Origin of the sequence: Pseudomonas syringae (genome assembly GCF_002157375.1) — a bacterium.
GTDB classification, from domain to species: Bacteria; Pseudomonadota; Gammaproteobacteria; order Pseudomonadales; family Pseudomonadaceae; genus Aquipseudomonas; species Aquipseudomonas syringae_T.
Map to the genome: position 1 here is coordinate 57,672 of NZ_MTSA01000012.1, position 111,196 is coordinate 168,867.

Here is a 111,196-nt window from a genome sequence, read left to right on the forward strand (position 1 = left end):
GCGGCTGGCCGAACTGGTCGGTTTCGTCGATGAACTGAACGTGCCTCTGGCGGTGGAAGTGCGCAACATGGCGTTCTTCATGAAAGGCGATGAAGAGCGCATGCTCAATCGCCTGTTGCTGGACCGTGGCATCGAACGCATCTGCCTTGACTCCCGGGCCTTGTTCAGTTGCATATCGAGCGACCCTGCCGTGCTGCATGCGCAGTCCAAGAAACCTAAAGTGCCACCCCGTCCGGCTGCCTTGACCCTGTTTCCTCAGGTTCGTTTTATTGGCCGTCCAGAACTGGAAGCCAACGATCCTTTTCTGGTTCAGTGGGTGGAGAAAGTGGCGATATGGATCGAAGAGGGGCGAACGCCCTACGTGTTTCTGCACACCCCTGACAACGTGCGGGCTCCCGAGCTGGCCAGACGCTTTCATGAGCAACTGATGGCACGCTTGCCAGGGTTGCCGTCATTGCCTGAGCTGGATCGCGGACCTCAAGTGGAGCAGTTGGGTTTGCTCTGAGGTCGCCATGTGTGGGCTTGCAGGGCGCTAATCGGTACGAAGGCTGAACATGCGCGCATTGCTGTTTTTCATGGTGATCCTCACTGGCTGTTGCCTGGCAATCTGGCGAGGGTGGATCGAAGTGCCTGCTCGCTGGAACCCTTGGGCGCCACTGGATGTAAAGGCCGAACCCAACGTCCTGACCTCTTACAAGTTGTCGCGCTTGCAGAATGACTCTGCGCTGTGTGATCAGGTGATGCTGACCTCGGGGCTGCGGTTCAGTCGTCAGGCCGACAGCGACCCTGGCGCCAAGTGCCCGCTGGAGAACACCTTGCGCATTCAGGGCGGGGACGTGGCGCTAAGCAGCAGTTTTCTGGCAAGTTGCCCATTGGCTGTCGCTTATGCGCTGTTCGATGTTCACACCCTGCAGCCGGCCGCCCAGGCGGTTTTCGGTCAACGCGTGGTGCGGATCGATCACTTGGGTAGCTTTGCCTGCCGCAACATCTACGGCCGCGCCAACAGCAGGCTCAGTCAGCATGCGACCGCCAATGCGCTGGACATCGCGGGTTTTCGTCTGGCTGACGGTCAGCGGATCAACCTGTTGAAAGATTGGAGCAACACCGGTGACAAAGGGCGCTTTCTCAGGCAAGTGCGTGACGGCGCCTGCAAGCAGTTCAGCACGGTGCTCGGCCCGGACTACAACGCGGCGCATCGTGATCACTTTCATATGGACATGGGGCGTTGGTCGGTGTGCAGGTAGAGGCGGGCCGCTTGCTGCGAGTCAAGCGTTCGGGTTCAGGCTTGACACTTATGCTGCCATCCGCAGGTTTTGCAGGATCAGCGGGCGCGCCCAACCGTTTTCATAGTCGAACTGGCGCTGTTGGGCGGCAATGGTGTGCGCGTCCAGTGGCAGGGCAGGTTTGTCAGCCAGGTCCCATTCAAGCTCGGCAATCGGCAAATGCAGTGGGCGCGGTTGTGGGCCGGGGCCTGGGGTGCCTTTGTCGTCGTAAGGGTTCAGAACGACCGGGCGTACCCAGTTGCTGTCGAATTCCAGGTGACGCTGCTGTTCGATCATGTCAGCGATGCTGAACGGTTCGGCAGGCGGCGGCAGCAGGTCGAGATCAAATTCAGCGATCGGCAGGAACAGAGGCTCAGGTGGTTTGACCTCGGTGTCAGTCACCGGGCAGGCTCGTTGCTCGACAATTTTGCTCAGGGTTTTCGCCCCAGCGACCGGTTCGCCTGTTTCGACGTCGACTTCAACCGCGGTCGGGTGGACGGGAACGGCATCGCTGTCACTGACCTGTTCTGCCATCGCTCGGGCAAATGCATCCGACCACAGCTGCGTCACACCACCCAGTGTGCGGCTGTTGCGGACGCTAAAGTCGCCTGAGTGCGACAAATAGCCGATGGATGATTGAACAATCTCTGACATAGCGATCAGTACTGGCCTTGGGTCTGGCAAAATGCCGGATACTTGGTTATCGGCAGATCTTGCCGATCATTAACAATTTTTGAGTGTGTGGACGTAATGATTGAGCAGCAAACAGGCAGCCGCATCCGGGTCGAGGCTCTGACGGTCGACGGGCAGGCTTCCGCCACCGATTGGGCGCAACGACTCGGGCTGCCGTTACAGGACGCCGAAGCGGACTTTGCCTTGCAGGTCACCGATGACGGCCTGCAATTGCAACAGTTGGGCAACGATGCGCCCGGCGCGGTAAGGGTCGATTTTGTCGAAGGCGCCGTGGCTCATCGGCGATTATTCGGCGGTGGCACCGGGCAGATGATTGCCAAGGCTGTCGGCATTCAGCCGGGCGTACGCCCCCGCGTGCTGGATGCCACCGCCGGGCTGGGCAAGGACGCATTCGTGCTGGCCAGCCTTGGCTGCGAGATGAGCCTGATCGAGCGCCAGCCGATCATTGCTGCGCTGCTGGAAGACGGCCTGACGCGCGGACGCAATGATCACGATGTCGGTTCGATCATCGCGCAGATGCGTTTGCTGACCGGCAACGCCATCGAGATCATTCGTCACTGGTCAGCCGAGCCACCGCAGGTCATCTACCTTGACCCTATGTTCCCGCACCGCGAGAAAACCGCGCTGGTGAAAAAGGAAATGCGCCTGTTCCGGCCGCTGGTGGGCGACGACATGGACGCGCCTGCGTTGCTGGAGGCTGCCCTTGCGCTGGCCACCCACCGCGTGGTGGTCAAACGCCCGCGCAAAGCGCCTTGCATCGATGGCCCCAAGCCGGGTTATGCACTGGATGGCAAATCCAGTCGTTACGACATCTACCCTAAGAAAGCCCTGAAGCCGAAGGCGGTGGAAAAAGAGCCGGTCGCGTAGATCATTCGCCCATGCACACTTTTCGTGACTCACTCCGGCGCGGAACACTTCACGTGATGCGCGGCGTCACAGCGCCCCGAACACTTTCTTCGCCAGCCCGGTCGCTGCTGCCTGTGGGTTGGCGCGGATGCTTTCTTCCTGTTTGGCGATCATCTCGAACAGCCCGTTAAGCGCCTGCTCGGTCACATAACTTTCGAGATTGGCACTTTTGCTGTCCAGTGCGCCGAGGGCGGCGGCTTTGCCGGCAAAGGCATTGTATTTCTGCACCAGGCCTACCTGATCGGTGGATTTCTTGACGATGGGCAGGAACCTGGCGCGAATCTGTTCGCGGCTGGTGCTGCTCAGGTACTGGGTTGCCGAGTCCTTGCCGCCGCTGAGGATGGCTTTGGCATCGGTCACGCTCATCTTCTTCACGGCGTCTACCAGCAACGCCTGAGCCTGGGGAACGGCGGCTTCAGCGGCCTGGTTCATGCTGGTTTCGAGTTGATCGACCTGACTTCCCATACCGAGCATTTTCATCTTTTTCGCGACCTGGCCCAGCTTGCCGGGCAACTCGATGCGCACGTCCTCATTCTTGCTGAAGCCGCCGGGTACGCCCAGTTGCTTGACTGCAACCTGCGCGCCCTGGGTCAGAGCGTCCTTGAGCCCGCCGGTAGCGTCCGATTGTGAAAGGTCACTGAGCGACAGGGCCAACACGTTGCCCGACAGCAGCAGGCCTGCACACAGACCGACAAAGGTAAACGAAAAACGAGGCATAAGGCGTCCTTGTGGAAATGGGTTCTGACCTGCACGGGGTCGATAATGGCTCAGTACGCTGTCAAGCGTATCAGGAAGTCATGAGAAGGCATTCAAAAGCTTGGCGTGCAGAATATCGCTCAGGAAAACTGCCCGGCTGAATAGACAGCGGCGCGTTGGAAACGCGCCGCTGAAGGATGCTTTGCCTGTGGACGAGTCAGTCGGCGACCTGAATAACCTTTATTTTCAGACCGCTCTGGTTGTCGTCTGTCAGTTCGATCGGGTGTACGGTGTCGTTGATCCAGAGCAACCTGCCGTCCTGTTCGATGCGCGCCGACAAGGCATAACGGTGGCCCTGCACGGGATATCGGCCCTCGGGATAGCCCAGTTCGAACGGTAACGGTACCTGGTGATCAATCTGTTTTTCGCACGTGGCGATGACATCGGCCGGGGCGTCAGCCAGGCTGATGTCACTCAGGGTGACGGTCATGTTGCAGCCGTCCGGCAGCGCGTTGCGTGACAGGTAAAATACTTCGCCCTGAATTCTGACTAGGGATTCGCTGGTCATTTCAATTTCCTTATTGAGTGAGCACCCGTCATGGGTGCAAACCCAACCCTAGCAGGCATTTGCACGCACAAAATGCCTGTCTGGAAATCCCCGTCGAGTTGCGGAAATACCCTACGCCGCTCCTGTTTCGCTTCTTACGTGTTGCTCTTCTTCGTTGCTGTGCAGAGCGACTTGCCGAATGGACAAGCGGATCTCGGCAGGCAATACGCGCTTGGCCGCACCTTCCGCCAGTTCGCCCAGCATCGGGTGGTAACTCAGCTTGCCGGCACTGTCCTTGCGCAATACACCCAGGTCGAGCAAGGTCTGAATGAAGTGCCGGAACAGGCTCTTGTCGAAGAATTCAGGCGCATTCAGACCATGCAGAATCGACAGGCGCTGAGCCATGACGGTACACAGATCTTCCAGTTCTTCGGCACTGAGTGTGTTTTGCCCGCTGTTGAGCAGCAACGAGATCGACATGTAGAAACGCTGGAGCGTTTGGGCGATGGCCCGTGACAACAGGGTCAGCAACACGAACTCGCGAGAGCTGGGTTCCGGACGTACATAAACGTCTTTTCGGAAACGCAGCAGGCCTTGCTCGACAAACGCATTCAGCCATTGATCAACCACCTCATCCAGCTCGCTCAATGGCCAGCGAATGAACAGCTCGGATTGCAGATACGGGTACAGCGCACGCGTGTAGCGCAGAATCTGTTCGCGACTCATGCGCGACGAACTCTGGAAAAAGCTCGCCAACAGCGAGGGCAGGGCGAAGATGTGCAGAACGTTGTTGCGGTAATACGTCATCAGGACCGCATTCTGTTCGTTCAGGTACAGAATCTTGCCCAGCGCATCCTTTTGCTCGGCCAGCAGGTCCATCCCTTTGACGTGTTCGATCAGTGAGCGGCCGTTGCCTTCCGGTAGCGTGGTGTGCGGAGAGTACGGCACCGCGCGGAGCAGCGTCAGGTACAGGTCCAGCACGCGCTCCATCGCCTGATCATCCAGTGCCAGTTTCTGGGTCGACAGCAACGCGACAGCGACCAGGTTCATCGGGTTGACGGCGGCTGCCTCGTTCAGATGTTGAGCAACGCGTTCGCCCAGGTGGTGGGTGGTTTCGCTCAACCAGTCGGGGCGAAACTCCGGCGTCAGCTCCTGCGTGCGCCAGTCGGGCTGCTCGCCATCAAGGAACTCGGCCAGCTTGATAGGCTCGCCGAAATTAACCGATACCTGACCAAAGCGCTGCTTGAATGCGCCGATGACTTTGAAAATATCGAAAATCGATTCTTTCTTCTTCGTCGCTCCCCTCAGTTCGCCCAGGTAGGTGCGGCCCTCCAGCACTCGCTCATAACCGATGTACACCGGAATGAAGACAATCGGCATCCGCGAGTTGCGCAAAAAACTGCGCAGGGTAATGGCGAGCATGCCGGTCTTGGGTTGCAACATACGTCCGGTGCGCGAGCGGCCGCCCTCGACGAAGTATTCAACCGGGAAGCCTTTGGTGAACAAGGTGTGCAGGTATTCGTTGAACACGGCGGTGTACAGCGGGTTGCCCTTGAACGTACGACGCATGAAAAACGCACCGCCACGCCTGAGCAGGCTGCCGACCACCGGCATGTTCAGGTTGATGCCCGCCGCGATGTGCGGAGGCGTAAGACCGTTGCGAAACAGCAGGTAGGACAGCAGCAGATAATCGATGTGGCTGCGATGGCACGGAACGTAAATCACCTCGTGGCCCGGCGCGACCTCTTGCACGCCTTCGATGTGGCTGACCTTGATGCCGTCATAGATCTTGTTCCAGAACCAGCTAAGCACCACTTCCAGAAAACGGATGGCGGAATAGGTGTAGTCCGACGCGATCTCGTTGCCGTAACTCAGCGCGCGCTCGCGGGCTTTCTCCAGCGTGATCTTTTCGCGCTCGGCTTCTTCGATGATCGCTTGCTTGACTAGTGGTTCGGCCAGCAGGCCTTTGACCACGTTGCGCCGGTGCGAAACGTCCGGCCCGATTACCGCGCTTTTCAGGTTGCGAAAATGTACGCGCAGCAGGCGCTGGGTCATGCGCAGGGTGAGTTCGTAACCTTTGTTCTGGTCGACCAGTTCACGCATGTGAATCGGTTCGGAAAACTGCACGCGGGTCTTGCGGCCCAGAATCAGGATGCTGACCAGACGACGTAAACGGCCGGTCACCGCCCAACTGTCGGCGAACAGCAGTTTCCAGGCACTGGACTCCCGGTCAGGAGACTGGCCCCAGAACACGCTGACCGGGATGATCTGTGCATCTTCGGTCGGGTTTTGGGTAACGGCCGCCACCAGACGCTCGAGCGTCGGCGGCGCGCCCCGCTTGTCCTGTCGGCCGAGCCAGTCGGGGGCCGGTGTGAGGTAGAAAAACGCCGCAGGCTCGATCAGATTGCCGACGGCCACGGACAGTACGGGTCTTGGCAGGCCGGCCTTGCGGCATTCGGTATCGATCACCGCCAGATCACTGATCGACGGGGACTGCAATGCGTAGAAAACCGGTCGGCTGCGGTCCAGATTGAGCGTGAAAGACGATTGGTTGATGGTTTCCGAGCGCACCCAGAGGTACAACAATCGGCGCAGAGTGCCGAACACAAGACGACGGAACGGGGATCGGGTCATACGGCTTCTGCTGAGTCAGGAACGGGCGGTTGCCCGAGATGGGCGTCAGTGTGACGTATCCCGGGACGATCGGCAAAAACCGCTGGCTGCCCGCTGATACACCTGCTTAAGGCCGAGGCCTGAAAAGGCGCCTCCACCAGAAAGCCGACTTCTCCGACGGCACACATCCAGACCGTCGGGGCGAAAAAACTTACGACGTCCGCCAGGTAATCTCTTCTTCGCCGTCGGCACTGACGCGGATCCAGCGGTCGGCGGTCTCGTCGCTTTCTTCTTCGATCCAGGTGCCGGGTGCGCAGCGCACTTCGACGTTCAGTGCCGCGAAGGCGGCGCGGGCGCAGGCGATGTCGTCTTCCCACGGGGTCTGGTCGCTGTCGAGGTGCAGGCTGTTCCATTTGCCGACGGCTTTTGGCAGCCAGGTCACGGCCACATTGCCAGCCTTGCACTTCCAGGTCTGGCCGCGTTGAGTCCACTCACTGCAGGTGCCCAGGGCGTTGCTCAGCCACTCGGCGATTGCCTTGTGGTCGACGTCTGCGTCTTTCAGGTAAATCTCGATATCGGGTTGGCGCATGGGTGCCTCTTTTGAATGCTTATTGCAGCACGAAATAATCGTAGCGCATGGAAACGGTGACCTTGAAAGGCCCGGGTTGCTCGATGACCGCAGTACGGCGTTCGGCACTGGCACGCCAGCCGTGAGGTGTCATGGCCAGAAGATCGGCACGCGACTGGCCGTCGATCAGCTTCAGTGTGTAGCTCAGGGTCTCACTGTGCTGCAACTGCATGCCTGGCGGCACCAGCGCCAGGTGCTTGTCGTCGGCGTAGTCGCGCACTTCATCGTAAAGACGCTGGCGCAGTTCCATCAGGTGTTCGCGTGTCGGGCCGACCCGCATCAGCCCGCCGCCGGGTGTCAGCAGGCGTTTGGCTTCCTGCCAGTCCAGCGGGCTGAACACGCTGGCCAGAAACTGGCAGCTGGCGTCCGGTAATGGCACGCGCGCCATGCTGGCGACCATCCAGGTCACGTTCGGGGTGCGACGGCAGGCGCGCTTGACCGCTTCGCGAGAGATATCCAGCGCAAAGCCTTCAGCGTGGGGCAGCGCTTCGGCAATCTGCGCGGTGTAATAACCTTCACCGCAGCCGATGTCCAGCCAGTGGGCCGGCGAGCGTTCGGCGGCCAGCTCTGCCAGGCGTCCGGCGACCGGCGCGTAATGCCCGGCGTTGAGAAAGTCGCGCCGCGCTTCGACCATCGCCTGATTGTCGCCCGGGTCTCGGCTGTTCTTGTGCTGCACCGGCAGCAGGTTCAGATACCCCTGGCGAGCACGGTCGAAGCAGTGATTGGCCGGGCACACTACGCCGTTGTCGGCTGCGCTGAGCGGTGCAGAACAGATCGGACAGGTCAGCATCAGGCGAGCAACTTGACCAGGGTCTGGTAGTAGATCTCGGTCAGCACGTCGAGATCGCTGGCCAGAATGCGTTCATTGACCTGGTGAATGGTCGCGTTGACCGGGCCGAGTTCGACCACTTGTGTCCCCAGGGTCGCAATGAACCGGCCATCCGAGGTGCCACCGCTGGTCGAGGCTTTGGTGTCACGCCCGGTCACATGCTTGATGCTGGACGACACGGCGTCGAGCAGCGCACCCGGTTCGGTCAGGAACGGCAGGCCCGACAGCGCCCAGTCGATGTGCCAGTCGAGTTCATGCTTGTCGAGGATGGCAGTGACGCGCTGTTGCAGGCCTTCGACCGTCGACTCGGTCGAGAAGCGGAAGTTGAAGACTGCCACCAGGTCGCCCGGGATCACGTTGGTCGCGCCGGTGCCGGCGTTCAGGTTGGAGATCTGGAAACTGGTCGGCGGGAAGAAGTCATTGCCGTCGTCCCAGTGCTCGGCGGCCAGCTCGGCCAGCGCCGGTGTCGCCAGGTGGATCGGGTTCTTCGCCAGATGCGGGTAAGCCACATGGCCCTGTTTGCCACGCACGGTCAGTGTGGCGCCCAGCGAACCGCGACGACCGTTCTTGACCACATCACCCACCAGCGTGGTGCTTGACGGCTCGCCGACAATGCACCAGTCCAGACGCTCCTTGCGAGCCGCCAGACGCTCGACGACGGCCTTGGTGCCGTGATGCGCCGGGCCTTCTTCGTCACTGGTGATCAGAAAGGCCACTGAACCCTTGTGGTTCGGGTGGTCGGCGACAAAGCGTTCAGCCGCCACCAGCATCGCTGCCAGGCTGCCTTTCATGTCGGCCGCGCCCCGTCCGCAGAGCATGCCGTGTTCGTCGATCAAAGCATCGAACGGATCGTTCTGCCAGTTCTCTACCGGTCCGGTCGGAACCACGTCGGTGTGACCGGCAAAACACAGCACCGGGCCTTCATGGGTGCCGTGGGTGGCCCAGAAGTTGTCCACGTCTTCGATACGCATCGGCTCAAGCGTGAAGCCGGCATCGCCCAGGCGCTGCATCATCACCGCCTGGCAATCGGCATCGACCGGCGTGACCGAAGGTCGGCGGATCAGATCGCAGGCGAGTTGTAGGGTAGGCGAAAGGTCGGCTGGGGCCGTCATGTACAGAACTCCGGTAGCAAGACTTTGGGCGCTAAAAGGCGGATATCTTAAAGCAAAACGACGACCCGGGGCCGTCGTTTATCGTGCGCGGTGGATATGTCGGATTGTGGAGCGGGCGGGCAGTGTGGCGGGCGTAGACACGGTGATCTGACGGAATACCTGCACCATTCGATATCAGGCAGGTGCGTCGCCCGGACAAACCCCTATAATGCGCGCCGGTTTTCGGGGTATTGATGATGAACACAGAAGATCCACGTTTCGCAGGCATCGCCCGTTTGTACGGTATCGAGGGGCTGGCGCGCCTGCGTGCGGCTCACGTGGCCGTGGTCGGTATCGGCGGTGTGGGTTCTTGGGCGGCGGAGGCGATGGCGCGCAGTGGTGTGGGCGAGATTTCACTGTTCGACATGGACGACGTCTGTGTCAGCAACAGCAATCGCCAGTTGCATGCGCTGGACAGCACCGTCGGGCGGCCCAAGGTCGAAGTGATGGCCGAGCGCATTCGGGCGATCAACCCGGATTGCGTCGTGCATGCGGTGTCGGATTTCGTGACCCGCGACACGATGGCCGAATGCATTACGCCGGACATGGACTTCGTGATTGACTGCATCGACAGTGTCAACGCCAAGGCTGCGCTGATTTCGTGGTGCAAGCGCCGCAAGATTCAAATGGTCACCACCGGTGGTGCGGGCGGGCAGATTGACCCTACGCTCATTCAGATCGCTGACTTGAACCGCACGTTCAACGATCCGCTGGCCTCCAAAGTGCGCTCGACCCTGCGCCGAGACTACGGTTTTTCGCGTACTCCCAACCGCCATTACAGCGTGCCCTGCGTCTTTTCCACCGAGCAACTGCGTTACCCGAAGCCTGATGGCAGCATTTGCCTGGAAAAGAAGTTCGTCGGTGATGGCGTCAAGCTGGACTGTGCGGGCGGTTTTGGCGCGGTCATGATGGTCACGGCGACATTCGGCATGGTCGCCGCCACGCGTGCGGTGGACAAACTGGTTGCAGGCACCCGCCGACCTTCGGAGCGGGTCAAGCCGTCGGCAGCGGTAGCCGATCAGGCTTGAGTCAATTGGCGCATCTTCTGTAGCACGGCATTCAGGCCGTTGCTGCGCGAGGGTGAGAGCTGGCGGCCAAGGCCCAACTGACTGAACCAGTCCGGCAAGTCCACGTTTTCCAGCTCCTCGGCCGATAAGCCGTTCACCCGCGCGAGCAGCAGGGCCACCAGCCCGCGAATCAGTCGTGCGTCGCTGCTGGCGCGGAACCGCCACGTGTCTGCGCTGACTTCGCCCGTCAGCCAGACCTTGCTTTCGCAGCCGTGTACCAGATGGTCGTCCGACTTTTCCTCGTCGCTCAATGGCGGAAGATGATCACCCCATTGCATCAGCAGGCGCGCGCGCTGTTCCCAGCTTTGCGGCTGAGAGAAGCTGTCAAAGGCGGCTTTTGCCAGCGGGGGCAGGTTCATCGAAGCAGTTCCAGCGCTTGATCCAGTGCGCTGAAAAAGCGCAGCAGGTCGTCCGAATCGTTGTACAGCGCCAGCGAAACCCGAATCGCCCCCGGCAGACCCAGGGTCTTGAACAGTGGCATGGCGCAGTGATGCCCGGCACGCACCGCGATGCCCTGCTCGGTCAGCAGGTGGGCCAGATCGGCGTTATGAACGCCGTCTACCACGAAGCTGACCAGTGCCAGGTCCGGGGCGCCCAGCACGTGAATGCCGTCACGCTGTTGCAGGCCCTCCAGCAGACGCCGGTGCAGATTGGCTTCGTGATCTGCGACGGCCTGATGATCGAGGCTGTCCAGGTAATCCAGCGTGGCACCGAGGCCGATCACGCTGGCGATGGGGGGCGTACCCGCCTCGAAACCCAGCGGTGCCGGACGAAATTTTGCGTGTTGATAGTCGGCAGTCAGCACCATCTCTCCACCGTACTGCCAGTGCGTCAGGCTTGGCAGGGCTTCATTGCGTCCATACAGCACGCCGAGCCCTTCAGGGCCATACAGCTTGTGGCTGGAGAACACATAGAAGTCGCAGCCCAGCGCCTGCACATCGTGGCGACCATGCACCACGCCTTGAGAACCGTCCACGACGGTCAGCGCACCCTGCGCCTTGGCCATTGCGACAAGACGCGCCAGTGGCTGCCAAGTGCCGAGTACATTGGAAAGCTGGCTGACCGCTAGCAGGCGGGTGCGCGGCCCGATCAGGCTGGCCGCTGCATCGGTATCGATCACACCGTCAGTGTCGATCGGCAGAATCACCAGGCTCAATCCCCGACGCTGCGCCAGTTGCTGCCACGGCAGCAGGTTGGCGTGATGTTCCAACGCGCTGATGGCAATTTCGTCGCCCGCAGAAAACTCATGCTCAAGCCCGTAGGCAAGCAGATTGAGGGCGGAGGTGGCGCCGTGAGTGAAGATGATCTGTCCGCTTTCACCGGCGTTCAGCCAGTGGGCGGCCTTGAGGCGGCTGGCTTCGAACGCTTGAGTGGCGTGTGCGCCGGGCAGGTGCTGGGCACGATGCACATTGGCGGCACCGTTAGTGAAGTAATGAGTCAGGGCATCGATCAGCGCCTGAGGTTTTTGCGTGGTCGCAGCGTTGTCCAGGTAGGTCTGGCCTTGGCGTTGCAAGGCGGCGATGGCTGGGAAGTCGGTGCGCCAGGGGGAAAAGAGGGGCATTGTGGGTCCTGCGTGTGAAGGTGGGTTCAAGGTCGGGAGACGTTGAACCCACACACAGCATCAGTTATGAGCGTGCAGTGCTTCGTTCAGCTCGATGGCCGACTTGTGGGTCTTGCATTCCACTGCGCCAGTCTGCGAGTTGCGGCGGAACAGCAGGTCGCTCTGACCTGCCAGTTCGCGCGCCTTGACGATTTTCACCAGCTCGTTGTTTTCATCCAGCAGCGCGACCTTGGTGCCCGCCGTGACATACAGGCCCGATTCCACGGTGTTGCGATCACCCAGCGGAATGCCGATGCCGGCGTTGGCGCCGATCAGGCAGCCTTCGCCGACCTTGATGATGATGTTGCCGCCACCCGACAATGTGCCCATGGTCGAGCAACCGCCGCCCAGGTCTGAACCTTTGCCGACGAATACGCCTGCCGAAACGCGGCCTTCGATCATGCCAGGGCCTTCGGTGCCGCCATTGAAGTTGACGAAGCCTTCGTGCATGACGGTGGTGCCTTCGCCAATGTAGGCGCCCAGACGCACACGAGCGCTGTCGGCGATACGCACGCCGCTCGGCACTACGTAGTCGGTCATTTTCGGGAACTTGTCGACCGAGAACACTTCAAGCAGCTCGCCTTTGAGGCGGGCTTCGAGCTGGCGCTCTGCAAGTTCGCCCAGATCGACTGCGCCCTGGCTGGTCCAGGCAACGTTAGGCAGCAACGGGAAGATTCCGGCCAGGTTCAGGCCGTGTGGCTTGACCAGACGATGGGACAGCAGGTGCAGCTTGAGGTAGGCCTCGGGGGGCGAGGTCAGCGTTGCGTCTTCAGCCAGCAGGGTGGCAACCAGAGGCTTCTGGCTTTCCGCCAGGCGGGTCAGCAGTGCGGCCTGAGTCGCGTCGACCGGCTTTACGGCTTCGGCCAGTTTGTAGGCCATGTCGACGTTGAACGTGATGGCCTTGTTGCCGTCGGTGTAACCCAGGACTGGCGCGATTGCGGCGACCAGTGCTGCCGAGGGGTTGATCAGTGGCTGGGCGTAAAACACTTCCAGCCAGGCGCCTTGACGATTCTGGGTGCCGACGCCGAAGGCCAGGCTGAACAGGGTAGTGGACATGTAAATACCTCTTAACTTTATCAAGGGGCTTTCAGTAGCGCTCAGGCTTACTGCAAAGCCGCTGCATACAGGTCAGGTTTGAAGCCGATCAGGGTCTTGTTGCCAAGATCGAGCACCGGACGCTTGATCATTGACGGCTGCGCGAGCATCAGTTCGATGGCTTTGGCCTGGTCGAGATCGGCTTTCTGTCCGTCATCGAGCTTGCGAAACGTGGTGCCTGCGCGATTCAGCACCACTTGCCATCCGTGTTCATCGCACCACTGCGTGAGGTGCTCACGATCAATGCCCTGTGTCTTGTAGTCATGAAATTCGTGGCTCACGGCATGTTCTTCGAGCCAGGTGCGGGCCTTCTTCATGGTGTCGCAGGCTTTGATGCCATATAGAGTGTAAGTCATTGTTTTAGGTGGGGTGGCTGATCTTGCTCGATACCCCCACATTTCTCCTCGCCATGTCAGCCGCGCATTATGCCACGTCAATCCGACCAATGTTGTGACAGCGTCGGTACGCTTGCTGAACAAAAATTAGATAATAAGCCTAACCATCATTAAGAAAACTTCACCCTGTCGTGCTTGAGTGGCAAGCCCTGAGCGGGCAATTATTACGCTCCACTTGAAGGCTGGGTGCGTTATGTCAGAGCAAGAAAAGAAGCGTCAGGAGGCGCTCGTCCGGCAACGTTATTACCGGGAGCGTCAGCGGGCCGAAGGATTCAAGCAAAGCACGCTGTGGATTCATGGCGAGGCCGAGACGGAAGGGCGATTGGCGGCGCGTGAGGGCAAGCCACTGTTGCCCATGCAGTCGCACGACCCGGTAAGCTGGGCGGTGGGATGGGTTGCGGAAAAAATGCGAACCCGATCTTGATCCGTCCGTTGGCAACATCAGGCCGCGCCACGCTTTCCGGGCTGGAGTCGGTGGCGCGGCTGATCGCCTGCGCGGTTTATCAGGCCAGGCAGTGCAGTGCCGTCAGATCAACCCACCGGGTTCGGTGAGGGCGTGCGGGGTACGCGGCCCGGATAGACGGCCCCCATCACTTCAATATCATTCTTGCTGAGCGTTTTGCCGACATTGATGATCTCGAAGTCGCCAAGGGTCAGGCCGTTGGGAATATCGAAGTGCATGATCGAGTCACGGTCATACGCTGAATGGTGGAAATCGGCGGCCTCGTAGCGGTCGAGGAAGTTGGTATTGACCTCTTCGTCACTCAGCCCTGCCTGTGCAAGCAAGGTGCGCAGCAGTGGCTCGTCCCACGGAATGTTTGCCTGAGGGTGCTGGTGCTCGTGAACGGCGCCCAGGGCGTGCCCGAACTCGTGGAGTACGATGCGCGTCAGTTCTGCGGCCGGTTTGAGGTCGGCTGTGTATATCTCTTTGACATTGAACTCCATCGTGGCCTCGTCCTGCGCTGCCAGCAGGGCATCGGTGCCGATTGCGCTCCAGTTCAGGTGCTCGTTGAAACCGATGCGGATATCGCTCTCACCCTCTGTCACGAATTCGAATTTCAGGTTGATGTGCGGTAGCCATTGCTTTGCGGCCTCGATGACCGGGCCGGTCAGGGTAGCTGGCGGGTGTTTTTGGAAAAGAATCTTCAAGGTTCGACCGCGCGCCCAGTACTTGGTGAATGACACCAGAAGGCGTGCCTGATGATGTGCCGTATCCGTGCCTTGGGCCGCCTCTGAGGTGTAGGGCGGAACGAGGGCCGCATTGGCCGGGTTTTCGCGGATGGCGACGTCGTATGCCGCCTGTTGGTTATCGGCAATGCGCATGCAGCAGGAGGCTGGCAGTTTTACGTTCTGATCGGATGAAACGGGCATGTAAGAGACCTTCATGGTAAATCGCTTCCATCGGGAAGCCTTGAAAATGAAGGGTGAAAGTACCGTCGCAAGCGGCGTGGCGGGTGGTAACTAATTACCCCGCCGCACATTGCATGCGGCGGGGCGGCTGGCTTACTTGAGCACGAAGGCCCGGATGCGTTCAGCGGCTTCGATGCACTCGGCCAATGGAGCGACCAGCGCCAGGCGCACGCGCCCCGCACCCGGGTTGACGCCGTCGACTTCCCTGGAGAGGTACGACCCCGGAACGGCGGTGACGTGTTGATCGACGTACAGATCGCGGCAGAATGCAGCGTCATCAGTGCCCACGTGTGGCCACAGATAAAAACCGCCGTCCGGACGCTGTACATCGAGCACCGGAGACAGGATGTCGAGCACGGCATCGAACTTTTCGCGGTACAGGTCGCGGTTGGCGCGTACGTGTTCTTCGTCGTTCCAGGCAGCAATGCTGGCCAGTTGGGTTTGCACCGGCATCGCGCAGCCGTGATAAGTGCGATACAGCAGGAACGCCTTCAGAATCTCGGCATCACCCGCGACAAAACCCGAACGCAGCCCTGGCAGGTTGGAGCGCTTTGACAGGCTGTGGAACACCACGCAGCGCTTGAAATCCTGACGACCCAGTTCGACGCAAGCACTGAGCAGGCCGGGCGGCGGAGTCTGCTCGTCGAAGTACAGCTCGCTGTAGCACTCATCGGCGGCAATCACGAAGTCATGCTCGTCAGCCAGCGCAATGAGTTTTTTCAGGGTTTCGACCGGGATCAAGGCCCCGGTCGGGTTGCCTGGCGAGCACAGGAAGAGAATCTGGCAGCGCTTCCAGATGTCCGGGCTGACTGCATCGAAGTCAGGGTTGAAGCCGTTTTCGCTCTGGCACGGAAGGTAGTGCGGCTGAGCACCGGCCAGAAAGGCCGCGCCTTCATAGATCTGATAAAACGGATTCGGGCTGATCACCAGACCGTCATCGCTGCGGTTGACCACTGTCTGGGTGAAGGCGAACAGCGCTTCACGCGTGCCATTGACCGGTAACACATGGCGCGCCGGGTCGATCCAGCCTTGCGGCACGCCAAATCGACGGCTGCACCAGCCTGCAATCGCTTCGCGCAGTGCAGGAATACCCAGTGTGGTCGGATACACCGCCATTTGATCGAGGTTGTCAGCCAGCGCCTTGGCAACGAAATCCGGAGAGCGGTGCTTCGGCTCGCCGATGGACAGCGCCACCGGGCGTTTTTCCGGGTTGGGCGTCACGCCGCCCAGCAAGGCGCGAAGCTTCTCGAAAGGGTAGGGCTGAAGCAGTTGCATGGCGTTATTCATGAAACGTGTTCCTCAATGAGCTGCGTTGAGCCGATGCGTGTAGTCGAGTGTTCATATGCTGATGCGCAGACCGCCACGGGTGTCCGAATTGACGCTCAGTTGCTTGACGATGGCTTCCTGCAGCCGGCTGCACAATTGCGGGTCGGAAAGCGGCTGATTGTGGGCATCGGTGATGAAGAAAACGTCCTCCACGCGTTCGCCCAGGGTCGCAATCTTGGCGTTTTGCAAGGACAGGTCAAACTCCAGAAAGATCTTGCCGATACGTGCCAGCAGGCCGGGCCGGTCCGGTGCCAGCAGTTCCAGCACGGTGACCGGACGCTGGGCATCATTGTGAATGGTGACCTGCGGCGCGAAGGCAAAGTGCTTGAGCTGGCGGGGTACGCGGCGCTTGATGATCGTCGGGTAGTCATCCGGGTTGCGCAGCGCTTCGGTAAGGCCGTCGCGAATGTCCTGAATGCGTTCCGGGTTATTGCCGATCGAGCCGCCCTCATGGTCCAGCACAATGTAGGTGTCGAGCGTGAACTGACTGCTGGACGTGATGATGCGGGCGTCATGAATGTTCAGGTTCAACTGATCCATCGCGGCCACGGTCACGGCGAAGAAGTCGTGCTGGTCAGGCGCATAGATGAATATCTGCGTGCCACCCTCGAATTCGCGCTGGGTGGTTTCCTTGATCAGTACCAGCGGCCCGCCGTCGGCTGGCTGCTGCAGGATCGCGTCACTGTGCCAGGCAACATCGCCCGCGGTGTGGCGCAGGAAATAATCGTCACCCAAGGCCGACCAGAGTTGCTCGACGTCGTCCGGATCGGTGCCATTGCGCACAAGAATATCCAGCGCGGCTATCTGGGTGCGTCGAATCTGCTCCTCTCTGTCGACCGGGTTCTCCAGGCCACGACGCAGGGCACGTTTGGTCTCGGTGTACAGCTGGCGCAACAGACTCGCACGCCATGAGTTCCAGAGCGTCGGGTTCGTCGCGTTGATATCGGCGACGGTCAGCACGTACAGATAATCAAGATGCACTTCATCGCCGACGAACTGGGCAAAGTCGTGGATGACCTGCGGATCGGAAAGGTCTTTGCGTTGTGCGGTGGTGGACATCACCAGATGGTTGCTCACCAGCCAGACGATAAGCCGGTTGTCCCACGCGGGCAGATGATGGCGCTCGCCAAAAGCCTGTGCGTCTACGGCACCGAGTTCGGAGTGGTCCCCGCCCCGGCCTTTGCCGATGTCGTGATACAGCCCGGCGAGGTAGATCAGTTCCGGTTTCGGCAGGCGGGCCATGATCTTGCTGGCCAGCGGGAATTTCTCGGACACCTCGGTGTACTGCAGCTTGCGCAGGTGCTTGATCAGATTCAGCGTGTGCGCGTCGACCGTGTAGATATGGAACAGGTCATGCTGCATCTGCCCGACAATATGGCCGAACTCAGGCAGGTACAGCCCCAGAATGCCGTAACGGTTCATGCGCCGCAGGTTGCGATGGATGCCTGTCTCGCATTTGAACAGCTCGATGAACAGGCTGGTGTTGCGAATATCGTTGCGGAAATCGTCGTTGATCAGGTGCCGATGTTCGCGCAGCAGGCGAATGGTGTCAGCGCGCACGCCCTTTATCTCGGGGTGCTGGGCCATCAGCACGAAAATCTCGATCATGGCGAAAGGCGTACGTTTGAAAACGTTCGGGTGAGTCGCTTCTATATAGCCGTCGTGCAACTGGAAACGCGAGTTGATCGGCTGGGGGGTGCCACTGTCGTCGGAAAGGATCACTTCCTCGAAGTGCTGGATGATCAGGTCGCTCAGCTCGGCAATGCTCATGACCACGCGGTAGTACTTCTGCATGAAGCGCTCGATGGCGAGCTTGGCGTCATTGTCTTCATAGCCCAGCAGCCCGGCGATACGTACCTGATAATCAAACAGCAGCCGGTCTTCGGAGCGTCCGGCCAGCATGTGCAGGGCATAGCGCACTTTCCACAGGAATTCCTGAGAGGACGCCAGCAAGGCGTTTTCGCTTCCCAGCAAAAAGCCTTCACCTGCCAGTGCGTGCAGATTCAGGGTGCCGTACTGGCGTCGTGCGACCCAGAGAATGGTCTGAATGTCGCGCAGCCCGCCCGGCGAGCCCTTGACGTTGGGTTCCAGGTTGTATTCGGTGTCGTTGTACTTGTGGTGGCGTTTTTTCTGCTCGGCGTGCTTGGCCAGGAAGAACTCTTTGCTCGGCCACATGTGCCGGGTGCTGGTGACTTCCAGCATGCGTTGCCGCAGGTGCTCGGGGCCGGCGATGGTGCGACTTTCCATCAGGTTGGTGATCACCGTCAGGTCGGCCAGCCCTTCCTGTGCGCATTCCCGCACCGAGCGTACGCTCTGTCCGACTTCCAGGCCAATGTCCCACAGCAACGTCAGAAAACGCTCGATAGGGTCGCGGAAAACTTCGTGATCATCGCTGTCGAGCAGGATCAGCAGGTCAATGTCCGAATACGGGTGCAGTTCACCGCGACCATAACCGCCCACTGCCAGCAACGCGATGTCGGCGTCTTCGCTCCATTCGAACTGATCCCAGGCCTGTTGCAGGATGTTGTCCACGAACCAGGCCCGGTCCTCGATCAGCCGGCGAATATCGCGGCCTGACCTGAAACGATCGTCAAGAACGTCCCTTGCTCTGCGGATCGCCTTCTTGAACGCAGCGATGGGGCTGGCTTTCAAGGCCAGTTCGGCCTGAAACTGGCCACGATCGAACAGGTCCGGATCTACTTGCGGCATTGAGCAGTATTCCTCGTATCGGGCTGCAGATGGGTCAACAGGCGTTCAGTCAGGCAAGCCCGTGTCAGGGCGCCTTTTGTGCAATGGTATCGTCGCTACGTAAAGTGAAGATTTCGTAACCGTCAGCGGTCACCAGCAGTGTGTGTTCCCACTGTGCCGACAGCTTGCGGTCCTTGGTGATCGCCGTCCAGCCATCACCCAGAATCTTGGTTTCAGGGCGGCCCTGATTGATCATCGGTTCGATGGTGAAGGTCATGCCTTCCTGCAGCTCGATACCGGTGCCGGCCTCGCCGAAGTGCATGACTTGCGGCTCTTCATGAAACACCTTGCCGATGCCGTGGCCGCAGAACTCCCGAACCACCGAGAAACCGTTTTTTTCAGCGTGTTTCTGGATGACGGCGCCGATATCGCCCAGGCGAGTGCCGGGTTTGACGATTTCGATGGCCTTGTACAGGCACTCCTGGGTCACTTTCGACAAGCGCTCGGCCCATACCGGAACCGTGCCGACATGGAACATCCGGCTGGTGTCGCCGTGGTAGCCGTCCTTGATGACGGTGACGTCGATGTTGAGCGAGTCACCGTCCTTCAGCTTTTTATCGCTCGGGATGCCGTGGCAGACCACCTGATTGATCGAGGTGCAGATGGACTTGGGAAAACCCTTGTAGTTGAGCGGGGCGGGGATCGCCTTCTGCTCGTTGACTATATAGTCATGGCAGATGCGGTCCAGCTCTTCGGTGGTGATGCCGGGTTTGACGTACGGGGCGATCATTTCCAGGACCTCGGCGGCCAGACGGCCGGCGATGCGCATCTTTTCGATGTCTTCCGGGGTTTTGAGGGTGATTGTCATACTGAATCTCTCGACGTGTCGGGCACGCGGCTGGTGCGCAAAGCGGCAATTCTATCAGACCGCCCGCGCCCGGTGATCATCGCTTCCTTCTATAGGCAATCGGTGCGCGCCTAAAGTGCTGTAAAACAAGAAGTTCACGGGAGTTCCGTTCTCTTCCCTTTTGTGATATAAAATGCGCCGCTTTCCAAGGTCCGTCCTTGAAGCACAAACCCACACACGTGTCGACACGATGACCTGGGTGCCCTTGGCAGATGCCACTGGTTGGTCATTGGGATACGTGGAGGCCTAACCCGACTTATCAAGGAACTATCATGTCCCAAGTCAATATGCGCGATATGCTGAAGGCTGGTTGCCACTTCGGCCACCAGACCCGTTACTGGAACCCGAAAATGGGTAAGTACATTTTCGGCGCGCGTAACAAGATTCACATCATCAACCTTGAAAAAACCCTGCCTATGTTCAACGAAGCTCTGACTTTCGTTGAGCGCCTGGCTTCGGGCAAAAACAAGATTCTGTTCGTCGGCACCAAGCGCTCCGCTGGCAAGATCGTTGCTGAAGAAGCAGCACGTTGCGGTTCGCCGTACGTCGATCATCGCTGGTTGGGCGGCATGCTGACCAACTTCAAGACCATCCGTCAGTCGATCAAACGTCTGCGCGAGCTGGAAGTACAGGCTGAAGACGGTACTTTCGCCAAGCTGACCAAGAAAGAAGCCCTGATGCGCACCCGTGATCTGGAAAAACTGGATCGCAGCCTGGGTGGTATCAAGGACATGGGCGGTCTGCCAGACGCACTGTTCGTTATCGACGTTGATCACGAGCGCATCGCGATCACCGAAGCCAACAAGCTGGGCATCCCTGTTATTGGCGTTGTCGATACCAACAGCAGCCCTGAAGGCGTTGACTACATCATCCCGGGCAACGATGACGCAATCCGCGCTATCCAGCTGTACATGGGTTCGATGGCTGACGCTGTTATCCGTGGTCGTAACAATGTTGCTGGCGGCACCGACGTATTCGTCGAAGAAGCTCCAGCTGCAGCCGCTGTAGAGGGCTGAGTAAAAACGCCTGGCGTTTACTCAGTACGCGAAAAGGGGGCTTAGCCCCCTTTTTGCCACCTAGGAAATGATTTTTCGGTCTGTAGCCATGACTTTGCTGTCATGTGTTGCTGCCACCCTGATTTTTCAAGAATTGCACGCCCGGCGAGCCGGGTGGAATGGTTGAAGACCTATCCAAGAGGATTTTGAAATGGCAGAGATTACTGCAGCGTTGGTCAAAGAACTGCGCGAGCGTACCGGCGAAGGCATGATGGATTGCAAAAAGGCCTTGACCAAGGCTGGCGGCGACATCGAAAAAGCAATCGACGACATGCGTGCTTCCGGCGCCATCAAGGCCGCCAAGAAAGCAGGCAACGTTGCTGCTGAAGGCGCTATCGCTATCAAGGACGACGGCAAGGCTGCCGTTATCATCGAAGTCAACTCGCAGACCGACTTCCTGGCTCTGCAGGAAGACTTCAAGAGCTTCGTCGCTGCAAGCGTCGAAAAAGCTTTTGCCGAGAAGATGACTGATGTCGCTCCGCTGATCGAAGCTCAGGAAGCTGCGCGTCTGGTGCTGGTCGGCAAAGTTGGCGAAAACGTCAATATCCGCCGCCTGAAGCGCATCGAAGGTGACGTTGTAGGTACTTACCTGCACGGCAACAAGATCGGTGTGGTTGTCACCCTCAAGGGTGGCGACGTCGAGCTGGCTAAAGATATCGCCATGCACGTAGCGGCAAGCAACCCCGAGTTCCTGTTCCCTTCGGAAGTGTCGGCCGAAGCGATCGAGCGCGAGAAGAATGTCTTCCTGCAGCTGAACGAAGACAAGATCAAAGGCAAGCCGGCTGAAATCGTCGAGAAAATGGTGGGCGGCCGTATCACCAAGTTCCTGGCAGAAGCCAGCCTGGTCGAGCAGGCTTTCGTCAAGAACCCTGAAGTCAAAATCGGTGATCTGGCCAAGAAGGCTGGCGCTGAAATCGTATCGTTCACCTACTTCAAGGTCGGTGAAGGCATCGAGAAGCCAGTCGACAACTTCGCTGAAGAAGTCGCTGCTCAAGTAGCTGCCAGCAAGCAGTAAGACGGTTTTCCAACTGTCGCCCCAAAGAGGCTGCCCGCTTACGCGTGCGGCCTCTTTGTCGAAAGAGAAAAGGAAATTTTCCTTGGAGATTGTGCTCACAAGGCTGCATTCTCCCGACGCTTTTGGAGCGTCAAGCTAAAGTAAGCGCAGGCTTGAAATAGCCCGCACAGATTTTTTTCAGAAAACGCCGCAGGAGAGATTCGCAATGGCTCAGCAGGGCAGTGGTTATCAGGCTCGCTATAAACGCATTCTACTCAAGCTTAGCGGCGAGGCCCTCATGGGCTCGGAAGAGTTCGGCATCGACCCCAAGGTGCTGGATCGCATGGCGCTCGAAGTCGGCCAACTGGTCGGTATCGGTGTTCAGGTCGGTCTGGTCATCGGCGGCGGCAACCTGTTCCGTGGCGCGGCATTGAGTGCTGCAGGCATGGATCGGGTCACAGGCGATCACATGGGGATGCTGGCCACTGTGATGAACGCGCTGGCGATGCGCGATGCGCTGGAGCGCGCTAATATCACGGCTATCGTGATGTCGGCCATCTCGATGCTGGGCGTGACGGATCATTATGATCGTCGCAAGGCCATGCGCCACCTCAGTGCCAAGGAAGTGGTGATCTTCGCTGCGGGTACGGGTAATCCGTTCTTCACAACCGATTCGGCTGCCTGCCTGCGCGCGATCGAAATCGACGCCGATGTGGTGCTCAAGGCGACCAAGGTGGATGGTGTGTACACCGCAGATCCATTCAAGGACCCGAATGCCGAGAAGTTCGATCATCTGACTTACGATGAAGTGCTGGATCGCAAGCTGGGTGTGATGGATCTGACCGCAATCTGCCTGTGTCGCGATCACAAGATGCCATTGCGTGTCTTCAACATGAACAAGCCGGGTGCCCTTCTGAATATCGTCCATGGTGGCGCCGAAGGAACCCTGATCGAGGAAGCCCAACAATGATCAACGAAATCAAGAAAGACGCTCAAGTGCGCATGCAGAAAAGCCTTGAGTCGCTGACCCATGCCTTTACCCGGATTCGCACCGGCAAGGCTCACCCGAGCATTCTGGGTGGTGTCATGGTTCCGTATTACGGTGCAGACACCCCGCTGAGCCAGGTCGCCAACGTGACCGTCAAGGACTCGCGCACCCTTCAGGTCGTGGCATTCGAGCGCAACATGCTGGCTGCCGTCGACAAGGCTATCCAGAGTTCCGGTCTGGGCTTCAACCCGACCAACCTGGGCGAGCTGCTGCTGATCTCCATGCCGGCCCTGACCGAGGAAACCCGCAAGGGCTTCACCAAACAGGCTCGCGATGCGGCAGAAGATGCGCGCGTAGCCGTGCGCAACATCCGTCGTGATGCCCTGAGCCAGTTGAAAGACCTGGTCAAGGACAAGGAAATCAGCGAAGACGAAGAGCGCCGTGCGGCTGACGACATCCAGAAGCTGACCGACAAGTTCGTGGCGGAAATCGAAGTGGCGGTGAAGCAGAAAGAAGCTGATCTGATGGCTGTTTAAGGTTTCGGACGCTTTCATGGAAAAGATAAAACCGGCCGTGCCATCATCGGTACCGCGTCATGTCGCGATTATCATGGACGGTAACAATCGCTGGGCCAAGAAGCGCCTTTTGCCAGGTGTCGCCGGTCATAAGGCCGGCGTTGACGCTGTGCGGGCTGTTATCGAAGTCTGTGCCGAAGCCAAGGTCGAAGTGCTGACCCTTTTCGCGTTCTCCAGTGAAAACTGGCAGCGGCCGGCCGAAGAGGTCGGTGCGTTGATGGAGCTGTTTTTCACGGCCTTGCGCCGTGAAACCAAGCGCCTGAACGAAAACGAGATCAGCTTGCGGATCATTGGCGACCGTTCGCGTTTTCATCCTGAGCTTCAGGCTGCAATGCGCGAAGCGGAAGCGCGGACCTCCGGCAACAACCGCTTTGTGTTACAGATCGCTGCCAATTACGGTGGGCAGTGGGACATTGCACAGGCTGCCCAGCGGCTGGCGCGCGAGGTTCAGGCCGGGCATCTGCAACCGGAGGACATCACCCCCGACCTGTTGCAGACCTGTCTGGCGACCGGCGACCTGCCGTTGCCAGACCTGTGCATTCGCACCGGCGGTGAGCATCGCATCAGTAACTTTCTGCTTTGGCAGCTGGCCTACGCCGAGCTGTACTTCTCCGACCTGTTCTGGCCGGACTTCAAACACGATGCCATGCGCGCTGCGCTGGCAGATTTCGCTTCTCGCCAACGTCGCTTCGGTAGAACCAGCGAACAGGTAGAAGCTGGAGCCCGGGCTTAATGCTGAAACAACGGATTATCACGGCACTCATTCTGTTGCCGATTGCACTGTGTGGCTTTTTCCTGCTGACCGGCATGTATTTCGCCCTGTTCATCGGAGGCGTCGTGGTGCTGGGCGCCTGGGAGTGGGCGCGACTGGCGGGGTTCGCCTCTCAGTCGATGCGCATAGGCTATGCCGCGCTGGTCGCCGTTCTGCTGTTTTTCATGTACCTGCTGCCGGGGCTTGAGCCTTGGGTGCTTGTCGCTGCAGTCATCTGGTGGGGCGTGGCGACCTATCTGGTCCTCACTTACCCTGATTCCAGCAATCACTGGGCGAGTGCAGCCTGCAAGCTGGTGATCGGTCTGCTGGTCCTGCTGCCTGCCTGGCAAGGGCTGGTGCTGATCAAGCAGTGGCCGCTGGGCAACTGGCTGATTCTGGCCGTGATGGTGCTGGTCTGGGCGGCTGACATCGGCGCTTATTTTTCCGGCAAGGCCTTCGGCAAGCGCAAGCTGGCACCCAAGGTGAGCCCGGGCAAAAGCTGGGAAGGGGTATATGGCGGTCTGGTGGTGAGTCTGGGTATTACTGCCGCCGTGGGTATTTCCCGCGACTGGACGGTCATTCAGTTTATCGCCGGGTTGCTGGGGGCTGCCGTGATCGTGTTCATTTCCGTGATCGGCGATCTCACCGAAAGCATGTTCAAGCGCCAGTCCGGGATCAAGGACAGCAGCAATCTGCTGCCTGGACACGGCGGCGTGCTGGATCGCATAGACAGCCTCACCGCTGCCATTCCCGTATTCGCCGTCCTGCTGTGGGCTGCTGAATGGGGTGTCATGTGAGTGGTCCGCAACAGATCACCATTCTGGGTGCGACCGGTTCCATTGGTCTGAGTACGCTGGATGTGGTTGCTCGTCATCCGTCCCTCTATCAGGTGTTTGCGCTCACCGGCTTCAGCCGGTTGGCCGAGTTGTTCGGGCTGTGCATCAAGCACACGCCGCAGTACGCCGTGGTGCCCGATCAGCTAGTCGCCCGTAAATTGCAGGACGACCTGGCCGCGGCCGGGCTTGATACGCGCGTGCTGGTTGGCGAGAGCGGCTTGTGTGAAGTGGCGGCGCATCCGCGGGTCGATGCGGTGATGGCGGCCATCGTCGGTGCTGCCGGTTTGCGTCCGACGCTGGCGGCGGTAGAGGCGGGCAAGAAGGTATTGCTGGCCAACAAGGAAGCACTGGTGATGTCCGGTGCCCTGTTCATGCAGGCTGTACGCCAGAACGGTGCGGTGCTGCTGCCTATCGACAGTGAACACAACGCTATTTTTCAATGCCTGCCGGGCGATTTTGCTCGTGGTCTGGGCGCTGTCGGCGTTCGGCGCATCATGCTGACAGCGTCAGGTGGACCTTTTCGCGAGACCCCGCTGGAGCAGTTGCAGGACGTGACGCCAGCACAGGCCTGTGCCCATCCTGTCTGGTCGATGGGGCGCAAGATTTCAGTGGACTCGGCCACCATGATGAACAAAGGGCTGGAACTGATTGAGGCCTGTTGGCTGTTCGATGCCCGGCCTGATCAGATCGAGGTGGTGATCCACCCCCAGAGCGTGATCCACTCGCTGGTCGACTACGTGGATGGCTCGGTGCTGGCTCAGTTGGGCAATCCCGACATGCGTACGCCAATCGCCAATGCGCTGGCCTGGCCTGCACGTGTAGACTCTGGCGTCGCACCGCTGGACCTGTTTCGCATCGGTCAGCTGGATTTTCAGGCCCCTGATGAAGGTCGTTTTCCCTGTCTCAGGCTGGCGCGTCAGGCCGCCGAGGCGGGTGGCAGTGCGCCTGCCATGCTCAATGCGGCCAATGAAGTGGCGGTTGCGGCATTCCTTGACGGGCGTATCCGTTACCCGGAAATCGCCGGTATGATCGAGGAGGTTCTGAATCAGGAACCTGTGACGGCGGTCGAAGAGCTCGACGCGGTGTTTGCGGCAGATGCCAAGGCACGTCTGTTGGCGGGCCGCTGGCTCGAACGAAACGGGCAATGACCGTCGGGCAATACCTGAAAGTGAACGCGAGGGTTGATGTGGTGCGTCAAGGGCAGGCCCCAGGGCTGCGATGATTAACACACTGGCCGACCAGTCGGTACCCGGAGAAATCTGATGAGCGCTTTATACATGATTCTCGGCACCCTGATTGCCTTGGGCGTGCTGGTGACATTTCACGAATTCGGCCACTTCTGGGTGGCTCGGCGCTGTGGCGTCAAGGTGCTGCGCTTTTCAGTAGGCTTCGGCACGCCGCTGCTGCGCTGGCATGACCGTCAGGGAACCGAATACGTCGTGGCTGCGATTCCTCTGGGCGGCTACGTGAAGATGCTCGACGAGCGTGAAGGCAATGTTCCGCCAGAACTGGCCGATCAGTCGTTCAATCGCAAGACAGTGGGGCAGCGTATCGCGATCGTGATCGCTGGGCCGACGGCCAACTTCATTCTGGCCATCGCCTTTTTCTGGGTGCTGGCGATGATGGGCAGCGAACAGGTTCGCCCGGTCATCGGGGCTGTCGAGTCTGGAAGCATCGCGCAGCAGGCCGGCCTGACCGCCGGGCAGGAAATTGTTGCAGTGGATGGCGAGCCGACATCGGGTTGGGCGGGCGTCAATCTGCAACTGGTCCGTCGTCTGGGTGAAAGCGGCACCATTGCCTTGAAAGTCAGGGATCAGGGCTCGACGGTCGATACCTCTCGCGAGCTGGTGCTGAACGACTGGCTGAGAGGCGCTGAAGAGCCTGACCCGATCAAGTCGCTGGGCATTCGTCCGTGGCGTCCGGCCTTGCTGCCGGTGCTGGCAGAAATTGATCCGAAAGGCCCGGCCCAGAGTGCCGGGCTCAAAACCGGTGATCGTCTGGTGTCGATGGACGGTCAGCCGCTCGATGAGTGGCAACAGGTGGTTGATCGGGTGCGCGAGCGTCCCGAGGCGAACGTCTCACTGCGTATCGAGCGTGACGGCGTCCAGATGGACGTCCCCGTGACCCTTGCTGCCAAAGGTGAAGGCAAGGCGGCCGCCGGTTATCTGGGGGCTGGCGTAAAAGCTGTCGAATGGCCACCGGAAATGCTGCGCGAGGTCAGCTACGGTCCTTTCGCGGCGATGGCCGAGGGCGTGAAGCGCACCTGGAGCATGAGTGTGCTGACTCTGGACTCGCTCAAGAAAATGTTGTTCGGCGAGCTCTCGGTAAAAAACTTGAGTGGACCGATAACCATTGCTAAAGTGGCGGGCGCTTCGGCCCAGTCGGGCATCGGAGATTTTCTGAACTTCCTCGCTTATCTGAGTATTAGCCTGGGGGTTCTGAATCTGCTGCCCATTCCCGTCCTGGACGGGGGGCATTTGCTGTTTTATCTGATCGAGTGGGCGCGTGGTCGTCCCCTTTCGGAAAAGGTTCAAGGTTGGGGTGCGCAGATCGGTATCAGTCTGGTAGTGGGCGTCATGTTGCTCGCGCTGGTCAACGATCTGGGCCGACTGTGAAGCGTTGCCGAGTTGCGAATCTGCCGCATTTTGCGGCAGTTTGTTTATTGCCAGTTGGAATAAGAAAGGACTTCATGAAACGTCTGCTGCTAACTGCGGTTCTTTCCGCACTGATGATCGCTGAAGTTCACGCCGAGTCCTTCACCATCTCCGATATCCGTGTCAACGGCCTGCAGCGGGTATCCGCCGGCAGTGTCTTTGGCGCGTTGCCGCTGAACGTAGGCGAGCAGGCGGATGACGGTCGCTTGGTGGAGGCTACCCGTTCGTTGTTCAAAACCGGTTTCTTTCAAGATATCCAGCTGGGTCGCGATGGCAACGTACTCGTCATCAGCGTCGTCGAGCGCCCGTCTGTTGCGAGCATCGAAATTGAAGGTAACAAGGCCATCTCCACCGAGGACCTGATGAAAGGGCTTAAACAGTCCGGTCTGGCCGAAGGTGAAATTTTCCAGCGTGCGACCCTCGAAGGTGTGCGTAACGAACTGCAACGCCAATACGTTGCCCAGGGTCGTTACTCCGCCGAGGTCGACGCCGAGGTTGTTCCTCAACCGCGTAACCGCGTCGGTCTGAAGATCAACATCAACGAAGGAACGGTTGCGTCCATCCAGCACATCAACGTGGTGGGCAACACGGTTTTCTCTGACGAAGACCTGACCGACCTGTTCGAACTCAAGACCAGCAACTGGCTGTCGTTCTTCAAGAACGATGACAAGTACGCTCGTGAAAAGCTTTCGGGTGACCTTGAGCGTCTGCGCTCGTACTACCTTGATCGCGGCTATATCAACATGGATATCGCCTCGACCCAGGTGTCGATCACACCTGACAAGAAGAACGTGTACATCACGGTCAACATCAATGAAGGCGAGAAATACAGCGTCAAGTCGGTCAAGCTGAGCGGCGACCTGAAGGTGCCTGAAGATCAGGTCAAATCCCTGCTGCTGGTTCAGCCGGGTCAGGTGTTCTCGCGCAAGGTCATGACCACGACGTCCGAGCTGATCACCCGCCGTCTGGGTAACGAAGGCTACACCTTCGCCAACGTCAACGGCGTGCCGACCCCGAACAACGAAGATCACACGGTCGATATCACTTTTGTGGTCGATCCCGGCAAGCGTGCCTATGTCAACCGCATCAACTATCGCGGCAACACCAAGTCGGAAGACGAAGTGCTGCGTCGCGAAATGCGTCAGATGGAAGGCGGCTGGGCTTCAACCTACCTGATCGACCAGTCCAAGACGCGTCTGGACCGTCTGGGCTTCTTCAAGGAAGTGAACGTCGAAACGCCGCCTGTTCCGGGCACCGACGATCAGGTTGATGTGAACTACGCCGTTGAAGAACAGGCCTCCGGCTCGATCACCGCCAGCGTCGGCTTTGCGCAGAGCGCCGGTCTGATTCTGGGTGGTTCGATCAGCCAGAACAACTTCCTGGGTACGGGCAACAAGGTCAGCATCGGCTTGACCCGCAGTGAATACCAGAGCCGTTACAACTTCAGCTACGTCGATCCGTACTACACGCCGGACGGTGTCAGCCTGGGTTACAACGCGTTCTACCGCACCACCAACTACGACGACCTCGACGTTGATGTTGCAAGCTATGCAGTTGACAGCCTGGGTGCCGGTATCAACCTCGGCTACCCGATCAGCGAAACCTCGCGCCTGACGTACGGCCTGACCGTGCAGCAGGATGAGATCAAGACCGGCCGTTACACTGTCGATGAGATCTTTGACTTCGTTAACCGCGAAGGCGACAAGTACCTGAACTTCAAAGGCTCTGTGGGCTGGTCTGAGTCGACGCTGAACAAAGGCGTCCTGGCCACCCGTGGTCATTCGCAAAGCCTGGTGTTCGAATCCACCTTGCCGGGCAGTGACCTGTCGTTCTTCAAGCTGGATTACCGCGCTCAGTACTTCCACCCGATCACCGACAACTACACCCTGCGTCTGCACACCGAGCTGGGTTACGGCGACGGTTATGGTTCGACCTCGGGTCTGCCGTTCTACGAGAACTACTATGCCGGCGGTTTCAACTCGGTTCGTGGCTTCAAGGACAGCACGCTTGGTCCTCGCAGTACGCCAAGCCGGGGTATAAACCCGGGAACTCAGGAGGACCCGGATCAGGATCCACTGCCGTTCGGCGGCAACGCCCTCGTACAGGGTGGCGTAGAAGTGATGTTCCCGCTGCCGTTCGTCAAGGATCAGCGTTCGCTGCGTACGTCCGTGTTCTGGGACGTCGGCAACGTGTTTAACACCAAGTGCGATTCCAGCAAGACATCTGCAAGCGGCAAGAAAGTCGAGTGCAACGACATCGACCTGTCCGGCATGGCCAGCTCTGTGGGTATCGGTGTCACCTGGATCACGGCCCTCGGTCCGTTGAGCTTCGCCTTGGCAATGCCGATCAAGAAGCCGGACGACGAAGCCGAAACGCAGGTCTTCCAATTCTCCCTGGGTCAGACTTTCTAAGCGTCTGATCTTTGATAACGCAACGAATTTTGTAGGAGTTGTATTGTGCGTAAGTTGACTCAATTGGTAATGCTGGCCACCGTACTGGTCGCCAGCCCTGCATTCGCTGACATGAAGATCGCTGTACTGAACTATCAGATGGCCCTGCTGGAATCCGACGCTGCCAAGCGTTACGCAGTGGATGCCGAGAAGAAGTTCGGCCCGCAGCTCACCAAGCTGAAAAGCCTGGAAAGCAGTGCCAAAGGTATTCAGGACCGTCTGGTCAGTGGTGGCGACAAGATGGCTCAGCCTGAGCGTGAGCGTCTGGAGCTTGAATTCAAGCAAAAGGCTCGCGACTTCCAGTTCCAGTCCAAGGAGCTGAACGAAGCCAAGGCTGTTGCTGACCGTGAAATGCTCAAGCAACTCAAGCCGAAGCTGGATCAGGCCGTTGAAGAAGTCATCAAGAAAGGCGGCTTCGACCTGGTGTTCGAGCGCGGTGCCGTGATTGACGTCAAACCTCAGTATGACGTGACTCGCCAGGTCATCGAGCGCATGAACCAGCTGAAGTAACCATGAGCATACCCATCAAGCTCGGCCAGTTGGCCGAGTTCCTTGGCGCTACGCTACGTGGCGACAAGGACAAGGAAATCACCGGGCTGGCCGCTCTAGAAGAGGCCGGCCCTGGTCAGATCAGCTTCCTGGCAAAATCTCAATACCGTAAACACCTGGTCGATACCCAGGCCTCTGCTGTGCTGCTAAAGCCCTCAGATGCCGATGGTTACACCGGTGATGCGCTATTTGTCCCGGACCCTTATCTTGCTTGTGCGCGTATCTCGCATTTTTTCGACCCCAAGCCTAAAAGCAGCGCAGGTGTTCATCCGACAGCCGTGATTGCCGAGGATGCGCAGGTTGATCCTGCGGCCAGCATCGGCGCTTTTGCTGTGATCGAGAGCGGTGCCCGTATCGCGGCCAATGTCACCATCGGTGCGCATTGCTTCATTGGTGCCCGTAGCGAAATCGCTGAAGGTGGCTGGCTGGCGCCGCGTGTGACGCTCTACCACGACGTGCGCATCGGCAAGCGTGTGGTCATTCAGTCAGGCGCGGTGCTGGGCGGCGAAGGCTTTGGCTTTGCCAACGAAAAGGGTGTCTGGCAGAAGTTTGCACAAATCGGTGGCGTTACCCTGGGTGACGACGTCGAGATAGGCGTCAATACCACGATCGATCGTGGCGCGCTTTCTGATACGCGAATTGGCAATGGCGTGAAACTGGACAACCAGATTCACATTGCCCACAACGTGCAGATCGGCGACCACACGGCAATGGCTGCCTGTGTCGGCATCTCCGGAAGCACCAGAATCGGCAAGCACTGTATGTTGGCCGGCGGTGTCGGGCTGGTGGGGCATATCGACATCTGTGATGGCGTTTACATCACCGGCATGACCATGGTCACGCATTCCATTACCGAGCCGGGTTCCTACTCGTCGGGTACGGCGATGCAGCCAACTGCCGAATGGCGCAAGAGTGCAACTCGTCTGCGCAAGATCGATGACATGGCGCGACGTCTGCAAAAGCTTGAAAAGGCCTTGGAGACGGTGACCCGCGCCGATAATCGCTCATCTGATGGCTGATACCTTTTTAATATCAAGCGTGCTCAGTCGATAAACTGCCTCCTTGATGTAGAGGGGTGCTGCGCAGTCGCGACGCACTCCTAATCTTTACTACAGGCTTCCCCTCGAAATGATGGACATCAAAGAAATTCGCGAATATCTGCCTCATCGTTACCCGTTCCTGCTGGTGGATCGAGTGACCGAGCTGGATATCGAGAACAAGAACATTCGCGCCTACAAGAATGTCAGCGTCAACGAGCCTTTTTTCAACGGTCACTTCCCTGAGCATCCCATCATGCCGGGTGTGTTGATCATCGAAGCGATGGCGCAGGCGGCCGGTATTCTTGCGTTCAAGATGCTCGATTCCAAGCCGTCGGACGGCACGCTGTATTATTTCGTGGGCTCGGACAAACTGCGCTTCCGTCAACCGGTTCTCCCGGGCGACCAGCTGGTTCTTGAAGCGAAGTTCCTGAGCAGCAAACGCCAGATCTGGAAGTTCGAATGCAAGGCTACAGTTGATGGCAAGGCAGTATGCTCTGCTGAAATCATCTGTGCGGAACGTAAACTATGAGTTTGATTGACTCTCGCGCAATCATCGATCCGACGGCCGTTCTGGCCGACAACGTTGAAGTCGGCCCTTGGTCGATCATCGGAGCCGGTGTGGAAATTGGCGAGGGTACAGTCGTCGGTCCTCATGTTGTGCTCAAAGGGCCAACAAAGATCGGCAAGCACAATCGCATCTACCAGTTTTCGTCGGTGGGCGAGGACACGCCTGATCTGAAGTACAAGGGTGAAGAAACCCGTCTGGTCATCGGCGACCACAACGTGATTCGTGAAGGCGTGACGATTCACCGTGGCACTGTCCAGGATCGCGCCGAAACCACGTTGGGTGATCACAACCTGATCATGGCCTATGCACACATCGGTCATGACAGCGTGATCGGCAATCATGTGATTCTGGTCAACAACACCGCGCTGGCAGGCCATGTTCACGTTGACGACTGGGCGATTCTCTCCGGTTTCACCCTCGTGCATCAGTTCTGCCACATCGGTGCGCACAGCTTTTCCGGTATGGGCACGGCCATCGGCAAGGACGTTCCGGCGTTCGTGACGGTCTTTGGCAACCCGGCCGAAGCGCGTAGCATGAACTTCGAGGGCATGCGCCGCCGCGGTTTCTCGGAAGAAGCCATCCATGCGCTGCGCAGGGCCTACAAGACGGTTTATCGTCAGGGGCTGACCATCGGTCAGGCGCTCGATGAGCTGGCTGGGCCAGCGGCACAGTTTCCTGAAGTCGCTGTGTTCATGCAGTCCATTCAGACGTCGACCCGCGGCATCATTCGCTAACCATGACCAGTCCATTGCTTGTCGCACTGGTTGCCGGCGAAGCCTCCGGCGATATCCTCGGGTCGGGCCTTATGCGTGCCCTCAAGGCGCGCCATCCCGATGTCCGGTTCATCGGCGTGGGTGGTCCGTTGATGGAGGCCGAAGGCATGCAGTCCTGTTTCCCGATGGAGCGTCTGTCGGTGATGGGGCTTGTCGAGGTGCTGGGGCGGCTGCGCGAATTGCTGGCCCGGCGCAAGCTGCTGGTCAAGACCCTGATCGATGAAAGGCCGGACGTCTTCATCGGTATCGACGCGCCTGACTTCACGCTCAATATCGAACTTCAGTTACGCCGCGCCGGCATCAAAACGGTGCATTACGTCAGCCCTTCAGTCTGGGCCTGGCGCCAGAAGCGTGTGCTGAAGATTCGCGAAGGTTGCGACCTGATGCTCACCTTGCTGCCCTTCGAAGCCCGTTTTTACGAAGAGAAGGGCGTGCCGGTGAAGTTTGTCGGTCACCCGTTGGCAGACACCATTCCACTTGAGTCTGATCGCGTCGCGGCTCGTGCCAGGTTGAACCTGCCTGCGGAAGGCCCGGTTGTCGCGTTGATGCCTGGCAGTCGGGGCGGCGAAGTCGGTCGACTGGGCGGCCTGTTTTTCGATGCTGCCGAGCGCATGCTGGCCCAACGGCCCGGTCTGCGGTTCGTGCTGCCGTGTGCCAGCCCGCAACGACGTACTCAGGTCGAAGAACTGTTGCGCAGCCGTCATTTGCCCGTCACCTTGCTCGACGGGCAGTCTCATGTCGCGCTGGCGGCCTGCGACGCGGTGCTTATAGCCTCCGGTACCGCAACGCTGGAAGCCTTGCTGTACAAGCGGCCGATGGTCGTCGCCTATCGCATGGCGCCGTTGACCTTCTGGGTCCTCAAGCGGCTGGTCAAAAGCCCTTACGTCTCCTTGCCGAATCTGTTGGCTCAGCGTTTGCTGGTGCCGGAGCTGCTTCAGGACGACGCCACGCCTGAGGCGTTGGCCGACACGCTGTTGCCGCTCATCGAAGACGGCCACGCGCAAACCGCAGGCTTTGACGATATTCACCGGATTCTGCGCCGCGATGCCTCCAATCAGGCGGCCGATGCGGTATTGAATCTGCTCGGCCAGTCACCTTCACTGTGAGTTCGCCCATCATGCAAACAGGTCTGGATTTCACCCTCGTCGAGGATCTGGTGGCAGGCGTTGACGAAGTCGGCCGCGGCCCGCTGTGCGGTGCAGTGGTCACGGCGGCCGTCATTCTTGACCCGGCCAGACCCATTCTCGGGCTTAATGACTCGAAGAAACTGACCGAAGCCAGGCGTGAAAAGCTGTTTGTCGAGATTCAGGAAAAAGCCCTGTGCTGGTTTATCGCCCGGGCCGAGGTCGAAGAAATCGATCAACTGAACATTTTGCATGCCACGATGCTGGCGATGAAACGCGCCGTCGAAGGCTTGAGCATCACGCCGAAGCTGGCCCTGATCGACGGCAATCGCTGCCCGCAATTGTCAGTGCCTGCTGCGCCGGTGGTGAAAGGTGATTCCAAGGTGCCTGCCATCGCAGCCGCCTCGATTCTGGCCAAGGTGAGCCGGGATCGGGAAATGGCAGCTCTTGAGCATGTCTATCCGGGTTATGGCATCGGCGGGCACAAGGGTTATCCTACCGCGATGCATCTGGAAGCATTGGCCCGCCTCGGACCTACACCCATCCATCGACGTTCCTTCGGGCCGGTGCGAGCGGCCCATGAGGCGCGCGCGGCCATCATGCTCGACGGATCGATCCCGCTGCCGGTCGGTTTGTTGCAGGACTGACGTTTCCGCCGGAGGCCGCTACAATCCTGCCCTTCGTTTTTTGTATTTTCGCGTTATAGGATCACCATGCCGGCTTCTTTCGTTCATCTACGCCTGCACACCGAATACTCGCTGGTTGACGGTCTGGTCCGGGTCAAACCGCTGATCAAGGCGCTGACCGGCATGAACATGCCTGCCGTGGCGGTGACCGACCAGAACAACATGTGTTCGCTGGTCAAATTCTACAAGGCCGCTCAGGGCTCCGGGATCAAGCCGATCTGTGGCGTCGACCTGTGGCTGGCCGGCCGTGATGCAGACGCCGCGCTCAGCCGTATCAGCCTGCTGGCGATGAACGCCCAGGGCTACCGCAACCTGACCGAGCTGATTTCCCGGGGGTTCATCGAAGGCCAGCGCAACGGTCAGATCGTCATCCAGCGCCAGTGGGTCGCGCAGGCCAGCGAAGGCGTGATTGCGCTCTCCGCGGCCAAAGAAGGCGAGATCGGCATGGCGCTGCTGGGTGGCAACCCCGGTGAGGCAGACGAATTGTTGCGCGAGTGGATGGAGGTGTTTCCTGACCGCTTCTACATCGAAGTGCAGCGCACCAATCGCAGCAACGATGAAGAGCATTTGCATGCCGCCGTTGCCCTGGCCGAGCGTCACGGTGCGCCGCTGGTCGCGACCAACGATGTACGCTTCATCAAGCAGGCCGACTTCGAAGCCCATGAGACCCGTGTCTGCATCGGCGAAGGCCGGGCGCTGGACGATCCGCGTCGCTCGCACAACTACAGTGATCAGCAATACCTGAAAAGCCCGGAGGAAATGGCCGAGCTGTTCAGTGATTTGCCTGAGGCGCTGGAAAACACCGTCGAGATTGCCAAGCGCTGCAACATCGACGTGAAGCTGGGCACTCACTTCTTGCCCAACTTTCCGATTCCCGATGGCATGACCATCGATGAGTATTTCCGCAAGGTCTCGTTCGACGGTCTCGAAGAGCGTCTTGCTGTCCTGTTGCCCAAGGACACCACGGAAGATTACGAAGCCAAGCGTCAGGTGTATGTCGACCGGTTGAATTTCGAGCTGGATATCATCATCCAGATGGGCTTTCCCGGTTACTTCCTGATCGTGATGGACTTCATCCAGTGGGCCAAGAGCAATGGCGTCCCGGTAGGTCCGGGCCGTGGTTCGGGTGCCGGCTCGCTGGTGGCCTATGTACAGAAAATCACCGATCTCGATCCGCTGGAATACGACCTGCTGTTCGAACGCTTCCTGAACCCGGAGCGGGTTTCGATGCCCGACTTCGACGTCGACTTCTGCATGGACGGTCGCGACCGGGTCATCGAATACGTGGCCGAGAAGTACGGTCGCAACGCCGTCAGCCAGATCATCACCTTCGGTTCGATGGCGGCAAAGGCGGTGGTGCGTGATGTGGCGCGTGTGCAGGGCAAGTCTTACGGGCTGGCTGATCGTCTGTCGAAGATGATCCCGTTCGAAGTCGGCATGACCCTTGAAAAGGCCTATGAGCAGGAAGAGATTCTCCGCGACTTCCTCAAGGTCGATGAAGAGGCTGCCGAAATCTGGGAGATGGCCCTCAAGCTTGAAGGCATCGTGCGTAACGTCGGCAAGCACGCCGGTGGTGTGGTCATCGCTCCGACCAAACTGACGGATTTTGCCCCGATCTATTGCGACGAGGCCGGTGACGGTCTGGTGACCCAGTTCGACAAGGACGATGTCGAGGCCGCGGGGCTGGTGAAGTTCGACTTCCTTGGCCTGCGGACCCTGACGATCATCGACTGGGCGCTCAAGACCATCAACCGTGACCGCGCCAAGGTCAATGAAGCGCCGCTGGACATCGCGTTCATTCCGCTCGATGACATGCCGACCTATCAGCTGCTGCAGCGGGCTGAAACCACAGCGGTGTTCCAGCTCGAGTCGCGCGGCATGAAAGAGCTGATCAAAAAGCTCAAGCCCGACTGCCTGGAAGATTTGATCGCACTGGTGGCGCTGTTCCGTCCCGGCCCTTTGCAATCGGGCATGGTTGACGACTTCATCAACCGCAAGCACGGCCGTGCGGAGCTGTCGTACCCGCACGTCGATTACCAGTATGAAGGCCTCAAGCCGGTGCTGGCTCCGACCTACGGCATTATCCTGTATCAGGAACAGGTGATGCAGATCGCGCAGGTCATGGCCGGTTACACCCTTGGCGGCGCGGACATGCTGCGTCGTGCGATGGGTAAGAAAAAGCCAGAGGAAATGGCCAAGCAGCGCGGTGGTTTCATTGACGGCTGCAAGACCAACAATATCGACGCGGATCTGGCCGGTAACATTTTCGACCTGGTGGAGAAATTCGCCGGTTACGGTTTCAACAAATCCCACTCGGCGGCCTATGGGCTGGTGTCTTATCAGACCGCCTGGCTGAAGACTCACTACCCGGCGCCGTTCATGGCGGCCGTGTTGTCGGCGGACATGCACAACACCGACAAGGTCGTGACCTTGATCGAAGAAGTGCGCACCATGAAGTTGCGCCTCGACGCACCGGACGTGAACACGTCGGAGTTCAAGTTCACGGTCAGCGACGATGGTCGCATCCTTTACGGCCTTGGTGCGATCAAGGGCGTGGGCGAGGGGCCGGTCGAAGCCATTACCGATGCGCGCCAGGACGGGCCGTTCAAGGACCTGTTCGATTTCTGCGCGCGCGTGGACCTCAAACGCGTCAACAAACGAACGCTGGACGGTCTGATCCGCAGTGGTGCGCTGGATCGTCTCGGCCCTTACTTCGAGCTGGAACCCAAGGCGTATCAGGCCAATATCGACCGCAACCGTTCGGTGTTGCTGGCGGCGCTGGAAGAGGCCATTCAGGCCGCCGAGCAGACCGCCCGCAGCCATGACAGTGGTCACGCGGACCTGTTTGGCGGGCTGTTCGTCGAGGCGGACGCCGACGTTTATGCCAATCATCGCAAGACCCGCGAACTGAGCCTCAAGGATCGTTTGCGCGGTGAAAAAGAAACCCTGGGGCTGTACCTGACCGGGCACCCGATTGATGAATACGAAGGCGAGATTCGCCGTTTTGCCCGTCAGCGGATCATTGACCTGAAACCGGCCCGAGACACTCAGACGGTGGCGGGCCTGATCATTGCCTTGCGTGTGATGAAGAACAAGAAGGGCGACAAGATGGGGTTTATCACCCTGGATGACCGCTCGGCACGTATCGAAGCGTCTCTGTTTGCCGAAGCGTTTCATTCGGCTCAGTCACTGTTGCAGACCGATGCTATGGTGGTGGTCGAGGGTGAAGTCAGTAATGATGACTTCTCCGGTGGTCTGAGATTGCGCGCCAAACGTGTCATGAGTATCGAAGATGCCCGCACCAACCTGGCGGAAAGCTTGCGAGTGACGGTGCATGCCGACGCGCTCAAAGGTGATCGGCTACGCTGGCTCGGTGATCTGTGCAAGCGCCATCGAGGTGCCTGCCCGATCACGGTGGACTACACGGGGCAGGATGCCAAAGCACTGCTGCAATTGGGAGAAGCATGGCGAATTGATCCCGCGGACAGCTTGATTCAAGCTCTGCGTGACCAGTTCGGGCGTGAGAACGTCTTTCTCCAGTATCGTTGAACGCCGCAGGCTCGACTTGCGCTCAACCCTGACTTTTAATTTCGACCTGACCGCGCCTGTTCCGAGCAGGAAAGGCGCAGACGGATCAACCGGCCGGCCTCTTGGCCGTCGACCCAAGACGGATGCCTATGAACCCGAATTTCCTTGATTTCGAACAGCCTATCGCTGACTTGCAGGCCAAAATCGAAGAACTGCGCTTGGTGGGTAACGACAACTCGCTGAACATCGGCGACGAGATCTCCCGGCTGCAAGACAAGAGCAAGACGCTTACCGAAAGCATCTTCGGCAACCTGACCAGCTGGCAGATCGCGCGCATGGCGCGTCATCCGCGTCGCCCCTACACGCTGGATTACATCGAAAACATCTTTACCGAATTCGATGAACTGCACGGTGATCGTCACTTCTCCGACGATGCAGCGATTGTCGGCGGCATCGCCCGTCTGGACAATCAGCCGGTCATGGTCATCGGCCATCAGAAAGGTCGCGAAGTGCGCGAGAAAGTGCGCCGCAACTTCGGCATGCCGCGTCCTGAGGGCTACCGCAAGGCGTGCCGCCTGATGGAAATGGCCGAGCGTTTCAAGATGCCGATCCTGACCTTCATCGACACACCGGGTGCGTACCCGGGTATCGACGCCGAAGAGCGCAACCAGAGCGAAGCAATCGCCTGGAACCTGCGCGTGATGGCTCGCCTGAAAACCCCGATCATCGCCACCGTCATCGGTGAAGGCGGTTCCGGTGGTGCGCTGGCCATTGGCGTCTGCGACCAGTTGAACATGCTTCAGTACTCGACTTACGCGGTTATCTCTCCGGAAGGCTGTGCATCGATTCTGTGGAAAACCTCGGAAAAGGCACCGGATGCGGCCGAAGCGATGGGCATCACGGCTGATCGCCTGAAAGGTCTGGGCATTGTCGACAAGGTCATCCCGGAACCTTTGGGTGGCGCGCATCGTGACCCGGTGGCCGCAGCAGGCCTGATCCGTGATGCATTGAGCAGCCAGTTGGCCATGCTCAAGGAATTCGACAACGATGCGCTGCTGGCCCGTCGTTATGATCGCCTGATGAGCTACGGTCTGTAAGCTGCGTTGCGTCGAGTCATCGCTTTCGCTGGCAATGATGATCGGCGCCCCTGTTGCTCTCACGCCTTGCGGGCTTCTGCCCGAAGGGCGTGGGTGCGAACGTGTTCGCGAAAGCGCTGGCTTGAGCATTGAAGCCGTCAGTGTGCGAATCAGCGAAGCCCCGTGAGGCATACCGATGACCACGTCGACACACAGCGGTCATGACCTTCCTGCCAGGCTTCTTCAAGCGCTGGCCCCTTGGCGCAATGCGCTCGCCTGGCATGTCGGCTTCTCCGGCGGCCTGGATTCCACGGTGCTGTTGCACCTTCTCGCGTCACTCTCCCGGTATGAGCCCCTGCCTGTTCTGCACGCAATCCATGTTCATCACGGTTTGCAGGCGGCTGCCGATGCATGGCCTGAGCATTGTCAGCAGGTTTGTCAGGCGCTGGGTGTGTCGTTCGAGCGGGTGGACGTAAAGGTGGAAGCCGGTGCGAGCGTCGAGCAGGCGGCGAGGCAGGCGCGCTATGCCGCGTTCACTGACCGGCTGGGGAGCGGAGAGGTGCTGCTGACTGCGCAGCACCGGGACGATCAGGCCGAAACCCTGTTGTTCCGCCTTCTGCGCGGCGCCGGTGTGCGTGGTCTGGCCGCCATGCCCGTGCAGCGCGCTATCGGTCGTGGGCATCTGGTGCGGCCGTTGCTGACGGTATCGCGCGCGGAGCTGGAAGCCTACGCGCACGCAAACGGCCTGAGCTGGGTGGAAGACCCCAGCAATGGCGATGATCAGTTCTCGCGCAACTTTTTGCGCAATCAGGTCGTGCCCTTGTTGACGTCCAGATGGCCGCAAACGACTGCCAGCCTGTCACGCACCGCGGTTCATCTCGGCGAAGCTCAGCAGCTGCTCGACGAGCTGGCGCAGCTGGACCTGGCAAGCGCGCAGGCCACCACACCTTTTGCCTGGCTGGGTTTGCCAGTGCTGGCACTCAAGCCGCTTGTCGAACTGTCCGCCGCACGGCAGCGCAACGCATTGCGCCATTGGCTGGCGCCGCTGACCCGTTTGCCGGACACCGACCACTGGGCAGGTTGGGAGGCATTGCGCGACGCGGCACAGGATGCTCGTCCGCTGTGGCGACTTGTCGATGGCGAGCTGCATCGGGCGCAAGGCTGTATCTGGTGGCTGCCCGCTGGCTGGGCACAGGTATTTGACGGTGTTACGAGCTGGCTCAACGTGAATGACGCACTGCATCTGCCAGGCAACGGTCGCGTGAAGCTGGAAGGGGAGGCCCCGTCTGGAGTGCTGGACATACGCTATCGACAGGGCGGTGAGGTCATGCAAATCGATGGGCGCGGCAGCCGTGACCTCAAGCGGCTGCTCAATGAGCAGTCAGTACCGGCATTTATGCGCGGCAGATTGCCGCTGCTTTATCGCGACAACGTGCTGTTGGCCGTCGCCAACCTGCCCGGACTGGACGGTTCGCCCAATGAACGCTGGCGTTTGCGCTGGGTTGCACCGCCCCGCGACCAAAGTTTGAGCTGAAAGGTCCTTTCGGGTAGACTACGCTCCCTTCTTGATACAACTTCTGTTGGTTCTTTTGAAACAACGCAAGTTACCGGTTACCAACCCGTGTTTACTGGGTAATTCTTAAAATGTAGCGCATAACGCACTGGCTCTGGCCGGTCGGTTTCAACGCAGCAGTTTCGGGAGTACACCGTGAATTTTGTCGGTAATCGGAGGCTTCGGCCTTCCTTCGCTTTCCCCGGCGGCTCTGACCGCTTTAACGCAGACTTCTAGGGTTTTTCATGACGCGCTACATCTTCGTCACGGGCGGTGTTGTTTCTTCATTGGGGAAAGGCATTGCCTCGGCTTCACTGGCGGCCATCCTGGAGGCGCGGGGACTCAAGGTCACCATGCTGAAACTGGATCCCTACATCAACGTGGACCCAGGCACCATGAGCCCGTTCCAGCACGGAGAGGTGTTCGTCACCCACGACGGCGCTGAAACCGACCTGGACCTTGGTCACTACGAGCGGTTCATCCGCACCACCATGACCCAGAACAACAACTTCACCACTGGCCGTGTGTACGAACACGTCCTGCGCAAAGAGCGCCGTGGTGATTATCTGGGCGCGACCATTCAGGTCATTCCGCACATCACCGACGAGATCAAGCGCCGCATCATCAAGGGTGCAGGCGATGCCGATGTGGCACTGGTCGAGATCGGCGGTACGGTCGGTGACATCGAGTCGCAACCGTTCCTCGAAGCCATCCGTCAACTGCGCTTCGAAGTCGGCGCACGCCGCGCGATGCTCATGCACCTGACGCTGGTGCCGTACATTGCCACTGCTGGCGAGACCAAAACCAAGCCGACTCAACACTCGGTGAAGGAATTGCGCTCCATCGGTCTGCAGCCTGATGTCCTGGTCTGCCGCTCCGATCACCCGATCGACATTTCTTCGCGTCGCAAGATCGCTCAGTTCACCAACGTCGAAGAGCGTGCGGTCATCGCCCTCGAAGACGCGGACACCATCTACAAGATCCCGGGCATTCTGCATTCGCAGGGCCTGGACGATTTCGTGGTCGAGCGCTTCGGCCTGCAATGCGGCGGTGCCGACCTGTCCGAGTGGGACAAGGTGGTCGACGCCAAGCTCAACCCGGAACACGAAGTCACCATCGCGATGGTCGGCAAGTACATGGAACTGCTCGACGCCTACAAGTCGTTGATTGAAGCCATGAGCCACGCCGGCATCACCAACCGCACCAAGGTGAACCTGCGTTACATCGACTCCGAAGACATCGAGAATCAGGGCACCGGCCTGCTGGAAGGCGTGGACGCCATCCTGGTTCCTGGCGGTTTTGGTCTGCGCGGCGTTGAAGGCAAGATCACGGCGGTTCAGTTTGCGCGTGAAAACAAGGTTCCGTACCTGGGCATCTGCCTGGGTATGCAAGTTGCGGTCATCGAGTTCGCCCGTAACGTGCTGGGCTGGAAAGACGCCAACTCGACCGAGTTCGATCGTACCAGCGCGCACGCCGTGGTCGGTCTGATCACCGAGTGGGAAGACGCTACTGGCGCAGTCGAAACCCGTACCGAAAGCTCCGATCTGGGCGGCACCATGCGTCTGGGTGCGCAGGAATGCCAGCTGGAAGCCGGTTCTCTGGTACACGACTGCTACAGCAAGGACGTGATTGTCGAGCGTCACCGCCACCGCTACGAAGTGAACAACAATCTGCTGCCGCAACTGATCGAAGCCGGTCTGAAGATTTCCGGCCGCTCCGGTGACGGCGCGCTGGTTGAAGTGGTCGAAGCGCCGGATCATCCGTGGTTCGTCGCTTGCCAGTTCCACCCGGAATTCACTTCCACGCCACGTGACGGGCATCCGCTGTTCAGCGGCTTCGTCAAAGCAGCACTGGCTCAACATCAGAAAAACTCCTGACAGGGACTTCAGACATGGCTCAGAAAATCATCCGCGTAGGCTCGATCGAGATCGCCAACGACAAGCCTATGGTGCTGTTCGGCGGCATGAACGTCCTCGAGTCCCGGGATATGGCCATGCAGGTCTGTGAAGAGTACGTCAGGGTGACCGAAAAGCTCGGCATCCCTTACGTGTTCAAGGCCAGCTTCGACAAGGCCAACCGTTCCTCGGTGAACTCCTACCGTGGGCCGGGCCTTGAAGAAGGCATGCGTATTTTCGAAGAGGTCAAGCGCACCTTCAACGTGCCGCTGATCACTGACGTACACGAGCCTCATCAGGCGGCCGTTGTGGCGGAAGTCTGTGACATCATCCAGTTGCCGGCGTTTCTGTCGCGCCAGACCGATCTGGTCGTGGCCATGGCCAAAACCGGCGCAGTCATCAACATCAAGAAAGCCCAGTTTCTCGCGCCTCAGGAAATGAAACACATCCTGACCAAGTGCGAAGAGGCGGGTAATGATCAGTTGATTCTCTGCGAGCGTGGTTCCAGCTTCGGTTACAACAACCTGGTGGTGGACATGCTCGGCTTTGGCATCATGAAGCAGTTCGAGTACCCGATACTGTTCGACGTGACCCACGCCCTGCAAATGCCGGGTGGCCGCTCCGACTCTGCCGGGGGGCGTCGTGCCCAGGTGCTCGATCTGGCCAAGGCCGGCATCAGTCAGAATCTGGCCGGTCTGTTTCTTGAAGCCCATCCGGACCCTGACAACGCCAAATGCGATGGCCCTTGCGCCTTGCGTCTGGACAAGCTGGAGCCGTTTCTGGCCCAGCTCAAGTCCCTGGATGAACTTGTCAAAAGTTTTCCGATCGTAGAGACCGCTTGAGCAGGGTTCTCCGGTAAAGTGCCGTTCCCCGTCATTCGTGACGGGGTTGTTGCATTCAGGGCTGCCTTTTTCTGCGTCTGAATGCGGGCATCGTTTTTTTCCAGCTGCGTCGTTTTCGTCAATCTTGGAGTGTTTACAACAATGGCAAAAATCGTCGACATCAAAGGTCGTGAAGTTCTCGACTCACGTGGCAACCCTACTGTAGAAGCCGATGTGCTCCTCGATAACGGCATCATCGGCAGCGCCTGCGCGCCGTCGGGTGCGTCAACCGGCTCGCGCGAAGCGCTGGAGCTGCGTGATGGCGACAAGAGCCGTTACATGGGCAAGGGTGTTCTGAAGGCTGTTGCCAACATCAATGGCCCGATCCGCGACCTGCTTCTGGGTAAAGATCCGGTTGATCAAAAGGCCCTGGACCACGCGATGATCGCGCTGGACGCCACCGAGAACAAGGCAAGCCTGGGCGCGAACGCAATCCTGGCTGTCTCTCTGGCTGCGGCCAAGGCTGCTGCACAGGATCAGGACCTGCCGCTGTACGCGCACATCGCCAACCTCAATGGTACGCCGGGCGTGTACTCCATGCCGGTGCCGATGATGAACATCATCAACGGTGGCGAGCATGCCGATAACAACATCGACATCCAGGAATTCATGATCCAGCCGGTCGGCGCCAAGAGCTTCGCCGAAGGCCTGCGCTGGGGCACCGAGATTTTTCATCACCTCAAGGCGGTACTCAAGGCGCGTGGCCTGAACACTGCGGTCGGCGACGAAGGTGGTTTCGCTCCGAACCTGGCCTCCAACAAAGAAGCACTCGACGCTATCGCCGAAGCCGTGGCCAATGCAGGTTACACACTGGGCACCGACGTGACCCTGGCGCTGGACTGCGCGGCGAGCGAGTTCTACAAGAACGGCAAGTACAAACTCAGCGAGGAGGGCGAGTACAGCGCTGCCGAGTTCGCCGAATACCTTGCCGAGCTGACGCGCAAGCACCCGATCATCTCCATCGAAGACGGTCTGGACGAGTCTGATTGGGACGGCTGGAAAATCCTGACCGACAAGATCGGCGAGAAGGTCCAACTGGTCGGTGATGACCTGTTCGTGACCAACACCAAGATTTTGAAAGAAGGCATCGACAAGAAGATTGCCAACTCGATCCTGATCAAGTTCAACCAGATCGGCACCCTGACCGAAACGCTCGAAGCCATTCAGATGGCCAAAGCCGCCGGTTACACCGCCATCATCTCTCACCGCTCCGGTGAGACTGAAGATTCCACCATTGCCGACCTGGCGGTGGGCACCTCGGCTGGCCAGATCAAAACCGGCTCGCTGTGCCGCTCCGATCGCGTTTCCAAGTACAACCAGTTGCTGCGCATCGAAGAGCAATTGGGTTCCAAAGCTGTGTATCGTGGTCGTGCCGAGTTTCGCGGCTGAGCCATAGATGGTAAAAAGACGCAGAGCGCTGCCGAGAGTCGAGTCACCTGACTGGCCTTCGCAGCTCTGATGCTGACGCTCCGCGGTAATCTGGAGTGATTGAGCCTGGCTTATGTCAGGCTCAATGCCCTCAGTCATTTGTTCTTCACGTTGGCTCTGCTGTTTTTTTACTGGGTACCTGATATTTCAATGCGCAGTCCTAACTGGTTGTTCCTCGTCCTGCTCTTGTTGCTGGGTGGCTTGCAATACCGTCTTTGGGTCGGTAACGGCAGCCTTGCGCAAGTGGCCAGCCTGACTCAGCAGATTGCCGACCAGCACGCTGAGAATGAGGTGCTGCTTGAGCGCAATCGCGTGCTCGATGCTGAGGTCATGGAGTTGAAAAAGGGCCTTGAAACCGTTGAGGAGCGTGCCCGGCATGAATTGGGCATGGTCAAGGACGGAGAAACCCTTTACCAGCTCGCGCAATAATCAAGTGGGTGCGATGACAGATTTCCTTCCTGCCTTCTGGGCAGTGATACCTGCGGCGGGCATCGGTGCCCGTATGGCAGCCGACCGTCCCAAGCAATACCTGCAACTGGGCGGCCTGACAATTCTTGAACACAGCCTGCTCTGTTTTCTGAATCACCCCCGACTCAAGGGGCTGGTGATCAGCCTGGCGGTGGACGACCCTTACTGGGCTGAACTGCCCTGTGCGCATGACTCGCGTATCCAGCGGGTAAAAGGCGGCAGCGAGCGTTCGGGTTCGGTACTCAACGCGCTTCTGCATTTGCATGCGCAGGGGGCGAGTGACGAGGACTGGGTGTTGGTGCATGACGCCGCACGCCCGAACCTCGCACGCAGCGATCTGGACAATCTGCTGGGTGAGCTGGCGAATGATCCCGTCGGCGGCCTCCTGGCGGTGCCGGCTCGCGATACCCTCAAACGAGCCGACAGCCATGGTCGGGTGGCCGAGACCGTGGATCGAAGCCTGATCTGGCAAGCGTTCACGCCGCAGATGTTTCGCCTTGGCACGTTGCATCGCGCCCTGGCTGACAGCCTGGTGTCGAATGTCAGCATCACCGACGAGGCCTCGGCCATCGAGTGGGCAGGGCAGTCACCGCGTCTGATTGAAGGGCGCTCCGACAATATCAAGGTCACTCGTCCCGAAGACCTTGAGTGGTTGCGCCAGCGTCGTAAAGAGTTCGACCGCTAGCCGAGGCTATTGGCGATATTCATCCTGCATCGCCAGCCCTTCTTTCAGGTAATCGACCAGCTTTCGCACCTTGGGTGACAGGTGGCGTTGTTGCGGGTACAGCGCCCAGACGGCCGTGTTGGGCGGCTGGTGGGCGTCCAGCAGGGAAACCAGCGCTCCGTCCTTAAGGTGCCTTTGCACGTAATAATCCGGCAGCTGACACAGACCGATCCCGTGCAGCGCCGCGTCCAGCACCGCCTGGCCACTGTTGCAGCGCCAGTTCCCCTGTACTCGCTGAGAAAACTCCCGACCATTCTGCTGCAATTGCCAGGTATCGCTGCCCCCGATCAGGCAGTTGTGACGGCTCAGTTCCGACAGGCTGTGAGGCCGTCCATAACGTTCGAGGTAGGACGGCGAGGCGCACACGTACATCTTGCGCGGCGCAATACGGGTGGCGACCAGACGCGAATCCTGTAATCGACCCAGACGAATCGCCAGGTCCATTCCTTCATGCACAAGGTCCAGCGTGTCGTTGCTCAGCTCGATGTCGACGCGCAGTTGTGGATACAGGTCCATGAAGCGCGTGACCAGTGGCGTGATGAAGCGCTCGCCGTACGCCACCGCGCAGGTCATGCGCAACAGTCCTTTCGGCTCGCTGGCCAGATCACCGACAGCACGCAGCGCCTCTTCGCGCCCGTCCTGCAAGCGCTGGCAGTGGTGCAAAAACGTCTGGCCGGCTTCGGTCAGCGCGACCTTGCGCGTGCTGCGGTACAGCAGTCGAGTCTGCAAGCGCTCCTCAAGACGCACGATCTGTCGGCTGACGTGAGACGAAGAGACGCCCAGGCGCAGCGCCGCCGCCGTGAACTGCCCGCATTCAGCGACGGCGACAAATTCGTCCAGACCTTCCCAGCGATTGGTGTACATCTATTATCCCTGTACAGCATTAATGTTTTGCTTTTAGCCGCATTACTCGTCAATTGGCACTGTACTACACTGCAAACCTTGTTTTTACCCGTCGGAGAAAATTGATGATCAAGTCACGCGCTGCTGTCGCCTTTGAAGCCAAGAAGCCACTGGAGATCGTTGAAGTCGATGTCGCCATGCCCAAAGCGGGAGAAGTGCTGCTCAAAGTAGTGGCATCCGGCGTCTGTCACACGGATGCGTACACGCTGTCCGGGGCTGACCCCGAAGGGATTTTCCCGTCGATTCTCGGTCATGAAGGCGGCGCTGTTGTCGAGGCCGTGGGTGAAGGTGTGACCTCGGTGGCGGTCGGTGATCACGTCATTCCGCTGTACACACCGGAATGCCGACAGTGCAAATTCTGTCGTTCCGGCAAGACCAACCTGTGTCAGTCGATCCGTTCGACCCAGGGCAAGGGCCTGATGCCGGACGGCACGACACGTTTCTCCTACAAGGGCGAGCCGATTTTCCATTACATGGGCACCTCGACCTTTTCCGAATACACCGTGCTACCGGAAATCTCGGTGGCCAAAATCGACAAGAACGCACCGCTGGAAAAAGTCTGCCTGCTGGGTTGCGGCGTCACCACCGGTATCGGCGCAGTGCTCAACACCGCGAAGGTCAAGCCGGGCGATACCGTGGCGATCTTCGGTCTGGGCGGCATTGGCCTGTCTGCAGTGATCGGCGCGGTCAAGGCCAAGGCGGCCCGGATCATCGCCATCGACATCAACCCGGCCAAGTTCGAGATCGCCAGGCAGCTGGGCGCTACTGACTGCGTCAACCCGAAAGACTTCGACCGTCCGATTCAGGAAGTCATCGTCGACATGACGGACGGTGGCGTCGATTTCTCCTTTGAATGCATCGGCAACGTGCAATTGATGCGTGCGGCACTGGAGTCGTGCCACAAGGGGTGGGGCGAGTCGGTGATCATCGGCGTGGCGGGTGCCGGTCAGGAAATTTCCACACGTCCGTTCCAGTTGGTGACCGGTCGCGTCTGGCGCGGTTCGGCGTTTGGCGGTGTGCGTGGTCGTACCGAGCTGCCGAGCTATGTCGACATGGCGCAGACCGGCGAAATCCCGCTGGATACGTTCATCACCCACACGATGGGCCTGGAAGACATCAACAAAGCGTTCGACTTGATGCACGAAGGCAAAAGCATTCGTACCGTCATTCATTTCTGATCGAAAGCGGCGAGCGGTCAGCTTCACGCGGCACAAGGGTTGAGTGCCCGCCTGAAGCTGATGGTTTGTCACGGGAGGACTTTGCATGCCGTTGGAAAACATTTCGTGTCAGAAAAGCTTCGGTGGCTGGCACAAGCGTTACAAGCATCATTCCCACGTGCTGGGCTGCGACATGGTGTTTGCCGTTTACCTACCGCCGCAGGCCGAGCAGGGCGTCAAGTTGCCCGTGTTGTACTGGCTGTCGGGCCTGACCTGCACCGACGAAAACTTCATGCAGAAAGCGGCAGCCCTGCGATTTGCAGCGGACCTGGGCATGATCATCGTTGCGCCTGATACCAGCCCGCGCGGCGCCGATGTACCGGATGACCCCGACGGTGCGTGGGATTTCGGCCACGGTGCCGGTTTTTACCTGAATGCCACCGAACAGCCTTATGCGCGGCATTATCAAATGCACGACTACGTGGTCAAGGAATTGCCCGCACTGGTCGAAGCGCACTTTCCTGCGTCCCAGGCCCGTAGCATCAGCGGTCATTCGATGGGCGGTCACGGCGCGCTGGTGTGTGCCTTGCGCAACTCGGGCCGTTACAAATCGGTGTCGGCATTTTCACCCATCAGCAACCCGATCGATTGCCCGTGGGGGCAAAAGGCTTTCTCCCGATACCTGGGTGAAGACCGTTCCCGCTGGCGCGAGTGGGACGCCAGTGTGTTGATGGCAGAGGCCACGGAAAAACTGCCGACCCTGGTTGATCAGGGTGATCGTGACGATTTCCTGGTCAATCAGCTCAAACCCGAGGCCCTGCTTCAGGCCGCCAAAACCGCGCATTACCCGCTGACGCTGAGGATGCAGCCCGGTTATGACCATAGCTATTTCTTCATCGCCAGCTTCATCGAAGACCATCTCAGGCATCACGCCGAAGCCTTGAACAGCTAACGCGCGCCAAAGCAGGTAGAATCACGCCCTGTCTTTTTTCAGGGCGTTTTTTTATGCGTATTGGTCATGGCTATGATGTGCATCGTTTTGCCGAAGGCGATTTCATCACCTTGGGCGGCGTGCGGATTGCACACGGTTTCGGCCTGCTGGCCCACTCCGATGGCGATGTCCTGTTGCACGCCTTGAGCGATGCGCTTCTGGGGGCCGCGGCACTGGGCGACATCGGCAAGCACTTCCCTGATACCGACCCGCAATTCAAGGGTGCCGACAGCCGCGTGCTGCTCCGGCATGTGCTGAAGCTGATCCACGGCAAAGGCTGGAAGGTCGGTAACGTCGACGCCACCATCGTGGCTCAGGCGCCGAAAATGGCCCCTCATATTGATGCCATGCGTGCGCTGATCGCCGAAGACCTGCACGTGGACCTGGATCAGGTGAACGTGAAAGCCACGACCACCGAAAAACTCGGTTTTACCGGACGTGAAGAAGGCATTGCCGTGCATGCCGTCGCGTTGTTGCTGCCCGCATGACCGAACTGGAACTGTTGGGGCCGAGAGCCTACGGCGATGCGCTGGGTTGTGCAGCCCTCAAAGCCACGGCTGAAGATTTTCAGGTGGACGAAGTGCTGGATATCCCCCTGTCGGGCGACGGCGAACACCTGTGGTTGTGGGTCGAGAAGCGCGGTCTGAACACCGAGGAAGCCGCTCGTCGACTGGCCCGTGCGGCGGGCGTCCCATTGCGCACGGTCAGTTACGCCGGTCTGAAGGACCGTCAGGCTCTGACCCGCCAGTGGTTCAGTATCCAGCTCCCGGGCAAAGCCGACCCTGACCTGGCGGCGGCCCAGGACGAGACCCTGCGGATTCTCGAAAGCGGTCGGCATCGGCGCAAGTTGCAGCGCGGTGCTCACGCAGCCAATGGCTTCACCCTCAGGTTGACTCAGCTGAGCGCTGACAAAGACGCGTTGAATCAGCGTCTTGAAACAATTGCCCGGCAGGGCATCCCCAATTATTTCGGCGCGCAACGTTTCGGCTATCAGGGCGGCAATCTGGGCGAAGCCCGCGATTACGCCAACCGTCAGGCGCTGCCGGAGCAACGTGCAGTGCGCTCGCGACTGTTGTCCACGGCGCGTAGCTATCTGTTCAACCGGGTGCTGGCGGCGCGGGTGGCAGATGGCAGTTGGCAGCAAGCCCAGGTGGGTGATCTGCTGGCATTCACTGACAGCCGGAGCTTTTTTCCGGCCGGAATCGACGAGTGCAGCGATCCTCGCCTGGCGATTCTCGACCTGCATCCCACCGGCCCGCAATGGGGTGAAGGCTCTTCGCCAGCTAGCGGTGCGACGGCGGTGCTGGAAAACGCCATTGCCTGTGACGAGTCGGCACTGCGTGACTGGCTGGTCAGGGCAGGGATGGAGCACGAACGTCGCATCCTGCGACTGCCCATTGGGCGGCTGACGTGGCATTATCCCGAGTCTGACATTCTGCAACTGGAATTCGTCCTTCCGCCCGGATGCTTCGCCACTGTTTTGGTGCGTGAACTCGTGGATCTGGTGCCGGTTGGGCAGACGGACAGCTCATGCGTATTCTGATATCAAATGATGACGGGGTGACTGCACCTGGTCTTGCGGCGCTGTATGCAGCGCTGGCCGATTACACCGAATGTGTGGTGATCGCGCCTGACCAGGACAAAAGCGGGGCCAGCAGTTCACTGACACTCGACCGGCCGTTACACCCGCAAACACTGGCCAACGGCTTTATCAGTCTCAACGGCACGCCGACCGATTGCGTGCATCTGGGGATTCATGGCCTGTTGGAACGTGAGCCGGACATGGTCGTGTCGGGCATCAACCTGGGGGCCAATCTGGGTGACGATGTGCTGTATTCGGGCACCGTGGCCGCAGCCCTCGAGGGACGTTTCCTGCAGCGCCCGTCGTTTGCCTTTTCGTTTCTCTCACGTCAGCCGGATAATCTGGCGACGGCGGCGCATTATGCGCGTTTGCTGGTCGAGGCCCATGAGCAGCTCGACCTGCCACCCCGTACGGTACTGAACGTGAATATTCCAAACCTGCCGCTGGAGCACATCCGTGGCATTCAACTGACCCGATTGGGGCACCGTACCCGTGCCGCAGCGCCGGTGAAGGTCGTCGATCCGCGTGGTCGTGCCGGTTACTGGATCGCGGCTGCAGGCGATGTCGAGGATGGCGGAGCCGGCACCGATTTCCATGCGGTCATGCAAGGTTACGTCTCGATCACACCGTTGCAGCTGGATCGAACTTATCAGGACGGTTTCAGTAGCCTGAACCACTGGCTGGAGGGCCTGCGTTGATGTCGCGTGATCAGGATGATCTATTGCGTCGCGGGATCGGGATGACCTCGCAGCGAACCCGCGAGCGCCTTATTCAGCGCCTCTGTGAAGAAGGCATTTCCAACGAGCGCGTGCTGGACGTCATCCGCAAGACGCCCCGGCACCTGTTCGTTGATGAAGCGCTGGCGCATCGCGCCTACGAAGACACGGCGTTGCCCATCGGCCATAACCAGACGATTTCGCAGCCTTATATGGTTGCACGAATGAGTGAGTTGCTTCTGGCAGCCGGTCCGCTGGACAAGGTCATGGAGATCGGCACGGGGTCGGGGTATCAAACGGCAGTGCTGGCGCAGTTGGTAGAAAGGGTTTTTTCGGTCGAGCGCATCAAAGTGCTTCAAGACCGCGCCAAGGAGCGGCTGGTCGAACTGAACCTGCGCAACGTGGTTTTTCGCTGGGGCGACGGCTGGGAGGGGTGGCCGGCACTGGCGCCTTACAACGGCATCATTGTGACGGCCGTGGCAACCGACGTGCCACAGGCGCTGCTCGATCAGCTCGCTCCCGGTGGTCGGCTGGTCATACCGGTAGGCGCTGGCGAAGTTCAGCAATTGATGCTGATCATCCGTGAAGAAAACGGGTTTTCCCGGCACGTATTGGGCGCCGTGCGCTTCGTTCCGCTGCTCAACGGGCCGATTGCCTGAAGATTGTCTGCGGCAACGAGTGAATTCTGGCGCCAGTCATCGGTCTACACCGCGCGGCCGATAATGTTAGATTGCCTGATGGCGTCACGTCATGCAGCTTATTGATACATAACAACGTTTTTCCGCGGTTAATCACGGGCTGCCGTCGCTCTTACGACACAATAGGCATCTTTTTTGAATTCAGTCACCAGTAAAGGGAGTGGCGGGTGAGTCTCACAGTCATTCAGCAGCTCAGGTCTTCAAAAAGTTATCAGCGTCTGGTGATTGGCATTGTTCTCAGTGTCCTCTTGGTCGGCTGCTCCAGCTCGCCCTCGGGCGGCGTTCGCGTGGTTGATCGCAATGGCAATGCAGTTGCCCAGCGTCCGACAGTGACCACGGGTCAATATGTGGTCAGGCGGGGCGATACGCTTTTTTCTATTGCATTTCGTTACGGCTGGGACTGGAAAGCCTTGGCGGCCCGCAATCAGATTCCGGAGCCGTTTACCATCAAGCCGGGTCAGACGATTCGCTTTGATGGTCGCTCACCGTCAACACAAGGTGTAGCGTCGGCGTCCGGATCGGGACGTCCTGTCACCTCTACTTCAACCAGCACCAGCAGTTCTGGCTCGGTCAAAACCACCGTCATGTCCAAGCCTGTCGAGGTTGTACCTGTGGTGATACCTCCCTCTGCGACCACCGCCACAGGCCCGGCCGGCCGGTCTCCGACGGGTTGGACCTGGCCATCTAGTGGCATATTGATAGGAAAATTTTCCTCAAACGGCAGTTTGAATAAAGGAATTGATATCGCTGGTGATTTGGGACAGCCTGTTTTGGCAGCGTCTGATGGTTCAGTTGTTTACGCCGGAAGTGGATTACGGGGCTACGGCGAATTGATCATCATCAAACACAGCGATACCTACGTCAGTGCCTACGGTCATAATCGCAGGCTATTAGTACGGGAAGGGCAACAGGTCAAGGCAGGGCAGACGATTGCCGAAATGGGGTCAACAGGAACTGACCGGGTGAAACTGCATTTTGAGATTCGCCGCCAAGGGAAACCTGTAGACCCGCTGGGATTCTTGCCACGTCGTTGATAGTTGCCAGCCTGTTCCTGGCGTAATAGGAACAGGCTCAAGTGTTGCCATGGAACCAGGCGGCGCTGGAGCTTGAGGTCGAACTCACCAAAGGACTAAAACAATGGCTCTTGGCAACGAAGCGCCGGAGTTTGACATCGATGATGAAGTGCTCCTTATGGAAGCCGGCATTGTCCTGAAGGAAGCGTCAAACGAGAAGCAGCCTGCTGCTGCCTCGGGACGCACCAAGGCCAAGCCATCAACATCGCTCAAACAACACAAGTACATTGACTATACGCGGGCGCTCGACGCTACCCAGCTGTACCTCAATGAAATCGGTTTCTCTCCTCTATTGTCCCCGGAAGAAGAAGTTCATTTTGCGCGCCTGTCGCAAAGTGGAGACCCGGCCGGGCGCAAGCGCATGATTGAAAGCAATCTGCGGCTGGTGGTTAAAATTGCCAGGCGTTATGTCAATCGTGGTCTGTCATTGCTTGATCTGATCGAGGAGGGCAACCTGGGGTTGATCCGGGCGGTCGAGAAGTTCGATCCTGAACGTGGCTTCCGCTTTTCCACCTATGCCACCTGGTGGATTCGTCAGACCATCGAACGGGCAATCATGAATCAGACCCGGACCATCCGGTTACCGATTCATGTGGTCAAGGAGCTGAATGTCTACCTGCGTGCAGCCAGAGAGCTGACCCAGAAGCTGGACCATGAGCCGTCTCCTGAAGAAATCGCCAACCTGCTGGAAAAGCCGGTGGGTGAGGTCAAGCGCATGCTGGGCCTGAATGAGCGTGTATCGTCAGTGGATGTCTCGTTGGGGCCTGACTCGGACAAGACCCTGCTTGATACATTGACCGATGACCGTCCGACCGACCCGTGCGAGCTTCTGCAGGATGTCGACTTGTCCCAGAGCATCGACCAGTGGCTGTCCGAACTGACCGAGAAACAGCGTGAGGTGGTTATCCGCCGCTTCGGCCTGCGCGGTCATGAAAGCAGCACACTTGAAGATGTAGGGCTTGAGATCGGGCTGACGCGCGAGCGTGTAAGGCAGATCCAGGTCGAAGGTCTCAAGCGCCTGCGTGAGATCCTTGAAAAGAACGGTTTGTCCAGCGAGTCACTCTTCCAGTAACGTCCCCCCCTGCAGCGTCACCACAAGGCCGATATAACACTTGATGTGTGTATCGGCCTTTTTATATGTCTTCCGTCATTTTAATTCCTCGTAAAGCGCCTCTGTATCGTGCGAATGCAGTCGGAAGAAATCAGTGAGGGCGGGTGAAGAGTGCTTGCGCTTTGTAATCCATCGCGTACGGCTGCTGTAAGTCATTAAGGTATTGAGGGTGAGAATTGCGGCCAAGCGTCGTTTCAAACCCCTTCAACAGGCTGATTTCAAAGCGATTGTCTTTTCGGCGGGCATGATCGCGGAAATATTCAGGAGCGTTTCGGGTGTTGCTCTCCGACGTCAAATCTCTAATATCGAAGCTGTGCCAACGGACCGGCACAGGCCATCAAGGATGAAGGTCAGGGACATCGCGGGACGCGATTCATCAGGACGATGACAAGGGAATACAGGGATTAGGGAGAAAATGTGGGCGGGTCATACCGCCCCTTTTTTTGCCCGTCAAACAGCAAAACCGACTTAACAAAAAGGCCCTCTGAAGGGCCTTTTGTCTGTCTGGAATCTAGCGCTCCAGATCGGCGATCTTGCCAGGCTTGCCATCCCACTCTGCCGCATCCGGCATGGCGTCTTTCTTTTCGGTGATGTTGGGCCAGACTTCCGCAAGTTCTGCGTTGAGCTCGATGAAGTTCTCCATGCCGGCCGGGATCTCGTCTTCCGAGTAAATGGCCACCGCAGGGCATTCAGGCTCACAGAGCGCGCAGTCGATGCACTCGTCCGGGTGAATCACCAGGAAGTTCGGGCCTTCGTAAAAGCAGTCCACCGGACAGACTTCTACGCAGTCGGTGTACTTGCACTTGATGCAGTTGTCGGTGACGACGAAGGTCATTTCTAATTTTCTCCTCAGGCGGCTGCAGCAGAGCCCTTCCAGACAGGGTTGCCAGGTTCGGGAGAATTCCCGGCCCTATGAAAACACGTGCTTTTGATCAGTGGCCTTGAAGCAGTCTTGCTGCGTCGCGTGCCACCTACATTAGGTTCGCTGCGTTTTCACGCGGCTCGAAAAACACCCCGGCCAGGCTAAAAGCCGAGAGCATCCCAAACCGCGCGGGATTCTAACAGCTTGTTACGGTTCGCGTCACAGACGAGTTTGCAATGTGTAAAGCAAGTCCAGCGCCTGTCGCGGGGTCATGTCGTCAACCTTGATTTTCGACAGTTCATCCAGCACCGGGTGAGGCAGGCTTGCAAACATGTCGCTCTGCTGCGGGGCGGCAGGTTTTCCGGGTTTGGCGCGCGGCTGCTCGTGAGGAAGGCTGGTGGTTTCCAGGCGCTGCAGATGCTCTTTGGCGCGCGTGATGACTTTTCCCGGAACGCCGGCCAGCTGTGCCACCGCCAGACCGTAGCTCTGGCTTGCAGGCCCGGGCAGCACGCGGTGCAGGAACACGATCCGTTCATTATGCTCGGTGGCATTCAGATGCACATTGTTCACCAGCGGCTCGCTTTCCGGCAGGACCGTCAGCTCGAAATAATGCGTCGCGAACAGTGTGTAGGCACGCAGTTGCGCGAGGCATTCGGCCGCGGCCCATGCCAGAGACAGGCCGTCGAACGTGCTGGTGCCGCGCCCCACCTCGTCCATCAAGACCAGGCTTTTATCGGTGGCGTTGTGCAGGATGTTCGCTGTTTCACTCATTTCGACCATGAACGTCGAACGGCCACCCGCCAGATCGTCACTGGAGCCGATCCGGGTAAAGATCCGGTCCACCAACGACAGTTCGCAACTGGCAGCGGGTACGAAGCTGCCGATGTGGGCCAGCAGCACGATCAGCGCGGTCTGGCGCATGTAGGTCGATTTACCGCCCATGTTCGGGCCGGTGATGACCAGCATGCGCGTGCTGTCGTCGAGTGCCAGGTCGTTGGCGACGAAAGGCGTGCTCAACACCTGTTCCACGACAGGGTGACGACCTTGCTCGATGCGCATGCAAGGCTCGGTGACGAAGCGTGGGCAGTTCAGATCGAGGTTGAGCGCGCGTTCCGCCAGGTTGCTCAACACGTCGAGTTCGGCGAGCGCTCCTGCTGTGTCCTGAAGCGGCGCCAGATGGCCGATCAGGTCTTCGAGCAGCGCCTCGTACAGCATTTTTTCGCGTGCCAGTGCGCGGCTTTTGGCCGACAGCGCCTTGTCTTCGAACTCTTTCAGTTCGGGCGTAATGAATCGCTCGGCACCTTTCAGGGTCTGGCGACGTATGTAATCAGGCGGTGCCTGTTCAGCCTGTTTGCTGGGCAACTCGATGAAGTAGCCATGCACGCGGTTGTAGCCGACTTTCAGATGGCTCAGGCCGGTGCGGGCTTTTTCCCGGGCCTCCAGGTCGATCAGGAACTGACCGGCGTTTTCGCTCAGTGACTGCAAGTCATCCAGTTCGGCGTCGTACCCGGTCTTCAGGACGCCGCCGTCACGAATCACGGCGGGAGGGTTGTCGATGATGGCGCGTTGCAGCAGGTCAGCCAGTTCCGGGTACGTGCTGGCCGTCTTCGCCAGTTGTTGCAGGTGCGTCGTGTCCAGGTCTGCCATCGCCAGTTGCAGCTCGGGCAGGGCGCTCAGGGCATCGCGCAGGCGGGCAAGGTCGCGGGGCCGTGCGTTGCGCAGGCCGATACGCGCCAGAATCCGCTCGATATCGCCGATTTCCTTGAGCTGCGGTTGCAGGTGTTCGAAACGGTAGCGGTCCAGAAAACAGGCAATCGATGCCTGACGCGCTTGAAGAATCGGCAGATCGCGTAACGGGCGGTTCAGCCACCGGGTCAGCAGTCGTGTGCCCATCGCCGTCTGGCAACGGTCCATGACCGATTGCAGCGTGTTGTCGCGTCCCCCGGACAGGTTGATGTCCAGCTCCAGATTGCGGCGAGTGGCAGCATCGAGAATCACCGTGTCGTCAAGGCGCTCATGCCGCAGGCTGCGCAGGTGAGGCAGAGCAGTGCGCTGGGTTTCTTTGGCGTAGCCAAGCAGGCAACCGGCCGCACCAATGGCCAGCGTCAGGTTTTCGCATCCGAAGCCTTTAAGGTCCTGGGTTGAAAACTGCTGACACAGACTTTTATGCGCCGAATCACGCTCGAAATCCCATGGAGCACGACGCCGGGCGCCGCGGCGTTTTTCGGCTGGCAAACCTTGTGGCCAGTCATCCGGGATCAGCAACTCGACCGGATTGATGCGCTCAAGCTCGGCCAGCAGGTTTTCCCAGCCCTTGATCTCCAGCACGCTGAAGTTGCCGCTGGTGATATCCAGCACCGCAAGGCCGAACAGGCGCTCGTCACCCAGCACGGCTGCGATCAGGTTGTCCCGGCGCTCATCCAGCAGGGCCTCATCGCTGATGGTCCCCGGCGTGATGATCCGCACCACCTGACGATCCACCGGGCCTTTGCTGGTCGCCGGGTCGCCGATCTGTTCGCAGATGACAACTGATTCGCCCAGCTTGACCAGCTTGGCCAGATAGCCCTCGGCTGCATGGTAAGGAATACCGCACATGGGGATGCTCTGGCCTGCCGACTGACCGCGTGCGGTCAGGGTGATATCCAGCAGCTTGGCGGCTTTCTTGGCATCTTCGTAGAAGATCTCGTAGAAATCGCCCATGCGATAGAACATCAGTTGATCCAGGTGCTGGTTTTTGAGTTTCCAGTACTGCTGCATCATGGGCGTGTGTGAGGACAGGTCGGAAATTGCTTTATTCATCAGTGGCTTAGGCAAGTTCTTGAAAAGAGGGTGGGCAACCTTGAGGCATGACGGTCGGTCCCTCGTTGGATGAAGGGGCGTCTGCCGGGTATTTGCGATGGTCGCAAGGTTATCACGCACGATCAGGCGGTGCAGTTCTGGCGTGACGGCAGCTCATTGGTGACCAGGCGTTTCTCCGCAGCCCCTGACGCCGATTTGCCGTATAGACTTTGCTCGCTGCCACTCGATAAGCGACTGGCAACCTATAAAAAAGGATTTTTATATGAAAAACAAACGGGCCAGGGATTCCGTCAACGGGCGATTCATTCCCCTCGAAGAAGCCAGAAAAAGACCGAGAGAAACCACGGTGGAAACGGTCAAAAAACCCGAACGCAAAAAAAGCGACTGAACAATGAGTCATAAGAAGCCGCCGCGTTGCCTGGTCAGCGCGGCTGCTTTGCCAGCCAACTTTTACCGCCTTTTTGGCATGAACAGGACGATACCGTGGACGAGATAACCCGGCTCGCCGATGTGCTTGGCAAGCTTCTCAGCGCCATGAGCGCTCAAGTAACCACTGCCGAGTCCTGTACGGGCGGTGGAATCGCAGAGGCGATCACCCGCATCGCTGGAAGCTCGGCCTGGTTCGAGGCAGGTTACGTGACCTATTCGAATGCCCAGAAGACCAGGCAACTGGGCGTTCCAGATGCTTTGTTCGCGCAAGTCGGCGCGGTCAGTCAGCCAGTCGTTGAAGCGATGGTCAGAGGTGCCCAGCGTGAAAGTGGCGCGCGGTTCGCCGTGTCGGTCAGTGGCGTGGCCGGGCCGGGCGGTGGCTCGGTCGACAAACCGGTGGGTACGGTCTGGCTGTGCTGGGCGGACGCAGAGGCAGTCTTCGCGCAGTGTCGCCGGTTCGATGGCGACCGCGATCAGGTCCGCCGACAGACGGTCGAGGCCGCGCTACACGGGCTGATACAGCTCGCGCGTGGAGAAATGCTAAAACAGGGGTAGGCGCGCGCTCATCGCTGTGGAATAATACTGTCTACTTATACAGGTGTTGTGGCCATCAAGGCCCTAATTGAATTTGATTACGTGAGGACTTCAATGGACGACAACAAGAAGAAAGCCTTGGCTGCGGCCTTGGGTCAGATCGAGCGTCAGTTCGGTAAAGGTGCCGTGATGCGCATGGGTGACCATGACCGCCAAGCGATTCCTGCTATTTCCACCGGTTCGCTGGGGCTGGACATTGCCCTCGGTATCGGCGGCCTGCCAAAAGGCCGGATCGTTGAAATCTACGGTCCTGAATCTTCCGGTAAAACCACGCTGACCCTGTCGGTCATCGCGCAGGCCCAGAAAATGGGCGCTACCTGTGCATTCGTTGATGCCGAACACGCACTGGACCCGGAATACGCCGGCAAGCTGGGCGTCAACGTCGATGATCTGCTGGTTTCGCAGCCGGATACCGGCGAGCAGGCGCTGGAAATCACCGACATGCTGGTGCGCTCCAATGCCATCGACGTGATCGTTGTCGACTCCGTTGCTGCGCTGGTGCCGAAGGCAGAAATCGAAGGCGAAATGGGTGATATGCACGTTGGTCTGCAAGCGCGACTGATGTCCCAGGCGCTGCGTAAAATCACCGGTAACATCAAGAATGCCAACTGCCTGGTAATCTTCATCAACCAGATCCGCATGAAGATCGGTGTGATGTTCGGTAGCCCGGAAACCACCACCGGCGGTAACGCACTGAAGTTCTACGCTTCGGTACGTCTGGACATCCGCCGCACCGGCGCTGTGAAAGAAGGCGACGAAGTTGTAGGCAGTGAAACCCGCGTCAAGGTCGTGAAGAACAAAGTGGCTCCGCCGTTCCGTCAGGCCGAGTTCCAGATTCTCTACGGCAAGGGTATCTACCTGAACGGCGAAATTGTTGACCTGGCTGTTCTGCACGGCTTTGTCGAGAAGTCCGGTGCCTGGTATAGCTACCAGGGCAGCAAGATCGGTCAGGGTAAAGCCAACTCGGCCAAGTTCCTGGCGGACAACCCGGAAATCTGCAAGGCACTCGAGAAGCAGATTCGCGACAAGTTGCTCACCCCAGGCGTTGACACCAAAGCTGTCGGTTCCCGCGAAGCTGTTGTTGCCGATGACGTAGCCGAAGCAGACGCCGATATCTGATCCTCATGGTTGCTGTGCTTGATACACCTGTCGCCATACGGCGAACTGCAATGGACCTGCTCGCGCGACGCGAGCATGGTCGAGTCGAGCTGACGCGCAAACTGCGTCAGCGCGGCGCCCCTCCCGAGCTTATCGAAGCTGCTCTTGACCGGCTGGTCGAAGAAGGCCTGCTCTCTGAATCCCGTTACCTTGAAAGCTTTGTTTCCTATCGGGCGCGCTCGGGCTACGGCCCTGTTCGTATCCGGGAAGAGCTGAATCAGCGTGGTTTGCAACGCGCGGATATCGAACAGGCGCTCAAGGAATGCGGTGTGGACTGGCAGGAAAAACTTCAGGATGTCTGGCAACGCAAATTTGCCGGTGCGTTACCTGTGGATGCTCGGGAGCGTGCCAGACAGGGGAGGTTCTTGAGTTATCGAGGGTATCCGCTGGACATGATCGGCCGCTTGCTGAGCGGCCGTGGCGGCGATGACTGACAGATCAGAGCGTCTTTTGCGGCGCTTGAACGGTCATTGATCCATCTGCCCAGTTTTCCTTCAGGTTGATGTAATCAATCAGCTCACGAAGTCTGCCCTGGTTGCGCCCTGTGAAGGTGAACGCAAGCCGCGTCAGATGGCTGAATTGCGCCTCATCATGTTCTTCGCCCTGATAACCATGCTGATGGAAGTTTTCATTGATGCACAAGTCTCCGAACGCTTCCTGCAGATGCTCCAGGGCCTGCTCGCTGAGTGCGTGATGCATACGGATCACAAACTTGTTTTTCAGCCAGCGGCTGGAGTGGAAGTTGCCATAAAACTGATTGATCTCCTCCACCGCTTCGTCAGGGCTGTAAACCAGCCTCATCAGCTTCATGTCGGCTGGCAGGATGTAGTGATTGTCCTGCAACTGGTGCTTGATGAAATCCAGCGCGCCTTGCCAGAAACTGCCGCCAGGCGTGTCCAGTAGCACCACCGGCACCAGCGGGCTTTTACCCGTCTGGATCAGTGTCAGCACTTCCAGTGCTTCATCCAGTGTTCCGAACCCGCCCGGGCACAGCACCAGTGCATCCGCTTCCTTGACGAAAAACAGCTTGCGTGTGAAGAAGAAATGGAAGGGCAGCAGATTGTCGGTGCCATCAACGGTCGGGTTGGCGTGCTGCTCGAACGGCAGGGTAATGTTGAATCCCAGGCTGTGTTTGAGGCCTGCACCCGCGTGAGCCGCTGCCATGATGCCGCCGCCTGCGCCGGTAATGACCATCATGTCGGATTGCGCCAGTTTTTCGCCCAGCTCTCTGGCCTGTGCGTACAGCGGATGCTCTGTCGGGGTGCGAGCAGAGCCAAACACGGTGACCTTGCGGCGGCCCTTGAAACGCTCCAGTACACGAAAGGCTTTATCCAGCTCGCGCAGGGTTTGCAGCGTTATCTTGACGTCCCAGCGGTTGCGATCATCCTGGGCCATGCGCAGCACAGTCAGAATCATGTCGCGATACAACGGCAGGTTTCGCGTGCCGGGCGCCACTTCGTTGATGTGCGCTTCAATCTTGCCGGTCAGGTCGAGACCATTGCTTTGAAAGTGTCGGGATAGAAGATCGTCAGGTACATACGGCATTCGGGATTTCTCCTCCTGCAGAATCAATGGCCCCTCGGGGCGTGTTGAATCGATGATGTCCCGGTTTGCAGATAAAGGCTACCCATTCCCTGCTCGTTGTCAGGGCGGATTGGTTGCAGGATGTCTTGGCGTTGCAGAGGTGACGCGCCTGATGGCCAGGCGCGCGGGGAGGCTTTCGTCTATCGGGTGGGCTTACTGCTTGGGTTTGACCGTGCAGTCGGAGGCCTGGAAGGTCTGGGTCGCAACCGGGCGATTGGTCTTGTATTCGGTGAACTGATACTTGAGTACGGCGCCCTTGGTCATCAACTGGCGAAAGCCGTTGTTGTGGCAAACGCTGTTGCCCAGTTGATTGCGCATGACATCCGGATTGGCACGCATCTGCCGGGCCTGACCTTCACGCACGCTCAAGTGGTTGATCAACTGATTGCCGGTCACGGTATAACCCTGATCCAGAATGTCCTCGTTGATCGCTCTCGGCGTGCCGACACTGCTTTCCTTAGCGACTTTTTCCAGCATCTTGCTGAGTTCGAACTCCTGTTTCGACGCCGCCTGGGCGCACAGCGGAGCAACGAGCAAAAGCGTAAGGGTAGGTGCGATAAGGCGCAGCATTTAACTCTCCTGATTAAGTGGCTGGCCGTTGGACCAGCGACTTCAAAGTGCGTTCCGGGCAGCCTGCCGACCGTGCGGCGGGACTGTGGCGCAGCAGTATAGAGCAGGAGTCTTACAGCGGCCTAGGCCGAAAGCAGGTTCGAGCGCTGGCGCTCTGATAAACTGCGCGCACTTTATCCCTGCCGAGTCTCTGTGGTGTCGATGTATTTTCCCCGTTGGCGTGCCCTGCGATGAGCCATGCCGTTTCTCGTTTGCGCGACGAGCGTCTGGCGCGCAGCACCAAGCCCTTCATTGCCCGAGGGTCGCGGGCGCCGCGCTGTCCGGGTTGCAGGGTCATTTCCAGCTATTGCCTGTGTGAATGGCGGCCTACTGTCGCCGCCGAATCGGGCATGTGTCTGCTGATGTACGACACCGAACCGTTGAAGCCGACCAACACCGGCTGGCTCATCGCCGATGTCATCAAGGACACCTACGCCTTTGGCTGGTCGCGTGTGGATATTGACGAGCAATTGCTGGCCCTGCTGGATGACCCGCAATGGCAGCCGTACATCGTCTTTCCTGGCGAATTCGTCGCCAGCGAGCGGGTCGTGACTCGGGTATCAACGCCAGACGGCAAGCGCCCGTTGTTCATTTTGCTGGATGCCACCTGGACCGAAGCGCGCAAGATGTTTCGCAAAAGCCCTTATCTGGAGCGGTTTCCGGTATTGAGCCTCGAGCCTGAGCAGATCTCGCGTTATCGCTTGCGCCGGTCCCGGCGTGATGATCATTTCTGCACCGCGGAAGTGGCAGCCCTGTGCCTGGAACTGGCCGAGGATGTCAGCGCCAGTGGTGTGCTGGACGCCTACCTGGATGTATTCAGCGCTCACTACCTCGGCGCCAAGTTTCAGCGCCCGATAGATCCGGACGACGCAGCGCACACGCATTTGAAGGCTTTCATTTGAAGGCTGTTCTGCCGAGCAGCAGCACGGGAGGCCATGCGTTGGGCCGATTGCCATCTTTGTATCAGGTCGACGGCGCTTCGCGCTTGACCGTCATGGTGTTGCTGGGCATGCTTGGCGCCGCCTGGAAGCCGATTCATCGGGTCTGGTGCTGCATTTGCCGCCAGCCTTGCTGAGCGGCCGCTTTTGTCGGCCACTCACTATAAAAACAGGATCATTACATGACCTACGACATCCTGATCGCTGATGATCACCCCCTGTTTCGCAGTGCGCTGCGTCAGGCGCTGACCATCGGCCTGGGGCCTGAAGCAAGGCTGGTCGAGGCAGAAAGCATTGCACAGCTCGAGTCTCGTCTTGACGAGAAGGGCGACTGGGATCTGGTGCTGCTGGACCTGAACATGCCGGGAGCCTACGGTTTCTCCGGCCTGGTCCTGTTGCGTGGCCAGTACCCGCAGATACCGGTGGTGATGGTCTCGGCTCAGGAAGAAGCATCAATCGTGGTGCGCTCCAGGGAGTTCGGGGCCAGTGGGTTTATCCCTAAATCCAGTTCGCTCGAAGTCATTCAGCAGGCGGTCAGAACCGTGCTGGATGGTGACGTCTGGTGGCCGCCGCAGATCAACGAGGTGATCAGTGTTTCCGACGAAGCGAAAGCGGCCAGTGCCGGCCTCGCCAGCCTGACGCCGCAGCAGTTTCGCGTATTGACGATGGTGTGCGAAGGCTTGTTGAACAAGCAGATCGCCTCAGAACTCAGCGTGTCCGAGGCGACTATCAAAGCCCACGTCACAGCGATTTTCCGCAAGCTGGGCGTTCGTACGCGCACACAGGCGGCATTGCTGTTACAGCAGCTTGAATCCATCTCATCCAGCTAGCGTTGTTCAGGTAGCAAGCATTCACGCTTTTTTGACCTGTATTGCCTTAGCTTTCCTCATCTTTTTTACACAGCAGTCTTTCTATGTCGCCCTTTAAAGGCCAGACCGGCCTGAAACGTATCCTCAATGCCGCAGGTTATTCCATCGACGGTATGTCCGCTGCCTTCAAAGGCGAAGCCGCATTCCGTCAATTGGTCCTGCTCAATGTCGTGCTGGTCCCGCTGTCGTTCTTCCTGAATGTGAGCAAGGGTGAGCATGCCTTGCTGGTTGCCGTGTGCCTGCTGGCGCTGATCGTGGAGTTGCTCAACTCGGCGGTCGAGGCGGCCATCGACCGTATCTCGCTGGACCTGCACCCGTTGTCCAAGAACGCCAAGGACATGGGCAGTGCCGCCCAGTTCGTCGCGCTGAGCATGATTGCGCTGGTGTGGGGCATCGTTCTGCTGGGCTGATCCTGATCAGTACAGGCTTGGCAGCACGATCTCATCGCTGCGCTGTACCCCGGCGGTGAAGGCGCGGCACAGTTCGAGAAATTCGCGCATGGCGGAAGTCTGGTACTTCTGCTTGTGCCAGATGAAATAGAACTGGCGCGACAGGTCCAGCTCGGGTGTGGCCAGTTCGACAAGATTGCCGCGACGAAATGCGTCCCGCAACGCCAGTCGGGAAATGCATCCGATGCCCAGCCCCGATTCGACCGCCCGTTTGATGGCTTCGGTGTGCTCCAGCTCCAGTCGGACATTCAGCCCGTTGCGGTGATGGCGCAGAGCCTGATCGAAAGTCAGGCGTGTGCCGGAACCCTGTTCGCGCAGGATCCAGGCTTCATGCGTCAGCTCTTCCAGGGTGACATGGTCGCGCTTTGCCAGTGGGTGCTGAGGCGCGCAGAACACCACCAGTTCGTCTTCGACCCAGGATTGCACCTCGATGTCCGGGTGGCTGCAATCGCCCTCGATCAGCCCCAGGTCGATTTCGTAGTGGGCCACCTGTTGCACGATATGCGCGGTGTTCTGTACGTGCAGCTTGACCTGACTTTCCGGGTGCCGCTGCATGTAACCGCCGATCAGCAGCGTCGCCAGGTAGTTGCCGATGGTCAGGGTGGCGCCGACGGCCAGCGAGCCAAAACCTGATTTACCGTTGAGCAGGTCCTCGATTTCCTTGGCCTGATCCAGCAGTGCAACCGCCTGCGGCAACAGCTGCCTGCCGGTGGCATTAAGGCTGAGTCGCTTGCCGGCGCGATCAAACAGCTGGCAACTGGACTGGCGTTCCAGTTCGGTGATGGACGTGCTGGCAGCCGACTGCGAAAGCGACAGCAACACGGCTGCTTTGGACACGCTTTCCTGCCGGGCCACGGCGACGAACACTTGAAGCTGACGGAGAGTAAATCGCATATCTATATAACCGATAACCTATATCTTGATAATTCATTTAACAGATATTCTGTCTGCCACTAGAATGTCGCGCAATAGCGCAGTGCCCTGCGCGCACTATTTTTTCAGGAGTCTTCACGTACATGAGCAACATGAACCACGAGCGTGTCCTCAGCGTCCACCACTGGAATGACACCCTCTTCAGTTTCAAGTGTACCCGCGACCCTGGTTTGCGTTTCGAGAACGGTCAGTTCGTCATGATCGGCCTGCAGCAGCCAAACGGTCGCCCGCTCATGCGCGCCTACTCGATTGCCAGCCCGAACTGGGAAGAGCATCTGGAGTTCTTCAGCATCAAGGTGCCGGACGGTCCGCTGACCTCCCAGTTGCAGCACCTGAAGGAAGGCGATGAAATCATCATCAGCAAAAAGCCTACGGGTACGCTGGTGCTGGACGACCTCAAGCCGGGCAAACATCTTTACCTGCTGAGCACCGGCACCGGTCTGGCGCCGTTCATGAGCGTCATACAGGACCCCGAAACCTACGAGCGTTTCGAGAAGGTCATTCTCTGTCACGGCGTGCGCTACGTGAATGAAGTCGCCTACCGCGAATTCATCACCGAACATCTGCCGCAGAACGAGTTCTTCGGTGAAGCGCTGCGTGACAAACTGATCTACTACCCTACGGTCACCCGCGAGCCTTTTGAAAACGAAGGTCGCCTGACTGACCTGATGCGCAGCGGCAAGCTGTTCAGCGACATCGGTCTGCCGCCGATCAACCCTCAGGACGATCGCGCTATGTTGTGCGGTAGCCCGAGCATGCTCGACGAGACCAGCGAAGTGCTCAACAGCTTCGGCCTGACGGTGTCGCCACGTATGCGCGAGCCAGGCGATTATCTGATCGAACGTGCATTTGTTGAGAAGTAAATCGGTCTGACAAGACCCGCCTCTTCCTTGACCGGAGCAGGCGGGTTTTTTATGGCGCGGAGTTTGTCGCGGGCACCACTTCAAGGACGCAGATGACGCCTGCCTGCGGGTAGTGCCAGCGCACGTCAAGGTCCCAGAACTGAGCGCCATAGCGGCGTTCCGGCGCAGGCAACTGATAGGCCGGGCGCGGGTCCTGAGCCAGACATTGCTCGATCAGCTCGACCAGTGGCTCGTCAAGGCGCAAAGCGTGCTCACGGGCCTGCACGAGCGCAGCGTCCTGCCACTGCACCGGTATCAACGCTGGCGCGGCACTGGCCATGTGGTTGCTGGCCTCGGCAATGGCATCGGCGTAGGGCACGTAAGGTTTTATATCCAGAACCGGTGTGCCATCCAGCAAGTCGATGCCCGACAGCCATAGGCGTCCGGCTTCGACCTTGTCCAGCTTGACCACCGATTGCCCGATGCCGTTCGGGCGATGGGTTGCACGGGTGGCGAACACCCCCATCGACTGATTGCCGCCGAGGCGGGGCGGGCGTACTTTCAGGCGCGGTTTGTCTTCCAGTGCCAGGTGGAACAGAAACAGTAACCAGACATGGCTGACCTGTTCCAGCCCCTGGACGGCGTCGCCCTGATCGAAAGGCGCGACCAGCTCCAATACGCCTCGTGCTGCCGGCGCCAGTTGTGGCTGGCGTGGAATGGCGAATTTCTCCTTGAAACAGGAGCGCACGAAGCCGACAGGGGTGACGTTGTAGCTCATGGTGTCAGCCGCTTCAGCCGCGAACACGCAAGGTCAGGCCCTTGAGGAAGTTGCGCAGCAGCTGATCGCCGCACGCGCGGTAGTTGGTGTGGCCGACCTTGCGAAACAACGCGCTCAGCTCGGGCTTGGACACCGGAAACTCTGCGGATTTGAGGATGGCATGCATGTCGTCTTCTTTCAGTTCGAAGGCCACGCGCAGCTTTTTCAGGACGATGTTGTTGGTAATCGGCAGATCGATTGGCTGTGGCGGGCGGCTTTCGTCCTTGCCGCGCTTGAAGTAAACCAGCCCATCCAGAAAATGCGCCATGATTTCATCGCTGCAATCCAGATAGCCTTCTTCTTCCTCTTTCTTCATGAAAGCGATGACATCGCTTTTCGACACTTCAAAACCGGTCAGGCCGATGATCTCGACAATCTTGCTGTCGCTGATATCGAGCATGTAGCGCACGCTGCGCAGTACGTCGTTGTTCATCATGAGGCGTGTTTCCTGGTAAGTCGTATGGCGGCGCATGACGGTGGTCATGCGCGCTGTAATAAGGCTGGGGGCGAGAGGATTAAAACTTTTCCTTGGTCGTCATGTAACGCCACTGGCCCTCGGGCAATTTGCCCATGGACACGCCGCCGATGCGGATGCGGCGAATGGCGACGATTTTCAGGCCAACGGCTTCGCACAGTTGGGCAATGATGCCGGGCTGCGGGTTTTTCATCGCGAAGCGCAGGCGGTTCTCGTTCTGCCAGCTGGCTTTTACGGCTGGCAGCTCCTTGCCCTTGTAGGTCAGGCCGTGGTTGAGGCGATTCAGGCCGTGGGCAACCATTTCGCCCGAGATTTCCACCACGTATTCCTGTTCGATCTTGCTGCGGTCGTCGGTCAGTTTGCGCAGGATTTTCCAGTCCTGGCTGAACACCATCAGGCCGCTGGCATTGGCTTGCAGGCTGGAAATGGCTTCAAGGCGCATGAAGTGGCCTTTGAGCGGGCGTTTGCTGTAGCTGTGCTCTTCGGAAAGGGTGCCCGGCGTGATCATCTGCAAGGCGCTTTCTGCACTTGCCGAGGCAGGCGTGTGAAAGATGATCGTGACCGGCTCCGGAGAATCGGCCTTGGCGTCCGGGCTCAGTTCGATCTTCTGGGTGCTGACCTTGAAGTGTGGTTCTTCGATAACGACGCCATCCACCGTGACCCAGCCACCCTCGATAAACAGTTCGGCCTCCCGGCGGGAGCAACCGACCAGCTCGATAAGGCGTTTGGAAAGGCGAATGGGGTCTGTCATGACAAAAAAGCCGTTTGATAAGTTGAAAGGCGCCATTGTAACCGCCAAAGGCCGGTTAATCGCGGCAACATTGCAATTGCGCTGCAATCGGCATCAGCCGTGGTTCATCAGACGCATTCTGAGCATGGGATAAGGCTGGCCGAGACCGTCGACTTCCGAGCGACTGACCACCTGAAATCCGTGCCTGCAATAGAAACCGAAGGCCTTGGGATTCTGCTCGTTCACATCCAGCTCGGTGATGCCGAAATGGCCGACGGCATGCTGCAACAACTGCGTGCCCAGACCTTGATTGCGGTATTCCGGCGCGATAAACAGCATGTCCAGCCGGCCTCGGTTCACGCCCGCGAAGCCGGTGATGTTTTGCGCGTCGTTGCGGGTGCAGAACAGCGTCACGCTGTCCAGGTACTGCGTGAGCAGGCCCTTGAGCCGGACGACGTAAGCGTCTGGCATGAAGTCGTGGGTGGCGCGTACCGAGCGCTCCCACACCTCTATCATTTCCGGATAATCCTTTATGTCGGGTGCATACAACTGCATCTCGCCATCCTCCGTTCAGCCAGTCGTTCATAGACAACGCCGACAGACAAAAAAGCCCTGCCAGTTGAAGGGCAGGGCTTTTTGATGACGCGTTGCCCTTAGAGCATTTCGGCCCACAAGTCGTATTCGTCTGCATCGGTGACGCGGCACATGATCTTGTCGCCGGGCTGAACGTTGCTGCCGTCTTCGAGACCAATGAACACGTTGCCATCGATTTCCGGGGCATCGAAGAAGCAGCGGCCGACGGCGCCGCGATCATCGACTTCGTCAATCAGCACTTCGATTTCCTTGCCGATCTTCATTTGCAGGCGAGCCGCGCTGATTGCCTGTTGGTGCGCCATGAAGCGATCCCAGCGATCCTGCTTGATGTCATCCGGCACAATGGCGGCGTCCAGCAAATTAGCAGGAGCGCCTTCCACCGGCGAGTACTGGAAGCAGCCGACGCGGTCCAGCTGGGCTTCAGTCAGCCAGTCCAGCAGGTACTGGAAGTCCTCTTCGGTTTCGCCGGGGAAGCCCACGATAAAGGTCGAGCGAATGATCAGGTCGGGGCACTGTTCGCGCCAGTTCTTGATACGCGCCAGGGTCTTGTCTTCAAAGGCCGGACGCTTCATCAGCTTGAGGATCTTCGGGCTGGCGTGCTGGAAGGGGATGTCCAGGTACGGCAGGATCTTGCCAGCCGCCATCAGCGGGATCAGTTCATCGACGTGCGGGTAAGGGTAGACGTAGTGCAGACGAACCCACACCCCCATCGACCCCAGTGCCTGACACAGCTCGGTCATCCGGGTCTTGACCGGCTGACCGTCCCAGAAACCGGTGCGGTATTTGACATCGACGCCGTACGCGCTGGTGTCTTGTGAAATCACCAGCAATTCCTTCACGCCGGATTTGACCAGACGCTTGGCTTCGTCCAGCACATCACCCACCGGACGGCTGACCAGCTTGCCGCGCATCGATGGGATGATGCAGAAGCTGCAACTGTGGTTGCAGCCTTCGGAAATCTTCAGGTACGCATAATGACGCGGGGTCAGCTTGACGCCTTGCGGCGGCACCAGATCGATCAGCGGGTTGTGATCCTTACGAGGCGGCACGACGTCGTGTACGGCATTGACCACTTGCTCGTACTGCTGCGGGCCGGTCACCGACAGGACACTCGGGTGTACATTCCGGATGACGCTCGCATCGACGCCCATGCAGCCGGTGACGATGACCTTGCCGTTTTCCTTGATCGCTTCGCCGATCACTTCCAGCGACTCGGCCTTGGCCGTGTCGATGAAGCCACAGGTGTTGACCACGACCACGTCGGCGTCTTCATAGGTTGCAACGACTTCGTAACCTTCCATGCGCAGTTGGGTCAGGATGCGTTCGGAATCAACGAGCGCCTTCGGGCACCCTAACGATATCATTCCTACACGCGGGGCTTTTGCTGTCATCATAGGATGATCCTCATCAGGGCTTATATTTTTAATGGCTAAAATTGGCGCGCGAGTATACAGCTATTTACGCTTCTCAGACCCACGACAGGGGTCCGGTGGCAGTGCCGATCGTCAGCTGCTCTATGCGCAGCGGTGGGCAGCAGACAAGGGCCTGGAACTTGACGAGTCCTTATCCATGCGGGATGAAGGTTTGTCAGCCTACCACCAAAGGCATGTCACGCAGGGGGCACTGGGCGTTTTTCTCAGAGCTATTGAGGACGGGCGTATTGCATCCGGATCTGTCCTGGTCGTTGAAGGCTTGGACCGTCTTAGTCGAGCAGAGCCTATTCAGGCCCAAGCTCAGCTTGCGCAGATTATCAATGCCGGCATTACTGTCGTGACCGCTAGTGACGGGAAAGAGTACAACCGTGCCGGGTTAAAAGCTCAACCAATGGACCTGGTCTACTCGCTCCTCGTTATGATCCGAGCGCATGAAGAGTCCGACACGAAGAGCAAGCGAGTGAAAGCCTCGATCCTTCGGCTATGCCAAGCCTGGCAGTCCGGTACCTATCGAGGACTGATCCGGAACGGGAAGGATCCTCAATGGCTTAGGTGGACGGGCAGTGCCTGGGAAATGATCCCCGAGCGCGTGCTTGCCGTTCGTCGCGCCTTAGCTTTGTATCAAGAAGGTATGGGCGCGGCGCGTGCAACGAAGATATTGCACGCGGAAGGGCTGGACTATTCAGCTGGTGGTATATCGAAGCAGCAGATCTATCGATTGATCAAGCTCCAAGCACTAAGGGGCGCGAAATGCCTATCCGTTGATGGTGAGGATTTCATACTGGAGGATTACTACCCCCGGTTGCTTTCCGAATCAGAATGGGCAGACCTGCAGCATCTTGCTGGCCAACGACTGCGTCGCCGTGGGCACGGCGAGATCCCTGGGATCATCACAGGGATCGGCCTTACCTATTGTGGTTATTGCGGCACGGCACTGGTGGGTCAGAACATGATGACTCGGCAGAGAGCCGATGGAACAATTGCTGATGGTCATCGAAGACTTCACTGCGTTTCATATGGTGTGAATGGTGGTTGCACTGCCGGTGGCTCTTGCAGCGTGGTGCCAGTCGAGAGGGCTTTGCTTACGTTCTGCTCCGATCAGCTCAATCTGCAACGATTGCTGAAAGTAGGAGATGACGGGCAAGGGATTCGCCAACAACTTGCCGTCGCCCGATCAACTGCCGAAAAGCTTTCTGTTCAACTTGGCAGAATTACAGACGCTCTCCTTGCTGACGACAGCGGTACTGCGCCGACAGCGTTCATCCGAAGGGCACGAGAGCTTGAAGCAGAGCAGGCCGAGGCTCATAAGAAGGTGCAGCAACTGGAATATGAGCTGGCCACCGTCTCTGGATCCGGTAAGCCTGCCCAAGCCGAGAGGTGGGTAGAGCTGGCAGAGCTGGTCCGCAGTGGGGACTATTCGGCCAGGGAAAAGGTACGGCAGCTGGTAATGGATACGTTTGAAAGGATCGTTGTGTTTATGCGCGGCATGAGCGCAGAAGACAGGTCTGGCAGATTCATCGATGTTCAACTGCTGTCTCGTACAGGCCAGCAAAGGCTGCTGCAGATCAATCGCAAGACAGGCGCATGGGTGGCCAGCGAGGATTGGGACTGAGGGTTGCGTGCATAGTTTTTGCGAATATACTGTATGTTCATACAGTTATGACTAGGAGTCTTTATGCTGCAGGAAGTCCCTATAGGTGTCGCACCTCAGTCGTTCACGCCTTACCAAAGCCTGATAAGTCGCATTCACCGACAGATCAACAGCTCGGCTGCGCAGAGCACGCGACACACCACTATAGCCAGGCAGCCTGACGAAAGTGCTTCAGACTGGGACGTGTTCCTGGAGCAGTTAGAGCTTGAGGAAAGCGTGCGTGTCACCAGAATCGCCCGTGGGGTAGCGCGATTGATGTGGACCAACCAGCACCCAGCATGATGTTTACCGCAGGTTAATTTAAATAACCTGCGGTATTGATTTATTTCGTTACCTGAGGTTAATCTACGCCTATGAGTTCAGCGCCTGGCGCTGCACCGATCTAAGCGGAGATTAACGATGCACCTCGTAACCCTGTCCCCCGATGCAAGGAACCACCTCGTAGGCCAGTTGGCTAACAGCCAACACCGCAGGTCAGGGTTCCTCTGCGCTTTTCCGCTTGATGACGTCAGCGAACAGGTCGTGGTGGATGTTGCCCAGCTCATGGTTGTGCCTGGTGTAGCCGAATGGCACATCTGGATGGCCATGGCTGGTCGAACTTCAACCGTTGCGATTTCGTACAGCGGTGCAACGCCAGAGCGTTTCACTCAAGTCATTGAGGATCACGTCAATTCGTACTTTAAAACCTCACCAGGTGTAAGCGTAATCTTGCATGCCCGATGCGACCTTGAGTGGACGATTAGGATAGCTGTGGTCATGAAACAGGGTACTTACCTAATACCTTCCGTGGAGCTGGCCGACCTTTACTTGGTTATCGATGGGGTTCTTGAAGGTCGCAAGCGTCCGAATTTTAAATTTGTGCTGAACGGGGTCTCGCTTACCCTTCCACTGCATCTTCCAGAGTCGACTGATCTCGCCTTCGAGTTACTAATGGCTTGTGCCAAAGAATTCATTAGCAACTACAAGAACGCTTGAGGGTAGCTGAATGATTAGCTTACAAAATGAACAAGCGCGATTCGTTAATTGGGTCGTGGCATTGATCGCCGTTTTGTTGTCAAGTGTAACTGCTATGTCCGTTGGGATGGCGATGTTTACACTGATCGATAATTTGTTAATGGCTATGGTTTTCGCAGGCGCTGCAGTTGTTCTGGATCTCTATAAGTACCTTGCTTGGCCTTTGGCGATTGGGGCGTGGATTCATGGTAAAAAGATAACCGCTGTATTAATGGTCATGTCTGCCATAACTCTGGGCGCGATTTCTGCTTGGGCGACATATGATCGAATGTACAGCTCAGTAACTGCAAGTCATTCACGATATGTATCAGCACAAATCAAAGTATCCCAGCTCAAGAGCCAGCAAGCTGCAGAGCTTGATCGTTTAAAACTGGTTGACGCCGAGACTCGTTCAATGAGTGAGCAAGCCAGACTGTTGAGGGAGCGAGGAATGGTTACCAAAGCACAAGACCTTGATGCGCTTGCAATCTCATCTGCTATTGATCAAAGGCAGCGGATTCTCGATAGCGTGGCCGCAATTGCGAGAGAAGTATCTGATCAGCAGAGTTATCCTGTCCCGTCTGCTAGTTTACCAGCACTACTTTTGACTATGGTCTGCGCAGGCTTCGCATTGGCTCTAGAAATTGTACCGGCTCTCCTTGGAGCCGTATTGCGCCCAGGGAACAAAGATGACAATGGTAACGGCGGTGTTGCTGAGTCAACACGAATGCCGTGCCTTGGAGAGTCGGGTGTGGCAACAGAGCCGCCAGCTTTGGCAACGGCCGCCATTGCTGAGCCAGTAACCCTAGCAACTGGTCTAGAAGCGCGGATAACGTTGCCGGTTGCTATGACAACGGGCCAGCAACAGGACCTATTTGGAACTGACGATCCTCGTCTCATGCAGACGTTGATCAGCATGACCCAATCAACGAAGCCAGGAACACCTATTAAGGTTCGGGATTTTACCGCAGCTGCAAAGGTTGGAAACAGGCGGACTATCAAGTTGTTTCATGCAGCCATGGAAGTTGGCTTGTTGAAAAGAACTAGCGTTGGCTATGTGGCCGCATAAGGAATATGACATGACTCTCAAGATTAATATAACTGAACCTAACACTTTGAAGCTCTTGCTGGACAGTATAGAAGGGTATCGCGGTGCCAATGAGGCACTAGATGAAGCTGTCGAAAAGGAAAATTGGGGGGCGATCAGCGTGGTGCAGGGCTTGCGCACAATGCATGCAAGCACCATTGCTCTTATTGTCAACCAATATGCAGATTCTCAATCGGGAGAGGCACACTAATGATCGGTATTCCTAAGACGGGTATGTTGGCAAAGGGCTGTGTCAGTGCCAATGTCACTACCGGGTACAAGCTGACCACAAGCGACGGACGGCCTGCACGTCTAGCGATAATCGATGATGATGGAAATGTTGTCGAAGCTGGTGAAGAAGTCGCCAAAGAGGTATGGAATGTTGCAATTGCAGTCATGAAGAATTTCAGGATCGGCAAAGGCCATATCGTTGTTCACAGTTCTCCACCAGGCAGCACCGTTGATCTGAAGCAAAGTCTTTAATTGTGAGGGGAGGTAGGTACCCATGGTAAATGAATCGCAGTCTATTCCCGCTGTGTCGGCTGATATGAAATCTTTAGAGATATTGAAGCGCCATAAACCTATCGCAGTTGTTCTGGACGCGTTCGATATTGATGCTTTGGAAAGGCAGATACGGGCCGAGACCGAGTGGTGGAGCGTCATGGCTACTGAGAGTTATCCAGATCAAATGCAAGATATTCTCAAGGCGCAAAAAACAGTCGAAACGAGAAATGACGTTGTAGTGAAGCGACTGTTGTGGCTGCTCAAGCCCTTAGCAATCGGGCCACTTGCGGAGGCTATTTCGGGTAGGGCTGAGGCGATTAGGCAATTCAGTGAAAAAGCAGAAAACGATTCCAATCGATGATAACGCGCTGCAAAGCCAACTCGCTTAGAAGCGGGACGGGCAGTAAGAGGATGCGGTATCCGGAACCTACATGCCCGTTACCTTGGCATCTATCGCTCTGCCAATGATCTCCCAGTCACCCTCTACCTGCACGGTCTGGTAAGCCTGGTTCAGCGGCACCAGGTAACCGACCCCGGCGTCCAAGATGTACTGCTTGAAGGTCGTTTCGCCGGTAACTGTGTGCCGGGCTACGTAGAACTTTCCGCTGATGATATCGAAACCCTCAGGTCTGACCAGAATGGGCGTGCCTTCCGGGAATGTGGGAGGGGTATCCGATGTCATCGACTTTCCCTTAACGCGCAACCAGTATCCACTTGGCCCCGCGTTCTCGGTTGAGCTAAGCCACTCATCAGATATCCCTAAGGGATACGAACCTGCCGATTCGATGCCAGCGCCTGCGTCCACCCACGTGATTAATGGGTACTCCCTAGCCTCTCTCCGAGGCTGCACCATCGGGGTCACGTTGCTGTGATCCGTGGTAGCCGCCAGATCTGCAATCTCAGCGGCCAGTCGCGGACTAAATCGATCAACCGGCTCTCCCAAAAGCCTGGCAAGTGCAGATGCAAATTTTACGTTCAGTGCATTGACGCCGCTGAGGTAGTGCGCGACTGCAGCGGGACTGACTCCGATCTCGTCGGCAATCTTCCTCTTATTGAGCTTCAGCTCGTTTTTCTTCGACAGGTACAGCTCGTTGGCCGCTTGGCATTCGGCGAGGAGCTTAGGGGGGAGTGGGGGCTTCTTGGTCATAGGGCGCAATGATAAACCGGAGGTTAATCGAAAAAGATTACCTGCGGGTTCGTCATTGCTGACATTTAGGATACCTGAGGTTACTTTTATCTTGTCTATTGGATTACCTGCGGTTAACATTTGGGCGTCCAGTCAGAGAGTTCTGCCATGAATCAAATCCCATTGCCCGATCTAGTCGCCCAGATCGGTCAGGCATCGGTTGCTGAAGCATTCGGTATCAGCCCTGCAGCAGTGCATAAAGCGATTCGTTTGGGCCGTAAGATCATGGTCACAGTCCACGATGACGGTTCGTACTCCGCGCACGAGCAGCGCCCGTTCCCGCATCACAAAGCAGTGACCGTGATGCAGGCTAAAGCCGGCAGGCTCGTATGACTATGTCCAACTCCGGACAGTCATTGGTCTCGCGTGATCAGGTTCTGGTGGCCCACGCCGCAGACATGATTGCGCGTACCGGTTTTAGCCAGGACGACTTCGCGCAGTCCTTGAGCGTGCAACTGCATTGCCTGGTCCCAGATAAAGCAGTGGGGAAGGATGTTCCCGACTTCACCTTGCTCGCCCAGGGCAACGACACCGTCGCTTTCTTGAAAGCCTCCGGAGCCTGGCTGCGTAGGGTAGGCCGTTGGTTGAGCGGAGAGGTCGATCTTCCGAGCTGGATTGAAGAATCATGGGTTCTTTCTCTGGACGCTGATCATCAAGAGCGATGCATCAACGAGCTGGCCAGCCGACATGGTCTTACGGGGGCGCGTGAACTGAACGGTGATGGCAATCCTGTCGGTGTATTCGGGCAATTGGTGGCTCGCCTGGGGGCAACAGTGCAACTCGGCAGCGAGATCCTCGAGGACGGTCGGATTGACATCGATGACCTCGAAAAACTACCTGAGTTTGTCGACCGGCTGCGAGCTGTAGAGGCTCGTTGCAGTGAGCTGCGTTCTCGTGCTCAGACAGTTATTGACGACCGTCCAGGCGTCACCTTGCTTCATCAGGTGAATTAGCGTCTGTGACAGTTCTCGATAAGGACATCCACTCACGTAATCTAAAGGCCGGCCCCGGAAAGGGCCGGCCTACTGCCACGCCTCGCGACAAAAAAGACCCTCACGCCGCACTCCATGCGCCAGTGCGTCCCCCTCGTTTCCGAGAAAGGCGGAATCTAACGGCTGATCAGCTGAAAATTCCTCTTGTGCGCATGGCGTTCTCCAGGCTCAGCCAGATCCCAGATCTGCGTGGGAAGTACCTGCGGAGCCTCGACACGATCCATGGTAGCCGTCGCACGCGTTCAGAGCCCTTTGTTGCGCTTTCTAAGGTCGCTGAACAATTGTTGTTGCGCCTGGACCTTGCAACAGGTGTATTGGGTTGGCTCGACGTAGAGCGCGGACAGTTCTTTCTCAACACCCAGTGCGGTGTTGCCGAGGACAGTGATATTTCGCCAGCGTCACTTAACCGGCTTATCCGTGGGCTTGAGATCGCAGGCCTCGTCTACCGACGGATCGAGAAGGTTCGGCTCGATGAGAAAGATAACGCAGGCTTGAACCTGGTTCGTACTCGATGCCTGATCCGGTTTACTGAAAAGTTCTTCAGTGAACTCGGCTGCCGGTACCTTTGGCACAAGGCCAAGAAGGCAGCGATCAAGAAGCGTGAGCGCCAGTTACGCGAGGTTGGTGCCCTTCGTGCGGTCCGACAGGAAAAAGCGTCTATTGAGACCCTACGGCGGGAAACGTCGAGGCGTAATTGGCAGCAGAGTGAGGCGCGCAAGGCGTCTCCAGACGCTCAGGCTGCCCCTAGCTCGAACAGCCAGCACCGACCGCCATTAACGCCTGGCGGCGGGTCTGAAGGCCCTGACGACGCCTTAGCCCGCCTGCTGCGAAGTGTCCAGGTCAAGAAAGACACATAACCCCCGCACATATCGCGCCCCATGCGAGGCCAGGTCACGCCTGGTGTCTGAAAAACTCCATCTCCCAACCTGACTTCCCTTTAACGTACCGGCAGAACGCCACGTTTGCGTCCGTTTTCTGTCGCCATTTTTCGGCTGCGCCGGCGGAATTCGCCCTGGCCCAGGAAGCATTTGAATTAAATGGAATTTTAAACCCCCTACAGCACCCCCGTTGGGTAAAGAAAGAGGCTTCCGGAGTCGTTTGGGGTATCGCGTGTTGGGTACATTATTATGCCTTCGCCCAAGGGCTCAGCTCGCTGCGCTCAGCTTTCCAGAGGATCGCGGGCTACGCGCCCGCCTAGCGGCAGGGCAGTGCCCTGCACCCATCGCTGGCACTTCGGCACAAGGTGCCGAAGGTCCACCGGACCAAGATCGGTAATTGGGCGCGCCGAGGCGACATCGAAATATCGAGAGAGGCGCACGCGGGCTGAACGCTTGGGTGCTCTTCAGAGTTCTGGGTAAGGTTTTGTCGGACAACCGGCCGCTGCGCGGGTTCCGCCGCGCCGGATTTTTTTCAGTCAAGGGGGATTGTGTTGGCGGCTTATATGCCTGCGGAGCAGGCATGGCGGCGGATGTTATTGCGAGGGTAGCCTTGGGTAGGCGAGGGAGTGCGGTTACACAGACGCAGTTCTGTCCAAGCTGGCGAGAATTTCCTGCTGACGCTCGACAGGCATGTCCCGCAGTCGATCGAACAATGCTGATTCCAGCGTCCCTACTTTACGAGCAGATTCCCTCAGCGTATGTGAATACACAAGATTTGCGACCCAAGTATGGCCGCAAGTTGCGTCCAAGCATTGGCAATACAACTTCACATATTGGCACGTCACTTCCTCTCTTGAGCCGATCCGGCCCTTGTGACCGCACGATGTGCATTTGATCCTCATAAGTCCCTCTCCCAAGGTAATAAACTATGGCGTCATTTTGCCATGTTTTTGATTTGCTTACTCGATTTGTTGTTCATTTATACAGTGGTTTCCGCTGACGCCGGGACCGCTTTCCAGGCAAATCGCCTGTCTTCCCGCAGCGTCTCATTGGCCTGGTCAAACAGCTGACAGATCGGCCTGATCTCGTTGCTGGTGTAAACGCGATCGATCTTCTCGATGTCACCGAATCCGCCACTGTTCTCCGGGATGATTCCGGCCAGCGCCGGGTTCATGCGCCAGGCCGCGATCACGTCATTGCGCGTGATGTTCTTCACCTTCTCCAGTTCGTCCTTGGCCTGGAAGTCACCCACCGGGATGATCTGAATGGCCTTCTCGGAACCGCCTGGAATGTTGACGAACATCGATCGGAAGTTGCCCACGCCTTTGCTGGCCGTGATCTGGGCACGCAACTCCTCTTCGTCCTCCTCGGTCAGGTTCGGGTCGTTGGTGTAGAAGATGTATCCCGCGTGCGCGCCGTTGCTGTAGTAGCGCCGGCGAAACAGCGTCGCGGCTTCGTTGAGCAGCAGCGCCTGCAGACCGCCCAGGTACTCAGGCACGCCATAAATGTTCTGCTCTACGTCGTAGTTGAGGACGTGCTCGATCTCGTCGGCGTCGAACTCGGTTTCCTTACCGTTCTGTTCCAACTGGACGAACCCACCGTCGACCTTCACCCGCATGTTGATGGCAGGCAGGTGTCGCAGCTCCAGGATCTGGCCGAGCATATTGGGTACCCGGTAGAAGTACGCTTCGCCAAACACCATGAAGTCCAGCGCAGCCCGACTCATATCGGCCACTGACAGGCCGGCTGAAGGGATGAACTCACGCAGCAGCAGATTGCGTTTGAACCCTGGTATCGCGCCGTGGTGTGCGTTGGCCTTGAGCAGCTTGGCCAGCCCCCTGCGTGAGACTGGCGGCGTGAAGATACGACCGTCGTCGCTGGCGAACACGCCGAGGTACTGCGCGATGTTGTCGGTCAGCACGGATTCCGGCGCACCGAATGTGAATGCACGCATGGGCCGTTGCGCCGGTTTTTCCTGCTGCAGGGTTTTGGGTTTTGCCATGGGAAGTTGATCCAGTGAGTGCGTAGCGACTGCGCCGCTTTTTGTCCGTGTTGAGGGGTTCGTACTGCAGGGCGTGCATGACCGCCCAGGCCACGTCCGCGTGACCGGTCGCGTCGGTTCGCGACGCGCTGTAGGTCACCTGGCCGCTGGCGGTTGTGCCGCGCTTGATTGTCAGGAAGGCCTGGGCGATATCGTTCCAGCCGGCGTCCCATTCGATGCGGCTGCCCTGGATGGTGTCCTGCGCCTTGAGTACCAATAGGTTCTTGGTTTCCAGGCTGTAGTGGATCGAGGTCGCACGCGGGTAGAAGTCGCGCACCAGGTCGAAGACGCCGTAGCCGATGCCGGTCGTGTCGATCCCGATGTGCTGAACGTTGAAGCGCTCGGTCAGCTTCTTGACCTGCTCGGCCTGGTACTTGAATGACTGACCACGCCAGCTGTGCTTCTCCAGGATCCGGAACTTGCCGCCATTCTCCAGCGGCGGTGCGATGACCACGCACGTCGCGTCGTCGCGTGTCCGGCTCGGGTCGTAACCGATCCAGACCGGGCTGTTGCCATACGGGCGCGGATCGTCCGGGTCGAAGTCGGCCCACAAAGACAGGTCCGAATAGCAGCGTTCCAGATCTGCCAGGGAAAACGCGCTCTGGCTGCTGTCGATGAATTTGCACATGAACAGCTGCTGGAACTTGTCGTCGTCGTACTCCAGCTGCAGCTGCTCGAGGTCGAACAGATCGCAGCCGCCGGCGATGGCGTCCAGGATGGTGATCACCTTGCGCCACTGACCGTCCGGACACAGCGCGCCGGCAGAGATCTGCTTATCGCTCGGCCATGGCTCCTTGGCGTTCTTGCGCTTGCTGTTGCGGAACTTCTCGCCTTGCCAAAACGGATAGGCCTGGTGCGACACGGCGCTGGGCGTGGAGAAATAGGTTTTGCGCCACTTCTTGTGGGTCGCCATGGCGCTGGCCACGGTGTTCAGTTTCTCGAAGTCGCGGATCCAGAAATATTCATCAACGTACACATGGCCATGGTGACCCTGGGCAGTGCTGCTGTTAGTACTGAGAAAGCGCAGCTCTGCCCAGGGCTTGCCGTCCTTGCTGAGTACGATCGGGTTGCCGGTCAGCTCCAGGCCAAACCACGCCTGGGCAAAGGCGATGATGTAGCTGCGGAAAATCTCGGACTGGGCGCGGCTGGCCGACAGGAACACCTGGTTATCGCCGGTCAGCACCGCGTCCATGAAGGCTTCGCCGGCGAAGTAGTAGGTCAGGCCCACTTGGCGGCTTTTGAGGATGTTCCGGATCCTGGCGGTCAGCGGGTTCTGTTTCGCGGCGAACAGCTCTTTCTGGTAGCCGTACATTTTGCTGATGAACTTGTCGAGAAAGTCCACTTCGCGTAGCTCGCTGACGTCGTTCTTGACCTTCTTTTCCCGCTTCTTGCCGTCGCGCTTGCCACGCTCCCGACGCTCACCGCGTTGATCATCGCGGCGATGGCCATCGTCGCCCTGGTCATCACGAACCGGCGTAACCACCGGCTTTACACACTGCTTAACCAAGCGTTCGCGAACGGTCGTCAACCGGTCCAGTTCGTCCAGCTCGCCCTTGGTCAGCGAGTCGGCTTTCTCCAGAAGCAAGGTGATACGCCGGCTGACGGCGGTCAGCGGTTCTTCATCCGTCAGCATGTCTTCCCAGCCACCAACGCGGATCCAGTGGTACACGATCCGGATGTTGGGCAGGTTCAACTGCGCCTGAATTTCCTTGGCCTTGTGACGGCGTAGAAACAGGCGTTTGGCGGCTTCTTTGACTTCGGTTGAGTAGTACATGGGCCGCAGTCTATGCGGCGAAAACGCGGAAAACGTGCAGTTAAAATCCGTGTTTCTCCTATAAATCAAATATAGGAGAAGCGCGAAAGTAAACCGTTTGTTGGAGGCGTTGCGGCTCCCTATCTTGGGGCCTCAACTTACCGATGAGCGCAGTTCTTCCCATGCCCCGTTCCCTTGTCAGCTTCTGGAAACGCGTCGCCACCAGCGGTCCTACCGTAGATGGTCGCGTCATCACGCCCCAGGAACTGCGCGACATCGCCGAGACGTACAGCACTACTACTTACACGGCCACCATCTGGTCCGAACATGACCGCTGGCCAGGCTCCTACGGCACCGTGTTTGCCGTGCGCCTGATCGAGGACGTCGAGGGGCTGGCCCCCGGCCAAGTCGCGCTGGAAGCGCAGTTGAAGCCCAACCAAAAGCTGCTGTGGCTCAACGACCAAGGCGAAAAGCTCTTCACCAGCATCGAGATCATGCCCGACTTCGCTGGCACCGGCAGGGCGTACCTGACCGGCCTGGCTGTCACCGACGAGCCGGCGAGCCTGGGCACTCAAGAACTCTACTTCTCCCGCAACCCCGGCAACCCCGGAAAGCGCGTGCATTACGCGGCTGCCGTCCCGCTGGGTTCGATTGGTGAAGACGAACCGCAAGGCGAGGTGGCCAAGCTGTTCAGCATGTTCGCCGGCCTGTTCAAGCGCTTTGGCATTGAAGAGGTGCCAGCCGAAACCACTCCGCAAACCCCTACCGAGAGCAAACCCCCAATGGATGAAGCTACAGCCAAAGCGCTGCAGGCCTTGATCGAACAGCAACTGATCGTCACTGCCGGCATTCAGGCGCTGATTGACAGTTTCGCAGAGGCACCGCCGGCACCCGACCAGGCCCCAATCGACGACGTACAGACGGCGGTCGATGACATCGTGGCCACCGCCGAAGACGAAAAGCAATTGAGCCGCAAGGGCTCGTCCAACGCCGCAGTGCTGGCCGGCATGAACAAGCTGCAGGCGCAATTCAGCGCGTTGCTGGACAAGCCGGAAGGCCGCCACCTTTCACGCACCACTGGTGCCGCTGACCCTAAACCGAAGCGGGTACTCTGACATGGCCCAGTCACTGAGCGCATACGGCGCGAAGATGTTCGCGGCCCTGCAGGTTTCCCTGGCTGAGTCTTACGGCGTCGAGCTGGCCAGCAAGACGTTCAGCGTCGAGCCCACGATTGCCCAGGAACTCAACGAGGCGATCACCCACAAGTCCGATTTCCTGCAGCGCATCAACGTCATCGGCGTGACCGAGATCAAGGGTCAAAAGGTGTTCCTGGGCGTGTCGGGTCCTGTGACCGGTCGTACCAACACCAAGACCACCGATCGTGAAGCCAAGGATGCTTCGGCGCTGGATGACAGCAGCTATGAGCTGTTTTCCACCGAATCCGACGTCAGCCTGCCTTACGCCAAGATCGACGCCTGGGCCAAGTTTCCGGACTTCCAGCAGCGCTACTCTGCCGCTGTGCAGAAGCAGATCGCACTCGACCGTCTGATGATCGGCTTCCACGGCCTCAAAGCGGCTGCGCAGACCAATCTCACTGAATTCCCGATGCTGCAGGACGTGAACAAGGGCTGGTTGCAGATCGCTCGCGAGCAGATCCCGGAGCAGGTTCTCAAGGAAGGCAAGGTCGCTGGAAAGGTGACGCTGGGCGAAGGCGGCGACTATGCCAACCTCGACGCCCTGGTGCATGACACCAAACAGATGGTCGACGAGCGCGTTCGTGATGGCGGCGACCTGATCGCAATCATCGGCAGTGACCTGCTGGCCGCTGACAAAGCCAAGCTTTATGCCAAGCAAGGCGACCTGCCAACGGAGAAAGAACGCATCGAAGACGCTCAGGTTATCGCGACCTACGGCGGTCTACCGAGCTTCAGCGTGCCGTTCTTCCCGGTCAACACCGTGGTGGTCACCAGCTTCGACAATCTGTCGATCTACTTCCAGGACTCCAGCTGGCGCAAGCAGACCGTTGATAACCCGAAGCGCTCCCGCGTCGAGGATTACAACAGCCGTAACGAAGGCTATGTGATCGAGCAGCTGGAAAAGTTCGCCATGACTGAAAACGTCGAATTGGTGAAAGCATGAGCCTGGCACTGGCGCACAAACGCCGCTTGATCGCAGAAGGCCCAGCGGCTGCGGTCGCCGGTGCGCAGATGGCTTATTCGGCTGACACCGCGCTGTCCAGTCCTGCCAATGCACGCAAGCATTTGAAGCTGATGGAAGACGCCTTGGCGGTTGATTTGGAGCGCATCAGCGCGATCAACAGCCGCGAGCAGCGCCAGTTGCTCAAGCGTGACGAGCTGCTGCCCAAGTACCTGGATTACGTACAGCGGTACCGCGATTCGGAATTGAATTTCCAGAACTCGGTGCTGGTGTACGTCCTGATCTGGCTGTTCGACACCGAGCAGTTCACCCAGGGCCTGGAGCTGGCCGACTTCGCTATGTCCCAGGGCCAGGCAATGCCTGAGCGCTTCAACCGTGACATTCCGACCTTTGTTGCAGACGAGGTGATCGACTGGGCTGAGGCTGAGTTCAAGGCCAGGCGCAGCCCTGAACCTTACGTCTCCAACTTGCTGCCCCGCGTGGATGGCGAATGGCAGCTGTATGAGCGCATTCCGGCTCGTTACCACAAGTTGCTGGGGATGGTCGCGCTGCATCGCAAGGACTGGCCTGTCGCTATTCACCACTTCGAACGAGCCGAACAGCTTTACGAAAGCATCGGCGTAGGGACACGCCTGTCTGACTGCCGCAAGGCGCTGGCCAAGGCGCAAGCCAAAGAAAACGCCGGCAACGGCACCGAATAACCGACTACCCCCCCGGCGAGAAACTGTGGATGTGAGCCAACCATTTATGGCCCTGACCCACTGAAGCAGTTTTCCCGCCCCTATTTGAGCGGCCAGCAATGAGCTTTTCCGGGAAACCCACCACCTTTGTGGAACAAGCGATCGAGAACGACGGCTTCTGGCCTGATCTCTCTGTGACCGAGTTTCAGAAGGGTTACCGCCTGCCGGCGGAGTACCTGGTAGAGATGCTGGCCGCCGATCTGAACATGGCCATGGTCGAGGTCAATACCGACCTGGCCAAGTTAAAAGCGCGCTGGCAGGGCGCTGGCGTGTCCAACGTTGAATCCGCAGACACCACCGTCCTGCCAGAGCGCACCTTTCAAGCGGCGACCTATAAGCGCGCCGTCTACAGCCGCGCCAAAGCCAGCCTGCTGACTCAGTTCGCCACGGTCAATCGCCGCGAAAGCGCCGAAAACGTGGGCAAGGAATTGCCAGAGCGGTCCGAAACCTTCCTCGCTTTCAGCCAGGCTGCTGTGCGGTCGCTGCAGGGCCGTGGCCGCATCACGGCGGCGCTGCTGTGATCAAGCTCAAGGCGTTGACCGCCTACCTGCTCGAGCGCCAATTGGTCGCCCCTGAGCAGCTCGACAGCTGGACCGACCAGGTGCAGGTGGAGCTGATCTGGAAACCTGACACCCAAGGCATGCACATGGGTGACATGAATTACGGCGCGACCATCTCGATCGAGCGGTTCGCGGATCACCCTGCGCGCCTGTTTGCCTTGGTAGGCAGCTGGCTGGAAACCCACGACCAGGACCGAGACGGTCTGCCGAACGTGGTGTTCGATGTGGTCATGCTCGACAACGACCTGGCCGACGTCGACATCAAGCTGCAGTTCACCGAGGCGCAGTACCTGGCCGAGGATCCTGCCGGCGAGATCGAGGCGTTCGGCAATACCTGGTCGTTCGTGCCGTTCGAACTGTGGGTGGCTGAGAGCGGCGAGGTGACCGGTCATGGCCTTTGATCTGGACATTCGCGGCATGCTCGAAGCCCAAGACCTGCTGGCTTTGATGGAGCTTCCGACGCCCAAGCGCAGACGTCTGTTGAACAACGTGGCCAAGCGCGTGCGCAGTCTGAGTCGGCAGCGGATCCGCAACCAGCAGAACCTGAATGGAACCCCGTTTGCTGCCCGCAAGGACACGTCCAAGGGCAAGAAGAAGATGGAAACCGGCCTGGGCAAGCTGCTCGATGTCACTCGCCTGACCGGTACTGAAGCCGAACTGGGCTGGCGCAACACGCTGACCCGCTGGGTTGCCTCGCAGCAGCACAACGGCGTGTCCGAACGGCGCACCGCCGCGCAGATGCGCCAGTGGAACAAGGTTCCGCCGGGCACCGCCGCTACCGAAAAGCAGGCCAAGACCCTGCGCCGTCTGGGTTTCAAGACCCGTCAGGAAGGCAAAAAGACGCTGACTCGCCCATCCGTGGCGTGGATCCAGCAACACCTGAACTACGCCAGAGCGGGATTGCTGATCCGCGTCCTGGACGACGAACGAGCCGAATCCACCGGTGCGCAAAGCTGGAACATCCAGCTGCCTGCGCGTCAGTTCCTCGGTGCCAGCGACAGCGAAACCAGCCAACTGGTGAACCTGGTGCTGCAACAAATCCTTAATTCACCCCGCTAACGAGGCACCGCTTTATGGCACTCGGCAAAGTCAGCGTTAACAATCTCAACCTCGGCCAGGGTGCCGTGAGCGAGATCGAACGCTATTTCCTGTTTATCGGTCCCGCTGCCAAGAACGTCGGCAAGCTGGTCCCGTTGGACACCCAAAGTGATCTGGACGTCCAGCTGGGCGTTGCGGACAGCGACCTGAAAACCCAGATCCTGGCGGCGCGCAGCAACGGCGGCGATCGCTGGGCCTGCATCGCCGCTCCGATCGCAGGCGAAACCACCTGGCAACAGGCGCTTGAGAGCGCGACCCGCAGTTATTCCTTCGAAGCGGTGGTGATCGTCAACCCGGTAACCACTCAGGCCGAGCTGTCAGCGATGCACGTTGCAGCCAACGACCTGAGCAACAAGCTGGGCCGCCGTGTCTTCGTGATAGCCGCCACTGCCGGCATTGCTCCGCAGTTGAGCTGGAGCGCTTACGTTGTCGAGCAGAAAGCCATCGTCGACGGCCTGGCTGCGCCTCGGGTTCTGCCGGTACCGCAGCTGCACGGCAATAACCTGGGCGTGCTGGCCGGTCGACTGGCCAATGCCGCAGTGAGCATTGCCGACACGCCGATGCGCGTGGCTACCGGCGCGGTCCTGGGCCTGGGCGCTGAACCCAAAGACATGGACGGCATCCCGCTGAGCACCGCGGTGCTTTCGCAGCTCGACGCAGCGCGTCTTTCTGTGCCGCAGACGTACCCGGACTATCCGGGCACCTATTGGGGCGACGGCAACATGCTGGACACCCCTGGCAGTGACTTCCAGGTGATCGAGAACCTGCGTGTCGTCGACAAGGCAGCCCGCCGCGTGCGCGCTCTGCTGATCCGCTACGTAGGCGATCGGACCCTGAACAGCTCGGCTAACAGCATGGCGACCACTACTTCCAAGCTGATGGCCCCCCTGCGCGCGATGGCCAAGTCCACCAAATTCGCCGGCCAGGTGTTTCCAGGCGAGATCGAGCAGCCCAAGGACGGCGACATCGTGCTGACCTGGACGAGCAAAACCTCTGTCGTGGCCTACCTCAAGCTGCGCCCCCTCAACTGCCCGAAAGACCTGACCGCGAACATCGCGCTGGACCTTTCCGTTACGGATTCGGAGTAACCCATGGCCGCAAAAATTGGCGGTAAGAACTTCGACGTGAACCTGGGCGATCTGCTCGTTCACGTCGAGGCCGGCACCATCGACATCACGGATAACAGCACCGTGGCCCAGACCAAGGGCGTGCCCAACGGGCACGTCGACGGCGATGTCGCTGCAGCCGGCGAACTGGAGCTGGACACCACCAACTTCAATCTGCTCATCGAGCAGGCCAAGACTGCCGGCAGTTTCCGCGAGCTGGAGCCGTTCGACATCGTGTTCTTCGCCAAGGCCGGCGAAGAGGAACTGCGCATCGAGGCGTTCGGCTGCAAGGTTCGCGTGTCCAGCCTGCTGAGCATCGATCCCAAAGGCGGCGCGAAGAACACCCACAAGGTGCCGTTCGACGTCACCAGTGCGGACTTCATCAAGATCAACGGCGTGCCGTACCTGGCTGCTGCTGAGATCGAGGGCCTGACGTAATGGTCTGCCCGTTCGATCGTGCGCAGGCTCTGGAGCAGCGTCAACGCGACCAGGCCATTGCGGCCCAGTTGGCCAAGCCGCGAGCGAGCGGGCCGAGCCTCACCCATTGCCAGGACTGCGGCAAGGAGATCCCACCGGCGCGCCAGGCGTTAGGCGGCATGACCCGCTGCGTGCCTTGCCAAACCCTGACCGAAAAAGGACTTCGCTGATGAGCACAAATCAAGTTGCTCAGGACACAGCCATTGCCCTGGTAAAGGCATCGCCCGCCATTGGCGTTGCCGCCACGGGCGCAACCGGTGCCGTCGACTGGTCGACAGTGGCCTACATGCTGACCGCGTTCTACATGGTGCTGCAGATCCTGCTGCTGATCCCCAAGTACCGCCAGATGCTGCGTGAGTGGGAGACCAAGGTATGAGCCTGCGGGTCAAGATCACCGCCGGCATCCTGCTGCTCTGCAGCGGCACGTTGACCGCCTTCCTGGGCACCTGGGAAGGCAACGGCCAGAACGTGGTGTATGCCGACAAGCTGGCCAGTGGTTTGCCCACGGTCTGCAAGGGCATCACCAAGCACACCAGCCCGGATCCAGTGGTGGTCGGTGAATATTGGTCGGATGCGCGCTGCGCCGAGGTGGAAGGCCTGGTCATCGCCAAGGGGCAGTTGAGCCTGGCCGACTGCCTGACCAACCAGGCGATCGGGCAGAACACGTTCGACGCCTTGAGCAGCCATGGCCACAACTTCGGCGTGCCGACGACGTGCGCGAGCCGTGCGGTGGGCCTGATCAATGCTGGCCGCATTGCCGAGGGCTGCAAAGCGTTGGCCTGGGCTTCCGACGGCACGACGCCGGTGTGGGCCTATGTGACCGGTGCCGATGGCCGTAAGACCTTCGTTCGTGGCCTGCACAACCGCCGGCTGGCTGAAATGAGGCTGTGCCTGCAATGACCATCAGCCCGCTGCGCCTTGCCCTGTTTTTGCTGGTGGTCGGTCTGCTGGCCTGGTGCGCTTTTGAGTACCAGGGCAACCAGCTCGTCGCTGCCCGCGCTGAGCTGGTCGACGCCACTGCAGAACTGCACACCGCGCGAGAGGCGACGCGTCTGGCCGGCGAACAGCTCGCAGCGCGGGACCAGCTCGATACCCACCACACCGAGGAACTGAATCGTGCCCGCGCTCAAATCAACACTCTGCAGCTTGCTGTTGCTGATGGCAGTTACCGGCTGCGCATCAAAGCTTTCTGCCCCGCAATGCCCGGTACCGCCGGCACCACCGGCCTGGCTGATGCAGGCAGCGCCGAACTCGCAACAGACGCTCGATCGGATTATTTCACCCTCAGAGACGAGCTTGCCCTCAGCCGGCAAATGATCCTCGGCCTGCAGGACTACATCCGCCAGGTCGTGCAACGCACGCCGGCACAACCCTGACCCTTTGCAACTCAACCTTACGGAAACACCGACATGAGCGAAGTAAACCGCAGCATCACCCTGGAACGTGGCGACAAGGAATTCACGTTCAACCTGACACCGCAGGTGATCACCAAGTACTTCAACGCCACGACCCAGGCCAACAAGGTCGCGCCGGCCCACAACCTGCTGATGGGCACCGTCAAGGACGAAGACAAGGCCGCACTGAAGGCGTTGCTGGAAAACCCGATCACCACCATGACTCTGGCCGGTGCGTTGCTTGAAGAGTATTCGCCGGACGTTGAAGTGATCGTAAAAAAGCCCTCGAACATGCCGAAGGCCTGACCCAGGACGGGCTGGGCCAGTTGCTGGCCCTGACCCAACGTTGGCTACCTGGTGCTGAGCCCACCATTGAAAGCATGGGCACCGCCAAGTGGCTTGAAGACGAACACTGGAGGCGCATGGAAATTGCCGTCGCCAACGGCATTTCCACTGCCTTTAACGGATAACCCTGATGGCTGACCGTTCCGCCCGCCTGGCTTTCATCCTGAAACTGACCGACAAGGTCAGTGCCCCGTTGGGCAAGGTGAAAACCAGCTTTAGTGACCTTGCCGCCAAGAGCCAGCAGAACATCATTCAGATGGGTGCAGGCCTGGCCGGCATGGTAGGGGCGGGCAAGGCCATCACCGAATCGCTTGAACCAGCGCTGGAAGTGAACCGGGCGCTGGGTGACATGCGCGCCCTGGGCACAACCGAAGACGCGCTGGCCTCCTTGAACCGGACTGCCCTCGAATTCTCGATCACCTACGCCACCGGCGCCGCCGAGTTCGTGGCGTCGTCACGCGTCATCGATGGCGCGATCAAGGGCCTGGTCGGCGGCCAGCTGGCCACCATCACCAGTGCCAGCAACCTGTTGGCCAAGGTCACCAAGTCCGACGCCGAAACCACTGGCGCGTACCTGGGCACCATGTACAACCTGTTCAAGTCCCAGGCAGACAAGATGGGCCGGGTGGAATGGGCGCAGCAGCTGACCGGCCAGACCGCGCTGGCGGTGAAGCTGTTCCGCACCGATGGTGCCCAGTTGAAAGACGCCTTCAAGGAAGTAGGGGCGATCGCCACCCAGGCCGGTGTCAGCTTTGCCGAACAAATGGCGGTGGTCGGTACGCTGTCCAGCACCATGGAAGGCGGCGACGCGGGCGGGCGCTACAAGGCGTTTTTCGAAAACCTCAGCGCGGCTGCCGAGAAAACTGGCCTGAGCTTCACGGACGCCGCCGGCAATGCACTGCCCATGCTGCAGATCATGGACAAGCTGCAGGGCAAGTACGGCGACCTGACCAGCGCGGCTGCCGGCACCAAGCTGATGGAAGTGTTCGGCGGTGAAGGTGCCCAGGTGATCGGCGCGCTGGCCAAGGACACCGATCGCCTGCGCAACGGCATTGCCGAACTGGGCAAGGTCCGGGGCCTGGAGAACGCCGAGAAGATGGCCAAGGCCATGGTCGACCCCTGGGAGCAGTTTGGCAAAGCCGTCGAAGCGTTGCGCATCGCCTTCGGCCAGTCCCTGATTCCGACGCTGACCCCGCTGATGGATCGCCTGGTGGGCATTGCCAAGACCTTGACCCGCTGGACGCAGCTGTTCCCGAACATCACCCGCATCATCGGTATCACCACACTGGTGGTCTTTGGCTTCATCGCCGCGATGTCGCTGCTGACCCTGGTAGTCGGGGTCAGCAAAATGGTCTGGCTGGGCATGCTCACCGTGTGGAAGCTGCTCACCTGGCAGGGCTTCAAATCGATCGCCATGTTCCTGTTCCACACGGTCATGGTTGCGGCTTTCGTGGTCGGCCTGATCGGGCTGTACACCTGGATGGCGATCGTGCGCGTCGGCATGTTGCTGTGGCAGGGCGCGATCTGGCTGGTCAACGCCGCCATGCTGGCCAACCCGGTGCTGCTGATCGTGGCCGGCATTGTCCTGTTGGTCGCTGCCGTGGTTGCGGCGGTCGTGTACTGGGACGATCTGTGCGCCGCACTGATGAACACCACCGCGTTCCAGTGGATCAGCGATCAGATGGCCAAGCTGTCCAGCTGGTTCGACTCGATGGGTGGCTGGTCGGGTATCGCGAAAAAGGCCTGGGACAGCATCCTGTCCACGGTCAAGGGCGCAATCAATGGCCTGATCGAGATGGCCAACAAGATTCCCGGCGTCAACATCGAAACCACGTTTGGCGATCTGCCCGAGCCGCCGAAGGTGCCCGATCTGCCTGGTCAGGTGGGCGCACCTGTACCGGGTCCACAACTGCCGGCAGTGGTGACCACACCGCCGGCGGGCACCACACCGGGGGCCAAAGTCGCCTCGGCTGCACAAACTCCGGCTACCCAGACGCCTAAGCCGCTGGCCCTGGTGCCGGCTGCCGTCGCCCAGTCTGCGCGTGCGCAGGTTCCAGCGCCTGTAGTTCAGGTCCAACCGGCGCAGCCCATCAGACTGCCGCAACCCAACGTGCTGCCCTTCAAGCCGCTGCAGATGCCTGCCCCGCAGATCAAGCAAGCCGAGCCGATCATGCTGCCGCCAGCGTCGGCTGACCTGGCGTTTTCTATGCCGGCCAAAACGGCGCTGCCAGAGCGCGTCGAGAAGGTCATCGAGCTGCCCGCCAAATCGGACAAGGGTATCGAGGCCCGCAAGGCGATCAACGCCAATACGTCGATCAGTCCCACCAAACCGCAGGCCGTCCCGAAAGGAGGACTGATGCAAAGCTTCCAGAACCAGAGCAACGCCATGAACCCCAACCAGCGCCCCGGCACCCACGTCGAGACAGTGAACATCAATACCTCCAGGCAGATGACCCCGCTGGAGCTGGAAAACATGATGGCCATGGCGGTGGGCGGCTGATGAGTGAATACGTTGATCTGTTGATCATGAACAACGACCTGGTACTCGATCCGGCCCGCCAGCCTCTGCTGGTGGATGACCGCGCCTCGATCGCCCAGGACATTGCGCACCTGATCCGCGAAAGCGGCCTGCTGATCACCCTGGTGGCCGAGCGCGACCGGTTGCGTCAGCGTGACTGCATTCAGCAGATGGAGCTGCTCGTCGAGGATGACGACCGCCTGGTACCAGGCACTGCGCAGATCGAGCAGACCCAGCCGGGTGTGTACCTGGTGACCGCCACGACCGTGAAGTTCGGCCAGGTGGAGATCACCCTATGACCGTCGACTTCAAAAAGGCGCTGGGTGACTCCGGCATTCCGACCACTGAGGCGCAGCTCAAACAGGCCTGGGAAAAGCTGGCCGTTGAGCAGGGCAGCACGCTGACCAACACCAGCGCGTACAGCCCGTTCTGGCGGATCATCACGGCGCTGGTCACCAAGCCGGTGCTGTGGTTGCTGGAGTTCGTCAGCGGCACGGTGCTGCCGAATTTCTTCGTCAAGACTGCCGGCGCGCAGTGGCTGGACATGCTGGCCTGGGCGGTGAACATCGAGCGCAAGGCCGCGACGGTGGCCGTTGGTGAACTGCTCTTTACCCGCGCCAATACCGGTGGCGAGCTGGAAGTGCCGATCGGCACTGTCGTTCAGTCACCGACCCTCAATGGTCATATCTATCAGTTGGTGACCACCGAACCGCGCAGCTTTGAAGAGGGCCAGAGTCAGCTGGTGGTACCGGTTAAGGCCGTGGGAGCCGGCAGCGGCTACAACCTGGCACCTGGTTATTACGCCGTGCTGTCTCAGTCGGTACCGGGCGTTGTCCAGGTTGTGAACAATACCGACTGGCTGCAGACGCCTGGCGCGGATTCCGAGCATGACGACCAGTTGCGCCTGCGCGTGCGCAACCAGTTTTCGGCGGTCAACCAATGGCACACCGACGCGGTGTATCGGGCGATCATCACCGGGTTTCCTGGGGTTGCCGCTGACGGCGTGTACTTTGAACACGGCGCACCGCGTGGACCAGGCAGCGCCAATGCCTTCGTGCTGTTCGACGCCGGCGTGCCCGCCGATACTTTCCTTGAGCAGATCAACACGCATATCCGCGACGGCGGCAACCATGGCCACGGCGACGATCTGCTGGCCATGTCCATGCCTGAAACCCTGCACGCGATCAGCGTCAACGTCTGGCCGGTGGCCAACCTCACCGTGTTGCAGCTGCAGACGCTGCAGGCCGAGATCGGGTTGTTCATCCGCGCTGCGTTCCGCGAGAGCACCCAGAGTGACTACGCGCCGACTCGCACATTTCCCCAGTCGCGTTTCAGTTTCAGCCGCCTGACCGAAGAGCTGCACGTCCAGTTTCCGGATATCAGTTCGTTGCGGTTCGCCAACAGCGACATCGTCTCGGCCTTGGACATCCCGCGCATCAGCACCCTGGCGGTGGTCCTGCAATGATCAAGCTCAAGCTGCCGTTCTGGCTCGAAGGGCTGGAGCTGACCAAGCTGGTGGCCACCGCCCAGCGTTGGTGGGAACAGGCCACCGAATGGCTGCGCTGGCCGTACCTGCAGTTCGACGCGGACACCTGCCACCTGTCGATTCTGGAGCTGTGGGCTTGGCAGCGTGACGTCACGCGGTTTCCCGCCGAACCGGAAAGCCTGTTCCGGTTGCGGGTCAAGTACGCCTTTATCAACTCCGTGGACGCCGGCAGCACTGCCGGTTTGAAACGCATCCTGGAGCGCCTCGGCGTGGGTTATGTCGAGATCCAGGAACGCCTGCCCGAGCGCGACTGGGACGTCGTGTTGCTCACCCTGAGCGATTCCCAACTGTCCGAGAACCCCGACCTGTTGCGTGTGCTGATCCGTCAGTACGGACGCACCTGCCGCCGGTATGACTTCGTAACCATCACCCCGGTGCGGCTTGCCGTTGCCCTGGTGGATTTCAATGACGATCAGCAAACGCTGGTCGCCAGCCTTTAGGAGCCCTCATGGCTGCAAGTATCACCCTCGCCGGCGAAAAACTGATCGCCCAGAAACAAGCGGCCAACCTGCCGCTGACCGTGGCCCGCTTCGTGCTGGCCAACGTGCCCGGCCTGAATGTGAGCGGCCCGGTCAATCGCGCCGGCGTGAAGCCGCCAGCGGCCCAGATCGTCTACACCGCAAACATCACCCAGCAGGGTTACGTGAACCCTAACCAGGTGGTTTACAGCCTGCTGATGGGCACCGATATCGGTGACTTCGACTGGAACTGGATCGGCATGGAGACCAGCGACGACGTGCTGCTGTCGGTCGCTTACGTGCCTGTGCAACAGAAGCGCAAGAACATCCTGCCCGACCAGATCGGCAACAACGTCACGCGCAACTTCCTGTTGGTGTTCGACGGTGCCCAGCAGCTGACTGGCATCAAGATCGACGCCAGTACCTGGCAGTTCGATTACACCGCGCGAATGAAAGGCATCGATGAGCGTGAGCGCATCAGCAACCGGGACATGTTCGGGCGCGCATGCTTTTTCGGCGCAGGCCTGCAGCTGCAGAAGGTGGGCAATGCCTACCAGCTCAATCCGGGCGTGGCTTATGTCGAAGGCGTTCGTCTGCAGCTCGATGCTGTGTTGCCTGTGACCGTGCCGGCAGTGCCGACCAAAGCGTGGCTGGATGTGGTGCTGCAGCGCGAGCTGAGCGACGTCGTGGCCTCGTTCAAAGTGGTGTTCGGCCAGGAAGCGAAGGTCGACTACACCGACAGCGCCTCGGCCAGGCACTACCTGGTGCCGTTGGCCGACATCACCGGCACCAGCAGCCTGGTCGACCTGCGTCCGATCGAGGCGATCGACAGCGAGCTGGTGAGGCACTTCGCGGCGCGGGTTGGTGACTATCCAGATCTGCGCGCCCGTGCCACGACCAAGGAAGACGTCGGGCTGAGCAATGTGCCGAACGCGATCAGCGATGATCCTGCCAACAGCAGCAGCGCTGTGCTGGCGACCACCAGGATGGTCAATGCCGTGCGCACGGCGATCTTCCAGGCCATTGCTGCGATCGTTGATGGCTCGACCTCCGTCGGCAGGGCAGTGCGCCTGGTTACGCCGCGAGCCTTTCGATTCAACGGTGCAGCCAGCGGCATCGGGACCTATGACGGCGCGAGTGATACCAATATCACCCTGACGCTGGCTGATAGCGGCGTGCCGGCAGGCACGTACACAAAAGTAGCCGTCAACCTGAAAGGCCTGGTCACCAGCGGCAGTAACCCGACAACGCTTGCTGGCTACGGCATCACCGATGCGTACAGCAAGGATGACGCGAACAAAAGTTTCGTGAAGCAAGGCGGTGGGCCTGACCAGAAGGGCAATCAGATCAACATCGGCTGGACCGGCGCGATGCTGAAAGTGAGCGTTGACGGCACCGACATGGGCAGGATCTGGACGGAAACGTCATTCAACCCCAATGACAAGGCCAACAAGGCTAATACGCTGGCCGGCTACGGTATCTCCGATGCCTACACCACCACTCAGGTCAACGACCTGGTGGGCAGACGGGTACTGGCCGACTCCATTGTTCACGCCGGTTTTGCCAGCAACAACACCGACTATCCGTACTTCCGTCGCATCTCTGATGACAAGGTCTACTACCTACAGCCGCAGATTGGCTACACGCCCTTGCAGCAGGGTGGCGGTGCAGGCCAGAAGACCAACAAGGTGTTTATCGGTTGGTCAGACGTCGGTCTGAAATTGACGGTAGACGCCACAGATATGGGCCGAATCTGGACTGAGCAGTCGTTCAACCCCAACGATAAAGCTAACAAGGCCAATTCCATCGCCGGCTACGGCATCACTGACTGTTACACCGCTGCTCAGGTCAACACGCTGGTAGCCGCAAGGGTCGCCGCCGACTCAATTTCCACAGCGGGTTTTGCCAGTGACAACCCGGATTATCCGTATTTTCGACGTGCCTCGAACGGGGCCGTTCACTACCTGCAAAAACGCCTCGACTACACGCCCGTACAGCAGGGCGGCGGTGCAAACCAGGCAGGCAATCAGTTGCGACTGGGATGGGCAGCCAACGGAACAGGTGTTCGGGCGCAAGTGGATAACACTGACCTCGGCCTCTTGTGGGGCGAGCAAAACTTTTACCGGCCCGACAATAACAACTTCCTGGCGGTTTCTGTCACCGCGACTGAAGTGAGACTGCCCGCTGGCGGCACCTGGTGCTATTCGCTGATGCATTACTACTCGGGCGGTGCCGGGGTGATCGGTCGAAGTGGCCAGGCCGCTGGCGGGACAGTTATTTCATTCAGCGGCGGAAGCACCATTTACGGTTTCGCCTGGAGGTACGCAGCATGACAGACGTGAAACTTGAAACCCCTGAAGAGGTCCTGCCGCCGATTTTCGCGGCTCCCGAAGAGCCAGTGGCTTTGGGCGTGTCCTTCTCCGATGTGGCCACTAAAAACGATGGCTCGTTCGTGATAACCGTTGCTGGCAACCGTTGTCATGTTACCCAGGACTACAACCCGCCGCTTTACCAGGCTGTTGTCGACTATCTGGACGCCGGTGGCCACGCTACCGAGTACGCCGAGGACATCGTTGTCCAGGCCGACCCGGCGTTGCTGGCCAAGCTCTGGGTGGAGCTGCGTTTGAAAGTCTCGGACAACTTGGTATCGCAGTACCGCGATGCTCGCGATCTGGGCGGTGAACTGCCTATCACACCCGAGCAGTTCACCCAGTTGCTGACCTGGCGGCAGGCAGTGCGTGAATGGCCGCAGGTGTCTGGCTACCCAAAGGAAACCACGCAGCCGGTTACACCGGACTGGATCGAAGCGGTCGTGCTCGATGGCGAATGAATGGGCACCGATCAAACTGCAATGGCCGGTGCAGGCCACTCAGTGGATGGATCAGATGGCGGACGCTCGGGAGTTGATCCAGAGTGAAATGGTCATCACCGGCCAGCGCGTATCGACGCTGGCCGATATCGCCACCACCAGTCCTGGTCTGATCGCAGGGGCTGCGAAGTCGGCCATCAGCGCCGGACGCGATGCGTTGGTCGCACAGTTTGAAAACGTCCCGTCGTGCATTGTCGTGACGCCGTTTCAGTACGGTGTAGGGCAGGGCAGCGGTGGTCACCAGCGCTTTCTGTCTGCGCCGAACCTGCTGCAGCTGCTGGCCGACAAGCTGACCGACACCACCGACGCCGTCCGTCCGCAAGGTCAGCAAAGCGCCCTGGTACTGATATTCCTCGCCACGCGTCTGGACCAGCTCGCGGCGACGCTGGGCCGGTTCAACGTGGTGTTGCCTATGCCTGACCTGGTGCGCGCCGAGCGCCGTGCCGAACACCTGGCCAAGCTGGAGGTGGAAAAGTGGGTCATGCCGATCGCCGGGCAAATGCCGCTCTGGAGCCAGTTGCCGCTGCAGCGGTGCCCGATCACCAAGCTGGCCAGCCAGTCCATGGCCGGTCAGCTGGCGATGCTTGAGGGCTATGCCGCCGACAGCTCGCCGATGGCGGACCTTGCAGATCTGCAGGCACGAAAGAAGGCGCAGGCCCAGGAGCGCGATCAGCAGCTGGCCGACCTGAAAGCTCAGTTCACCAACAGTGCCGACGACGGTTCGATACAGTCCCGGATGCTGGGACCGGGTGACTTGGGCCAGCTGCGCCGCGAACTGCTCGAGGGCGAAGCACCGGGCCATGAATGGCCGCTGTGTGCCGGCGCGCTGCTGGTGGGATCTGCAGAGAGCCTGAGCTTTGTCCAGGAACTGGTGGGCCTATGACGCTGCTACTCAACGGCGAGCAGATCATCGGCCACCGGATGAAGCTGACGGCCAACCTCAAGATCGAGGCCGACGAGCTGGGCGGTCAGACATCGGGCACCGATAAGTCACACAAGGGTTTCAAGCCCAAGACGCTGACCGTAGCCCTGACGATCCCTTACAAGTCGCTCGATAACCTGCGCACTATCATGCGCCTGGCCGAGGCGACTGCAGGCGGTGGCCAACTGCAGACCTACCGCATCGTCAATGACACGGCCAAGGCCTTTGGCATCCGGCAGGTGACGTTCTCAGATGGGGTCAGCGCCCGTGAGGACGACACACTGGCCCAATGGATAGTCCAGTTCACTCTGAGCGAGAAGCTATCCAACCCGGAGAAGGTCGAGAACCGGCGCGCCGGCAACGGCGTCACGTCCCAGTCAGCACCAGGTGATGGTGTTGCAGGCAGCGGATCGGGCACGCCCGAAGAGCTGACAGGCTTTGAAGCGGTGCTCAAGAAAGTGGACACCTACCTGGGCAGCACGCCATGAGCATGAAGCTGCACAAGGTGCTGACGATCGGCGGCGTGACTATGCCGCTTATCAACGACGATGTTCGTCTGGACCTCAAGAGTCCGGGCCGTGCCACGTTCACGATCAAGATAGGTGCCACCGTCAAAGGTTTGGTCACGTTCGATATCGGCTACAACGAAGCGGTCCTACAGCGTCATTTCATTGGCTATGTCGAGCGCTGCACTGCCACCAACGGCATCGAGCAGGTGGTGCTGTGCCGCGAGTTAGCCGCGGTGCTGGCCAACCCGTTGCCCATGAACCTGCGCCATGTAGATTTGCGCGCGGTACTGGCCGATATCGGCAGCAAGACCGGCCTGCGTTTCCGGGTTCCGGATCAGGCCTACACACGCGTCAAGACGCCGTTTTTCTACAACCTGGCCGCTGGATACCAGGCGCTGGACAGCATGGCGCGGGTGTTCGGCATCAAGGACTTTATCTGGCAGCAACAGGGCGACGGCGAGATCTACGTCGGTGCCTGGGCTGACAGTTTCTTCGGCGCTCGATCGCCGTTGCAGTTGCCGGTGAACCTTTTCGACGGTTACCAGGGCAGCCAGAGCGCAATGATCGCGGCCTTGCCAGGCCTGCGACCAGGCGTATCAATCAACCAAGGCGAGCGCATCACGAACGTGACGCTGGCCGGCACACAGATGGCCATCAAATGGACGACGCAATCAAGCGCAGCGTAGAACGACAATTCCCTGAACTCACCGGCGGCTATCACTTGCCGCGCTTCGCCAAGGTGGTGGCCGTGGCGGATGCGCCGGCCAGTGCTGGACTGTGTGACGACTTCCGTCCGCGCTTCTCGGTCGACCTGCAGGTGATGGGGCCAGATGGCGAGATAGACACGACGTTGCCGGTACTGGCCGGCGTGCCGCTGCCCATGCCGGTGGGCGGCGATGAGATGGGATTCTTTGCCTTTCCGGAGGAGGGCACCAGCGTGGTGGTGTGCTTCGCTTATGGCCTGCCGCACAAGCCCTACATTCAAACCATCCTGCCGCACGGCCTGACATTGCCGAAGGTACCCAAGGGTGACCAGGTGTGGCAGCACAGTGACGCCGTGCAGCAGCGCGTCGACGCGGACGGTAACTGGCTGCGCAAGACTGACGGCAAGATCCAGGACCAGGCGATCGAGCGCGAAGTCGACGCCATGACGAACACTGAAAGCTTCCAGAGCCACACCAGAACAGTGGATGACCATTCGACTGAGTCAGTGGGTGGGGTTAAGAAGATCGAGGCCCTGGGCGCGCTCAAGCTGCTGTCCGGCGGATCCGCGAGTCTGGCGGCAGTGGACGACCTGCACCAGGCAACCGGTCGTGACCTAAACCTGGTGGTCGGGCAGAAGCATAACGCCACAGTGGGTGGCGATATGCACGAACGGATTCAGGGTCTGCGTGAGAGCATCACCAGTAAGAGCCAGCGTTTGCAGGCTCCGAAAAACTGGGTTGGATCGGGCGGTGTGAACATCTTTCAGGTCGTGTGTGACCTGCTCGATCTGGTTCAGGACATGAACACCCAGCTCGCTGCACATACCCATGGGCCGACGCCGGTGCCTGGCAACGCGGCTGCGTTTACTGCGGATGCAACGAAGGCAGCGGTACTGTCAGTGAAGCTCAAGACAGTAACGCTCTGATACAGGCTACTGCTCTGTTTTGTTGACCAGGGTGCGACCCCTTCCTTTACCTAGGACCTTGGATACGACGTTGCGAACACCGTTATCGAGTACTCCGAGCAACCGACGTCCGGTTTCCCCTGGACGACCGCTGAAAGATGTCACATGGAAGTAGTCGTGATCGTCCGGCGAGACCTCGGAAAAATAGTAATTCGAGACGCAGCAACGGGCCGTGCTTACGGATACTGGACTGACTGAATGCCAGGAATCCTTATTCGTTTCCATCACCACCAGACGGTTGAACGTAGACACAATGGTCTTTTGGTTCTTCACCTGATGGTCCCACAGCTCAAAGTTGCCGCCATTTTCGAGTGACCAGTTCGGCGTCACGTAATACAACAGGTTGAGCCGGCGATAGAGGTTGCGGGTTCCGTCGTGGCTGTTGTCGATGTGAGGATTGAGGAAATCCCCCTCAAACATCATCGACAGCCCAGCAGCGTAAAGTGACGGGTCGGGAGTAATCCGCTCGAAGCCGACCAGTTCTGAAACCTTGGCCACCACATCCGGATGCTGAATCGCGTAGGTGATGTTGCTTAGGATCTCGGGGAAGTGACTCAGATCCGTCATCGTTTTTTTCTTCTCGCGGAACGACTTGCGATCGAAAAAACCGTCGGCTGCTTTTGGAAAAGCATCGTAGATGGCTTGGGCCATGTCATCTGTCAGAAGGTCGTCTACGAAGAAATGGCGGGTGTGGGTACCTTGCGGGCTGGACCATTGCTGTCGGATGTCGTGCTGCAGGCCGTCAAGTCTTTTGACCAGCATTGCAGCGATATTGGGGATGTCCATCGCTATTCCTTAGGGCGAAGCAAAGTTCTTCAAGTCATTCATTGTCTTGCATACAGCGACCACGTGTCCAGTTACGTATCCAGAAACGCGCCCAGAAACGCGTCCATGTGTGTCAATTAATGTGTCAACTTACGTGTCAAGTAATGCGTCCGATTATGCGTCTACGTATCCGATTACTTGTCAATTAACGTGTCAATTTACTTGTCAATTTACTTGTCATGTTACGTGTCCAGTTAAGTGTTCAGTCATCTATTTGCTTTTTAGGTTTTTCGTTTTTCTGTTGGTCGTGATAGGTCGCTGGGCAAACTGTTTACAGTGTTTACATTTTTTGGGTTTATCTAAACCGTCTGTCGGGTAAATACCTTAAATATACCTCTAATAACTCGCTGTCGTGGCTGATCAAATTTGATCAATGCCCAAGCGTTATAAGGTTTTGACCGGTGAGTAGAGGTTTTTTGGAGGACGGAAAAGGAGCAGGCCCGCGCGGTGGCGGGCCTGACAAGGTGGTTTCGGGACTGATTTCTTATGCTACGATCTTCCCGTCACCGTACAGCCATGCATCTTGAAACGTCAGAAGCTTCGAGGGTATGGCTAGCGCATCGATGCGTCAACAGCCGATTACGCATTCCTCATGCGTAATTTGATTTAACAGCTTTGAACGAGCACGCGATCGATATCATAAATATCTGCGAAAGTTCTCTGTGCGCGCGGACGGTGACGATTTCAATAGAGGGCAAAACGATGTTCCGTTGCTATCCATTCATACAGAGGCAGTCCATATGATGAAGCGTTTCTTCCACGAAGACCTGATCCGAACTCTACAAGCCCTATACTGGACACTGCGACTGTACGGAGTCATAAGGCAGCTCTGATAAATAGGGGGCAGAGGTCGCTTCTCTGCCCCCTCTGATTTATCAATTACTCAATCCGCCTCAGTTGGTCCAATGGGGTAGTGTAGCCTTGACCCATTCGTTCCCTACGTATTACCAGTTACGCATAGCATCTGTCGGCCAAGCGTCGGCCTTACTGGTATTTGCACCACCAGGACTGGGCGTAGGCACAGCCCTCGATGTATTCAATACCACTGAGTACAAACCCGTTGTGGGCCATTGTGGCCAACGTGACGTCCAGCAGCTCTGGTAGCCGCTGTTCCTCTTTTGGCATGCCTGCCTCAAGCCAAGCAATTTTTGCATGCCTGCCTAAATATTCGCAGTGAATCGATCGGACTATCACGTTCCCTTGTATCGCTTCGTAACGCTCCCTCTCTCTCGGTTCCAACGCTACGCCCTTGCGCCTCATTGGAATGACCAAGACCTGCATCAGGCTGCACTTTCTGATGCGGGGAGGTACAACTGCTCCTCAATTGCATAGGCGAGCGCTCCGTCAGCGAGTTCCAGCATGTCGCTGTACTCCTCTGCGTTCACGATTTTCGATGCATACAGAGCGCAAGCACGTTGCAGCAACAGTTTGTGATGGACTCCGGGACAAGCGAGCAACGCGGTGCTGTCCTCAAGCAGCGCGACCCATGTATCAACCTCTGTTTTTTTCTCTGTGCTCACCACTACCATGACTATTCATCCTCCGAATTTAGCTGTATGTGCGTACAGTACATTCGCGTGCTTTGGCTTCGCCACAACTCTCCGATGGAAGGACTGAGTCACAGCTGAGCCGGGCTTGTGGAAAATTGGCCTGGGAATAAAAAAACGCAAGGAAAAGCACTTATCCCCCTCCCGCCGACGGCCTTCATGTCTCTTTTTTGTGCAAAGGTGGTATGGGGTGCAATCAGTGTTTCAAGCCAAGCCATCCGCGGGCTTGCGCAGGCAAGCGACGATTACACCAAGTGCAAGGTTTTGCGAAGAAATGTCAAGTATTTGCATTTCATCTGGCGAGTCTGAACCGCGGGGGTAATTATCGAACTCCCCGGCGTGCTTGGATGAAAAGTCAGAAAACATGTAGATCTGCCCCTTTTTACCCTGGTATCGGTCCGCCACTAAACAAATCTGCGCGTGTGCATGGCGACATACACGCGACGCGTAACACGAGTTATCACGCAGGCTTCAGCCCATTATCTTCGATAAGGAGCATTGCAAAAGCAGACATCACAGGAATCCAATGAAACATGGATTATTGCTGTTCATATATACAGTGCTAGCGCTATCGCAGCTTTCTCACACATTCTGAGTGCGTGGGCCGACAGCCTTCTTGTTGGAGGATTGATCCAATTTTTTTGCCGCTTGCGTAAGGGGAAATGCTGGACCCAACGATGCTCCATTCAGTATAAGATGCGGTAAAGTCGCTTTAGCCATGTATGACGTCGTCTGTTAGATAGGGAGATATTTTTTGCCTTGGATCAACGTAGTTTCAGAGTTTTCAGAGGTCGCTATACATAAGGCGCTTTCCAAGTTGTCATGGAAACTGCTAAAGAAGGAGATGGACAAGATTCCTTGGCGAAAGTATCCCGTAGAGTTTCTTGAGCTGATTATGCGATCCGACTCATTGCTGAATAAGCGAAAGAATACGGATAAAGAAAAAAAGCGAGAAGAGTTATTTTCAGAGCTGCTTGCGTATGTTGCGCAAGACTTAGACGCGCAGACTCTAGATTTGTATAAACGTAGGCTGGTTTTCTTTTGGGTGGCTGATGAGTGCTTCAGCGAAATACTGAAATTTGAAGAGGAGATGCTAGCGCTGAAAGATCTTCAGTCTGATAGCCGAGTATGGTCTGCTATGAAATGGTATGTCGGGGATTCGCAGTGTTTACAAAAGCAAGTTGAAGATAGGTTCAAGGGTGAGGCCCCGGTTCTGCTCAACACCTTGTCTATAATAGGAGAGGGTGGAATACCAGTCGATCCGTCGTCTTATCACATTCAGCAAGTTGGGGCACTCGGTTCAGCCATTTTAATGGAGGCTTACCGAAACAGCTGGTTTGACAGTTTAGATGCGGTGGTTATCCCGGATGAGGTTGAAACATCGGACGACGATGTGTACAAGGCAGGTTCGATTTTTTATAACGCTAACGTCTGGGCACTTCTGGATGATTTGCAACAACAAGTACGGTATCTAGGTCGCGACTTTCAATTGCGTGACAAGGACCAGTATGAAAGCCCGCCAGCGGAGTTTAAGTTCGGGGTTGAATTTGGGGCGACTACCGATGCTGAAATATTCGATTTTATCGCAGGTCAGAGAAATTCCAATAGAGAGTCATCAAACTACTTTTCATTCAATAAAGACGCTAAGCTAAATGATTTGCTTGATGCGATAGCAGCCATTACTGGGTCAACGTCTGTGAAGGAGCGTCACGTTTCCGTGTCGTCTCTCGCAGTGCTTTTGAATTATGATGTCGCGAAAGATGATACGCTCTACGAAGGGCTAAATCTTCTAGAGTGGGTTTATGGTTTTTGCGGTTTAAGAGAGTTTTGCAAAAAACTACACTCTAAATCAGCCGAAAAGATATATTTGAGTTCCGAGTTAATAACCTTTGGCAAAGCCCCACTGCTTGAGTATCTGATGTCCACCGGTCTGTCACAGGACAAGTCGGCTTGCTTTATCCATAACGTAACTTTTCATCGAAGATCAAGAGATTTGTTCGATTGTCCGCTGATTAAGACAAGTAGCGGCTATGTTGTTGTGTCTGACATACTTTTACGTTGTGTCGTCAGTCGAGCGGTAGTTTCTAATATTTTGAGTCGCAAATGTGAGTTCAAGAAAAAGGGTAGCGGGCTAGAGGGTGCGGTAAGAGGTATATTTAGTTTAAATAAAATAGAGGTAACGAACTATAAAAAAAAGTTTGCTGGCGCGGAGGGTGAGTATGAGTATGATGCTTTAGTTCTATGGGGTGGAAAGCTTTTCATTATCGAGTGTAAAAACAGATGGCTTTGTGAAGGGCGCTCAGTTGCTATTTTTAATCATTTGAAGCAGGTTCGCGAAGATGTTGCTCAGATCAATAGGCTTGTGGCCGGATTGAAATTGCATCCTGAAATGGTTAATGCAGCGTTCGGCCATACGGTAGCTTACGACCAGATAATTCCTTGTGTGGTTGCAGGACTAACTCATGCCATGTCTCAGAAAATTTCGGGCGTGTATTTTACCGACATATCCATTATCTCCCGATTTTTTTCGGATCGACATTTGGGAGTCGACTATGGGGGTGAAAAGGAGAGCAGTGCTCATATGCTTTATGATCAGTGGGCGGCCGATAAGCCTTCAGTATCAGATTTTATAAAGACACTTGAGCGACCGGTACAAGTGGCACTTGGACTGGGTGGGATTAGCTTTAGGCCAGTCGAGTTAGCGGTAGGAGCCTGTATATGCCTGAAAGCTGAAATTATAACTGGGAAAGATCTCGATTTCGATGGTTATAGGGAGCTAGTGGCGACGTTGTAAGGCGTATTCGAGCTATGGTGATGTATCAATTCGTCGAGCACTTTTCCGCCGGACCGGTCATTACATGGGTTTGCTTCAACAGCGGGCAGCCAATATAGCGATACCGTTGATGCCTTAGGAGACCGATAACGCACGGTCGGCTCTTCAGGCTGGCGTTTAGTAATGGTAATGAGGCCTCCGGTGGCGTTCGAGTATTCGGGAGACGGTTTAAGGGAGGTTAGGGTGCACAGTCCCAATCAGTGGGGTGTAAAAGCCGAGGTATAGAACCGGTTTGCAATATTTTTATGCCTAGTATCAAGGTTTATTTTGGATATCGTTAGGACAACCCAGAGAAACGAATCCGACCTTGGGGGCGGACGGCGTGGTAACGGTGGACATGGCAAACCTCGGCGTGAAGGGCACCTGAACGTGAAGTGCAGGCACCGACTGGGCGCTTGGGGCGCCTCTGATCAAAAAGTGCGCAATTCTAGCGGTGAGCGGGCGTGATGACCAGCGTTTGGGAGAGAATTACGACGAGTGCTTTGAGCATTCTGCCGCTTGCTGCCTGTATACGGGCTTAGTCACATTTCTTGAGCCGAATCACCGAAGGGCAGCAAGTACGTGCTCTGGATCATTGTGAATCGCACGTAACAGAGCACGCGCAGGGCCTTCAGGCTCTCGTCGACCTTGTTCCCAGTTCCTGAGTGTTCCGACAGCAACGTCGATGCGTTTGGCAAAGCTTGCCTGAGAGAGCCCTGTTGCCTGGCGGATTTTCTTGACTTGAATTGCGTCAATGTGAAATTCGCGAGAAGGCTGGCGCTCGTTACGATCAATTTCATCCATCTGCGCCATGCTGTCTACAAGGCGATCAAAAAGATTCTTTTCCATCATTTCCACCCTTTGTTGATTGCCCGAAGCTGACTCTTCTGCTTCGCAGTCAAGGAATCCATGACTCCTTTTCGATAGATCAATAGCATTCGTATCTGATGTGCGGAGCAAAGGTAGTAATAAATAACCCGAACACCGCCGCTCTTGCCTTTTCCATGAGCGTTCCAACGAATTTTCCTTAACCCTCCTGTGTCTTCAAACAGTGAGCCGGCTTCAGGTTGGTCAGCCAGATAAAACTGAAGCGCCCGGTACTCATCATCGTCCAGATGACATCGTAAGTCCGAGGTGAAAACAGGTGTTTCAATGAAGATCATGAGTCCCTTCTATGCGTCATTGGCGTATGGGTAATGCTAGGTGGCAAGCCAAAGGAGCGCAAGACCGTAATGTGTCGCGGGACAAAACAGGCCAATGGAGAGATGCCTTGCGTTTCCGCAAGAATTACGACGAGTGCTGCGTTATGCTTCGCGCCATCGCGGTCGGACGTGTCAATCTTCGGCTGAATCTGAATTGTTACGCGTTGTGAAGTTCTCAGTCTGTTGAACCTCATGTCTGGTTTCCTGGAGTAGTGGATGAGTCAAACAAACAGTCATGCGGAGGCCGGAGGCGCTGCAAAGCCGATAGGGTTGCTGGTTGCCGCCGTCGGCGTGGTTTACGGGGACATCGGCACCAGCCCGCTGTACACCTTGAAGGAGGTGTTTCAGGGCGGTTACGGGGTAGAGGTCACCCATGACGCGATTCTCGGCGTGCTGTCGCTGATCTTCTGGTCGCTGCTCTGGGTCGTGTCGTTCAAATACATGGCGTTTGTTCTGCGTGCGGATAACCAGGGCGAGGGCGGGATCATGGCGCTGATGGCGCTGGCGCGGCGAGCCTCTGCCAAGCACCCTAGGCTGCAAATGATGATGGTGGTGTTCGGTCTGTTCGGTGCCGCGCTGTTCTACGGTGACAGCATGATCACCCCGGCCGTTTCGGTTCTGTCGGCGATGGAGGGGCTGGAGCTGGCCTTCGATGGCCTTGATCACTGGATCGTGCCGATGGCGCTGGTCGTATTGGTGGGGCTGTTCCTCATTCAGCGTCATGGCACGGCGCGCATCGGGGTGCTGTTCGGGCCGGTGATGGTGGTCTGGTTTCTGGTGCTGGGCGCGCTGGGTGTGTACGGCATCATGCAATCGCCTGAAGTGCTGAAAGCGGTCAATCCGGCCTGGGGCGTGCGCTTCTTTATCATTCATCCGGGAATCGGCGTGGCCATTCTGGGGGCGGTGGTGCTGGCGTTGACCGGCGCCGAAGCGCTGTATGCCGACATGGGGCATTTCGGTCGCAAGCCGATCTCGCGTGCCTGGTTCATCCTCGTGCTGCCTGCGTTGCTGCTCAACTATTTCGGCCAGGGCGCGCTGGTGCTGGGCAATCCTGAAGCCGTGCGCAACCCGTTCTACCTGCTGGCGCCGGGGTGGGCATTGTTGCCGCTGATCGGCCTGTCGACGCTGGCGACGATCATCGCGTCTCAGGCAGTGATTTCCGGTGCGTTTTCCATGACGTTGCAGGCGATTCAACTGGGTTACATCCCCAGGATGCACATCCAGCACACCTCCAGCGATGCTCAGGGCCAGATCTATATTGGTGCCGTCAACTGGGCGCTGATGGCGGGTGTGATCATGCTGGTGATCGGCTTCGAGTCGTCCGGCGCGCTGGCATCTGCCTACGGCGTGGCGGTCACCGGGACCATGCTCTGCACCACGATTCTGGTGTCGACGGTCATGCTGATGCTCTGGAAGTGGCCGCCGTTGCTGGCCGTGCCGTTGCTCATCTGCCTGCTGCTGGTGGATGGTCTGTTCTTCGCGGCTAACGTGCCGAAGATTTTTCAGGGCGGTGCCTTTCCGGTGCTCGCGGGTGCGGTGCTGTTTATCCTCATGACCACCTGGAAGCGCGGCAAGCAGCTGCTGGCCGAGCGGATCGACGAAGGCGGGCTGCCCTTGCCGATCTTCATTGGCAGCATTCGTGTCCAGCCGCCCCATCGCGTGCAGGGGACGGCGGTGTTCCTGACAGCCCGCTCGGACGCTGTGCCTCATGCGCTGCTGCACAACATGTTGCATAACCAGGTGCTGCACGAGCAGGTGGTGCTGCTGACGGTGGTGTATGAAGACTCGCCCCGTGTGCCTGCCGCGCAGCGCTTTGAAGTGGAATCCTACGGCGAAGGCTTCTATCGGGTGATTCTGCACTTCGGCTTCATCGACGAACCGGACGTGCCTGCAGCGCTGGCTTTGTGTCACCTGGCCGAGCTGGACTTCAGCCCGATGCGCACTACTTACTTCCTCAGCCGCGAAACGGTCATCCCGTCCAAGATGGATGGCATGGCTCGCTGGCGTGAGGCACTGTTCGCCTTCATGCTCAAGAACGCCAATGGCAACCTGCGCTTCTTCAAGCTGCCGTTCAACCGCGTGATCGAGCTGGGCACGCAGGTAGAGATGTAAACAGACGCTGGCCAGACGCGCGGCGCAGATAAAAAAATCCCGGCCACCTCACGGTGCCGGGATTTTTCATGCCTGCATGACTGCTTCAGGCAATGCTTACTGAGCGGTCGTCTTGCCTTGGCGCTTGTTGATCGCGTCGATCAAGCGCTTGGCCAGTGCCGGATAGTCCTCATCGAAGTGGTGACCGCCTGGCAACTGAACCGCTTCGCCGACAGCGGTGGTGTCGGTGCAGCCACTGTCTTTTTTCTCTTCGATGCCGTAGACGCAAAATACCTTGGCGGCTGGCAGCTTGGCCATTTCCTGCCCGGTAGTGGCTTCTTTGCCCGCATTGCCGAGCCAGCCGTCCACGTGAATCTCGAAGCTGCCGGTACGGGCGAAGGCCAGCAGGATGATTGCGTCGACGCGATTCTGGTCATCGGCTGCCAGGCGGTTGTAGACCGCAGGCATGACGTCTGCACCGAACGAATAGCCCGCCAGAATGAAGCGCTTGGTGCCCCATTTCTGACGGTAGTGGTTCATCAGGTCGGTGAGGTCGGCAGCGGTCTGCTCCGGTGCCTTGTGTTCCCAGTAATAACGCAACACGTCGATGCCCACGACGGGGTAGCCCATCTTGGCCATGTCGCCCGCCACCACTTTGTCCAGATCACGCCAGCCGCCGTCACCGGACATGAACAGCGTGACGGTATCGGAGGGCTTGCTGGCAGGAACTTCCACGACCGGGATGCCCAGGCCGCCGCTGTCGTTTTCACCGAGCAGCAGGTGGCGCAGTTCGGTGTTCAGAACTTGCGGCAGCGGAATATCGTAATCGCTGATGCTGGTGTCAGCGTTGGTCTGATCGCGTACGAACGCTGCGCTCGGATCGTCCGGTGCGTCGTTCCAGGCGGCCAGCCAATGCCCGTGAGCGGCTTTTTGCGGCAGCGGTACGTCGCAGATCTGCGGTGCTGTTTCACCTTCTTCCAGAACCGGCGGCGGGTTCGAACCGTGCTCAAGTGCAAAGCCGACAGAGATGGCTTGTGCCTTGTCGTCAGTCTGTTCGGCCAGCCAGCGCCATGCGAGCGTTGCGCCGGGGCCTATGCCGCCGGCAACGTTGGCCGGGCCGTCAAGCTTCTGCAAGGCGGCCTGAAAGGTCTTCTGTTGCAGAACACAGTCGTCTTTGGGCAGCACGACCTGAATGATGCGCGCCGAGGCGTCCTTGCTGATCGCCAGCAACTGCTTGTCGGTCAGCATTTCTTCAGCGGTGACAGCCAGTGCGATGCGGGTCTTGATGCGGGTGGCCGGGGTCACGCTGGTCAGCGGCGCACCGCCTTCCAGGTCCAGGTGTTCCAGCGATGCAGGCGGAGCGGGGCGGGTCCAGATCCATACCCCGGAAGCCACGATAAAAAGAACAATTGCCAGAGCTGCGAGCAAAAGGCGCCAGGAGCGTCGAATCATCAGCGTTTCACCAATCCAGTCAGACCGCCCGCAATCAGGGCGGCGGTGTCAGCCAGAGCCACGAGCGGATCGAGTCCGGCGGGCACGGCCATATAACGAGGTTCCCAATCGGGCTGGAACTTGTCTTTGAAGCGGCGCAGCCCCTGGAAGTTGTACAGTTGCTCGCCACGGCGGAAGATCATCGAGCCCAGACGCTGGGTGATGGGGGCGCCCCGGCGAGGCTGCAGACCGGACAAAGGCACCATCCCCAGGCTGAAGCGTGCATAACCCTGAGCCTTGTAGTGCAGGATCAGGCCGACCATCATGAATTCCATGGTCAGCTTTGGTGCATCCGGGTGTGAGCGCATCAGGTCCAGGCTGGCCAGTTCCGGGCTGGTGGTTTCCAGCAGGTTGGAAAAAGCCACTGGCTTGCCCTGAAAGTGGACGATGGCGATGCGGAAATACTTCAGGTACTCAGGGCTGAAGCGACCCAGTGAGAAGCCTTTCTCGCGCACGTTCTTGCCGGTCAGCCATGCATCGGAAATCACTTTCAGTTCGTCGATTGGCGCTTGGCCCGGTTCGTAGATTTCCAGCGAAAGCCCGTCGCGACCGCCTCGGTTCCAGGTGTAACGCAGGTCTTTCATCTCCTTGCCTTTGGCATCGATGTCGAAACGGCGCAAGTCTACGCGCGCTTCCTCACCCAGCTTGATGGCGGTCAGGCCGATGTCCATATAGAAAGGCAGATTCTCTGCGCGCACCTGGTAGAACACCGGGCGAGCATGGTGTACATCGCACAGGTCACGGAACTGCCAGATCAGCTCGGCACGCTGTTGAGTCGGTCCGATCGGATCGTAAAGCGCTACAAGGCTGCGTCCGCGATGCGAGTACATCAGAAACGCATTGCCGGCAGGGTGAAACAGAATCGCCTTGTCGCCGGTCAGCACCAGCCCGCCATCGGGCTGGCTGGAAGCTTTGAGAATTTCGGCGGCCTTGTCCAGGTCGGCGGCGTCCGGCAGCTTGATCACCGGTCGGGCAGTGCGCAGCAGCCAGGTCAGGGAAACCACCACCAGCAATACCGCGC

117 protein-coding genes (2 of these 117 only partly in view) are annotated in these 111,196 nt (G+C 58.5%); 80 read left to right on the forward strand and 37 right to left on the reverse strand.

Annotated features, from left to right (window positions below; all coding sequences use genetic code 11):
• Positions 1-505 carry the 3' portion of a DUF72 domain-containing protein gene (locus BW686_RS16245; RefSeq protein WP_179149292.1) on the forward strand. Its footprint begins 359 nt before the window's first position, so the window shows 505 of its 864 coding nt (coding positions 360-864); its start codon lies beyond the left edge, outside the window; it ends in the stop codon at positions 503-505.
• A 49-nt stretch (positions 506-554) separates the two neighbouring features.
• Positions 555-1,244 carry an extensin-like domain-containing protein gene (locus tag BW686_RS16250; RefSeq protein WP_084918609.1) on the forward strand — a complete coding sequence of 230 codons (690 nt, stop codon included), beginning with the start codon at positions 555-557 and terminating at the stop codon, positions 1,242-1,244.
• Positions 1,245-1,292: 48 nt separating this feature from the next.
• Here BW686_RS16250 and BW686_RS16255 read toward each other — a convergent pair whose 3' ends face one another.
• Positions 1,293-1,916 (reverse strand): energy transducer TonB, encoded by a 624-nt coding sequence (locus BW686_RS16255; protein WP_084918610.1) that lies wholly within the window; start codon positions 1,914-1,916, stop codon positions 1,293-1,295.
• A 96-nt stretch (positions 1,917-2,012) separates the two neighbouring features.
• Between BW686_RS16255 and BW686_RS16260 the strand changes: the two genes are divergently transcribed.
• Entirely contained in the window at positions 2,013-2,822 is an 810-nt protein-coding gene (locus tag BW686_RS16260) for a class I SAM-dependent methyltransferase (protein WP_084918611.1), read from the forward strand.
• A 66-nt stretch (positions 2,823-2,888) separates the two neighbouring features.
• On the opposite strand, the gene BW686_RS16265 is transcribed toward BW686_RS16260, so the two are convergent.
• From BW686_RS16265 to dapE, 6 genes are all read right to left on the reverse strand, one after another.
• Complete coding sequence (locus BW686_RS16265; protein WP_084918612.1) at positions 2,889-3,578, reverse strand: DUF4197 domain-containing protein; 690 nt, start codon at positions 3,576-3,578, stop codon at positions 2,889-2,891.
• A 196-nt stretch (positions 3,579-3,774) separates the two neighbouring features.
• On the reverse strand, positions 3,775-4,125 hold the full coding sequence (locus BW686_RS16270; protein ID WP_084918613.1) for a YbaY family lipoprotein: 351 nt from the start codon (positions 4,123-4,125) through the stop codon (positions 3,775-3,777).
• Between the two features lie 111 nt (positions 4,126-4,236).
• Positions 4,237-6,738 (reverse strand): glycerol-3-phosphate 1-O-acyltransferase PlsB, encoded by a 2,502-nt coding sequence (gene plsB / locus BW686_RS16275; RefSeq protein ID WP_084918614.1) that lies wholly within the window; start codon positions 6,736-6,738, stop codon positions 4,237-4,239.
• A gap of 190 nt (positions 6,739-6,928) precedes the next feature.
• A complete protein-coding gene (locus tag BW686_RS16280; RefSeq protein WP_084918615.1) occupies positions 6,929-7,306 on the reverse strand; it encodes a hypothetical protein in 378 nt (125 codons plus the stop codon).
• A gap of 19 nt (positions 7,307-7,325) precedes the next feature.
• Positions 7,326-8,135 (reverse strand): putative RNA methyltransferase, encoded by an 810-nt coding sequence (locus tag BW686_RS16285; RefSeq protein WP_084918616.1) that lies wholly within the window; start codon positions 8,133-8,135, stop codon positions 7,326-7,328.
• Entirely contained in the window at positions 8,135-9,286 is a 1,152-nt protein-coding gene (gene dapE / locus BW686_RS16290; protein ID WP_084918617.1) for a succinyl-diaminopimelate desuccinylase, read from the reverse strand. The genes BW686_RS16285 and dapE overlap by 1 nt, the downstream gene beginning before the upstream one ends.
• Before the next feature lie 236 nt (positions 9,287-9,522).
• Between dapE and tcdA the strand changes: the two genes are divergently transcribed.
• Positions 9,523-10,353, forward strand: coding sequence for a tRNA cyclic N6-threonylcarbamoyladenosine(37) synthase TcdA (tcdA, locus tag BW686_RS16295; protein ID WP_084918724.1), 831 nt, complete (start codon positions 9,523-9,525; stop codon positions 10,351-10,353).
• Here the strand turns inward: tcdA and BW686_RS16300 are convergent.
• From BW686_RS16300 to BW686_RS16315, 4 genes are read right to left on the reverse strand one after another with little or no spacing between them, the layout of a single operon-like run.
• Positions 10,344-10,751 (reverse strand): SufE family protein, encoded by a 408-nt coding sequence (locus BW686_RS16300; protein ID WP_084918618.1) that lies wholly within the window; start codon positions 10,749-10,751, stop codon positions 10,344-10,346. The two genes, tcdA and BW686_RS16300, sit on opposite strands and share 10 nt — an antisense overlap.
• Positions 10,748-11,953 (reverse strand): aminotransferase class V-fold PLP-dependent enzyme, encoded by a 1,206-nt coding sequence (locus tag BW686_RS16305; protein WP_084918619.1) that lies wholly within the window; start codon positions 11,951-11,953, stop codon positions 10,748-10,750. The genes BW686_RS16300 and BW686_RS16305 overlap by 4 nt, the downstream gene beginning before the upstream one ends.
• A gap of 60 nt (positions 11,954-12,013) precedes the next feature.
• Positions 12,014-13,048, reverse strand: coding sequence for a 2,3,4,5-tetrahydropyridine-2,6-dicarboxylate N-succinyltransferase (dapD, locus tag BW686_RS16310; protein ID WP_084918620.1), 1,035 nt, complete (start codon positions 13,046-13,048; stop codon positions 12,014-12,016).
• Between the two features lie 47 nt (positions 13,049-13,095).
• Positions 13,096-13,443, reverse strand: coding sequence for an ArsC family reductase (locus tag BW686_RS16315; RefSeq protein ID WP_084918621.1), 348 nt, complete (start codon positions 13,441-13,443; stop codon positions 13,096-13,098).
• Positions 13,444-13,675: 232 nt separating this feature from the next.
• On the opposite strand from BW686_RS16315, the gene BW686_RS16320 reads away from it, so the two are divergent.
• A complete protein-coding gene (locus tag BW686_RS16320; RefSeq protein ID WP_084918622.1) occupies positions 13,676-13,906 on the forward strand; it encodes a hypothetical protein in 231 nt (76 codons plus the stop codon).
• A gap of 107 nt (positions 13,907-14,013) precedes the next feature.
• Here BW686_RS16320 and BW686_RS16325 read toward each other — a convergent pair whose 3' ends face one another.
• From BW686_RS16325 to map, 4 genes are all read right to left on the reverse strand, one after another.
• Positions 14,014-14,868 (reverse strand): matrixin family metalloprotease, encoded by an 855-nt coding sequence (locus tag BW686_RS16325; protein ID WP_084918623.1) that lies wholly within the window; start codon positions 14,866-14,868, stop codon positions 14,014-14,016.
• A 117-nt stretch (positions 14,869-14,985) separates the two neighbouring features.
• Entirely contained in the window at positions 14,986-16,179 is a 1,194-nt protein-coding gene (gene dapC, locus BW686_RS16330) for a succinyldiaminopimelate transaminase (RefSeq protein ID WP_084918624.1), read from the reverse strand.
• A 51-nt stretch (positions 16,180-16,230) separates the two neighbouring features.
• Positions 16,231-18,927 carry a [protein-PII] uridylyltransferase gene (locus tag BW686_RS16335; RefSeq protein ID WP_084918625.1) on the reverse strand — a complete coding sequence of 899 codons (2,697 nt, stop codon included), beginning with the start codon at positions 18,925-18,927 and terminating at the stop codon, positions 16,231-16,233.
• 64 nt (positions 18,928-18,991) lie between these two features.
• Positions 18,992-19,774 carry a type I methionyl aminopeptidase gene (map, locus tag BW686_RS16340; RefSeq protein WP_084918626.1) on the reverse strand — a complete coding sequence of 261 codons (783 nt, stop codon included), beginning with the start codon at positions 19,772-19,774 and terminating at the stop codon, positions 18,992-18,994.
• Positions 19,775-20,085: 311 nt separating this feature from the next.
• Here map and rpsB point away from each other — a divergent pair, with 311 nt between their 5' ends.
• From rpsB to ispD, 23 genes are all read left to right on the forward strand, one after another.
• Positions 20,086-20,829 carry a 30S ribosomal protein S2 gene (rpsB, locus tag BW686_RS16345; RefSeq protein WP_003314293.1) on the forward strand — a complete coding sequence of 248 codons (744 nt, stop codon included), beginning with the start codon at positions 20,086-20,088 and terminating at the stop codon, positions 20,827-20,829.
• 190 nt (positions 20,830-21,019) lie between these two features.
• Positions 21,020-21,883, forward strand: coding sequence for a translation elongation factor Ts (gene tsf, locus BW686_RS16350; RefSeq protein WP_084918627.1), 864 nt, complete (start codon positions 21,020-21,022; stop codon positions 21,881-21,883).
• Positions 21,884-22,088: 205 nt separating this feature from the next.
• Complete coding sequence (gene pyrH, locus BW686_RS16355; RefSeq protein WP_002554728.1) at positions 22,089-22,832, forward strand: UMP kinase; 744 nt, start codon at positions 22,089-22,091, stop codon at positions 22,830-22,832.
• Entirely contained in the window at positions 22,829-23,386 is a 558-nt protein-coding gene (gene frr, locus BW686_RS16360; RefSeq protein WP_084918628.1) for a ribosome recycling factor, read from the forward strand. Before pyrH ends, frr begins: the two co-directional genes overlap by 4 nt.
• 16 nt (positions 23,387-23,402) lie before the next feature.
• Positions 23,403-24,158: a polyprenyl diphosphate synthase gene (gene uppS, locus BW686_RS16365; protein ID WP_084918629.1), complete on the forward strand. Its 756-nt coding sequence runs from the start codon at positions 23,403-23,405 to the stop codon at positions 24,156-24,158.
• The gene (locus BW686_RS16370) at positions 24,158-24,973 is read left to right on the forward strand and encodes a phosphatidate cytidylyltransferase (RefSeq protein ID WP_084918630.1); all 816 of its coding nucleotides are present in this window, start codon (positions 24,158-24,160) and stop codon (positions 24,971-24,973) included. Before uppS ends, BW686_RS16370 begins: the two co-directional genes overlap by 1 nt.
• Complete coding sequence (ispC, locus tag BW686_RS16375; protein ID WP_084918631.1) at positions 24,970-26,160, forward strand: 1-deoxy-D-xylulose-5-phosphate reductoisomerase; 1,191 nt, start codon at positions 24,970-24,972, stop codon at positions 26,158-26,160. Before BW686_RS16370 ends, ispC begins: the two co-directional genes overlap by 4 nt.
• Positions 26,161-26,274: 114 nt before the next feature.
• Entirely contained in the window at positions 26,275-27,627 is a 1,353-nt protein-coding gene (gene rseP / locus BW686_RS16380) for a sigma E protease regulator RseP (protein ID WP_084918632.1), read from the forward strand.
• Between the two features lie 74 nt (positions 27,628-27,701).
• Entirely contained in the window at positions 27,702-30,077 is a 2,376-nt protein-coding gene (gene bamA, locus BW686_RS16385) for an outer membrane protein assembly factor BamA (RefSeq protein ID WP_084918633.1), read from the forward strand.
• A gap of 45 nt (positions 30,078-30,122) precedes the next feature.
• Positions 30,123-30,626 carry an OmpH family outer membrane protein gene (locus BW686_RS16390; protein ID WP_003314303.1) on the forward strand — a complete coding sequence of 168 codons (504 nt, stop codon included), beginning with the start codon at positions 30,123-30,125 and terminating at the stop codon, positions 30,624-30,626.
• A 2-nt stretch (positions 30,627-30,628) separates the two neighbouring features.
• Positions 30,629-31,684 (forward strand): UDP-3-O-(3-hydroxymyristoyl)glucosamine N-acyltransferase, encoded by a 1,056-nt coding sequence (lpxD, locus tag BW686_RS16395; protein WP_084918634.1) that lies wholly within the window; start codon positions 30,629-30,631, stop codon positions 31,682-31,684.
• Positions 31,685-31,793: 109 nt separating this feature from the next.
• The gene (gene fabZ / locus BW686_RS16400; protein WP_002554719.1) at positions 31,794-32,234 is read left to right on the forward strand and encodes a 3-hydroxyacyl-ACP dehydratase FabZ; all 441 of its coding nucleotides are present in this window, start codon (positions 31,794-31,796) and stop codon (positions 32,232-32,234) included.
• Entirely contained in the window at positions 32,231-33,007 is a 777-nt protein-coding gene (gene lpxA / locus BW686_RS16405; protein WP_084918635.1) for an acyl-ACP--UDP-N-acetylglucosamine O-acyltransferase, read from the forward strand. The genes fabZ and lpxA overlap by 4 nt, the downstream gene beginning before the upstream one ends.
• A gap of 2 nt (positions 33,008-33,009) precedes the next feature.
• The gene (gene lpxB / locus BW686_RS16410; protein WP_084918636.1) at positions 33,010-34,152 is read left to right on the forward strand and encodes a lipid-A-disaccharide synthase; all 1,143 of its coding nucleotides are present in this window, start codon (positions 33,010-33,012) and stop codon (positions 34,150-34,152) included.
• Between the two features lie 11 nt (positions 34,153-34,163).
• Complete coding sequence (gene rnhB / locus BW686_RS16415; protein ID WP_084918725.1) at positions 34,164-34,817, forward strand: ribonuclease HII; 654 nt, start codon at positions 34,164-34,166, stop codon at positions 34,815-34,817.
• 66 nt (positions 34,818-34,883) lie between these two features.
• Positions 34,884-38,405, forward strand: a complete 3,522-nt coding sequence (gene dnaE, locus BW686_RS16420) for a DNA polymerase III subunit alpha (protein WP_084918637.1) — start codon at positions 34,884-34,886, stop codon at positions 38,403-38,405.
• A gap of 128 nt (positions 38,406-38,533) precedes the next feature.
• Entirely contained in the window at positions 38,534-39,481 is a 948-nt protein-coding gene (locus BW686_RS16425; protein WP_084918638.1) for an acetyl-CoA carboxylase carboxyltransferase subunit alpha, read from the forward strand.
• Positions 39,482-39,656: 175 nt separating this feature from the next.
• Positions 39,657-40,994: a tRNA lysidine(34) synthetase TilS gene (gene tilS, locus BW686_RS16430; RefSeq protein ID WP_084918639.1), complete on the forward strand. Its 1,338-nt coding sequence runs from the start codon at positions 39,657-39,659 to the stop codon at positions 40,992-40,994.
• Between the two features lie 263 nt (positions 40,995-41,257).
• Complete coding sequence (locus BW686_RS16435; RefSeq protein ID WP_084918640.1) at positions 41,258-42,889, forward strand: CTP synthase; 1,632 nt, start codon at positions 41,258-41,260, stop codon at positions 42,887-42,889.
• A gap of 14 nt (positions 42,890-42,903) precedes the next feature.
• On the forward strand, positions 42,904-43,749 hold the full coding sequence (kdsA, locus tag BW686_RS16440) for a 3-deoxy-8-phosphooctulonate synthase (protein WP_084918641.1): 846 nt from the start codon (positions 42,904-42,906) through the stop codon (positions 43,747-43,749).
• Positions 43,750-43,890: 141 nt separating this feature from the next.
• Positions 43,891-45,177 carry a phosphopyruvate hydratase gene (gene eno, locus BW686_RS16445; protein WP_084918642.1) on the forward strand — a complete coding sequence of 429 codons (1,287 nt, stop codon included), beginning with the start codon at positions 43,891-43,893 and terminating at the stop codon, positions 45,175-45,177.
• A gap of 189 nt (positions 45,178-45,366) precedes the next feature.
• Complete coding sequence (gene ftsB / locus BW686_RS16450) at positions 45,367-45,645, forward strand: cell division protein FtsB (protein ID WP_005891859.1); 279 nt, start codon at positions 45,367-45,369, stop codon at positions 45,643-45,645.
• A gap of 13 nt (positions 45,646-45,658) precedes the next feature.
• The gene (ispD, locus tag BW686_RS16455) at positions 45,659-46,369 is read left to right on the forward strand and encodes a 2-C-methyl-D-erythritol 4-phosphate cytidylyltransferase (protein WP_084918643.1); all 711 of its coding nucleotides are present in this window, start codon (positions 45,659-45,661) and stop codon (positions 46,367-46,369) included.
• A 6-nt stretch (positions 46,370-46,375) separates the two neighbouring features.
• Here the strand turns inward: ispD and BW686_RS16460 are convergent, their stop codons facing one another.
• A complete protein-coding gene (locus tag BW686_RS16460) occupies positions 46,376-47,272 on the reverse strand; it encodes a LysR substrate-binding domain-containing protein (RefSeq protein ID WP_084918644.1) in 897 nt (298 codons plus the stop codon).
• 104 nt (positions 47,273-47,376) lie between these two features.
• On the opposite strand from BW686_RS16460, the gene BW686_RS16465 reads away from it, so the two are divergent.
• From BW686_RS16465 to rpoS, 8 genes are all read left to right on the forward strand, one after another.
• Entirely contained in the window at positions 47,377-48,489 is a 1,113-nt protein-coding gene (locus BW686_RS16465; RefSeq protein WP_084918645.1) for an S-(hydroxymethyl)glutathione dehydrogenase/class III alcohol dehydrogenase, read from the forward strand.
• An 85-nt stretch (positions 48,490-48,574) separates the two neighbouring features.
• A complete protein-coding gene (gene fghA / locus BW686_RS16470; RefSeq protein ID WP_084918646.1) occupies positions 48,575-49,420 on the forward strand; it encodes an S-formylglutathione hydrolase in 846 nt (281 codons plus the stop codon).
• Positions 49,421-49,473: 53 nt separating this feature from the next.
• Entirely contained in the window at positions 49,474-49,947 is a 474-nt protein-coding gene (gene ispF, locus BW686_RS16475) for a 2-C-methyl-D-erythritol 2,4-cyclodiphosphate synthase (RefSeq protein ID WP_084918647.1), read from the forward strand.
• Positions 49,944-51,002 (forward strand): tRNA pseudouridine(13) synthase TruD, encoded by a 1,059-nt coding sequence (gene truD / locus BW686_RS16480; protein WP_084918648.1) that lies wholly within the window; start codon positions 49,944-49,946, stop codon positions 51,000-51,002. The genes ispF and truD overlap by 4 nt, the downstream gene beginning before the upstream one ends.
• Entirely contained in the window at positions 50,990-51,739 is a 750-nt protein-coding gene (gene surE / locus BW686_RS16485; protein WP_024671828.1) for a 5'/3'-nucleotidase SurE, read from the forward strand. Before truD ends, surE begins: the two co-directional genes overlap by 13 nt.
• A 41-nt stretch (positions 51,740-51,780) precedes the next feature.
• Positions 51,781-52,416 carry a protein-L-isoaspartate(D-aspartate) O-methyltransferase gene (locus tag BW686_RS16490; RefSeq protein WP_179149296.1) on the forward strand — a complete coding sequence of 212 codons (636 nt, stop codon included), beginning with the start codon at positions 51,781-51,783 and terminating at the stop codon, positions 52,414-52,416.
• Between the two features lie 206 nt (positions 52,417-52,622).
• The gene (locus BW686_RS16495) at positions 52,623-53,489 is read left to right on the forward strand and encodes a peptidoglycan DD-metalloendopeptidase family protein (protein WP_084918650.1); all 867 of its coding nucleotides are present in this window, start codon (positions 52,623-52,625) and stop codon (positions 53,487-53,489) included.
• A 103-nt stretch (positions 53,490-53,592) separates the two neighbouring features.
• A complete protein-coding gene (gene rpoS / locus BW686_RS16500; RefSeq protein WP_084918651.1) occupies positions 53,593-54,600 on the forward strand; it encodes an RNA polymerase sigma factor RpoS in 1,008 nt (335 codons plus the stop codon).
• A gap of 550 nt (positions 54,601-55,150) precedes the next feature.
• Here rpoS and fdxA read toward each other — a convergent pair.
• Both fdxA and mutS read right to left on the reverse strand, forming a co-directional pair.
• Positions 55,151-55,474 (reverse strand): ferredoxin FdxA, encoded by a 324-nt coding sequence (fdxA, locus tag BW686_RS16505; RefSeq protein WP_004657930.1) that lies wholly within the window; start codon positions 55,472-55,474, stop codon positions 55,151-55,153.
• Between the two features lie 246 nt (positions 55,475-55,720).
• A complete protein-coding gene (gene mutS / locus BW686_RS16510; RefSeq protein WP_179149297.1) occupies positions 55,721-58,288 on the reverse strand; it encodes a DNA mismatch repair protein MutS in 2,568 nt (855 codons plus the stop codon).
• Between the two features lie 274 nt (positions 58,289-58,562).
• Here mutS and BW686_RS27165 point away from each other — a divergent pair, with 274 nt between their 5' ends.
• The 4 genes from BW686_RS27165 to recX all read left to right on the forward strand — a co-directional run bounded on the left by BW686_RS27165 (position 58,563) and on the right by recX (position 60,915).
• Complete coding sequence (locus tag BW686_RS27165; protein WP_256898714.1) at positions 58,563-58,688, forward strand: hypothetical protein; 126 nt, start codon at positions 58,563-58,565, stop codon at positions 58,686-58,688.
• Between the two features lie 95 nt (positions 58,689-58,783).
• Positions 58,784-59,284, forward strand: a complete 501-nt coding sequence (locus BW686_RS16515; RefSeq protein ID WP_084918653.1) for a CinA family protein — start codon at positions 58,784-58,786, stop codon at positions 59,282-59,284.
• Between the two features lie 93 nt (positions 59,285-59,377).
• Positions 59,378-60,442 carry a recombinase RecA gene (recA, locus tag BW686_RS16520; protein ID WP_024644417.1) on the forward strand — a complete coding sequence of 355 codons (1,065 nt, stop codon included), beginning with the start codon at positions 59,378-59,380 and terminating at the stop codon, positions 60,440-60,442.
• 5 nt (positions 60,443-60,447) lie between these two features.
• A complete protein-coding gene (gene recX, locus BW686_RS16525; RefSeq protein WP_084918654.1) occupies positions 60,448-60,915 on the forward strand; it encodes a recombination regulator RecX in 468 nt (155 codons plus the stop codon).
• Positions 60,916-60,919: 4 nt separating this feature from the next.
• Here recX and BW686_RS16530 read toward each other — a convergent pair whose 3' ends face one another.
• Positions 60,920-62,026, reverse strand: coding sequence for an LOG family protein (locus tag BW686_RS16530; RefSeq protein WP_084918655.1), 1,107 nt, complete (start codon positions 62,024-62,026; stop codon positions 60,920-60,922).
• A 192-nt stretch (positions 62,027-62,218) separates the two neighbouring features.
• A complete protein-coding gene (locus BW686_RS16535) occupies positions 62,219-62,635 on the reverse strand; it encodes a quorum-sensing-regulated virulence factor family protein (protein ID WP_084918656.1) in 417 nt (138 codons plus the stop codon).
• A 230-nt stretch (positions 62,636-62,865) separates the two neighbouring features.
• On the opposite strand from BW686_RS16535, the gene BW686_RS16540 reads away from it, so the two are divergent.
• From BW686_RS16540 to BW686_RS16555, 3 genes are all read left to right on the forward strand, one after another.
• Positions 62,866-63,576 (forward strand): tRNA-uridine aminocarboxypropyltransferase, encoded by a 711-nt coding sequence (locus tag BW686_RS16540; protein WP_084918657.1) that lies wholly within the window; start codon positions 62,866-62,868, stop codon positions 63,574-63,576.
• Positions 63,577-63,794: 218 nt separating this feature from the next.
• Positions 63,795-64,442, forward strand: coding sequence for a response regulator transcription factor ErdR (erdR, locus tag BW686_RS16550; protein ID WP_084918658.1), 648 nt, complete (start codon positions 63,795-63,797; stop codon positions 64,440-64,442).
• A gap of 83 nt (positions 64,443-64,525) precedes the next feature.
• Entirely contained in the window at positions 64,526-64,891 is a 366-nt protein-coding gene (locus BW686_RS16555) for a diacylglycerol kinase (protein ID WP_084918659.1), read from the forward strand.
• 6 nt (positions 64,892-64,897) lie between these two features.
• Here the strand turns inward: BW686_RS16555 and BW686_RS16560 are convergent, their stop codons facing one another.
• Complete coding sequence (locus tag BW686_RS16560; RefSeq protein ID WP_084918660.1) at positions 64,898-65,824, reverse strand: LysR family transcriptional regulator; 927 nt, start codon at positions 65,822-65,824, stop codon at positions 64,898-64,900.
• A 122-nt stretch (positions 65,825-65,946) separates the two neighbouring features.
• Here BW686_RS16560 and fpr point away from each other — a divergent pair, with 122 nt between their 5' ends.
• Entirely contained in the window at positions 65,947-66,726 is a 780-nt protein-coding gene (fpr, locus tag BW686_RS16565) for a ferredoxin-NADP reductase (RefSeq protein WP_002554680.1), read from the forward strand.
• 49 nt (positions 66,727-66,775) lie between these two features.
• Here the strand turns inward: fpr and tsaA are convergent, their stop codons facing one another.
• The 5 genes from tsaA to rimO all read right to left on the reverse strand — a co-directional run bounded on the left by tsaA (position 66,776) and on the right by rimO (position 70,712).
• The gene (gene tsaA / locus BW686_RS16570; RefSeq protein WP_084918727.1) at positions 66,776-67,483 is read right to left on the reverse strand and encodes a tRNA (N6-threonylcarbamoyladenosine(37)-N6)-methyltransferase TrmO; all 708 of its coding nucleotides are present in this window, start codon (positions 67,481-67,483) and stop codon (positions 66,776-66,778) included.
• Positions 67,484-67,496: 13 nt separating this feature from the next.
• Complete coding sequence (locus tag BW686_RS16575) at positions 67,497-67,958, reverse strand: DUF1456 family protein (RefSeq protein ID WP_084918661.1); 462 nt, start codon at positions 67,956-67,958, stop codon at positions 67,497-67,499.
• 79 nt (positions 67,959-68,037) lie between these two features.
• Entirely contained in the window at positions 68,038-68,748 is a 711-nt protein-coding gene (locus tag BW686_RS16580) for an rRNA pseudouridine synthase (RefSeq protein ID WP_084918728.1), read from the reverse strand.
• A 93-nt stretch (positions 68,749-68,841) separates the two neighbouring features.
• On the reverse strand, positions 68,842-69,282 hold the full coding sequence (locus BW686_RS16585; protein WP_084918662.1) for a GNAT family N-acetyltransferase: 441 nt from the start codon (positions 69,280-69,282) through the stop codon (positions 68,842-68,844).
• 98 nt (positions 69,283-69,380) lie between these two features.
• Complete coding sequence (gene rimO / locus BW686_RS16590) at positions 69,381-70,712, reverse strand: 30S ribosomal protein S12 methylthiotransferase RimO (RefSeq protein ID WP_084918729.1); 1,332 nt, start codon at positions 70,710-70,712, stop codon at positions 69,381-69,383.
• A 34-nt stretch (positions 70,713-70,746) separates the two neighbouring features.
• Here rimO and BW686_RS16595 point away from each other — a divergent pair, with 34 nt between their 5' ends.
• The 7 genes from BW686_RS16595 to BW686_RS16625 all read left to right on the forward strand — a co-directional run bounded on the left by BW686_RS16595 (position 70,747) and on the right by BW686_RS16625 (position 75,350).
• Complete coding sequence (locus tag BW686_RS16595) at positions 70,747-72,366, forward strand: recombinase family protein (RefSeq protein WP_084918663.1); 1,620 nt, start codon at positions 70,747-70,749, stop codon at positions 72,364-72,366.
• A gap of 63 nt (positions 72,367-72,429) precedes the next feature.
• Entirely contained in the window at positions 72,430-72,687 is a 258-nt protein-coding gene (locus tag BW686_RS27540; protein WP_005743459.1) for a DUF1654 domain-containing protein, read from the forward strand.
• 117 nt (positions 72,688-72,804) lie between these two features.
• Positions 72,805-73,380 (forward strand): hypothetical protein, encoded by a 576-nt coding sequence (locus BW686_RS16605; RefSeq protein WP_084918664.1) that lies wholly within the window; start codon positions 72,805-72,807, stop codon positions 73,378-73,380.
• 10 nt (positions 73,381-73,390) lie between these two features.
• On the forward strand, positions 73,391-74,467 hold the full coding sequence (locus BW686_RS26870) for a hypothetical protein (protein WP_084918665.1): 1,077 nt from the start codon (positions 73,391-73,393) through the stop codon (positions 74,465-74,467).
• A gap of 10 nt (positions 74,468-74,477) precedes the next feature.
• A complete protein-coding gene (locus tag BW686_RS16615) occupies positions 74,478-74,696 on the forward strand; it encodes a hypothetical protein (RefSeq protein ID WP_024643233.1) in 219 nt (72 codons plus the stop codon).
• Entirely contained in the window at positions 74,696-74,968 is a 273-nt protein-coding gene (locus BW686_RS16620; RefSeq protein WP_080267206.1) for a hypothetical protein, read from the forward strand. Before BW686_RS16615 ends, BW686_RS16620 begins: the two co-directional genes overlap by 1 nt.
• Positions 74,969-74,990: 22 nt before the next feature.
• Entirely contained in the window at positions 74,991-75,350 is a 360-nt protein-coding gene (locus BW686_RS16625) for a hypothetical protein (protein WP_143514196.1), read from the forward strand.
• Between the two features lie 66 nt (positions 75,351-75,416).
• Here BW686_RS16625 and BW686_RS16630 read toward each other — a convergent pair whose 3' ends face one another.
• On the reverse strand, positions 75,417-76,256 hold the full coding sequence (locus tag BW686_RS16630; protein WP_084918667.1) for a S24 family peptidase: 840 nt from the start codon (positions 76,254-76,256) through the stop codon (positions 75,417-75,419).
• 27 nt (positions 76,257-76,283) lie between these two features.
• Here BW686_RS16630 and BW686_RS16635 point away from each other — a divergent pair, with 27 nt between their 5' ends.
• From BW686_RS16635 to BW686_RS16645, 3 genes are read left to right on the forward strand one after another with little or no spacing between them, the layout of a single operon-like run.
• On the forward strand, positions 76,284-76,508 hold the full coding sequence (locus BW686_RS16635) for a Cro/CI family transcriptional regulator (RefSeq protein WP_084918668.1): 225 nt from the start codon (positions 76,284-76,286) through the stop codon (positions 76,506-76,508).
• Positions 76,505-77,128: a hypothetical protein gene (locus BW686_RS16640; protein WP_024643230.1), complete on the forward strand. Its 624-nt coding sequence runs from the start codon at positions 76,505-76,507 to the stop codon at positions 77,126-77,128. The genes BW686_RS16635 and BW686_RS16640 overlap by 4 nt, the downstream gene beginning before the upstream one ends.
• Positions 77,129-77,133: 5 nt before the next feature.
• Positions 77,134-78,024 (forward strand): hypothetical protein, encoded by an 891-nt coding sequence (locus BW686_RS16645; RefSeq protein ID WP_256963981.1) that lies wholly within the window; start codon positions 77,134-77,136, stop codon positions 78,022-78,024.
• 653 nt (positions 78,025-78,677) lie between these two features.
• On the opposite strand, the gene BW686_RS16650 is transcribed toward BW686_RS16645, so the two are convergent.
• From BW686_RS16650 to BW686_RS16660, 3 genes are all read right to left on the reverse strand, one after another.
• On the reverse strand, positions 78,678-78,947 hold the full coding sequence (locus BW686_RS16650) for an ogr/Delta-like zinc finger family protein (protein ID WP_005743470.1): 270 nt from the start codon (positions 78,945-78,947) through the stop codon (positions 78,678-78,680).
• A 77-nt stretch (positions 78,948-79,024) separates the two neighbouring features.
• Positions 79,025-79,879 carry a phage portal protein gene (locus tag BW686_RS16655; protein ID WP_256898757.1) on the reverse strand — a complete coding sequence of 285 codons (855 nt, stop codon included), beginning with the start codon at positions 79,877-79,879 and terminating at the stop codon, positions 79,025-79,027.
• Complete coding sequence (locus BW686_RS16660; protein WP_084918669.1) at positions 79,806-81,860, reverse strand: terminase large subunit domain-containing protein; 2,055 nt, start codon at positions 81,858-81,860, stop codon at positions 79,806-79,808. The genes BW686_RS16655 and BW686_RS16660 overlap by 74 nt, the downstream gene beginning before the upstream one ends.
• Positions 81,861-82,021: 161 nt before the next feature.
• Between BW686_RS16660 and BW686_RS16665 the strand changes: the two genes are divergently transcribed.
• The 24 genes from BW686_RS16665 (at position 82,022) to BW686_RS26170 (ending at position 100,168) form a co-directional block, all read left to right on the forward strand.
• A complete protein-coding gene (locus BW686_RS16665; RefSeq protein WP_024662767.1) occupies positions 82,022-82,954 on the forward strand; it encodes a GPO family capsid scaffolding protein in 933 nt (310 codons plus the stop codon).
• A gap of 1 nt (position 82,955) precedes the next feature.
• Entirely contained in the window at positions 82,956-83,978 is a 1,023-nt protein-coding gene (locus BW686_RS16670) for a phage major capsid protein, P2 family (RefSeq protein ID WP_084918670.1), read from the forward strand.
• On the forward strand, positions 83,975-84,697 hold the full coding sequence (gene gpM, locus BW686_RS16675) for a phage terminase small subunit (RefSeq protein WP_084918671.1): 723 nt from the start codon (positions 83,975-83,977) through the stop codon (positions 84,695-84,697). The genes BW686_RS16670 and gpM overlap by 4 nt, the downstream gene beginning before the upstream one ends.
• 98 nt (positions 84,698-84,795) lie before the next feature.
• Positions 84,796-85,257: a head completion/stabilization protein gene (locus BW686_RS16680; RefSeq protein WP_004415361.1), complete on the forward strand. Its 462-nt coding sequence runs from the start codon at positions 84,796-84,798 to the stop codon at positions 85,255-85,257.
• A complete protein-coding gene (locus BW686_RS16685; RefSeq protein ID WP_024642300.1) occupies positions 85,254-85,697 on the forward strand; it encodes a phage tail protein in 444 nt (147 codons plus the stop codon). The genes BW686_RS16680 and BW686_RS16685 overlap by 4 nt, the downstream gene beginning before the upstream one ends.
• Complete coding sequence (locus BW686_RS16690) at positions 85,687-86,355, forward strand: phage virion morphogenesis protein (RefSeq protein WP_032655889.1); 669 nt, start codon at positions 85,687-85,689, stop codon at positions 86,353-86,355. Before BW686_RS16685 ends, BW686_RS16690 begins: the two co-directional genes overlap by 11 nt.
• Before the next feature lie 14 nt (positions 86,356-86,369).
• The gene (locus BW686_RS16695) at positions 86,370-87,482 is read left to right on the forward strand and encodes a DUF2586 domain-containing protein (RefSeq protein ID WP_084918672.1); all 1,113 of its coding nucleotides are present in this window, start codon (positions 86,370-86,372) and stop codon (positions 87,480-87,482) included.
• 3 nt (positions 87,483-87,485) lie between these two features.
• Positions 87,486-87,938, forward strand: coding sequence for a phage protein (locus tag BW686_RS16700; RefSeq protein ID WP_044294796.1), 453 nt, complete (start codon positions 87,486-87,488; stop codon positions 87,936-87,938).
• Positions 87,938-88,147 carry a TraR/DksA family transcriptional regulator gene (locus tag BW686_RS16705; protein ID WP_084918673.1) on the forward strand — a complete coding sequence of 70 codons (210 nt, stop codon included), beginning with the start codon at positions 87,938-87,940 and terminating at the stop codon, positions 88,145-88,147. Before BW686_RS16700 ends, BW686_RS16705 begins: the two co-directional genes overlap by 1 nt.
• Positions 88,147-88,353 (forward strand): hypothetical protein, encoded by a 207-nt coding sequence (locus tag BW686_RS16710; RefSeq protein WP_054077533.1) that lies wholly within the window; start codon positions 88,147-88,149, stop codon positions 88,351-88,353. Before BW686_RS16705 ends, BW686_RS16710 begins: the two co-directional genes overlap by 1 nt.
• Positions 88,350-88,877: a lysozyme gene (locus BW686_RS16715; protein WP_084918674.1), complete on the forward strand. Its 528-nt coding sequence runs from the start codon at positions 88,350-88,352 to the stop codon at positions 88,875-88,877. The genes BW686_RS16710 and BW686_RS16715 overlap by 4 nt, the downstream gene beginning before the upstream one ends.
• Complete coding sequence (locus BW686_RS16720) at positions 88,874-89,353, forward strand: lysis system i-spanin subunit Rz (protein ID WP_084918675.1); 480 nt, start codon at positions 88,874-88,876, stop codon at positions 89,351-89,353. The genes BW686_RS16715 and BW686_RS16720 overlap by 4 nt, the downstream gene beginning before the upstream one ends.
• Before the next feature lie 33 nt (positions 89,354-89,386).
• Positions 89,387-89,677 carry a putative phage tail assembly chaperone gene (locus BW686_RS16725; protein WP_003342295.1) on the forward strand — a complete coding sequence of 97 codons (291 nt, stop codon included), beginning with the start codon at positions 89,387-89,389 and terminating at the stop codon, positions 89,675-89,677.
• Between the two features lie 20 nt (positions 89,678-89,697).
• Positions 89,698-89,841 (forward strand): DUF6890 family protein, encoded by a 144-nt coding sequence (locus BW686_RS27545; protein WP_003342293.1) that lies wholly within the window; start codon positions 89,698-89,700, stop codon positions 89,839-89,841.
• A 5-nt stretch (positions 89,842-89,846) separates the two neighbouring features.
• A complete protein-coding gene (locus BW686_RS16730; protein WP_084918676.1) occupies positions 89,847-92,216 on the forward strand; it encodes a phage tail tape measure protein in 2,370 nt (789 codons plus the stop codon).
• The gene (locus tag BW686_RS16735) at positions 92,216-92,533 is read left to right on the forward strand and encodes a DUF2590 family protein (protein ID WP_024642340.1); all 318 of its coding nucleotides are present in this window, start codon (positions 92,216-92,218) and stop codon (positions 92,531-92,533) included. The genes BW686_RS16730 and BW686_RS16735 overlap by 1 nt, the downstream gene beginning before the upstream one ends.
• Positions 92,530-93,699 (forward strand): baseplate J/gp47 family protein, encoded by a 1,170-nt coding sequence (locus tag BW686_RS16740; protein WP_084918677.1) that lies wholly within the window; start codon positions 92,530-92,532, stop codon positions 93,697-93,699. The genes BW686_RS16735 and BW686_RS16740 overlap by 4 nt, the downstream gene beginning before the upstream one ends.
• Positions 93,696-94,220: a phage tail protein gene (locus BW686_RS16745; RefSeq protein WP_084918678.1), complete on the forward strand. Its 525-nt coding sequence runs from the start codon at positions 93,696-93,698 to the stop codon at positions 94,218-94,220. The genes BW686_RS16740 and BW686_RS16745 overlap by 4 nt, the downstream gene beginning before the upstream one ends.
• Before the next feature lie 8 nt (positions 94,221-94,228).
• Positions 94,229-96,571 (forward strand): phage tail protein, encoded by a 2,343-nt coding sequence (locus tag BW686_RS16750; protein ID WP_084918679.1) that lies wholly within the window; start codon positions 94,229-94,231, stop codon positions 96,569-96,571.
• Entirely contained in the window at positions 96,568-97,068 is a 501-nt protein-coding gene (locus BW686_RS26875) for a hypothetical protein (protein WP_044422702.1), read from the forward strand. Before BW686_RS16750 ends, BW686_RS26875 begins: the two co-directional genes overlap by 4 nt.
• Positions 97,058-97,990 carry a hypothetical protein gene (locus BW686_RS16760; protein ID WP_084918680.1) on the forward strand — a complete coding sequence of 311 codons (933 nt, stop codon included), beginning with the start codon at positions 97,058-97,060 and terminating at the stop codon, positions 97,988-97,990. Before BW686_RS26875 ends, BW686_RS16760 begins: the two co-directional genes overlap by 11 nt.
• Positions 97,987-98,517, forward strand: coding sequence for a baseplate complex protein (locus tag BW686_RS16765; protein ID WP_084918681.1), 531 nt, complete (start codon positions 97,987-97,989; stop codon positions 98,515-98,517). The genes BW686_RS16760 and BW686_RS16765 overlap by 4 nt, the downstream gene beginning before the upstream one ends.
• Positions 98,514-99,224, forward strand: a complete 711-nt coding sequence (locus BW686_RS16770) for a hypothetical protein (RefSeq protein WP_084918682.1) — start codon at positions 98,514-98,516, stop codon at positions 99,222-99,224. Before BW686_RS16765 ends, BW686_RS16770 begins: the two co-directional genes overlap by 4 nt.
• Positions 99,197-100,168: a hypothetical protein gene (locus tag BW686_RS26170; protein WP_102048020.1), complete on the forward strand. Its 972-nt coding sequence runs from the start codon at positions 99,197-99,199 to the stop codon at positions 100,166-100,168. Before BW686_RS16770 ends, BW686_RS26170 begins: the two co-directional genes overlap by 28 nt.
• Before the next feature lie 6 nt (positions 100,169-100,174).
• Here BW686_RS26170 and BW686_RS16780 read toward each other — a convergent pair whose 3' ends face one another.
• The 3 genes from BW686_RS16780 to BW686_RS16790 form a co-directional block, all read right to left on the reverse strand.
• Positions 100,175-100,993, reverse strand: coding sequence for a 2OG-Fe(II) oxygenase (locus BW686_RS16780; RefSeq protein WP_024641880.1), 819 nt, complete (start codon positions 100,991-100,993; stop codon positions 100,175-100,177).
• A 1,023-nt stretch (positions 100,994-102,016) separates the two neighbouring features.
• Positions 102,017-102,313 carry a hypothetical protein gene (locus BW686_RS16785; protein ID WP_024641881.1) on the reverse strand — a complete coding sequence of 99 codons (297 nt, stop codon included), beginning with the start codon at positions 102,311-102,313 and terminating at the stop codon, positions 102,017-102,019.
• On the reverse strand, positions 102,313-102,561 hold the full coding sequence (locus tag BW686_RS16790) for a hypothetical protein (protein WP_024641882.1): 249 nt from the start codon (positions 102,559-102,561) through the stop codon (positions 102,313-102,315). The genes BW686_RS16785 and BW686_RS16790 overlap by 1 nt, the downstream gene beginning before the upstream one ends.
• Positions 102,562-103,333: 772 nt before the next feature.
• Between BW686_RS16790 and BW686_RS16795 the strand changes: the two genes are divergently transcribed.
• On the forward strand, positions 103,334-105,373 hold the full coding sequence (locus BW686_RS16795) for a hypothetical protein (RefSeq protein ID WP_084918683.1): 2,040 nt from the start codon (positions 103,334-103,336) through the stop codon (positions 105,371-105,373).
• Between the two features lie 579 nt (positions 105,374-105,952).
• Here the strand turns inward: BW686_RS16795 and BW686_RS16805 are convergent.
• A complete protein-coding gene (locus BW686_RS16805; protein ID WP_084918684.1) occupies positions 105,953-106,240 on the reverse strand; it encodes a helix-turn-helix domain-containing protein in 288 nt (95 codons plus the stop codon).
• Entirely contained in the window at positions 106,240-106,554 is a 315-nt protein-coding gene (locus BW686_RS16810) for a hypothetical protein (protein WP_084918685.1), read from the reverse strand. The genes BW686_RS16805 and BW686_RS16810 overlap by 1 nt, the downstream gene beginning before the upstream one ends.
• 255 nt (positions 106,555-106,809) lie before the next feature.
• Here BW686_RS16810 and BW686_RS16820 point away from each other — a divergent pair, with 255 nt between their 5' ends.
• Positions 106,810-108,705, forward strand: a complete 1,896-nt coding sequence (locus tag BW686_RS16820; RefSeq protein WP_084918687.1) for a potassium transporter Kup — start codon at positions 106,810-106,812, stop codon at positions 108,703-108,705.
• A 96-nt stretch (positions 108,706-108,801) separates the two neighbouring features.
• On the opposite strand, the gene BW686_RS16825 is transcribed toward BW686_RS16820, so the two are convergent.
• Complete coding sequence (locus BW686_RS16825; RefSeq protein WP_084918688.1) at positions 108,802-110,136, reverse strand: virulence factor family protein; 1,335 nt, start codon at positions 110,134-110,136, stop codon at positions 108,802-108,804.
• Positions 110,136-111,196 carry the 3' portion of a bifunctional lysylphosphatidylglycerol flippase/synthetase MprF gene (gene mprF, locus BW686_RS16830; protein WP_084918689.1) on the reverse strand. 1,582 nt of this gene lie beyond the right edge of the window, so the window shows 1,061 of its 2,643 coding nt (coding positions 1,583-2,643); the start codon falls outside the window, past its right edge — the gene reads right to left on this strand; it ends in the stop codon at positions 110,136-110,138. Before mprF ends, BW686_RS16825 begins: the two co-directional genes overlap by 1 nt.

What these genes read in the sequence shown, in the direction of transcription:
- BW686_RS16810 (WP_084918685.1), bottom strand. Translation starts at nt 106,554, where the DNA reads ATGATCTTCATTGAAACACCTGTTTTCACCTCGGACTTACGATGTCAT.
- lpxD (WP_084918634.1), top strand. Translation starts at nt 30,629, where the DNA reads ATGAGCATACCCATCAAGCTCGGCCAGTTGGCCGAGTTCCTTGGCGCT.
- BW686_RS16615 (WP_024643233.1), top strand. Translation starts at nt 74,478, where the DNA reads ATGACTCTCAAGATTAATATAACTGAACCTAACACTTTGAAGCTCTTG.
- BW686_RS16790 (WP_024641882.1), bottom strand. Translation starts at nt 102,561, where the DNA reads ATGGTAGTGGTGAGCACAGAGAAAAAAACAGAGGTTGATACATGGGTC.
- bamA (WP_084918633.1), top strand. Translation starts at nt 27,702, where the DNA reads ATGAAACGTCTGCTGCTAACTGCGGTTCTTTCCGCACTGATGATCGCT.
- erdR (WP_084918658.1), top strand. Translation starts at nt 63,795, where the DNA reads ATGACCTACGACATCCTGATCGCTGATGATCACCCCCTGTTTCGCAGT.
- BW686_RS16740 (WP_084918677.1), top strand. Translation starts at nt 92,530, where the DNA reads ATGACCGTCGACTTCAAAAAGGCGCTGGGTGACTCCGGCATTCCGACC.
- fabZ (WP_002554719.1), top strand. Translation starts at nt 31,794, where the DNA reads ATGATGGACATCAAAGAAATTCGCGAATATCTGCCTCATCGTTACCCG.
- BW686_RS16325 (WP_084918623.1), bottom strand. Translation starts at nt 14,868, where the DNA reads ATGAAGGTCTCTTACATGCCCGTTTCATCCGATCAGAACGTAAAACTG.
- tcdA (WP_084918724.1), top strand. Translation starts at nt 9,523, where the DNA reads ATGAACACAGAAGATCCACGTTTCGCAGGCATCGCCCGTTTGTACGGT.
- BW686_RS16250 (WP_084918609.1), top strand. Translation starts at nt 555, where the DNA reads ATGCGCGCATTGCTGTTTTTCATGGTGATCCTCACTGGCTGTTGCCTG.
- BW686_RS16720 (WP_084918675.1), top strand. Translation starts at nt 88,874, where the DNA reads ATGACCATCAGCCCGCTGCGCCTTGCCCTGTTTTTGCTGGTGGTCGGT.
- BW686_RS26870 (WP_084918665.1), top strand. Translation starts at nt 73,391, where the DNA reads ATGATTAGCTTACAAAATGAACAAGCGCGATTCGTTAATTGGGTCGTG.
- BW686_RS16760 (WP_084918680.1), top strand. Translation starts at nt 97,058, where the DNA reads ATGGCGAATGAATGGGCACCGATCAAACTGCAATGGCCGGTGCAGGCC.
- BW686_RS16305 (WP_084918619.1), bottom strand. Translation starts at nt 11,953, where the DNA reads ATGCCCCTCTTTTCCCCCTGGCGCACCGACTTCCCAGCCATCGCCGCC.
- dapE (WP_084918617.1), bottom strand. Translation starts at nt 9,286, where the DNA reads ATGACGGCCCCAGCCGACCTTTCGCCTACCCTACAACTCGCCTGCGAT.
- BW686_RS16805 (WP_084918684.1), bottom strand. Translation starts at nt 106,240, where the DNA reads ATGGAAAAGAATCTTTTTGATCGCCTTGTAGACAGCATGGCGCAGATG.
- BW686_RS16460 (WP_084918644.1), bottom strand. Translation starts at nt 47,272, where the DNA reads ATGTACACCAATCGCTGGGAAGGTCTGGACGAATTTGTCGCCGTCGCT.
- fghA (WP_084918646.1), top strand. Translation starts at nt 48,575, where the DNA reads ATGCCGTTGGAAAACATTTCGTGTCAGAAAAGCTTCGGTGGCTGGCAC.
- uppS (WP_084918629.1), top strand. Translation starts at nt 23,403, where the DNA reads ATGGAAAAGATAAAACCGGCCGTGCCATCATCGGTACCGCGTCATGTC.
- BW686_RS16530 (WP_084918655.1), bottom strand. Translation starts at nt 62,026, where the DNA reads ATGCCGTATGTACCTGACGATCTTCTATCCCGACACTTTCAAAGCAAT.
- tsaA (WP_084918727.1), bottom strand. Translation starts at nt 67,483, where the DNA reads ATGAGCTACAACGTCACCCCTGTCGGCTTCGTGCGCTCCTGTTTCAAG.
- BW686_RS16765 (WP_084918681.1), top strand. Translation starts at nt 97,987, where the DNA reads ATGACGCTGCTACTCAACGGCGAGCAGATCATCGGCCACCGGATGAAG.
- BW686_RS16715 (WP_084918674.1), top strand. Translation starts at nt 88,350, where the DNA reads ATGAGCCTGCGGGTCAAGATCACCGCCGGCATCCTGCTGCTCTGCAGC.
- BW686_RS16620 (WP_080267206.1), top strand. Translation starts at nt 74,696, where the DNA reads ATGATCGGTATTCCTAAGACGGGTATGTTGGCAAAGGGCTGTGTCAGT.
- ispD (WP_084918643.1), top strand. Translation starts at nt 45,659, where the DNA reads ATGACAGATTTCCTTCCTGCCTTCTGGGCAGTGATACCTGCGGCGGGC.
- BW686_RS16535 (WP_084918656.1), bottom strand. Translation starts at nt 62,635, where the DNA reads ATGCTGCGCCTTATCGCACCTACCCTTACGCTTTTGCTCGTTGCTCCG.
- fpr (WP_002554680.1), top strand. Translation starts at nt 65,947, where the DNA reads ATGAGCAACATGAACCACGAGCGTGTCCTCAGCGTCCACCACTGGAAT.
- BW686_RS26170 (WP_102048020.1), top strand. Translation starts at nt 99,197, where the DNA reads ATGGACGACGCAATCAAGCGCAGCGTAGAACGACAATTCCCTGAACTC.
- BW686_RS16580 (WP_084918728.1), bottom strand. Translation starts at nt 68,748, where the DNA reads ATGACAGACCCCATTCGCCTTTCCAAACGCCTTATCGAGCTGGTCGGT.
- BW686_RS16705 (WP_084918673.1), top strand. Translation starts at nt 87,938, where the DNA reads ATGGTCTGCCCGTTCGATCGTGCGCAGGCTCTGGAGCAGCGTCAACGC.
- BW686_RS16605 (WP_084918664.1), top strand. Translation starts at nt 72,805, where the DNA reads ATGCACCTCGTAACCCTGTCCCCCGATGCAAGGAACCACCTCGTAGGC.
- BW686_RS16690 (WP_032655889.1), top strand. Translation starts at nt 85,687, where the DNA reads ATGGCCTTTGATCTGGACATTCGCGGCATGCTCGAAGCCCAAGACCTG.
- BW686_RS27540 (WP_005743459.1), top strand. Translation starts at nt 72,430, where the DNA reads ATGCTGCAGGAAGTCCCTATAGGTGTCGCACCTCAGTCGTTCACGCCT.
- dapC (WP_084918624.1), bottom strand. Translation starts at nt 16,179, where the DNA reads ATGAATAACGCCATGCAACTGCTTCAGCCCTACCCTTTCGAGAAGCTT.
- BW686_RS16285 (WP_084918616.1), bottom strand. Translation starts at nt 8,135, where the DNA reads ATGCTGACCTGTCCGATCTGTTCTGCACCGCTCAGCGCAGCCGACAAC.
- BW686_RS16680 (WP_004415361.1), top strand. Translation starts at nt 84,796, where the DNA reads ATGAGCTTTTCCGGGAAACCCACCACCTTTGTGGAACAAGCGATCGAG.
- BW686_RS16745 (WP_084918678.1), top strand. Translation starts at nt 93,696, where the DNA reads ATGATCAAGCTCAAGCTGCCGTTCTGGCTCGAAGGGCTGGAGCTGACC.
- BW686_RS16320 (WP_084918622.1), top strand. Translation starts at nt 13,676, where the DNA reads ATGTCAGAGCAAGAAAAGAAGCGTCAGGAGGCGCTCGTCCGGCAACGT.
- BW686_RS16255 (WP_084918610.1), bottom strand. Translation starts at nt 1,916, where the DNA reads ATGTCAGAGATTGTTCAATCATCCATCGGCTATTTGTCGCACTCAGGC.
- BW686_RS16540 (WP_084918657.1), top strand. Translation starts at nt 62,866, where the DNA reads ATGAGCCATGCCGTTTCTCGTTTGCGCGACGAGCGTCTGGCGCGCAGC.
- BW686_RS16270 (WP_084918613.1), bottom strand. Translation starts at nt 4,125, where the DNA reads ATGACCAGCGAATCCCTAGTCAGAATTCAGGGCGAAGTATTTTACCTG.
- BW686_RS16780 (WP_024641880.1), bottom strand. Translation starts at nt 100,993, where the DNA reads ATGGACATCCCCAATATCGCTGCAATGCTGGTCAAAAGACTTGACGGC.
- BW686_RS16735 (WP_024642340.1), top strand. Translation starts at nt 92,216, where the DNA reads ATGAGTGAATACGTTGATCTGTTGATCATGAACAACGACCTGGTACTC.
- BW686_RS16280 (WP_084918615.1), bottom strand. Translation starts at nt 7,306, where the DNA reads ATGCGCCAACCCGATATCGAGATTTACCTGAAAGACGCAGACGTCGAC.
- dapD (WP_084918620.1), bottom strand. Translation starts at nt 13,048, where the DNA reads ATGTCCACTACCCTGTTCAGCCTGGCCTTCGGCGTCGGCACCCAGAAT.
- BW686_RS16635 (WP_084918668.1), top strand. Translation starts at nt 76,284, where the DNA reads ATGAATCAAATCCCATTGCCCGATCTAGTCGCCCAGATCGGTCAGGCA.
- BW686_RS16770 (WP_084918682.1), top strand. Translation starts at nt 98,514, where the DNA reads ATGAGCATGAAGCTGCACAAGGTGCTGACGATCGGCGGCGTGACTATG.
- BW686_RS16825 (WP_084918688.1), bottom strand. Translation starts at nt 110,136, where the DNA reads ATGATTCGACGCTCCTGGCGCCTTTTGCTCGCAGCTCTGGCAATTGTT.
- fdxA (WP_004657930.1), bottom strand. Translation starts at nt 55,474, where the DNA reads ATGACCTTCGTCGTCACCGACAACTGCATCAAGTGCAAGTACACCGAC.
- BW686_RS16700 (WP_044294796.1), top strand. Translation starts at nt 87,486, where the DNA reads ATGGCCGCAAAAATTGGCGGTAAGAACTTCGACGTGAACCTGGGCGAT.
- truD (WP_084918648.1), top strand. Translation starts at nt 49,944, where the DNA reads ATGACCGAACTGGAACTGTTGGGGCCGAGAGCCTACGGCGATGCGCTG.
- BW686_RS16630 (WP_084918667.1), bottom strand. Translation starts at nt 76,256, where the DNA reads ATGTTAACCGCAGGTAATCCAATAGACAAGATAAAAGTAACCTCAGGT.
- BW686_RS16300 (WP_084918618.1), bottom strand. Translation starts at nt 10,751, where the DNA reads ATGAACCTGCCCCCGCTGGCAAAAGCCGCCTTTGACAGCTTCTCTCAG.
- BW686_RS16730 (WP_084918676.1), top strand. Translation starts at nt 89,847, where the DNA reads ATGGCTGACCGTTCCGCCCGCCTGGCTTTCATCCTGAAACTGACCGAC.
- BW686_RS16465 (WP_084918645.1), top strand. Translation starts at nt 47,377, where the DNA reads ATGATCAAGTCACGCGCTGCTGTCGCCTTTGAAGCCAAGAAGCCACTG.
- plsB (WP_084918614.1), bottom strand. Translation starts at nt 6,738, where the DNA reads ATGACCCGATCCCCGTTCCGTCGTCTTGTGTTCGGCACTCTGCGCCGA.
- BW686_RS26875 (WP_044422702.1), top strand. Translation starts at nt 96,568, where the DNA reads ATGACAGACGTGAAACTTGAAACCCCTGAAGAGGTCCTGCCGCCGATT.
- BW686_RS16315 (WP_084918621.1), bottom strand. Translation starts at nt 13,443, where the DNA reads ATGACTTACACTCTATATGGCATCAAAGCCTGCGACACCATGAAGAAG.
- BW686_RS16785 (WP_024641881.1), bottom strand. Translation starts at nt 102,313, where the DNA reads ATGCAGGTCTTGGTCATTCCAATGAGGCGCAAGGGCGTAGCGTTGGAA.
- BW686_RS16650 (WP_005743470.1), bottom strand. Translation starts at nt 78,947, where the DNA reads ATGAGGATCAAATGCACATCGTGCGGTCACAAGGGCCGGATCGGCTCA.
- ftsB (WP_005891859.1), top strand. Translation starts at nt 45,367, where the DNA reads ATGCGCAGTCCTAACTGGTTGTTCCTCGTCCTGCTCTTGTTGCTGGGT.
- BW686_RS16625 (WP_143514196.1), top strand. Translation starts at nt 74,991, where the DNA reads ATGGTAAATGAATCGCAGTCTATTCCCGCTGTGTCGGCTGATATGAAA.
- BW686_RS16335 (WP_084918625.1), bottom strand. Translation starts at nt 18,927, where the DNA reads ATGCCGCAAGTAGATCCGGACCTGTTCGATCGTGGCCAGTTTCAGGCC.
- BW686_RS16370 (WP_084918630.1), top strand. Translation starts at nt 24,158, where the DNA reads ATGCTGAAACAACGGATTATCACGGCACTCATTCTGTTGCCGATTGCA.
- lpxB (WP_084918636.1), top strand. Translation starts at nt 33,010, where the DNA reads ATGACCAGTCCATTGCTTGTCGCACTGGTTGCCGGCGAAGCCTCCGGC.
- BW686_RS16585 (WP_084918662.1), bottom strand. Translation starts at nt 69,282, where the DNA reads ATGCAGTTGTATGCACCCGACATAAAGGATTATCCGGAAATGATAGAG.
- BW686_RS16820 (WP_084918687.1), top strand. Translation starts at nt 106,810, where the DNA reads ATGAGTCAAACAAACAGTCATGCGGAGGCCGGAGGCGCTGCAAAGCCG.
- rnhB (WP_084918725.1), top strand. Translation starts at nt 34,164, where the DNA reads ATGCAAACAGGTCTGGATTTCACCCTCGTCGAGGATCTGGTGGCAGGC.
- tilS (WP_084918639.1), top strand. Translation starts at nt 39,657, where the DNA reads ATGACCACGTCGACACACAGCGGTCATGACCTTCCTGCCAGGCTTCTT.
- BW686_RS16660 (WP_084918669.1), bottom strand. Translation starts at nt 81,860, where the DNA reads ATGTACTACTCAACCGAAGTCAAAGAAGCCGCCAAACGCCTGTTTCTA.
- BW686_RS16665 (WP_024662767.1), top strand. Translation starts at nt 82,022, where the DNA reads ATGCCCCGTTCCCTTGTCAGCTTCTGGAAACGCGTCGCCACCAGCGGT.
- BW686_RS16595 (WP_084918663.1), top strand. Translation starts at nt 70,747, where the DNA reads ATGGCTAAAATTGGCGCGCGAGTATACAGCTATTTACGCTTCTCAGAC.
- kdsA (WP_084918641.1), top strand. Translation starts at nt 42,904, where the DNA reads ATGGCTCAGAAAATCATCCGCGTAGGCTCGATCGAGATCGCCAACGAC.
- BW686_RS16670 (WP_084918670.1), top strand. Translation starts at nt 82,956, where the DNA reads ATGGCCCAGTCACTGAGCGCATACGGCGCGAAGATGTTCGCGGCCCTG.
- BW686_RS16710 (WP_054077533.1), top strand. Translation starts at nt 88,147, where the DNA reads ATGAGCACAAATCAAGTTGCTCAGGACACAGCCATTGCCCTGGTAAAG.
- BW686_RS16640 (WP_024643230.1), top strand. Translation starts at nt 76,505, where the DNA reads ATGACTATGTCCAACTCCGGACAGTCATTGGTCTCGCGTGATCAGGTT.
- BW686_RS16490 (WP_179149296.1), top strand. Translation starts at nt 51,781, where the DNA reads ATGACCTCGCAGCGAACCCGCGAGCGCCTTATTCAGCGCCTCTGTGAA.
- BW686_RS16425 (WP_084918638.1), top strand. Translation starts at nt 38,534, where the DNA reads ATGAACCCGAATTTCCTTGATTTCGAACAGCCTATCGCTGACTTGCAG.
- recA (WP_024644417.1), top strand. Translation starts at nt 59,378, where the DNA reads ATGGACGACAACAAGAAGAAAGCCTTGGCTGCGGCCTTGGGTCAGATC.
- recX (WP_084918654.1), top strand. Translation starts at nt 60,448, where the DNA reads ATGGTTGCTGTGCTTGATACACCTGTCGCCATACGGCGAACTGCAATG.
- BW686_RS16435 (WP_084918640.1), top strand. Translation starts at nt 41,258, where the DNA reads ATGACGCGCTACATCTTCGTCACGGGCGGTGTTGTTTCTTCATTGGGG.
- BW686_RS16750 (WP_084918679.1), top strand. Translation starts at nt 94,229, where the DNA reads ATGGCTGCAAGTATCACCCTCGCCGGCGAAAAACTGATCGCCCAGAAA.
- rimO (WP_084918729.1), bottom strand. Translation starts at nt 70,712, where the DNA reads ATGACAGCAAAAGCCCCGCGTGTAGGAATGATATCGTTAGGGTGCCCG.
- rpoS (WP_084918651.1), top strand. Translation starts at nt 53,593, where the DNA reads ATGGCTCTTGGCAACGAAGCGCCGGAGTTTGACATCGATGATGAAGTG.
- rseP (WP_084918632.1), top strand. Translation starts at nt 26,275, where the DNA reads ATGAGCGCTTTATACATGATTCTCGGCACCCTGATTGCCTTGGGCGTG.
- BW686_RS16555 (WP_084918659.1), top strand. Translation starts at nt 64,526, where the DNA reads ATGTCGCCCTTTAAAGGCCAGACCGGCCTGAAACGTATCCTCAATGCC.
- BW686_RS16695 (WP_084918672.1), top strand. Translation starts at nt 86,370, where the DNA reads ATGGCACTCGGCAAAGTCAGCGTTAACAATCTCAACCTCGGCCAGGGT.
- tsf (WP_084918627.1), top strand. Translation starts at nt 21,020, where the DNA reads ATGGCAGAGATTACTGCAGCGTTGGTCAAAGAACTGCGCGAGCGTACC.
- surE (WP_024671828.1), top strand. Translation starts at nt 50,990, where the DNA reads ATGCGTATTCTGATATCAAATGATGACGGGGTGACTGCACCTGGTCTT.
- BW686_RS16260 (WP_084918611.1), top strand. Translation starts at nt 2,013, where the DNA reads ATGATTGAGCAGCAAACAGGCAGCCGCATCCGGGTCGAGGCTCTGACG.
- rpsB (WP_003314293.1), top strand. Translation starts at nt 20,086, where the DNA reads ATGTCCCAAGTCAATATGCGCGATATGCTGAAGGCTGGTTGCCACTTC.
- eno (WP_084918642.1), top strand. Translation starts at nt 43,891, where the DNA reads ATGGCAAAAATCGTCGACATCAAAGGTCGTGAAGTTCTCGACTCACGT.
- pyrH (WP_002554728.1), top strand. Translation starts at nt 22,089, where the DNA reads ATGGCTCAGCAGGGCAGTGGTTATCAGGCTCGCTATAAACGCATTCTA.
- map (WP_084918626.1), bottom strand. Translation starts at nt 19,774, where the DNA reads ATGACAATCACCCTCAAAACCCCGGAAGACATCGAAAAGATGCGCATC.
- BW686_RS16725 (WP_003342295.1), top strand. Translation starts at nt 89,387, where the DNA reads ATGAGCGAAGTAAACCGCAGCATCACCCTGGAACGTGGCGACAAGGAA.
- frr (WP_084918628.1), top strand. Translation starts at nt 22,829, where the DNA reads ATGATCAACGAAATCAAGAAAGACGCTCAAGTGCGCATGCAGAAAAGC.
- ispF (WP_084918647.1), top strand. Translation starts at nt 49,474, where the DNA reads ATGCGTATTGGTCATGGCTATGATGTGCATCGTTTTGCCGAAGGCGAT.
- BW686_RS27165 (WP_256898714.1), top strand. Translation starts at nt 58,563, where the DNA reads ATGAAAAACAAACGGGCCAGGGATTCCGTCAACGGGCGATTCATTCCC.
- gpM (WP_084918671.1), top strand. Translation starts at nt 83,975, where the DNA reads ATGAGCCTGGCACTGGCGCACAAACGCCGCTTGATCGCAGAAGGCCCA.
- BW686_RS16575 (WP_084918661.1), bottom strand. Translation starts at nt 67,958, where the DNA reads ATGATGAACAACGACGTACTGCGCAGCGTGCGCTACATGCTCGATATC.
- lpxA (WP_084918635.1), top strand. Translation starts at nt 32,231, where the DNA reads ATGAGTTTGATTGACTCTCGCGCAATCATCGATCCGACGGCCGTTCTG.
- dnaE (WP_084918637.1), top strand. Translation starts at nt 34,884, where the DNA reads ATGCCGGCTTCTTTCGTTCATCTACGCCTGCACACCGAATACTCGCTG.
- BW686_RS16265 (WP_084918612.1), bottom strand. Translation starts at nt 3,578, where the DNA reads ATGCCTCGTTTTTCGTTTACCTTTGTCGGTCTGTGTGCAGGCCTGCTG.
- BW686_RS16560 (WP_084918660.1), bottom strand. Translation starts at nt 65,824, where the DNA reads ATGCGATTTACTCTCCGTCAGCTTCAAGTGTTCGTCGCCGTGGCCCGG.